This is a genomic window from Burkholderia sp. YIM B11467 (assembly GCF_052952715.1).
In genome coordinates this window covers 57,672-170,773 of record NZ_JBQVSQ010000013.1, presented here as the reverse complement: position 1 = coordinate 170,773, position 113,102 = coordinate 57,672, and the positions used below count along the sequence as shown (strand labels likewise).

Here is a 113,102-nt window from a genome sequence, read left to right as displayed (position 1 = left end):
ACGGGCACGACGCCGTGCAGGCAATGCAGGCGATGATCGACGGCAGCGCGAAGGCGCTGCTGTGCCTCGGCGGCAACTTCGCGGTCGCGCTGCCCGATCCCGAGCAGTCGTTCCCGGCGATGGCGAAGCTCGACCTGAGCGTGCATCTCGGCACGAAGCTGAATCGTTCGCACCTGCTGGTCGGGAAGGAAACCTTCATCCTGCCGGTGCTCGGCCGCACCGAGCTCGACATGCAAGAGAGCGGCCGGCAGTCGATCACCGTCGAGGATTCGATGTCGATGGTCCACGCGTCGGCCGGCAAGCTCAAGCCGGCGTCCGACCAGTTGCGCTCGGAGCCCGCGATCGTCGCGGGGATCGCGCATGCGACGCTGCCGGCGAGCAAGGTCGCGTGGCTCGACCTGATCGCCGACTACGACCGCATCCGCGACCTGATCGACCGCACGGTGTCCGGCTTCGAGGCGTTCAACGCGCGCATCCGCACGCCGGGCGGCTTCCGCCTGCCGCTGCCGCCCACCGAGCGCGTGTGGCCCACCCCGACCGGCAAGGCGATGTTCTCGATCTACAAGGGCGTCGCGGAAGATGCGGACGTGCTCGGCGGCGAGCAGGTGCTGCGGCTGATCACGCTGCGCAGCCACGACCAGTACAACACGACGATCTACGGGCTCGACGATCGTTATCGCGGCGTGTTCGGGCGGCGCGACGTGCTGTTCATGAACCCGGCGGATCTCGCGAAGTACGGCCTCGAACACGGCGACCTCGTCGACATCGAGACAATCACCGCGTCGGGCCGAACGCTGCGTCTCGAGAAGATCACCGCGATCGAGTACGACATCGCGCCGGGTTCGGTCGGTGCGTACTACCCGGAAGCGAACGTGCTGGTGCCGCTCGACTACATCGACAAGGAAAGCGGCACGCCGTCGTACAAGTCGGTGCCGGTGCGGGTGGCGCGCTCGGCGGTCGTGTGATTCGTGTGATGTACGGGCCGCCGCATCGCAACCGATGCGGCGGCCACACCCTTCAGTCGCTTCGAAAAACCTCTTCAGCGGGCCGCCGTCGGCGGCAGCTGCGCGCCGGTCTGCCGGCGCCGATACGCGCTGTCGCGCGTCGCGAGCCAGTAGTACAGCGGCGACGTCAGCACCAGCCCCACCACCCACGACAGGTCCGCGCCGCCGAGATGCGCGGGAATCGGGCCCGCATACATCGGCGTGTTCATGAACGGAATCTGCACGAGGATGCCGATCGCATACGCGAGCAGCGCCTGCGGATTGAAGCGGCCGTAGATCCCGCCATCCACCATGAAGATCGACTTGATGTCGTATTTCCCCTTGTGGATCACGTAGAAGTCGATCAGGTTGATCGCCGTCCACGGCACCAGCACGACCAGCAGCGCGAGCACGAGATCGACGAGGTTGCCGACGAAGTTCGTCGACGCGCCGATCGCCGCGTAGCAGCATGCGACGAAGATCACGACCGACACCACCGCACGCGCCTTCGCGGTCGGAATCCACTTGTACGCGAACGTCTGCACCGACGTGATCACCGCGAGCACCGCGCCGTACAGGTTCAGCGCGTTGTGGCTGATCACGCTCAGCAGGAACAGCACGAGCATCAGCGGGCCGAGCGGGCCCGTCGCCTGCTTGACCGCATCCATCGTGTCCATGCCGGCCGGCACCGCGAGCACCGCCACCGCGCCGAAGATGAACGCGAGCGTCGAGCCGATCGTACAGCCGAGATAGGTCGCCCAGAACGTCGACGCGACGCCGACATCCTCCGGCAGATAACGCGAATAGTCCGATACGTACGGTGCGAACGCGATCTGCCACAACGCCGACAGCGACACCGTCGCGAGCCAGCCCGCGAAGTCGAAGCCGCCGCGCGTCAGGAAATCGTCGGTCGTCACGTGCGTGAGGATCATCCAGAAGCCGACGACGATGCCGATGCCGAGCACCCACGTGCCGATACGGTTCAGGATGTGGATGAACCGGTAGCCGACGATGCCGATCAAGCCCGATCCCACCGCGCCGATCACGATACCGACCGACACCGGCACCGACGGCGCGATGCCGTGCACCGACTTGCCGGCCAGCACGATGTTCGACGCGAAGAAGCCGACATACATCACGGCCGCGATCACCGTCACGAGCAGCGCGCCCCACGAGCCGAACTGCGCGCGGCTCTGGATCATCTGCGGAATGCCCATCTGCGGCCCCTGCGCGGAATGCAGCGCCATCAGCACGCCGCCGACCGCCTGGCCGACGACGATCGCGACGATGCCCCACATCAGGTTCAGGTGGAACATCTGCACGCCGAGCGCGCCGGTCACGATCGGCAGCGGCGCGATGTTGCCGCCGAACCAGAGCGTGAACAGATCGCGCACCTTGCCGTGGCGATCCGCGGGCGGCACGTAGCCGATCGTGTGCTTCTCTATCATCGGGGACGCATTGCGGTCCACGTTCGTCATGGTGATGTCTCCTGTCCTGCGCGGCGATGCGCGCTTGCCGTTTCAACCTGCGCGCGACGGTGCGCGCGCCTGCAATCGGGTCCGGATACGCGAGATGCGGGGACGGATGACATGTCCCGCCGGCACGTGCGCAGCCTCGTCGTGATCCAGGTTGGAAACGATGGTGCGCCACGCGCGCCGGGACCGGAAAATACTAAAAATATTTCCGAGACATACGAAAAAGCTCTGTAGCGGAAATTCCGGCTTCGGGCTTCTTCAGGTAAGGTGCTACGCGAAACAATGGACAGAATGCGCCCCGCCGCGACACGCCGGGGGGCCGTGCATCAGAGGTGCCTGTGGCTCACTACACTTTGCGGCAACTGAAATACTTCGTGACGACGGTGGAATCCGGCAGCGTCGCCGAGGCGTCGCGCCAGCTCTTCATCGCGCAGCCGTCGATCTCCAGCGCGATCAAGGGGCTGGAAGAAAGCTTCGGCGTGAAGCTGTTCATCCGCCATCACGCACAGGGCGTGTCACTGACGCCGAGCGGCACGCGGTTCTACCGGAAAGCGCAGGAGCTGCTGCGCATCGCGCACGAATTCGAGCAGAACGCGCTCGCCGACAACGACGTGATCACTGGGCAGATCGACATCGGCTGCTTCGAGACGGTCGCGCCGCTCTATCTGCCGCAACTGATCGCGGGTTTTCGCGAGCGCTACCCGGGCGTGAACATCCGGCTGCGCGACGGCGACCAGCAGGAGCTCGTGCAGGGCCTGACGTCCGGCACCTTCGATCTCGCATTGATGTACGACCACGATCTCGACGGCACGATCGAAACCGAGCCGCTGATGCCGCCGCAGCAACCGTACGTGCTGCTGCCGGAGAACCATCGTTTCGCGGGCCAGACGCACGTATCGCTGCGCGACCTCTGCGTCGAGCCGATGATCCTGCTCGATGTGCAGCCGAGCCGCACGTATTTCGTCAGCCTGTTTCACGAATTGGGGCTGACGCCGAACATCGTGTTCGGCTCGCCGTCGATCGAGATGGTGCGCGGGATGGTCGGCCAGGGGTTCGGCTTTTCGCTGCTCGTCACGCGCCCGCATTCGGAATACACGTACGACGGTCAGCGCGTCGTGACGATCGGCCTCAGCGAAACGGTGAGCCCGTCGGGGCTCGTGAGCGCACGCCTGAAGCGCGGCCAACTGACCAAGCAGGCGCAGTCGTTCGTCGATTTCTGTCGCGAGCGGCTCGCGCAGATCATCGCTGAAACGGTGCGATAACGAAGGAGAAAACGCACGCGCCGCAAGACGGGCGCGTGCGTGTCGGCTGCGGGTTCAGGCGGCCGACGCGAGATGCGCGGCCAGACGGTCCAGCATCGCGTCGCATCCGTGCAGCTGTTCGAGCGTGACGAACTCGTCCGGCTTGTGCCCCTGGTCCATGCTGCCCGGCCCGCACACCACGGTCGGAATGCCGGCCTGCCCGAACAGCCCGCCCTCGGTGCCGAATGCGACGGTGCCGAACGCGTCGGAACCGCTCAGCATCGCGAGCAGGCGCGCGGCCTCGCTGTCCGGCGCGGTGGCGAGCCCGGGATACGCGCCCAGCGGCTGCAGCCGAATGTCGGTATCGGGCTGCACCGCGCGCATCTTCGGCAACAGTTCGGATTCCGCATAGTCCTGCAGCCTCCTCGGCACGTCATGCGCATCGAAATCCGGCAGCGCGCGCACCTCGAAATCGAACTCGCATTCGGCCGGCACGATGTTCAGCGCGCGGCCGCCCTTGATCAGGCCCGTCTGCACGGTCGAGAACGGCGGATCGAAGCGCGTGTTGTGCCGTTCGGGTCGTGCGAGCGCCGTGCCGATCTCGCCGAGCCGGCCGATCAGCTTCGCCGCATAGTCGATCGCGTTGACGCCCGACGGCGCGTACGCCGAGTGGCACGCGGCGCCCTTCACGTGGCAGCGCATCGCGAGCTTGCCCTTGTGACCGAGCACCGGCTTCAGTTCGGTCGGCTCGCCGATCAGGCACAGGCGCGGCCGGTGCTCGCGCGCGGACAGTGCGTCGAGCATCGGCCCCACGCCGAGACAACCGACTTCCTCGTCGTACGAGAACGCAAGATGCACGGGCATGCTCAGCGGCCGTGCGACGAACTTCGGTACGGCCGCGAGCACCGAAGCGATGAAGCCCTTCATGTCGGCGGTGCCGCGACCATACAGGCGGCCGTCGCGTTCGGTCAGCCGGAACGGCTCGACCGTCCACGCCTGCCCGTCGACCGGCACTACGTCCGTATGGCCCGACAACGCGATGCCGCCGCGATCGCGCGGCCCGATCGTCGCGTACAGGCTCGCCTTCGTGCGTTCCGCGTTGTAGAACAGTTCGCTCGCTACACCGAAGCCGTCGAGATAATCGCGGATGAAGCCGATCATCTCGAGATTCGAATCGCGGCTGACCGTCGCGAAACCGATCAGCCGTTCGAGCAACGCGCGGCTCGACGTGTCACTCATCGCCCGGCACTCCGTAGCTCGGCGCGGCGGTCGGATTCAGCGCGCGCGTCTGGTAGTCCTGCATCTGCGGGCGATATGCGCGCCACAGCGCGTCGAGCTGCCCGATCGGGTCGACATCGGCCCAGTCGACGCGCAGGTCGACGATCGGCCAGGTCACATCGCCGGCCACCTTCAGCGCGGCCGAATGAACCGGTCCCGCCTCGCCGCCGGCCGCCATGGCCGCCTGCATCGCGGCCAGCAGGCGCTCGGCGAGCAGGCCGGGCGCTTGTTCGAATGCCGCCACCATCGCATCGATCACGGCCGGCGCCGCCAGCAGGTTGCCGGCCGCCACGCATTGCTCGCCTTGCACCGCGTGATGCGTGCCGAGCGCTTCCTTGCCGGTGAAGCACGCCGTCTGCCCTTGCCCGTCGATCACCGTGACCTGCCGGTACTGGCTCCAGCCGTTCGCGCTGAGCGCGCGGTCGAGCGCCGCCGCGGGCGCGAGCTGTTCGTGTTCGATCAGGTCGAGGGTCTGCGGGCCGAGTGCCGGCAGCGTGATGTTCTGCGTCGCGACGGCGCCCACGCCCGCGCGCACCCACGGGCAGCGCGCGCCCACCGCGATGCTCGACGAGCTGATCGCGATCCCGAGCTGGCCCGTCTCCGGGCAGCGCCCGACGATGGAGAAAGTCATGTCGCCTCCTATGCGCGGTTCGGCTGCCAGTGGTCCGGGATCACCGCGATCACGTCGATCTCCATCAGCCACTGCGGCTGGCCGAGCGCGGACACGACGAGCCCCGTCGAGATCGGATAGACACCCTTCAGCCACTTGCCGACTTCCTGGTACACCGGTTCGCGATAACGCGGGTCGATCAGGTAGGTTGTCGTCTTCACGATGTGCGTGATGTCGCTGCCGGCTTCCTCCAGCAACTGCTTGACGTTCTTCATCGCCTGCTCGGCCTGCGCGCGCGGATCGCCGAGGCCGATCAGCTTGCCGTCGAAATCGGTGCCGACCTGGCCGCGCACGTAGACGGTGTTGCCGGCTCGCACGGCCTGGCACAGGTCGTTGTCGAGCGTCTGGTTCGGGTAGGTATCCTTCGTGTTGAACATGCGGATACGGGTATGGGTAGGCTGGCTCATCGAGGTCCTTCGATCGTCGGTGGTAACACCCGCCGGGCCGGAAGCAGACGCGGCGCGGCGGGTTCGGGTCAGTTCGCCGCTTCGGCGAGCGGGCGTGCGTCGGCCGGTGCCGACGGCGCGGCCGCGCGGTGCTGCGACGCGTCGTGATAAGCGAGGTACTTGCGCTGCGTCACGATGTGATCGGCGATGTGCTTCGCGTCATGCCACACGCCCCAGATGAAACTGGAGCCGCGCCGCGACAGCCACGGCAGCCCGAGGAAATAGATGCCCGGCTCCTTCGACACGCCGCGCTGGTGCTGCGGCTTGCCGTTCGCCGCGAACGCGTCGACGTTCAGCCAGCCGTAGTCGACCGCATAGCCGGTCGCCCAGACGATCGACGTGATGCCGGCGCCGGCCAGGTCGAGCGCGAGGATCGGATGCGCGACGCAGTCGGGGTTCGGCAGGATGCGGCGGGCTTCGGGTTCTTCCGGCAGGTCGAGGCCGTTGCGCGCCGCATAGGCGTCGGCGGCGTCGAGCAGCGACAGGTAGTTCTCGTCGCCGCGCGCCAGGTTGATCGCGAGATCGCGTTCGAACACGGCCACGCCGCCATCGAACGACTTCGTCAGCCCGACGAGCGTCACGCCCTGGTTCGCGAGCGCACGGAAATCGACCGTATGGCCGCCGCGCGCACCGCTCACCGCGATCGTCACGTGTTCGCGGCCGGGCGTCGCGACTTCCTTGTCCCATTCGCCCAGCACGCCGAGCCACCAGCAGAAGTCGCGGCCGCGATAGGCGCGCGGCGGACGATCGTGCGGCCCGACCGACAGGTAGACCGACCGGCCCGCGCGCTGCAGCTCGTCGGCGATCTGCACGCCCGACGAACCCGCGCCGACCACCAGCACCGCGCCTTCCGGAAGCTGGCCCGGGTTGCGGTAGTCGGCGGAGTGGATCTGCACGAGACGCGCGTCGTCCGGCGCGATCGGCGGAATGACCGGGCGCTGGAACGGCCCGGTCGCAACGACCACGCGGTTCGCCTCGATCGTGCCGTCCGACGTCTCGACGACGAAACCCGGCTTGCCCGTGTTGCGCACGACGCGCTTCACGTCGACGCCGGTGCGGATCGGCGCATTGAATTTGCGTGCATACGCTTCGAAGTAGTCGGCGACCTGGTCTTTCGACGCGAACGCATCGGGATCGAGGCCGTCGAATTCGAGCCCCGGGAAGCGGTCGTGCCAAGCGGGGCCGTTCGCGACCAGCGAATCCCAGCGCCCGGTGCGCCAGCGTTCGGCGATGCGGTTGCGCTCCAGCACGAAATGGGGCACGCCCAGCTTGCCCAGGTGCTCGCTCATGGCCACGCCGGCCTGCCCGGCGCCGACGACGAGCGTATCGATTGAGGTTGTTTCGACTGCCACGGCTGTCTCCTTCGGAAGTGCGGCTCGCTGCGACGCTCGTGCTGTCGCGTGAGTTGGAATGGAGACATTCTGCTGACACACCGCCAGCGGCGAAATGATGTTTTTTGTTGGTGTTGACGAGCAAAAAGCTGGCCGTGGCGTGGCCGGCGAGCGGCGCAAGACGGCGCGCCGCTTCGAATCGCCTTGACAGCGTGATGGCCGAGAACGGTTCGACCCATGCGCTTCGGTTTCGAAGAATGGATGTTTCGACGCGATCGAGCGGAAATTCGAAACCATCAACCGGTATGGCACCGGCGCCCGCTCGCGTGGCGGGCGCCGGCTTCAACGGGTCGTGCCGGCTACACGTCGGTCCACGCGCCGGTGCCCTGCTGATACTGGATCGCGCCGCCGGTGAGCCGCACCCGCAGGTTGCCGTCCGGCAACTGCACCCAGGTCGTCATGTCGAGGCTCTGCATCAGCCCGGCAAAGAAATCCTGCAGTTGCTGCGACTGGCTGGCCTGCCAGAGGTCGATACGCCCAAGGCACGCGCGCAGGTCGCCGTTCTGTTGCATGATCGTGTCGACCTGTCCGGCCACGTTCGACGCCGGATCGTAGACTGGCGTGCCGTCGGCGCTGACGATCGACAGGTGGATTGCGCGCACCGACGCCGGCTGGCCCGGCGTCTGCTCGACGAGCGCGATGCAGCTCGTCATCGCGCCGAAATCGATTTCCGTCGCATCTCCCCAGTTGCGCTCGCCAACCGCCAGCGGCGCGGGACCTTGTACGTTCTGAATGATGTAGGGCATGGGTTCCTCGCATGACTCGATGGGACTGCTGGTGCCTGGCAGGGCCGCGACGCATTCGAGACAACGGACGTGCGTTGGTCCCGCCGCTCACATCCCGCGTCGGGCCCGATAGCCCGACGGGTCGTGTCGATTGATTCTTTGTCGCTGCGCGCGTGGAAGTCAAACGCTCACCGCCGCCGCACGAACGATTGCGCGCGCATCGATTCAATGCGGGTCATTTCGCTCCGAACCGTCATCGATGTCGTCCGCCCTGCCTCCTTAAGAACATCCGCCGCCACCGGACGTGAAACGGCGATGCGCGGCGGCGCGCGCTACGTGCCCTTCTTGTCCAGCAGCCCCTGATACTTCTGCAGGCTGTCGTCGATCCTGTCGAGCGCGATGCTCGCGGCCTCCCCTTCGATCGCCTCCGCGGCACCCGCGACGAGCGCCGCGGTCGCGACGAACAGGTCCGTCAACAGCAGGCCCACCGCATCCATCGCCATCCCGAGCTCGTCCTCGTCGATGGTCTTCTGCGCCAGATCCTTCATCAGCACGCTCTTGCCCGCGATCGCCAGCGACGTCGACGCCTCGAAGTAGTTGGCCGCCGCCTGCGCGACGAGCCCCCCCGCTTGCGTGATCATCATGTTCGGGCCGACGGCGATCTGCGTCGTCGCGTAGGACGCAGCCTCCGCGTTGATCGCCTGCACGGTCTTCAGTGCCGAGCCGCCGGACCCGGCCGCATCCGCGACCTGGTTCGGTGCCTTCAGCGCATCGGTGAGCCTGCGCAGCCGGTTGACCGGCCACGTGCGCGCGCCGGCCTTCGACGCCGCGGGGAGCGGCGCCACCTCGGCCGGCGTCTTGGCTTCGGCCCGCGTCGTGGCTTCGGCTGCGGTGTCGGCGTCGTCGGCGGCATCGCCCGGCGTCTGCGGCGCGCCGTCGTCGCGTCCGCCCAACAGGCCTTTCATGTTCATGGTTCAGGTATCCCGAGAGTCATCGCGCGCTAATGCGCGGAACCCGTCTGCGGCCCGGCCGTCGGCGCGTGCGCCGCGCCGCCCGCGGCGGGCTTCGGCGACGCTTCGACGGACAGGATCATGGCCACCGCCTTCGACACGACCGCGTTCGAAATCTGGTTCAGCGCCGCCTGCTGCTGCGTCATGTTCTGCGCCGAGATGCCGACGGCCTGGCTGAACATCTGGTAAAGCATGCCCAGCGCCTGGGCCGGGGATCCCGCGACGACGTTGACATTGGTCTGCGTCAGCGCGTCGGTAACCTGCTCATTGACTTTGTCTGCCACGAGGCCTCCTCGGATCTCGGCTCCGGCATGCGATGGAAGGAACGGCGGGCCGGCAGGCCATCGACGCCGCGCATGCCGTTAGGAACGCTGCGTGCCCGCGTTCGTGAACGCGCTCACGCGAGTTCCTCACGCAATTTCTTGCGCAGCAGCTCGACGCGCTTTCTGGCAAGCGGCTCGTTGATCCCGAGCGTCGCGGCGATGTGCAGATAGGGGCGGTCCTCCTCGAACTTCAGCGTGAACAGCATCTGCTGATGAGGCGGGAGCGTGCACAGCGCCTGCTCGAGACGCAGCAGCAACTGCCGGAGCAGCAGTTGCTGCTCCATCGACGGCGCGTGGCCAGCCAGCTCGACGGTGTGATCGTCGTCCCAGTCCGGGTCGAATTCGAGCCTGCCGCTTTCGCGAATACGCCGGCGCGCGCCATCGAGGAACGCGTGATTCAGCGCCAGAAAAAGAAAGCCGGACAGGTTCTGAACGCGCTCGGGCGAGCGCTGCAGGTAAATGTGGACCTTGAGTGCGGTATCCGAAAGCAGTTCGTCGGCACGGTAAATATCGCCCTTGCACAACAGGCGCGCGCGGCGCCGCAATTTCCCCTGCATTTCCCGCCACGTGCGATCGAGCTGCTGCGCCGGTGACTCAGGCGTCGGGGCAGCGTGCTGGTTCGAGGTTGTCATCCCGTGCCTTCCTTTTTCATGGAAAACACAGAATCGATTCGATGCCTCGAATGACGCTGTTACCCGCGTAACACCATTACTACGATAATCGGTTTCGTAAATTTTCTTGATTATTATGAACAGAAATTCCAATCGCCCGGCATAGCCCCGTCCGTCGTTTCAGGCGGGCCGCCGGGCGTGAATAAAGGTATTGCGAGGAACAAGAACGACTGCCGCCGAAATGCCGCCCGATCCGGACTGCTTGCCGATTATCCGGCTATCTTCATTATTCATTTTTCACGGAGTGCCAAAGGCAGCGTTTTTCGCTAGGTGGCCGCATCGTCAAACAACCTCGCACGGAAAACATGCCTGCCCTTGCTAACGTTCAAACGCTGCGCAATATACCGATACTTACCGATCTCCCGGAAAGCCTGCTGGCTCACATCGAGCGACATGTCACACCCTGGCCCGAACACGGCAATCGCCTGTTGTTCTTCAAGGGCGATCCGGGCGATTTCGTCGCGTTCGTGCACCGCGGCCGCGTCTACAACACGCTGCACGAACCCGGCGGACGCGAAATCATTCTCGGCCACTCGATGCCGGGCGAACTCATCGGCGAAAACACACTCGTTCGCGCACACCGGCGCAGTTTCACCGCCCAGTTGAGCCCCGACTGCCGCGTTTCGCTGCTGCATCGCCAGTACTTCGCACCGCTGCTGGCCAACGCGGATTTCATGGAGCGCATCCACGAGCAGCTGTGCCGGCACATCCACCAGTTGAGCGACTTCGTCGAGTCGGCGTGCCTGTACCGGCTCGAAGCAAGGCTCGCGCGCCATCTGCTGAACCGCATGCAAGGGAACGATCTCGAGGTGGCGCTGCCGGAGAGCCAGAGCATCCTCGCCGCGATGCTCAACGTCAGCCGGCCGCGACTGAACAGCAGCCTGCAGAAGATGCAGCGCGACGGCCTGATCCGGCTTCACGATCATGGTGTGACGATCGAGAAACTGGAGCAGCTCCGGTACATCGTCGACGCCAATTGACGCGCCGGCAAGCACGTGCGTCGTGCCGCGGCGCGGGGAGGTTGCGCGCGCCGTATTGCGCGGCGCGCGGTGCAGGTCAGCCGCGCCAGTGGCTGATGGCGTTCATCAACTGCGCGACGGCGGCCAGTTGCGACGCAAAATTATCGTTCGCCGACCGCGCCGCACTGGCCGCCGCCACCGGCGAGCCGGCATAGAGCTGCATGATGCCGACGGTCGTGGCGGCGAGGTTGGACGCCGCCTGGTTCGCCTGCATCTGCACCGCGTTGTGAAGCAGGATCGCGGACGCATGGCTGTTCGACTGCATGAGCGTGCCCAACGCCACGGCGGGTGCTTCGCCCACCACCTTGACGTTGGCTTGCGTGACGGCATCGGTCATCGCGGCGGAAACCTGTTCCGGCATGTCGTTGCTCCTGGTTGGGTCGCCGCTGCGACGCAGTCGCGGCGAGAGCATGAGTGGGTCGGTCTGCGACGCACGCCGCACGGCACCGTCGATGCGCCGCGGGCGCTCGCCGTCGCGGGCGTCGACACGACGTCGGGCGCCGGGCGGCAGCCACCGGAATCGAGGCCGCCGCCCGGCGTAGACGCCGGGTTACGCGTCAGGCAAGCGCCTTGCCGAGCGCGAGCACGTCAGCCAGCACGGAAAGCACGCCGTTCGAGCCGATTTCCGTCGCGGCGGCACCGGCGCTCGCCGGCCCGAGCGTGTAGAGCTGCATCGTGCCCACGTTCGTCGAGGTCGGCAGCTGCACAGCGGACTGCGACTGCTGCTGCACGGCGTTCTCGAACAGCACGCTGAGCGAATGGCTCTGGGCCTGGTACAGCGAGCCGGTCGCCATCGCGGGCGCTTCACCCACCACCTTGACGTTGGTCTGCGTGACCGCGTCGGTGATCGCGGCATTGACCGCGCACGTCTTGCAGTTGCAGGGGTCTTTCGGGTCCTTCGCGTTTGCGTTTGCGTCATCTGCCATCGTATTTCTCCTGGTTTGCAAACGGGCGCCGCATCGAATCGGCTCTGCCCGTCCTGTCGGTTGCTCCGGAACACCGTGCGGCACCGCTGTTCAGGTGCCGGCGGCCGTGCTGCGGATTCGCGGCACGGCGGCGGCATGGGCGACTCATACCGCTTGCGCCGCCGCTCGACCACGGCGTTGCGACGGCGCCTTAGGTGTGCATCGCCTTCCCGATCGCGATCACGTCGGCCAGCAGGGAGATGATCCCGCTCGAGCCGATTTCCGTGGCCGCCGCACCCGCGCTTTCCGGCCCGATCGTATAGAGCTGCATCGTCCCCACGTTCGTCGACGTCTGCGACTGGATCGCGGCCTGCGACTGCTGCTGCACCGCGTTCTCGAACAGGATGCTGAGCGAATGGCTCTGGGCCTGGTACAGCGAGCCCATCGCCATTGCCGGCGCTTCCGCGACCACCTTGACGTTGACCTGTGTGACCGCATCGGTAATCGCGGGATTGACCTGGCACACTTGACACGTATCAGCCATTTGTTGCTCCTTGGTTCACGTAGTTGAGAGGTCGCACATCGGGGCCGGCCGGTTTCGCATTCAGCCGCATGACCCGCGTGCTACTCCATGGACGCTGGGCCGGAGGTATCGTGAACGACAGCGGTGGCGACAGCATCCGGCGCGATCGGTTCAGATGGTTCGGCCGGACCGGCGCCAATGCGTTGCAGCCGGTCGTCTATCACGTCGAGACGTACGGCGAGCCGTTCGGCGAACGCATCGACGTATTGCCGGAAGCATGCGTCGATTTCCTGCCGGATGAGGCCCGTCAGCTGTTCGCCGATCAACACCAGCGCCTCGCGGGTGCTGTCCTGGAGGTCGGCCGCGACGGATGCCTGCGCGTCGCCCGGCGGCTCGTGCGCGTCGAGTACGCCGGACACTTTCTGCTGTTCCGACGCCAGCATGCCGAGGGTCGTCTCGTTCTGCGCGTCGATCGTCTGCAGGATGCCGCGCATCTTCTCGTATGCCTTCTGCTGGTTGAGCTGCAAAAAATGCTTGACCTGCTCGCGCGCCTCCTGCCGGGTTTTCAACCGCGGCAATGGCGGGTTCGCGGCGCTCGCCTGCGCGGCCGTGCCGGCGACCGGCGCCGGCGGGTTCCCGTGCCTGCCCGGCAACCGCTCCAGCAGTGCCTGTTCTTCGCCCGGCTCGAGAGGCCGTCCCAATCGCTTCTCCGCGAACTGCCGCAGCAGGGGGTCGAGGGCTTCGTTGCTCATGGCTCACCCCTCGTCGATGTCCGCCCGCGGCGCCGGTGCGTGCGGATCGGGTTCGGATGGACGCAGCGCCGGGGCGCGTTGGTCGGCGTGCCGCAATGGATATCGCATGGTGTTCTCCGGGAAATGGATGCGCGACGGCCTTGCCGGAAATTTCGGCAGGACCGCTGCAGGGACGAACCGTGCGACGGGTCTGTGAAGTCAGTCGGCGCCGACGTTGGCGTTGCGCGGCGACGCGCCGGGCGACGCGCGTTTTGAGCAGATGGGCAGCGCGGCCGCGCCCACCCCGACAATTCTTGACTGTGCCCGGACCGCCGAACTGGTAGGATGCCCGTCGCCTCGGCATGGACGGCAGCCACGGGACGTTCAACCGTCCCCTTTTTAATGCCCCGCAACCGGCCAACCCTGCCCCAGCCTCCGTTGAACCCCGCAACACCCCGGCGTCGTTTCACACGACCCGTTGCAGTAACCGTTGGAGTGGCGCATGACGCGCCTGCAAGCATGAAAAGATTCAAGCAACCCGTCCGCATCCCGCGCGACAAAGACCGCACGCCGCTGGTGCGCGCGAGCGCGCTGCTGCTGATGGCCGGCCTGCTGTACCTGCTGTGGCCGTCCGCCGAAACCGCATACCTCGCGATGGAGTCGGTGATCCGCTGACACGCTCGGCCAGCCCGACGCCGCGCCATACGCTATACTGCCGCGATGAAAACGAAACCCGCCCTGCCGAACCTGCATTGCTGGTGGCGCGCCTGACCCAGGCGGCCCGTTTCCTTTTGCATGTCCCAAACGTGATGCCGCCAGCGATGGCGGCATTCGCGTTTCTGCGCTGACATCATGGCTGGCGGCTTCGACAACCCGGAACCCACGACCACCATGACCCATCCGAACCGACCGACCATCCTCACCGGCGACCGCACGACCGGCCCGCTGCATCTCGGCCACTACATCGGCTCGCTGCGCGCACGCGTGCAGATGCAGCACGACGCGCGGCAATTCCTGCTGCTCGCCGATACGCAGGCGCTGACCGACAACATGGGCCGCCGCCAGCGCGTGACCGAGAACGTGATCGAGGTCGCGCTCGACTATCTCGCGGTCGGCATCGATCCGGCGATCTCGACCATCGTCGTGCAGTCGCAGGTGCCCGAGCTCGCCGAGCTGTCGCAATACCTGCTCAACCTCGTCACGGTCGCGCGCCTCGAACGCAATCCGACCATCAAGGAAGAGATCCGCCTGCGCGGGTTCGAGCGCGACATCCCGGCCGGCTTCCTGACCTACCCGGTGAGCCAGGCGGCCGACATCACCGCATTCAAGGCCACGCATGTGCCCGTCGGCGACGATCAGTTGCCGATGATCGAGCAGACCAACGAACTCGTGCGCCGCTTCAACGCGACCGTCGAGCAACCCGTGCTGGTCGAATGCGAGGCCGTGCTGTCGTCGGTCACGCGGCTGCCGGGAATCGACGGCAAGGCAAAGATGAGCAAGTCGCTCGGCAACGCGATCACGCTCGGCTCGACGCCGGACGAGATCACGCAGGCCGTGAAGGACATGTACACGGACCCGAACCACCTGCGCGTGAGCGACCCCGGCCAGGTCGAGGGCAACGTCGTTTTCACGTTCCTCGATGCGTTCGAGCCCGACGTGCAGAAGGTCGATGAACTGAAGGCGCACTATCGGCGCGGCGGGCTCGGCGACAGCGTGGTCAAGCGCGTGCTGAACGAGCGGCTGCAGGCGCTGATCGAGCCGATCCGCGCGCGGCGACGCGAGTTCGAGGCCGACAAGGGCGAGGTGATGGCAATCCTGAAGCGCGGCACGATGCACGCGCGGGATGTGGCAGGGGCGACGCTCGCGGAGGTGAAGGGCGCGCTGGGGCTCACGTATTTCGAGTGAGCGGCGCGGGCGGTGCGGCATGACACACCGCCTCGATCCGGTTTCCCGCAGGGTCGACAAGGAAGGCCGCGTAGTAGTCGCCGTGGTAGTGCGGCCTCAATCCGGGGTCGCCGTCGGACTGGCCGCCGGCGGACAGTCCGGCCTCGAAAAATGCATCCACTTGCTCACGGGAAACGGCCTTGAAGCACCAGTGCCGCTTGCTCGTCCCGACTTCGGCGGGATCCAGATAGACAGCCAGATAAGTCGATGCGGTGTCGTCGGCATTGCAACGTTCGCCGTAGCCGAGCGCGGTGGGCCGGTCATAGACCTTGTTCGCGCCAAGCGCAGCCATGACGGCATCGTAGAAGGGGCGTGCCTGCTCGATATCCGGAACACCGATGGACACGTGATCGAGAAGTTGCATGGGGTTTGCTCCGTTGGACGAGCACGAGTCTACACAAGCGTCGCATATCGCACCGAAGCCCCCGACCGCTAGCGGACAACCGGCGATTGCGGACAGGCCCTTAGTCCACTCCGCCGATGCCGCCCCCGCGCGCGCTCGTTATCGTTTCCCCGTCATCCACCTCTACCCGCAACATCATGACGCCACAGGAAACGATCGACCGGATCGAGATCCAGGATCTGCTGACACGCTACTGCCACGCGGTCGACCGCCAGGACTGGCGCGAATTCGAGCGGCTCTTCGCGAGCAACGCGATGCTCGATTACGCGGCGTTCGGCGGCCCGGTCGGCAACCGCGCGGAGATCGCGGCTTATCTGAAACAGGTCACGTCGGCGATGCGCGGCACGCAGCACACGATCTCGACGTCGCTGCTGATCGTCGACGGCGACGCCGCGACCGCGCGAACGGCCGGCCAGGTGATGATGGTCTCGGCCGATGAAACGGGCGACGATCGCGTGTGCTTCGTCGGGCTGTGGTATCGCGACCTGCTGGTGCGGACCGAATGCGGATGGCGCATCCAGAGCCGCATGCAGGAGCGCAGCTGGATGCACAACGCGCCGCCGGTAGCGGCGCTCTGAACGGTTCGTGCTATGCGTTACTTCATCTGCATCAGCTGAATCAGGTTCCCGCACGTATCGTCGATCACGGCGACACGCACGGGCCCCGCATCCGTCGGTTCCAGCGTGAAGTGAACGCCGAGCGCCTTCAGCCGCGCGAACTCGGCGTCGAGGTCGTCGACCTGGAACGACGCGGCGGGTATCCCGTCCTCGTACAGCGCCTGCTTGTACGGCCCCACCGCGCGATGATTGCTCGGTTCGAGCAGCAACTGCGTGCCGTCGGGCTGATCCTTCGACACGACAGTCAGCCAGCGAAATTCGCCGACCGGCACGTTGTACTTGAGCTGGAACCCGAGCGTGTCGGTATAGAACGCCAACGCCTTGTCCTGGTCGTCGACGAACACGTTCGTCACGTAGATTCGCATCATGCACGCTCCTGTCACGGCAACCGGCGAACGTCGTCCGCCCGGTCGCGCTGAATGGTCGAAATGGGGCAACCGCCCCGCCCTTCGCTATTCTTCGTCGAAATCGATGACAAACGCATAACCGCCGTCGATCAGCTCGCGCAGGTAGCCATCGAAGTCGTCGGCGATCACCGCGTAGCTGTCGGGATCGTGCAGGAAGCGCACGACCTGCCCGACCTTGCCGCCCGGCGCCGGCTCGAAATCGATGTAGAGCTGTGACGTGCCGCCGTTGTTCATGCAATGCGCGAAGCACAGGCGCCGGCTCATCGGCAGCGCGATGTCGATGCGCGAATCGACAAGTTCGCCGTCGTCGTTCGCGTCGTCGCCGTAGATGTCCGCGATGCTGTCGCGGTACTTCGCGCCTTCTTCGAGCATCTGCGCGGCGGACAGCAGGTAATAAGGGTATTCGTAGACGTCGGAGCCCAGCACGAGCACGTTGATCGTCGTGCCGCCGTAGTCGCGCCAGTAGGTGCCGTCGAGCTTGCCGAGCAGTTCGAGCAGGCTGGCCGGGCACTGCGGATAGGCCGCGCGCAGCGCATCGAGCTGCGCCGGCGTCGCACCCGTGGCGACGGCGAGCGACGCATTGTCGGCGTCGGGCAGCGCGGCGCGCAGGCCGGCGAGATAGGTGTCGACGAGGGTCATCGCGTCGGGTCCGGAGAACAGGCAAGCGCCATTCTAGCGCCCGACGCGGCCCGCTTGCTGGCCCGTTTCGCGCGCCCGCTCACGTGATCTGGTACGTCGACGCCGGCACGAATTCCTCCGGCATCGGGCGGTCGCCCAGTTCGAGCACCGACCGCTCGATCGTCCGCGCCATCGCATCGAGCGCGAGTGCATTCGGCGCAAGGCCGAACGGCTCGGCGACCTCGTTCGCGATCGCTTCGAGCGCGATCAGCGTGTACGAGATGAACACGCAGATCAGCGGCGTGAAGAACTCCGTCGAATCGACGAGGCCGAACGGCAGCAACACGCAGTACGCATACACGGTGCGATGCAGCAGCACGCTGTACGAGAACGGGATCGGCGTCGACAGGATGCGCTCGCAACCACCCACCGCCTTGCCCAGTTCGTCGAGCTGCGTGTCGAACATCCAGCAGGTGGCGTCGCTGCCGGGCGCGCGGCCCAGCGCGCGGACGATGCCGCCACGCAGCTCGTCGAGGATCGCAACGGGCTTGAAGCATTTGCGCGCGAGCGCACCGGCACGCTCCGCGCCGAGAATCCGCTTCAAGTCTTCCGCCGGATCGGTATGACGCAACTGATGCTTCAGCGCATAGGTGAACGCGATCAGCAGATCGGCGAGCCGGTTGCGCTCGGCATCATCGACGCTGTCGGGCAAGTAGCGATTCAGTTGCGACGTCACCGTGCGCGCCGCGATCAGCAGGTTGCCCCACAGATGCCGCGCCTCCTTGAAGCGCTCGAAGCTCGCGTTGTTGCGAAACGCGAGGAAGATCGCGAGCGCGAGCCCGAACAGCGTAAACGGCGCGGTGTTGAGCGGAATCTTCTCGCCGAAGATGCGCCCGTTCGTGAAGACCGCCAGCGTGCTGACGATCGCCATGAACACGAGTTGCGGAATGATCGATTGCAGCACGGAGCCGTTCCAGACGAACAGCATCCTGAGCCAGTTTTGTCGTGGTCGGACGATCATGGTGTTTTCTCGACGGCCAGGAAATGACGCTGCGCGACCCGCCCGATGCGCAACGGCCCGCGCGTGGCGGGCCGCTTTCGGGTGGATGCCGTGCCGGGCGCCGCGCTGCGCGTGATGATACGCCCGCTCACGCCGTGCCCGTCACATCGCGCCGTTCAGTGATAACCGATATCGCCCTCGCGCACCTTGCCGCGAAACACGCGGTACTGCATCGCGTTGTACACGAGGATGATCGGCAGCACGATCACGGTGCCGACCAGCGCGAACAGCTGGCTCGAATGGCTCGACGAGGCCTCCCAGATCGTCAGCGACGGCGGCACGATGTTCGGCCAGATGCTGATCACGAGCCCCGTGTAGCCGAGGAACACGAGCGCGAGCGTCAGCAGGAACGGCGTGGCCTCGTGCTCGCGTTTCACCGTGCGGAAGATGCCCCACACGCACGCGACGACGAGGATCGGCACCGGCAGGAACCAGCCGAGGTTGCCGCTGCCGAACCAGCGGTGCGCGACGGCCGGCAGCCCGATCACGGTCCACAGGCTCACGACGGCCATCACGGCGAGCAGCACGCCCGTGAGCGGCTTCATCAGCAGCCGCATCTTGCGCTGCAGTTCGCCGTCGACCTTCAGGATCAGCCAGCCGCAGCCGAGCGTCGCATACGTGACGAGCACGCCGATCCCGCACAGCAGGCTGAACGGCGACAGCCAGTCGAACGGCCCGCCCGCGAACTGGTTGTTCTCGATGCGGATGCCCTGCAGCAGCGAACCGAGCACGATGCCCTGGCAGAACGCCGCGAGCGCGGAGCCGCCGATGAACGCGAGATCCCACATGTGCTGCGTGCGGGTCGCCTTCGCACGCAGTTCGAACGCCGCTCCGCGAAAGATCAGCCCGACCAGCATCAGGACCAGCGGCAGGTAATTCGCGGGCAGCAGCGTCGAATACACGACCGGGAACGCGCCATAGAGACCCGCACCGCCGAGCACCAGGAACGTCTCGTTGCCGTCCCACACCGGCGCGACGGTGTCGAGCATCACCTGGCGCTCGGCCTTCGCGTCGAAGAACGGAAACAGCAGGCCGATGCCGAGATCGAAGCCGTCCAGCATCACGTAGATGAACACGCCGAGGCCGATGATCGCGGCCCACACGACAGGAAGATCGATTTGCATGATTACTCCGCCTCCGTGGTATCCAGCGACGTGGACAGCGCGCGGTTGCGCAGCCCCGGATGCCGGTGGAGCTCGATGTATCCGGCCTGTGCAGCCGGCCCGCGCCTCATCAGTTTCATCATGTAGTAGATGCCCGATCCGAATACCAGGAAATACACGACCACGAAGATCAGCAGCGACACACCGACCTGCTGCGCGCTGAGCGGCGCAACCGAATCGATGGTGCGCAGCACGCCGTACACGGTCCACGGCTGCCGCCCGACCTCGGTCGTGATCCAGCCGGCCAGCAGCGCGACGATGCCCGACGGCCCCATGCCCACCACGAACCACTGGAACCAGCGCGCTTCATACAGGCGCCCGCCCTTTCTCAGCAGCAGCCCGAGCAGCGCGGTGAGCAGCATCAGCATCCCGAGGCCGGCCATGATCCGGAACGTCCAGAAGATGATCGGCGAATACGGGCGGTCCTGCGGCGGGAATTCCTTCAGTCCGCGAATCTCGCCATCCCAGCTGTGCGTGAGGATCAGGCTGCCGAGATGCGGCACCTGGATCGCATAACGCGTGGTTTCGGCCTGCATGTCGGGCAGCCCGACGAGGTTCAGCGAGGTGCCGCCCTTCTCGGTTTCCCACAGCCCCTCGATCGCCGCGATCTTCGCCGGCTGGTATTCGCGCGTGTTCAACCCGTGCGCATCGCCGACGAAGATCTGGACCGGCGCGAGCAGCAGCAGCATCCACAGCGCCATCGAGAAGCTGCGCTTCACCGGCTCGTCGCGGCGCCCTTTCAGCAGGTGCCACGCGCCGCATGCGGCGACGATGAAGCCCGCGACGATGAACGCCGCGATCGTCATGTGCGCGAGACGGAACGGGAACGACGGGTTGAAGATGATCTTGAACCAGTCGACCGGCACGACGAGACCGTTCTCGATCTTGTAGCCCTGCGGCGTCTGCATGAAGCTGTTCGACGCGAGGATCCAGAATGTCGAGATCAGCGTGCCGACGGCAACCATCAGCGTCGCGAAGAAGTGCGCGCGCGGGCTGACGCGTTGCCAGCCGAACAGCATCACGCCGAGAAAACCGGCTTCGAGGAAGAACGCGGTCAACACTTCATACGTGAGCAGCGGGCCCGTGATGTTGCCCGCGACGCGCGAGAAGCCGGCCCAGTTCGTGCCGAACTCGTACGCCATCACGACGCCGGACACCACGCCCATCCCGAAGCCGATCGCGAAGATCTTCGACCAGAACTGGAACATGGATTTGTAGGCGGCGTCGCCGGTGACGAGATAGCGCCATTCCAGCACCGCCAGGAAGCTCGCCATGCCGATGCTGATCGCGGGAAACACGATGTGGAACGACACCGTGAACGCGAATTGCAATCGTGCGAGATGGAACGCATCGAAGATTTCCATGACCGTAATTTGCTCGTGGTTGTGAGAACGTCCGCCCGAAGCAGGAAATCGCGCGACGGCTTGGCGACAACACATGCGAACACAGACGGTCACTCGCATGGCATCGAAGCGTGAATGACGATATCGCGATTGCCACGATACTCGCAATCGCGCGAACGCGTCCTGAAACTGTGCTTTCCGTCCCGGCAAAGATGTGTGTACGGAAACGGCACAACCGGTGCCGCGCGCCGCAAGCTGTACTGCTTTCCGCGTTGCGCCGCTGTGCATCCGGCGCGCGGTTCACCACGCTTAACATGTTATGCAACGCCTGATCGCGGCAGCGGCGCGCCCCTCGGCACCCGCCCGCCCCCTGGAGAAAACCGCATGACCCACCGAGACGATCCGACCGGCAGCACCGCGTGCGATGTCACGCGTCATCGTGCCGGCGAAGCGCGCGACACCGTCGATCGCGTCGTCGACGAAACGCCGGTTGCACTCGTGTTCAACGGCATCTCGCACACGGTGATGATGGCGACGCCGATCGACCTCGACGTGTTCGGCCTCGGCTTCGCGCTGAGCGAAGGCATCGTCGAGCGTGCGTCGGACGTATTCGACATCGACAGCGAATGTCGGCCCGACAGCGCCGAAGTGCGGCTCACCGTGTCGCAGCAGGCGTTCATGGCGCTGAAGGCGCACCGGCGCGCACTGGCCGGGCGCACCGGCTGCGGCGTATGCGGAATCGAAAGCATCGCGCAGCTCGACCTGCACCCGCCGCGCATCGCAGCAGCCGGCGCGGCCGCAGGCATCGGCGCCGATGCGATCGCACGCGCCGCACGCGCATTGCCGGCCCGCCAGACACTGATGCGCGAGACGGGCGGCATTCACGCGGCCGCCTGGTGCGACCGCGACGGCGCCGTGCTCGACGTGTTCGAGGACGTCGGCCGCCACAACGCGCTCGACAAGCTGATCGGCGCACTCGCACGGCGCCGCGCCGACCTGCACGCGGGCTTCGTATTCCTGTCGAGCCGTGCAAGCTACGAACTGGTGCGCAAGGCCGCGCGAGTCGGCATCCCGATGATCGCGACGATCTCGGCGCCGACGTCGCTCTCGATCGGCGTCGCCCGCGAAGCCGGCGTGCGGCTGCTCGGCTTCTGCCGCAACGACGGCTTCGTCGAATACGTATCACCCGACGCCGCTCATCCCGACCAACCGGCGCTCGCGCAAACGCATCCGGCCCTCACTTCATGAAACAACTGATCGATTTCGATACCGCGCAGCAGCATTTCGCCGGCGCGTTCGCGCCGCTCGGCGCGTTCGCGCCGCTCGACGCGGTCGTCTCCGTACCGGTCGAGGACGCGGCCGGCCACGTGCTGGCCACGCCGCTGTCCGCCGTGCTCGACCAGCCGCCGGCCGACCAGAGCGCGATGGACGGCTACGCCGTGCGTCACGCGGACCTCGCGCACGGCGAGCCGCTGCACGTCGCGCAGCGCTGTTATGCGGGCGACCCACCGGCGCCGCTGGCCGCACGCACGGCCGCGCGCATCTTCACCGGCAGCATGATTCCGCCCGGCGCGGACACCGTCGTGATGCAGGAGCACGCACGCGAACAGGACAGCTGGGTCGCGTTCGACGCACCGCAGCGCAGCGGCTCGCACATCCGCCGCCGGGGCGAGGAAGTGCGAGCCGGCGACCTGCTCATACCGGCCGGCGTGCGACTGGGTGCGATGCACGTCGGTGTGGCCGCCGCGCAAGGGTTCGCGCACATCGACGTGCGCCCGGCGCTGCGCGTCGGCATCCTGACGACCGGCGACGAGCTCGTCGCCTGTGGCCAGCCGCGTGCGCCGCAGCAGATCTACAACAGCAATGCGCCGATGCTCGCCGCGCTGGTATCGGGCACCGGCGCCAGCGTCGCGATGCGCCTGCATGCGGCCGACACGGCAAGCGCCGTCGATCGTGCGCTGCGCGATCTGCACGCGTGCTGCGACCTGGTGATCTGCGTCGGCGGCGCATCGGTCGGCGACAAGGATCTGCTGCGCCCCGCGCTGGCCGCGCTCGGCGCATCATTCGTCGTCGCCGGCGTGCGCATGAAACCCGGCAAGCCAGTCGCGCTCGCGCGGCTCGACGCGCGGCCCGTGGTGCTGCTGCCCGGCAACCCAGGCGCCGCGATGACGGCGTTCGCGCTGTTCGTTGCGCCGCTGATCCGGTGCCTGCAAGGGCGTGAAGCACGCGTGCCTATCGTGCCGTCGCTGCCGATCGACATCGACTTCGAGCCGGATGCGCAGCGCGAGCGCTTCGTGCGCGTGCGCTGTGCCGTCGGCCCCGGTGGCGCGCCGGTGCTCGATACGTTGCGACAGCAAGGCGCCGGCACGCTGCAGTCGCTCGTGCTGGCGAGCGGGCTCGCCCGGCTGCCGGCCGGGCGGCGCATCGCGCGCGGCGACGCGGTTCCGTATTACGAATTCGCGCACTGGCTCGCATGAGCGCGACGCCGGACACCCGCCCGCTGCGACGCCTTCGCCGCGCATGCCGCACGGCGAACTGTATTCCTGCAATTCGGGCGCGATTGTGTCCCTGCCGGAAAAGTCCCGCGGACTATCCTCACGATGAGGCCCGTCACGACCTGTGCGCCGACACGTCGGCATCCGCACGGCCGATCGGCGACGCCCCTCCGCTTACTTCATGCAGGCCGACGAACCGATCGTGAATGCCATCGTTTCCGCCGCGCCGGACGCCGCCGCCACATCCGGCGACGCATCGCCCGGCGCCTTCCCCCGCACGTCCGACACGCTCGGCCGCCCGCTGCGCGACCTGCGCCTGTCCGTGATCGATCAATGCAACTTCCGCTGCGGCTACTGCATGCCGCGCGAAAGTTTCGGCGCGGGTTATGCGTTCATGCCGTCGTCCGAGCGGCTGTCGTTCGCGCAACTGGAAAAGATCGCACGCGCGTTCACGTCGCTCGGGGTCGAGAAAATCCGCATCACGGGCGGCGAGCCGCTGCTGCGCCGCAACCTCGAAGCGCTGATCGAACGGCTTGCCGCGTTGACGACCGTCGGCGGCAAACCCGTCGAAATCGCGCTGACGACCAACGGCTCGCTGCTCGCCGCGAAGGCGCGCACGCTGCGCGACGCGGGCCTGTCGCGCGTGACCGTGAGCCTCGATGCGCTCGACGACGCGGTGTTCCGCCGGATGAGCGACGCCGACGTGCCCGTGTCGCGCGTGCTCGCCGGCATCGAGGCCGCGCAGGTAGCCGGGCTCGCGCCGGTCAAGGTCAACGCGGTGATCGAGCGCGGTGCGAACGACGACCAGATCCTGCCGCTCGTGCGGCACTTCCGGCATACGGGCGTGGCCGTGCGTTTCATCGAATACATGGACGTCGGCGGCGCGAGCTTCTGGTCCGGCGACAAGGTCGTGCCGGCCGCGCGGATGCGTGCGCTGATCGACGAACACTATCCGCTCGTGCTCGTCGGCGAACCGGGGCACGACGCGACCGCCATTCGTTGCCGGCACCTCGACGGCGCGGGCGAGGTCGGCTTCATCGCGAGCGTGTCGCATCCGTTCTGCGGCACCTGCTCGCGCGCACGCGTGTCGGCCGACGGCCAACTCTATACGTGCCTGTTCGCGACGCAAGGCACCGACCTGCGGCCGTGGCTCGACGACGCGGCATCGGTCGACACGCTCGCCGCCGCGGTGCGCGAGCGCTGGACGCAGCGCGACGATCGTTATTCCGAGCGCCGGGCTGCACGGCCGGCCCGTGCGCCGGGCAAGACCTATCCGACCGTGCGCATGTCGCTCGTCGGCGGCTGACCGGCCGCCGCGCGCCGCACGACGCATTGCCTACAGGAGAACCGTCATGACGACCTTCACCGAATCCCGCGCCGGGCTGCCGGACGATCCGTTGCGCGCCGGTAGCCACCCGCATCCGGCCGACGCGGCCACCCCGCACACCGAGCCGCCGCCGGCGATTGCCGCCGGCTTCGAAGTGCGCGTGCAGTACGCGCCGATCGATGCGGGCGCCGAGCTCGCGCCGATCGTTCGCAATCCGAATGTCGGCGCGGTCGTGAATTTCCTCGGCGTCGTCCGCAAGGAAGGCGACGTCGACGACGTCGTCGCGCTCGAGGTCGAGCACTACCCGACGATGACCGAACAGGCCCTGTGGAGCATCGTCGAGGAAGCCAGCGCGCGCTGGCAGCTCGAAGCGGTCAAGATCGTGCATCGCGTCGGGCGCATTCCGCTCGGCCAGGCGGTCGTGCTGGTGGTGGTGGCCGCCGCGCATCGTGCGTCCGCGTTCGATGCGTGCGAATTCCTGATGGACTTCCTGAAGACCCACGCGCCGTTCTGGAAGAAGGAGATCCGCCACGACGGCGAATCCGGCTGGGTCGAGGCGAAGACGCACGACGACCAGGCCATGCGGCGCTGGGGCTGACCGCGCCCGTTGCGCGTTTTCCGATTCCGATTCCGACTCCGCCGATCCCGCTCAAGACACCGCGATGAAACTGACGATCAAATACTTTGCAAGCATTCGCGAGCAACTCGATCTCGACGAGGAAGTCGTCGAGATCGACGCGCGGGAACTCACCGTCGACGCGCTGCGCAGCACGCTGGCCGCACGCGACGCGCGCAGTGCCGAAGCGCTGCGGATGGACCGGCCCGTGCGCGCGGCCGTCAATCTCGAGATGGTGACGGGCGGGTTCGTCGTGCGGGAGGACAGCGAGGTGGCGTTTTTCCCGCCGGTGACGGGCGGATAACACGCAAGGCGCGCAGGTCGCACTGGTGCCCGGCTACGCGCGCCCCACCCGCTGCCGCAAGCCGTCGACGATCAGCCCGAGCCCGAATTCGAACGCTAGGCCGGGATCGATCGGCGCCATCGCCATCCCGCTCGTCCGCTGCCGGCCGTCGGCTTCATCCGACCGCGCCGATTCGTCGACCCCGCCTCCGTGCGCGGCCTGCTGCTCCAGCACGCAGCCGATCGTGAACTGGCCGGCGGCCAGCAGCGCCATCCCGGCCTCCTGCTCGGTCAGGCCGGCACGCACCAGATACGCGATTTTCGGCCGGATCCGCTCGACCGCATCCGGGTCGGGCGTCGAGCCCGCATGCAGCCGCGCGCCGTCCCGATGCGCAAGCAATGCGCACCGGAAGCTGCGCGCGTTGTCCGCAAACCAGCTGTCCCACTGCGCGATATCGGCCGGCACGTCGGGCGTGTGATGCCGCGCCAAGGCAACAGCCGCCATTTCCGCCAGCAGCACCGACTTGTCGCGGTAATGCCAGTAAAGCGCCGCCGACTCGACACCGAGCCGCTGCGCGAGACGCCGCGTCGTCAGCGCATCGAGCCCCTGTTCGTCGAGCAGTTCGAGCGCCGCCTCCACGATTTCGTCACGTCGTATCTTCGCCATGCTTGATTTTCTCTATCGACGATAGATAAACTTATCAATGATAAATTCTACGCGAAGGTGTGCCCGATGCCTACCCCTGTCACCACGACGCCGGTCCTGATCGCCGGCGGCGGGCTGGTCGGCCTGTCCGCCGCGCTGTTCCTGCAGCGCCTCGACGTCCCGTTCATCCTCGTCGAGAAAAACGCAGGCGTGTCGCCGCTGCCGCGCGCACGCGGCATCCACCTGCGGACGATGGAACTGTTCCGTCAGGCCGGCGTGGAAGACGCGGTCAAGGAAACGGCGGCCGGTGCGTGGCGCCAGGGCGCGTTCGGCGGCGCGCGCCGCGGGCGCACGCTGGTCGACGCGCAGCCGGTCGTCGACGTCGCCGCGATGCGCTCGAAGATGGCCGCGATCGCGCCGTCGCCATCGAGCTTCACCGCATGCCCGCAGACGCTGATCGAGCCCGTGCTGCGCCGGCACGTCGAAGCGCGCGGCGCGGACGTGCGCTTCGGCCATGAACTCGTGTCGTTCGCCGCGACGGGCGACGCCCTCCTCGCGACCGTGCGCGGCCCGGGCGGGCAGGAAACGGCGATCGAAGCCGCGTGGCTCGTCGGCGCCGACGGCGGCGGCAGCTTCGTGCGCAGGCAACTCGGCATCGACACGGCCGATACGCCGGCGCCGCAGCACTTCGTCAATATCTTCTTTCATGCGGATCTTGGCGAGATCGTGCAGGGCCGCACGTTCAGCCAGTGCGAGATCGCGAACCCGACCGTGCGCGGCCTGTTTCTCGCGATGGACAACGCGGACAAGTGGTCCTTCCATCTCGAGTACGACCCGGCACAAGGCCCGCCGGCCGACCACGCGCTGCCCGGCCTCGTGCGCGCCGCACTCGGGCTGGACCACGTCGAGATCGACATTCAGAGCCGCGGCACGTGGAACACGGGCGTGCGCGTGGCAACCCGCTACCGGTCGAGCCGTGCGTTCCTGTGCGGCGACGCCGCGCACATGATGCCGCCGTGGGGCGGATTCAACGCGACCACCGGCATCGCGGACGCGCACAACCTCGCATGGAAGCTCGCCGCGACGCTGCGCGGCGACGCGGATGCGTCGCTGCTCGACAGCTACGAGATCGAGCGACGGCCGCTGGCCGTGCGCAACGGGCACCAGGCGCTGTTGCGCACCGACTTCGACGCGCGCTTCGGCATCGAGACCGACGCCAACCGGGATGTCTTCGCCAAGCTGCTCGACACCGGCGACGTGCTGCTGCGGCATCGTTATCCCGATGCCGGCGCACCGGCGCGCGACACGCCGCCCGCTTCCGTTGCGCAACTGCGCGCGCAAACCGGCACGCGCTTTCCGCATGCGTGGATCCGGCGTGACGGCCGGCAGGTGTCGACTCTCGATCTGTTCGGCAGCGGCTACGTGCTGCTCGCGGGCCCGAACGCGTCGGTCGCATCGTCGAGCCGCGCGAGCCTGAACCGCGCCACGCCAGCCGTCCTCGTAGCCGCCAGGGATTTCGACTTCGTCGAAGCGGAGGCAGGCTGGCATGCGTTGACCGCGCTGCCCGACGACGGCCACGTGCTGGTCCGCCCTGACGGGTTCGTGCTGCGCCGCTCGGACGAACCGTCACGCGATTGACGGTCAAGCAGCTGCGGGCTTCAATGCAGCCACTTCATCATGATCGTCGCGAACACAACCATCGCGGCGCCGCCGATGCGCGTCGAGATCTGCGCGAACGGCATCAGCCCCATCCGGTTCGACGACGACAGGATCGCCACGTCGCCGGTGCCGCCGAGCCCGCTATGGCACGCAGTGATGATCGCGGATTCCACCGGATACATCTTCAGCGCGGCGCCGACGAAAAAGCCCGACACGACCATCGCGATCACGATCGACGCGCAGATCACGAAGTATCCGGGCGAGAATGCGCCGACGAGCTTGTCCCACGACACGAACAGCGTGCCGAGCCCGACGAGGATCGCGAACGTCAGGTTCGTCGACATGAACTTGTACATCTGGTACGCGCCGACTTCCATCGACTCGGGAATCGCGCGGCACACCTTCAGCAGCGCCGCCGCGACGATCATCAGCACCGGGCCCGGGATGCCGGTGAGCGGCGCCAGCAGCCCGCCGAGGATGAACAGCGTACACGCGAGCAGCAGGCCGAACCCCATCAGCCGCAGGTCCAGCTCGGCCTCGGCCTTTTGCGCGGCGAGCAATTCGCGGTCCTCGCCGGTCTTCACCAGCAAGCCGTCGCCGCTGTACGCGCGATGCTTTTCGCCGAAGCGCTTCAGCAGGCCGCTCGCGAGGATCGCGACAACGTTGCCGATCAGCGCGGCCGGCACCATCATCGCGATCAGATGCCCTTGCGCGGCACCGGTGATCTCCGAATAACCGATCGACAGCGGCAGGATGCCTTCGCCGATACCGCCGCCGAGGATCGGCATCACGATATAGAAGAACGTGTGCTGCGGGTCGTAGCCGAACGCGAGGCCGACGGCGATCCCCGCCGCGATCGCGGCCACGGTGCCGACGAACAGCGGCACGAACATCTTGAGAAAGCCCTGGATCAGGATCTTCCGGTTCATCCCGAGCATGCTCCCGGCGACCAGGCACGCAATGTAGAGATACTGAAGATTGGCCGTCTTCATCGTCACCGTGATCGCCTTGAGCGTCGCATCGTCCATCAGCCGGTAGCCGAGCAGCGCCGACGGCACGAACAGGCACATAATCGCGGGGCCGCCGATATGGCGGAACACCGGAATCCGGCGGCCGATCTCGCCGAGCAGCAGCCCGGACAGCATCAGTACCGCGCAGCCGCCGATCATGTCGTTCGGCAGCCGTTTCGTGATGGCCGCCAGGACCGCGACGAGCGCGAGTGCGACAAACATCGGCAGCGGCATCCCGCCGATCTTCAGGTTGAACCGCGACGATAGTCGCGTGTGCGGCGGCACGCTCGTCTGCACGGGGGAAGCTTCCATTTCATGTCTCCAGTTTTGTATTCCGATCGCACTTCGGCAGGGCCGGCCGGAACCGCGTGGCACGCGGCCGGCCCCGTGCTGCGGGCGCTCTCAGGCGCCTCTGTCACACTGCGCGCTGCTGCTTCGGCAGATCGATCTTCATCCACCGATGCGCCGCGTAATGGCGCGCCTCGAACGCATCGATCGCGTTGCTGTCGGCGAGCGTCATGCCGATCATGTCCAGCCCCTCGACGAACATGCGCTTCTGCCGCTCGGGCAGATCGAACGGGTATTCGCTTCCGTCCGCGGTCGTGACGACCTGACGCAGCACGTCGATCGTCAGCATGCTCGTCGCCGGATTACCGGCCTGTTCGACGAGCGTCGACACGACGGCGGGATCGAGCATCACCAGCAACAGCCGGTTGTTCAGCGCGTTGAAGTAGAAGATCTCGCCGAAGCTCGGCGCGATCACCGCGTCGAAGCCCGCCTGCTGCAAGCCCCACACCGCGTGTTCGCGGCTGGAGCCGCAACCGAAATTGGCGCCGGCAACGAGGATGCGCGCACCTTGATACTCGGGGCGATTCAGCACGAAATCCGGCCGCTGCACACCCGCACCGTCGTGGCGAAGGTCGTACAGCACGCCGCGCGCGAGCCCCGACTTGTCGATGCCGAACAGAAACTGCTTCGGCATGATCTGGTCGGTATCGAGATTGTTCAGCGGCAGCGGCGCGGCGATGCCGCTGACGAATGCGTGCTCAGGCATGGTCGAACTCCTTGCGTACGTCGACGATGCGTCCGGCCAGCGCGGCGGCGGCGGCCATCGCCGGACTCATCAGGTGGGTACGGGCGCCGCGGCCCTGGCGCCCTTCGAAATTGCGATTCGTCGTCGACGCGCAGCGTTGGCCGGGTTGCAGGATGTCGTCGTTCATCGCGAGGCACATCGAGCAGCCGGGCTGACGCCATTCGAAGCCCGCGTCGATCAACGTGCCCGCGATGCCTTCGCGTTCGGCCTGCTCGCGCACCGCGATCGACCCCGGCACGACCATCGCGCGCACCGACGGCGCGACCGTGCGGCCACGCACGACGTCCGCGACGGCGCGCAAGTCCTCGATGCGCGCATTCGTGCACGAACCGATGAACACGTGGTCGACCGCCAGGCCATCGATCGCCTGCCCGGCATCGAGCCCCATGTAGTCGAGCGCCTTGCGTGCGTTGTCGCGTTCGAGCGGTTCGGCCGACAGCGTCGGGATGCGCGCGGTTATCGCGATCGCCTGGTCAGGGCTCGTGCCCCAGGTCACGAACGGCGCGACATCCGCCGCATCGAAGCGATGCGTGACGTCGAACTGCGCGTCCGCGTCGGATTTCAGTTGCGTCCACTGCGCGGCAGCCTCCGCAATTTGATCGGCGGGCAGATCGCGGATCCGGTCGCGTACATAAGCGAGCGTCGTCTCGTCGGGCGCGACGAGTGCGCCGCGCGCGCCGGCTTCCACCGTCATGTTGCACAGGGTCATGCGCGCTTCGGCGCTCAGCGCGGCGATCGCCGGCCCGTCGTACTCGACGACGAAACCGCGCGCACCCTGCGCGCCGATCTTCGAGATGATGTAGAGAACGAGATCCTTCGACGTGGTGCCGACGGGCAGCGCGCCGTCGACACGGATGCGCATGTCGCGCGCGACGCGGTACACCAGCGTTTGCGTGGCGAGCACATGCTCGACTTCCGACGTGCCGATGCCGAAGCCGAGCGCGCCCAGCGCACCGTAGGTCGTCGTGTGGCTGTCGCCGCACAGCACGACCATGCCGGGCCGGATCAGGCCGATCTCGGGCGCGACCACATGCTCGATGCCCTGCTCGGTGTCCTGCACGTCGAACAGGTGAATGCCGTGCTTGCGGCAGTTGCGCGTGAAATTGGCCGCCTGGCTGGCCGCCGCGTCGATCACGATCGTGCGCTTGTCGACCGGCACCGGATGCGTCGGGATCACATGATCGACGATGCCCATCTGCTTTTCCGGACAGCGCACCGGCAGGTTCTTTTCCGCGAGCCCCGCGAACGCCTGCGGGCTCGTGTACTCGTTCATGATGTGCAGGTCGGCGTAGAGCACGACATGCTGCTCGTCGACCGGGAACACCGTGTGGCTCGCCACGATCTTCCGGTAAAGCGTCTGTCCCATCGTTCCTCCGGTTTTCTTGCGAAAACGCCCTGGTCCGGACGTTTCGGCAAGTGTAATTTAGAGGGTGACGCCTTAAAATGCGTCGTGGCTTAACCCATTATTAAATGAAACTTTAAGATGGATCCGATCGCAGACCTGGAGTTCTTTGCGCGGCTCGTCACGCACGGCAGCCTGTCGGCGCTGGCGCGCGATCTCGGCGTGACGCCGCCCGCCGTCAGTGCGCGGCTCAACCAGATCGAACGGCGCCTCGGCGTGAAGCTGCTGAACCGCACCACGCGGCGGCTGGCGATGACCAACGAGGGCGAGGTGTATCTCGCGACGGGCTCGAAGCTGCTGGAACAGGTGCACGAACTCGAGCGCACCGTGTCGAGCAGCCGCAACCAGCCGCAGGGCTTGCTGAAGGTCAACGCGACCTTCGGCTTCGGGCGCCGCCACATCGTGCCCGCGCTGTCCGCGTTTCGCGAGCGCCATCCGGAGGTCGAGATCCAGCTGGAGCTCACCGACCGCCCGATGAGCCTCGCCGAACTTGCGTACGACGTGGGCATCCGGTTCGGCGAACTGCCCGACCAGCGCGTGGTGGGACGCAAGCTCGCGGCGAACCGGCGCTTCGTCTGCGCGGCGCCGGGCTACCTGAAGGCGCACGGCGTCCCCAAGGTGCCCGGCGACCTGCGCGGTCACCGCTGCATCGTGCTGCGCGAGAACGACACCGCGTATGGCACGTGGCACTTCACGAAGGGCAAACGCCATGAACTCGTCAAGGTGCATGGCGTGATGAGCAGCAACGACGGCGAAGCGACGCTGCGCTGGGCGATCGACGGGCACGGCGTGCTGGTGCGGTCCGAGTGGGACGCGCAGCCGTTCATCGATTCGGGCGCGCTGACGAGAGTGCTTGCGGACTGGTCGTTACCGCCGTCGGATATCTATGCGGTCTATCCGGAGCGGCTGAACCTGTCGGCGAAGGTGCGCGTGTTTATCGATTTTCTTTGCGAGTATCTGGAGCGGCGCGATTGATGTGGGCGGAAAGAACGAGGCTCTTTAGGGATTTTCGAGGGTGTTTGTCGGCTAGCGAACCGTTGCTGCCACTCGAGCCGTTGCACTCAGCACGACTTGAGACCCCAATGGCAAGCAATGATCAGAGATCTCCGCGCACTTCACCGGTTCCCAGCGCGCTCCGCTGCCGGTTGACTTCCGCCCAAAGCTCATCGCTGTCGTCATTGCGCAGCAGGACCATCCCGTCCAGTTGATCGTCGGTCACGCCGAAGTATTCCAGGATTTCCCGGCGAATCGCATCGATGAACTGCGCGTATTCCGGGGTTGCCTGGGCCTGCGCGTGCAAGGCATCGTATGCTGCATCGTCCGCACCGCCGCCATGCTCGTCGATATAGCGCGAGATCCATTGGTCTCGTTCGTGGTCGTAATCGGCCTCGGCGCGCATCGCTTGCACGGCCGTGTAGAAATCCAGTTGGGCAAACGCGGCGATCGCCGCCGTTGTCGCCTCGTCGAATGTAGTCGTCATTCCATCTCTCATGTTAGTCAGGGCGCATCATCGCGCGGGCCGCACCCGGGCAGGTGCCTCGAATCCGCACGGTGCAACACGCCGCCTGGCGCCGATGTTTGGCCCGTGCAAAGGCACCATGATTGGGAGGTTCACGCCTTCGAGTGCGCCACTTCGTCGGGGCCGCACGGGCGACAGGATACTCATTTTTCTGTACTGCAAGCACAGCGATGAAAACAACCGGGCGTGGCGGATCGCAGAACAAGTTTCGAGCGTATCGCCGCGAGCGGCACGCTGGCACTTAAGCGCCAATACGGGCACTGGTCGTGAATTGCTCATAATGGTCGAACTCCGCCGGATACCTCCCCGGTGGTCCGTTACTGGGTCAAAAATTGCGAACTCGGCGTCGCGAAAATTACTCACGCCTAAAGCTGAGAATAGCCCGTCCGATTGGATTTCCGGCCACTAACGGATTCGGCATCCAGGCCGTGCTGACCTCAAGCGTTTCTCCATCAAGCTTGTAGAAGCGTTCCTGCTCACTGCCGTTCCAGGCTTCATTCCAGGACGAGTCAATCTTTGTAATGAACCTGTCGTCATCTATCCGATACCGTCCTGTATAGGCCATCACGGTACGGAAGAGTGCCACCATCTTCTCATCCGTGTTTCCTGGCTCCCGCGTCTTTGCGGTAACCAATACCATCATTCGCCCATCAGAGCTGAAGATAAGGTACCCGTTCGGGTCTGCGCCCCAAGGTTGAGTGCGCTCGTTTGAATCCTGAAGCTCGGCATCGAAAGAGATCAGCCGCCAGCAACCGTGGAGTTCTGCATCGTGCTCGGTCATGTTTCCGCCCGCCCTACCGCCAACGCATACTCAAGTCCTCATTTCCCTTACTGCTCGCTCCAGATTCGCCCGCACAATAACGCGATGAAACGGCGCAATGCTCGCAAGATAGATACGTCCCAGTCTGTTATGACAGTGCACCACTGTGCCCGCAAGCAGCTCGCGCCCATTTTCCGCATCGGCGAGCAGTTGGATGGTGACGCGAAAGTCCAGATGCCGGTCATCCGCGCCAACGATCAACTCCGTCGCGCTCATTGACAGCACCGGCAAGTAGCCGATAACCGGTCCGCGCGCCGCGCCGGCAAGACCAACGGCGCGAGACGATTTGACGCCGACTGTCGCCATCACCACATCGCGGACATACGTGAGCGCACGAATCCATCCCGCCTGGTGCTCGAACGCGGTACGTGCCAGCACCTCGAGATTGTCGCTAGCTTCCGCCGGCAATCGAATTGCAAAAGCATCCAGCAGGTCCGCACCCGCGTAGAGCGGCACAAGCACACTGTCACTAGGCATGGGCACGGCGCGCGCTTTGGTCATGAGTTCAGGTACCGGATGCTGGGGACGGGAGTAGCAACGACCTCGACATGTGCTACTCTTTTCGTAGCAAAGAGAATGTAGCGAATTTTCCCGACATGCGCTACTGATTTGATAGCATCTTTGGAGCAAAAGACGTGGCCGACACACCTCTCCCGGGCAATCCGGTGCGTGGCTCCCGCACAGGCCAGCCCGTTATGGCGCTGTTCGATCTTCTTGGGCGCAACTGGACCATGAGAATATTGTGGGAGTTGTGCCATCACGGACCATGCACGTTTCGAGAATTGCAAGGTCGGTGTGAGTCCGTTTCTCCTGGTGTCCTCAACTCGCGTCTCAAGGAACTCCGCGAGTCGCAACTCGTCGAGCTTGGTGCCGAGGGCTACCAGCCGACGTCCATGGGAAGGAGCTTGTTTGAACTCCTCCTTCCGTTGGATCGGTGGTCGAAACGCTGGGCGACTTCATTGGCGCGCGATCAGTTGCCATGAACCTGGAAACTGCAGCTGGATGCGTCCGAGCGGGCTGCCATGCGGTGCGTGGGCAAGGAGGCGCACGCCACCCGCGTGCCGTACACCGGTAGACTCCCGCCGCTTTCCCAAGCGCTCGTCTATCGTGTTTGAATGCCGGACTGCGCTGCCGCTACGGCCGCGATTCGGTTCTGCGCCCGTTAAGCCATTCGTTGATGGCGGCAAGCGCCGTCGATTCGATTCCCAGGTACCCGTGCGGAGCCTGCCCACCACATTCGGCGTGCTTGTTACCTCCGCCCATGGTGCTCGATACAGCAACGAAATCAAAATTGTTGTCGGCTGCCATACGCTTGGCTGCCCAGAATGGCGACGCGGCACAAACGTCATGTTCATTCGATAGCACCAATACACGCGCCTTGTTTCGCGGCCAGGCGACATCAGACAATCCCGGCTTGCCGTGAACTGCTACCGACACCGGCGAAGTGAGCACGAAAGCATCCGCGAGGTCGGGATTGCGTAACAGCACGTTACCCACCGTAATCGTTCCACGGCTCGTACCAACCAGTGCAACTTTGGCGGCCGGGTAACGTTTTTTCAGTTCCGTAACGACGGCGACAACGTCCTGACTTGCCGCCCCACTCAGCCGGAATTCGTCATCCATCCCTTTCGCCTGGTCCGATGGCGCGTCGAAAACGACCGCGGCATCACCTACCGTCGTCCAGTAAGGTGCGGTTCGCACCAGAAAATTTCCCTGTTCGTTGGTCGGTCCATTTTCTGAAAGAGCAACGACGCCATCGCTTCCCGCGAAGAGCACGATGACCCATGCTGGTGGGGTCGATGGGGAATTGATGTAGATGTTTTGGGTTTCATTGCGGCTCTTCACGGAAACCAGTTCGCCCGCGCATATCGCGTGACTGCCAACCGCGAAGACGGTCGCAAGCAGCAGCCGACTCCACATCCGCGCTGTGGTGGAACCTTGCAATCGCGCGATGCGATTGACCGACGGACGGGAGCTCATCTGCGGCGTAGATGTTGCAGCTGGGTCGGGAGACAGCGGATCATCAAATGCAACGCCAACGGAACCAGCACGCCATCGTCCACAATCCCGACGAATGGGACTGCGAAATTGAAAGGATCGATCGCGTACAACGCGACCAGAGCGACAGCAGGAATCAACCATCCCGGGCGGTCGGGATGACGCAGTGCGTATCCGAGAACACGCAGATCGCCCCTGACAACTTTCCAAAGCAATGCGATTCTTCTCATGCCGGTGGTTCCTTCTAACCGATCAAAATGACCTCACGAGCTCCATCCGTACAAACGCGCGGCGCTCGTTTCCGCGACTCAAATCCTACTCCCGGATAGAGCGGACCGACGGTCAATAAATGTCAGAAGCCGGCTTACATTCCTTGCTCAGTGATTGTTGGTGATCCAGACGACGATGCCGGACGTCTCAAAGTGGCCGAACCCGCGGCACACGAATCAATCGTCCAACCGTCGCATTCGGCGTCGACTTCTTCAAGCGAAGGTCTACGCGTCGGCTGTTGTATTCCTCCGTACCGGGTCAGGTGCCGGGTTGACGGCAAAAAGTGCCGATGGAACGGCGTGTCTCGAGTAAGTTGCGGACGTTCAGGTGTCGCTAGCTGCGACGAGACGAACGGCACTTCATGGCCACGAAGCATCACCGTCATATAGAATGGTGCGCTTTGCCCGTACCCCTATGTGGTTCAAGAATCTTCAGCTTCATCGTCTTCCGGCCCCTTGGGCCGTTACCCCCGATCAGATGGAAAAATGGCTGGCGCCCCACGCGTTTCAGCCGGGCAGCAGCGTCGAGATGCAGCGCCACGGATGGGCGTCGCCGCGTGACGACGGCGCGCTGGTGTATTCGATCAACCGGCAGATGCTGCTGGTGTTTCGTGCCGAAAAGAAGCTGCTCCCGGCGTCGGTCGTCAATCAGGTGACCAAGGCCCGGGCGCTTGAGGTCGAGGAGCAACAGGGCTTCAAGGTCGGGCGAAAACAGCTGCGCGAACTCAAGGAGCAGGTGACCGATGAACTGCTGCCGCGCGCGTTCACCATTCGCCGCGATACCCGCGTGTGGATCGATACGGTGAACGGCTGGCTCGTCATCGATGCGGCTGCACAGGCGCTTGCCGACGACGTTCGCGGCCTGCTCGTCAAATCGATCGATCAGTTGCCGCTCGCCGGCGTTCATGTGGCGCTTTCGCCGGTCGCCGCGATGACGGATTGGCTGCTGTCCGGCGAGGCGCCGGGCGGATTCACCGTCGACCAGGACGCCGAGTTGCGCTCGACCGGCGAAGGCGGCGCCACGGTGCGATACGTCGGCCACGCGCTGGAAGCGAACGACATGCGCCGGCACATCGAGGCCGGCAAACAATGCATGCGCCTCGCGATGACCTGGGATGACCGAATCTCCTTCGTGCTGACACCGTCGCTGACGATCAAGCGTGTCACGCCGCTCGACGTGATCAAGGAAGCGACGGATCCCACCGCGCAGAACGACGATGAACGCTTCGATTCGGATGTCACGCTGATGACGGGTGAATTGGCGCGGATGTTGACCAGTCTTGTCGATATCCTGGGTGGCGATCAGCACGACTCGATTCAGAAGGCGGCAGCAGCCTGAATGCCGCCGGCTGTCGAGGATCGTCGCCCCGCGACGGCGGGGCTTCGCGCTGACGCGACATTGCGAGGAGGACCGTCGCCGCGCTGGCGGCGGGTCGCGGCTGGGTGGTCGCGATCCAAGCGGTCAGTTAGAATTCCCGAAAGCGGTCGTTCGGTGGAGCACCGCAACACGGACAATTTCACCATGTTCACCCCAGAGTTTTCGGCACGCGATCGAACTGAACACATCTTGGTTGTCAATCATTTCATCGAGACCGAGAAAGCACTCCGGCTCAGTCTCGCGTTCGTTCGCGCTCGCGTCCATTACGGACGTCAACACATCCCATTGTCCTCAGCGAGGTTTGTGGTGTACTACGACGTCCGTGGGCAAAAGGTTGTGGACGACATTGAAGTGCGCCTCACCAACGCTCTTAAGGACGTTGCCGAGGTTAGGGTGAAGCGATCATGAGTCTTCAACTCGTAGTGCAATGTGGCAGTGTCGCCGATGTGGAGGCCGTGCTTGCACCCTCCTGTGGCGACGCTGCTGAGGTATTCGCAATCGATACGAACAACGTTGGGATTTCCATTCCAACGGTGTTGCTCGACCCTGTCGAGGAAGAGACAATCCGAGCCGCGTTAAGACATGCACGCGTCTACGACCTCTATGCCGGCGTTTGGAACGACGCCGCTTGACCGGTCTTCCGTACAGTTCGATCTGGATTGCCCCGTCGAATGACCAAAACTGGCCGAACGCCAACAAATCGCATCGCGCCCCCCATCCCCTCCCCGCAACAACCCAAAAACAAAGCCGGCCCCAGGCCGGCTTCGTCATTCCCCCGCAAGCGACAACCCCCCGTCACTTCATGCACGCCGCAGCCAGCTTCCCGACCGCGATCACCGCCTGCTCGATCTCCGGCGACCACGGGCTGCTGTAGTTCAGCCGGATGAAGTTCCGGTAGCTGTCCGTGATCGAGAACATGTAGCCGGGGCCGATCGTGATCCCCTGCTCCAGCGCAAGCTGGTACAACCGCATCGCATCGACCTGCGCGGGCAGCTCGACCCACAGCACGTACCCGCCCGCCGGACTCGAAATACGCGTGCCCTCCGGAAAGAACCGCGACACCATCGCACGCATCAGGTTCGCCTGCTGTGCATACGCCTTGCGCAAGCGCCGCAGGTGATGCTCGTAACCGTCCCGTTCGAGAAACTCCGCGATCGCGAGTTGCGGCAGCGATGGCGTCGCGAGCGTGTTCAAGAATTTCAGCTTTTCGACCTGATCGCGATAACGGCCCGGCAACGCCCAGCCGATCCGGTACGCGGCCGTCAGGCTCTTCGAAAACGACGCGCAATGCAGCACGATCCCGCTGCGGTCGTACGACTTCAGCGAACTCGGATGCGTATCGCCGAAATACAGTTCGTTATACACACCGTTCTCGATCAGCGGCATGTCGGCCTTCGTTGCGAACTCCACCAGTTCGCGCTTGCGCTCGTCGGGCATCTGAAAGCCGAGCGGGTTCTGGAAGTTCGGCATCACCATGCACGCGGCGATCGGCTGCGACTTCGCGATCGCGGCCAGCGCCGCGATATCGATCCCGTATTCCGGATGCGTCGCGACCTCGATCGCCTTCATCCCCATCCGCTCGATCGCGTGCAGCATCGCGTAGAACGTCGGCGACTCCACTGCGATCGTATCGCCCGGCTTCGCGACCGCCTGCAAACACAGGTTGATCGCCTCCGTCGCGCCGACCGTCACGATGATCTCGTTCGGATCCACCGACATCCCGTTTTCCAGGTAGCGGCGCGCGATCTGCCGGATCAGTCGCGGATGGCCGGGCGGCAGCCCGTCCGTCACGCCCCACAGCGCCTTGTCGCGGCCGGCCGCGTACGCGTAGCGGTTCAGCTTCTCGAACGGGAACAGGCTCGGGTCCGGATACGGCGAGCCGAGCGGCACCGCGTCGTCCGTGCCGATCGAGCGCAGCGTCGACAGCACGAGCCGGCTCACGTCCACGGACGACGAGATCGCGATCGGCTTCGACGGCCGTAGCTCGCGCACCGGCGCGTGGCTGTCGTCACGGCGCAGGTTCACGAAGTAGCCCGACTGCGGCCGGCTTTCCAGCAGCCCGCGGCTTTCGAGCAGCAGATACGCGTGCAGCACGGTCGTGATGCTGATCCGGTGTTGCTGGCTCGCCTGCCGCACCGACGGAATCCGGTCGCCGTGCCGGTACACGCCCTGGCGGATCAGGCGCTCGATGTCGTCCGCGAGTTTTTCATAGAGTTTCATCGTGCGCCTCCCGCCGGCATGCGCAGCCGCGCCGCCATGCCGTGTGCGTCCGGGTCGCACGTGTTCCGCCCGCCGACCGGGCCGTCGTGATTCCTGATCTTTCCCTCCGGTTTTGCCTTTTCCATCGCACTGGCTCTCTCTTGAAGATGCGCCGCCAGGGGTCCGGAACAACAGGATCTGCGGCACTGTGCACTTGATTGATTAATCTTAAAAGCAGAACAGTTGGCGAGGAGTACACACATCGATCATGCGAACAAGAGTACAGTTCGGCGCGAATCGCGCATGGCGGGAGAACTGTACGTCTTATGAAATGGCCGGGCGGCCGACAGCCTTTCTCCAGACTGTTCTGATCGGGATGCAATACTGTGCGATCGCACGGTTTTCATTGCCGGAGTCAGACCATGCAGCACACGATCGAACAGGCATTCGCCCCCGGCGGCACAATCCGCGCCACCCGAAAAGTACAGAAATGGAGCCCGAACGAAGCGGCCGGGCGCGGCGCGAATCGGGAGACCCCGCATGACTGACCGCGCGCTCGTCGCCCTGCTCGTCGCGCGGCTGACCGGCACCGCCGACCATCCGCGCTTCACCGGCGCGCCGATCGACCTGTCGGCGCTCGACGCGCACGCGCTCGGCGCGGTCTGGCCGGCGCTGCGCCGCACCGAGCGCGAGATCGTGCCGCCTGATTGCGCATACAACGATCCGCGCGCCGAATTCGCGCGCTGGCTACGCGGCCAGATCGATGCGCTCGGTCTTGTGCCGCTCGTCGACGCCGATGCCGCGCTCGAACTGTTCCGCGACATCCCGCCCGGCGCGTGGCAACGTGCGCTGGAGGAGCTGCCCTGTCTCGACGCGCCGCCATCGCCCGCGCTGCAGGCCGAACTCGCCCGCATCGCGGGCGAACCGGAGGAAGGCGGCCTGCGCGCCGCATCCGCATACGGCGCCTATGCGCTCGACTGGTTCGCCGGCCGCCGCGACTTCTCGGCACGACGCGACACGTATGCGCAAGCGCTGGCCGATTCGCCGTTTCGCGTGCGCGAACTCGACGTGCTGCCCGAGCTCGGGCCGGCCGCGCTGCTCGCGTTGGCCGCAACGCACGACGGTTATTTCGCGCCGAAGCGGCTGTGGATCGACTTCAGCGATCCGGCCGTCACGCTCGCGGAAGACGCCGCGTACGTCGAATTCGCACGCGATGCGCTGACCGAGGCCGCGCGGCAGGTCGCGGCGCTGCATGCAGGCACCGTTCCGTATCAGGCCGATCGCGCGTTCACAACCGACGACGCGCAGGTCGTCGCGCGCGCCGCGCGCGTGGCCGCCTACCGCGACGAAGCGTGGTTGCGCCCGCTGATCGGGCCGCTGCTGACGGGCGTATGCGTCGCGCCGACGGCCGCGAAGACGGCGCCGTCGCAGTCGCTCGCGATCGCGCTCGGCCATGCGGTCGAAACGATTCCCACCCCCGAGAGCGTGCGCGCGCTGCGCGATGCGCTGGCCGTCGTGCGTCATGCCGGCGTGCAGAAGAAGCTCGCGCGCAACCTGAAGCCGGCCGAACGCGCGCTCGGCGAGCGGCCGCACACCGCGCTGCGCATGACGCTCGACGCAAAGCCCGACAAGAAGCAGCTCGCGATGCTCGCCGCGTGCATGGAAGCGGGCTTCTGGCAGCCGATGACACTCGGTCATGCCGAGTGGCGCGAGCGGCTCGTCGATGCGCCGGCCGGCGCCGCGTTCTCCGCGCGCATGATCTGGCACGCACGCGCCGGCGATAGATCGACGCAGTCGTTCATGCCGGACATCGTGAAAGGCAAGGTCGTGCTGCGCGACGCGGCCGGGCACGCGTGCGACATCGCCGACGACAGCGACATCCGCCTGTGGCACCCGTTGCTGGCCGACGCGGACGAGCGGCTCGCGTGGCAGCGCGCGATCGTCGGCCGCGCACTTCGGCAGCCGGTCAGGCAGGCATTCCGCGAGTACTACGTGCCGGCGGAAAACGACGCCTCGTCAAGCGATTCCGCGATGTTCGAAGGTCATGTGCTGTCGAGCCGGCCGCTGCTCGGCGTCGCGCGCCGCGAAGGCTGGTCGATCCGCGCGTACGACGACGGGCTCGTGCGCGAGTTCGGCGACGTGCGCGCGACCTTCCTCGTCGATGCACGGCTCTATCCCGGCTCGGAAAGCCACGGCACGTCGCGCCGGCTGCATGTCGAACGCCGGCACGGACGACGCTGGGTGCCGCTGCCGATCGGCGAGATCGATCGTGTCGTGTTCTCGGAAGTGGCGCGCGCGGTCGACCTGCTCGTCAGCGTGGCCGCGTTCGCACTCGACGACGACGCGACGCGCGCGGCAGCCTCCGCACAAACGGTCGACCCGGTTCGCCAGCGCGACATCGAAGCGGAACGCTGGCAGCGCCTGAACCGGCTGTCGGATCTGCCGCTGGGCGTGATGGCGCGGCATCGCAAGCACGTGCTGTCGCTCGTGTTCGCCGAACCGATTGCGCAAGGAAGGATGACGATCGACGAACGTCATGTGCGCGTCGGCGCATGGTCGGTGCATTGCGCGACCGGCCGCGTGACGCGTGACGGCGAACCCGTCGATGCCGCGATCGAGCCGCCGCCGTCGCCGCTTCGCGCGGTGCCGTGGCTGCCTTACGACGAAGCGCTGCTGCAGCGGATCGTCGACGTCGTCGCGGGTTTGCTCGACTGAGCGACGGCGTCAGATCGAGCCGAACAGCGCGCGCGGCCGGTCCTTCAGCGTGCCGGACAGAATCCGCAGCCCGTTGACGAGTTCGTCGCGCGTGGCCGGGCACGCGAGGTTGATGCGCACGCCGTGCTCGATTTCCGCACGATCGACCGCGAACGTCGACGACGGCATCACGATCACGCCGCGCGCCTTCGCGTTCGCCGCGAAATCGTCGGCCCGCCACGGCGGCGGCAGCCGCAACCACACGAACATGCACGCGGGGTCGGACTTCAGTTGCCCGGCCGGCAGCAGTTCCCGCGCGAGATCGACGCGCGCGCGAATCTCCGCGAGTTGCGCGGCCATGATCCGCTCGGCGGTGCCGTCCTCGATCCAGACCGTCGCGATCAGCATCGACGTGGGCGCCGGCATCCATGCGGTCGTGCGCACCGCTTCCGCGCACAGCGCGACGCTGTCGCGCGGGCAGCTCAGGTAGCCGAGGCGCAGCCCGGGCGCCAGAATCTTCGACGTCGCGCCGATATGGAACGTCAGTTCGGGGCACAGCCCCGCGATCGCCGGCAGCCGGTCGCGCACGAGCGGCCCGTACACATCGTCCTCGATGATCGTCACATGATGGCGCCGCGCGACGTCAACGAGCGCCATCCGGCGCGCGAGGCTCATCGTCGTCACGGTCGGGTTCTGCAGGTTCGGCACGACGAAGATGGCCTTGACCGGCATGCGCTGGCAGATCCGCTCGATCTCGTCGGGCAGCAGGCCATCGTCGTCGGCCGGCGCGCTGACGATCTCGAACTGGAATACCGGCGCAAGCGCCTTGAGCCCGTAGTACGTGAGGCGATCGGCAACGATCACGCCGTCGGTGCCGATCAGGCTGTTCAGCACCGCGTACAGCCCGTGCTGCGCGCCGCTCGTGACGACCACCTGGTCGCGCGACGGCGCGAAGCCGGGCGCGGCCAGCCATTGCGCGCCGGCCGCGCGTGCCCACTCGGGCCCCTGCGGCGGCTGGTATTCCTGCAAGGCGGCGAAACGCGGGTCGTTCGGCAGCGTGCCGAAGGTCTGCGCGAGGCTCGCCAGAAACTCGCCGGTCGCCGGGCGGTTCACGGTCAGGTCGATCACGCCGTTGCCCGCCGCGAGCGACGCGCGGGCCGGCTCGATGCTCGGCATCGCGCCGCCGGTGACGAGCGAGCCGCGGCGCTTGCTGCCGATCACGAGGCCGCGCAGCTGCAGTTCCTTGTACGCACGGGACACGGTCGACACGTTGATGCCGAGCTCGGTCGCGAGCTGGCGCTGCGGCGGCAGGCGGCTGCCCGGCGGATACATGCCGTTGCGGATTTCCGCCTCGATCGAGCTCGATACCTCGACATAAGTCGGCCGCTTCGCCGGTGCCGGCGCACCGCCATCGCGCTCGCCGGAAAGTTTGTCTGATGCCATTTGTCGCCTGTGACCACACAAAAAGCGTTTGTCTGCCATTTTGACCTGCCCAGCGATTGTATATGACATCCCCTCCCCGTCAAACGTCAGCGGAAAAGTCTGTTGAATCAGCCGGTTGAAATCGGGTAAACACTAGCGCCACACAATCTCATTTTGATTGCACACAAAAAATTACTGTGTGATTCTTAATCTCAACTTTGTGTGAACCATGTGTGCCGGAGGGGATGCGTCATGGCGAACGTCGCCATCGTGGGTGCAGGCTTCATCGGGCTCGGCGCGGCGGCTTGGCTGCAGCGCGACGGGCATCGCGTGACGCTGTTCGATCCGGACGGCGTCGGCCACGGCGCGTCGTTCGGCAACGCCGCGACGTTCGCGCCGTACGGCTGCGTGCCCGTGAACGGCCCGTCCGTGTTCCGCGACCTCCCGCACTTCCTGTTCGCCGCCGACAGCCCGCTGCGCATCCGCTGGCCATACCTGTTGCGTGGCGCGCCGTGGCTCGCGCGCTTCCTGCTCGCATCGACACCCGAGCGCCACCAGCGCAGCGCAAGCGCGCTGGCCGCGCTGCTGTCGCGCGCCGCAGACGGTTATGCGCCGCTGCTCTCGACCACGCGGCTCGCGGCGTTCGTACGGCCGCGCGAGTGCCTGTACCTGTATGCGCGGCAGGCGTCGTTCGATGCCGCACAGCCGTCGCTCGCGCTGCGGCGCCGGCTCGGCGTGCCGTTCGAGCTGCTCGACGCGAACGCGATCCGCCGGCTCGAGCCCGCGCTCGCGCCGATCTTCGCGCGCGGCGTGCTGTTTGTCGGCAGCTGGCATTTCTCCGATCCGCACGGTTTTCTCGGCGAACTGTTCGCGCATCTGGCTACCGGCGGTGCGACGCTCGAACGCGAGCGCGTCGAACGAATCGAGCCCGCCGGTGACGGCGTGAACGTCCATGCGGGCGGTGTGGCGCGTACCTTCGATCAGGTCGTCATTGCCGCCGGCGCGCGCTCGCGCGCATTCGCGGCCGCCTGCGGCGATGCGGTGCCGCTCGATACCGAACGCGGTTATCACGTGCAGTTCGCCGCGCACGAACAAATCGTCACGCGGCCGGTCGGCTGGGCCGAACGCGGCTTCTACATGACGCCGCTCGACGAAGGGCTGCGCGCGGCCGGCACCGTCGAACTCGGCGGCTTCGACGCGCCGATGAACCCGTCGCTCGTCGCACTGCTCACGCGTTCGGCACGCGAGGCGCTGCCGTCGCTCGGCGCGCCGACGCGCAGCTGGCTCGGCTTCCGCCCGACGCTGCCGGACGGCGTGCCCGTCATCGGCCGCGCCCGCGACAGCGCACGCGTGATCCACGCGTTCGGGCATCAGCACCTCGGCGTGACGCTCGCCGGCATCACCGGGCGGATCGTCGCCGACCTCGTCGCCCAGCGCGCGCCGCCGCTGGACCTCACACCTTACCGGGCCGCGCGATTCTGACGCGCGCCGCGATTTCAACCACTGCAAGGAGGCATCATGAATCGTCGTAACTGGCTGGTATGGCTGGCCGTCTGCTCGATCGGCACGGTCGCCGCGTCCGCGCAGGCCGCGGATCCGGAAACCGTCAAGATCGGCTTCGCCGGTCCGCTGACGGGGCCCGTCGCGCGTGTCGGCAAGGATCTGCAATACGGTGCGCAGCTCGCGCTCGACGAGGAGAACGCGAAGCATCCGACCGTCGGCGGCAAGCCCGTACGCTTCGTGCTCGACGTGCAGGACGACCAGGCCGATCCGCGCATCGCGATCCAGGTCGCGCAGAAACTCGTCGACGACGGCGTGGTCGGCGTGATCGGCCACTACAACTCGGGCTGCAGCATCCCCGCGTCGGCCGTCTACCGGCAAGCGAACGTCGCGATGATCACGCCCGGCTCGACCAATCCGCAACTGACGATGCAGGGCTTCAAGAACGTGTTCCGCACGATGGGACACGACGGCGTCGGCGGCGTGGTGGCCGGCCGTTTCGCGGTCGAGCAGCTGAAGGCGAAGCGGATCGGCATCATCGACGATCGCACCGCGTTCGGCCAGGGCCTTGCCGACGCGTTCGAGAAAGGCGTGAAGGACGCGCACGGCAGCGTCGTCGACCGCGAATACACGAACGACAAGGCCGTCGATTTCCGCGCCATTCTGACGACGATGAAGAGCAGCAACGTCGACCTGTTGTTCTTCGGCGGGCTCGACGAACAGGGTGCGATGCTCGTCAAGCAGATGCGCTCGCTCGGCATCCGCGCGCAGCTGTTCGGCGCCGGCGCGCTGAAAAGCAACGCATTCCTGAAGATTGCCGGCAACTCGGGCGAAGGCACGCAGGATCTCGAACCGGGCCCGGCGCTCGACAAGTTGCCGTCGGCCATCGCGTTCGCGCAGCGCTACAAGGCACGCTTCAACCAGGACGTCGAGCTGTATGCGCCGTTCGCGTACGACGCGGCGCTCGCGATGATCGCGGCGGTCCGCAAGGCCGATTCGGTCGATCGCGGCAAGATCGTCGCGAGCCTGCCCGGCGTGTCGGTCACGGGCGTGACCGGGAAGATCTCGTTCGACGAGCGCGGCGACCTGATCAAGCCGCCCTACACGCTGTTCCGCGTCGAACAGGGACAGTGGCACAGCATCCGCACGGTCGGCGGCGCGTCGAACTGAGCGGCAAACCGGCAGCAGGCGCCGCCTACCGCGCCGCCTGCTGCCGCTGGACTTCCTGTGCTTTCATCTGCAGATATGCGCTCCGCTCCACTTCGTGCAGTTGCAGCGGATACTGCTCGGTCGCGTCGAACCAGCGCGCGAGGCGCTGGTCGAGCGGCTTGTCGAGCGTCGCGAGATACGTGTCGATCGCGAGGTAGTAGCGCATCGTGTTGCGCTCCAGCAGCCCGCGCACGCCGCCGATGTATTGCGGCTTCGCGACCGATGCATCACCGGCGGGCGTGAAGCCGACCTTCTCGCTGCCGACCGTCGCGAGGTAGGTCTTCATCGCCATCCGGCCGACCGTGCCGAAGCCGTACGAGTAAGTGAGATGCAGGAATGTGCGCGACGCGCCGACCGGCACGGCCTCCAGCGCGATCCGGTAATCCTTCGTGCCCATCGGGCCGCTGTCGGCAGTCAGGTCGGTCTGGAAGTAGTCGGCAGTTGCGGCCGCCACGCGATAGCGGAACTGCAGGCGATAGGTATCCGACAGTTTCTGCTGGATCTTGCGGCCGACGTTCACGTCAAGCACCGGGCCGTTGCTGCCGCTCGATGCATGACAGTACTTCGTGTTCAGGTGCAGGATCAGCACCGCGCACCAATTCGTGGGGCCTTGCGCGGGATCGTTGAGCTGGCTGTTCACGACCGCGAACGGATAGTCGACCACCGCGTAGATGTCGCCCTTCAGCGACGACGACGACTCCGACGATTCGAGGTAGAGCGGCCGGCGAAACGCGTTGTCCTTCAGTTGCGCGCCGAGGCTGTGGTAACGGTCGAGCAGCGCCGCCGCGCCGTTGCCGCCCTCCGCGCCGAACGACAGCACGCTCCAGCCGACACACACGGCCGCGACGAGCGCGTGCCAGACGCGACGGGCACGCCACGTGCCGCGCGGATGTCCGGATGTCTTCATTCTTGTGCTCCCGCCGGGGGCGCGATGGTCGCGCGCATGATTCACAGAATACGCCTGCGCCCGGCACGACGTTACGCGTGGTTACGCGGGGTTCATGGCCGCTAACGGCTCCGCTTCACCGGCACCGGCAACTGCGCGGCCGTGATCCGGATCAGCGCCGACAGCCATTCGCGGTCGTCCCAGCGATCGCCGGCGATCACGAGGTGCGGCTTCGCGCCCGGATACGGCGGGCCTTCGTCGCAGGTGCCGAGAAACGCGCGGCCTTCGGGCGTCGGCTTGACGAACAGCCGGTCGTCGCAGACGAGCGCAACCATCTTGCCGTCGCAATAGATGCCGTATTCGCCGAACATCTTGCGGGCCGAAACCGTACCGGCCGCCGCCATCTGCTCGACGATGAAATCGACCGTACCCTGGCTCGATGCCATCCGTTGCTCCTGGTGAAAAAACGTATGACCGCCGTGTGTGCCGGACCGTTCCGTTGTATCGGCGGCTACGTTGCCGCAAGTCGTCGATGCGTCGACCGAAAACGCATTCAGGTACGGGCGTCCTTTCCGGCCAACAATTTCCTGACACACCTGACAGTTACATCGCGGCCCGATGAATCGCCCGATGGCGCTTCACAAAAAATGACGCGGACATGACGCGTCCGTGTATTCCGCTACTTACTTGTCCGCCGCAAACGCACTCGACATCTGCCGCGCGCGCTTCACATCGTCGCCATGCAGATAAATCGACGTGGTCGAAATCGACGCATGCCGCAGGTTGTCGCGCACCGTCGTCAACTCGGCCCCACGCGCGAGCGCGTGCGTCGCATGCGTATGACGCATCCAGTGCGGGCTCGCCTGCCGCAGCTTCTGCGCGAGCGCCGGATTGTCGGTATCGACGGCGTCGGCCGTCTGCGCGAAGAAGCGCTGCATCACCTTCCACAGCCGCACGCTCGTGATCGCGGCCGCACCGTCCTCCGCGAGGCTCGGAATCAGCGGCGTATCGGGCCGCCAGCGCGCCGGCGTGACCGGCAACCGGCGCGCGACCAGGTGACGATCGAGGGCTGTACGCGCCAGCGGCGGCAGCGCGACGCGTGCGGCCTTGCGCCCCTTGCCGATCACCTTCAGCCACGCATCGCCGTGTGCGTCCGTCTCGATGTCGCCGAGCGTCGCGCCGACCAGCTCGCTCGCACGCAGCCCCGTCGCATAACCGAGATCGAGGATGAAGCGCAGCCGTTGCGCGGCGGCCGTCGTCCAGCCGGACGACGCCTCCTTGCGGAACTCGAGCCCGTCGGCGATCGTGCGGACGAGCAGCCACTCGCCTTCGGTGAACGCATGCGACGTGTCGAGTGCGTTCGCGCCGCGTGTGTCGCGCACCTTGACGCCCGCGAACGGATTCGCGAGCAGGTAGCGCTGCTCGATCAGCCAGCGGAACAGCGCGCCGAGCACCGACAGCGTGTAGGCCGCCGAACGCGCGGACAGCGCGCCCGAGAACGGCCGCCAGTCGGGCGCGCTGCGCGGCCGCACGGGCCCGACCCAGCGCTCGTGCGGCGTCGGGCGCCGCAGGAACCCGCGATATGCGACCGCATCCTCGGTCGTCAGCGACGACAGCGCGCGGCCGCGCTCGACGATCGCCCACAGGATCAGCCGCTCGGCTTCCTTGCGGTACGCGCGCCGCGTCGCGGCCGATTCGTGCAGCGACAGCCATGCGTGCACGGCCGCGTAATCGGTGTCCGCGTCGAGCGTGCTGGTCGCGCGCGGCGCGCGGAACGTGCCGGCCGAGCCGTCGACCTCGTGCGGCAGCTTCAACTGCTCCCACGGCACGATGCTGCTGCGCGGCGTCGCGGCGATCAGCGCGCGCGCCCGTTCGGTCAGGTCCGGATGCGCGGCGAAAAACGCCTCGATGTGGCGCGCGCTGGCCACGCCGAGACCCGCGATCGCGCTCCACCACTGGCGTCGGCGCGGAATCCGCACCGTGAGATCGGCCAGCGTCGCGATCCCGTGCGCACGCAGCGCGGCGACCGCGCGCGCGGGCAGCCACAGGCCGACGTCATCGCTGATCTGCGGCGCCGGCGCGCGCGCATGACGCAGCAGGCCGATCGCTTCGTTAGCCGCCTTCGCCTCCCGTAAACGCTCACCGTCGGGATGACCGAGCCGCTCCGCAAGATCGGGCCGACCGGCCTGCCGTGCGACGCGCACGAGGCGGCGGCGAATGCCGCCGATCACGCCGCGCGCCGACCGCCCTTCGCCAAGACGATCGGGCAGGTAACGCTCGACGGCCTGGCGCACGGTCATGCCCGCGTACCACGCGCGCAGCGCGGCCAGTTCGTCGGCATCGGGAAAGCCTGCGGGCGCAGGCGCGGAATCGGGAGAAGGCGGTGAAGCGAGGCGCGGTTTCATGGGCGCCAGTTTGACAGAAGCGCGTGCGGCCGGATACGTCGTGCGAGGGCTTCCCCGCACCACGATGCGCTTACGCGACGCCGAGCTGTCCCGGCATCGCGCAAGCGCATCGAACCGCAATCGTCAGCCCGTGACGGGCGTGCGCCGCACTTCCGACAGATAGATGAGGATCAGCGACACCCACACGATCCCGTACAGGAACATGAAGCAGGTCGTGCGCACGCGCAGCAGGTCGAGCAGCACGCCGAACAGGATCGGCAGCAGGAAGCCGCCGAGCCCGCCCGCGAGCCCGACGATGCCCGTGACGACGCCCATGTTGTCCGCGAAATCGTCGGCAACGTACTTGAAGGTCGATGCCATCCCGAGCGCGAACACCGCGCCGAGCACGAAGGTCAGCGCGACGAAGCCGGCCACCGGCATCGACACGTTCAGCGTCGCACTGCCGTCGATCGTGTGGATCACGAAGTCGGTCGCCGGATACGACAGCAGGAACAGCGCGATCCACGCGACCCACAGCCCCCACCACGTGACCGCATGCGCGCCGAAGCGATCGGACAGCGCGCCGCCGAGCGCGCGCAGCACGGAGCCCGGCAGCGAGAAGCCGGCCGCGAACGCGGACGCCATCACGAGCGACATCCCGTATTCGCTCTTCAGGTACTGCGGAATCCACAGCGACAGCGCGGTGAAGCCGCCGAACGTGATCGAGTAGTACTGGCAGAGCCGCCACACGCGCGGGTCGCGCAATACCTTGAACGAATCGAGCAGCGAACCGCCGCGCTTGCCCGCGCCCGGATCGGGCGCCGACGCGAACCAGAAGATCAGGGCCGTCACGAGCAACGCGACCGCATACACGCGCGGTACGAAGCGCCAGCCGTACGCGTCGAGCAGCAGCGGCGTGACGAACAGGTTGACGGCCGCGCCGACCGTGCCCGCGCCGAACACGCCCATCGCGAGCCCGCGCCGCTGCGGCGGAAAAAAGCGCGCGACATACGGCGTGCCGACCGCGAACGACGCGCCGACGCAACCGAGGAACAGCCCGATCAGCAGGAACTGCCAGAGCTGCGTCGCGTAGCTGACGATATAGACGGGCACCGCGCACACGACGAGCAGCACCGTCATCACGATGCGGCCGCCGAAGCGGTCGGTCCACGTGCCGAGCGGCAAGCGCATCAACGCGCCGGTCAGCACCGGCGTCGACGTGAGCAGCCCGAACTCCGTGCTGTTCAGCCCGAGATCGGTGCGCAGCTGCACGCCGAGCACGCCGAACATCATCCACACGACGAAACACACCATGAACGCGAGCGTGCTCGCGGCGAGTACCGACCACGCGCGCAGCGGGATGGCCGGCACGTTCGCGACCGGCCCCGCATTACCTTGTTGAGTTGCCATACGCAAAACCTCGTTTCATTGGACGAGCGGCCCGTTCGCGCCGTCGAAGGTCACCCCTTCGACGCGCGCGCCGCCCGCGAGAATCGCCACGTACTGCCGCATCGCCCGCTGCCGCACACGTTCCGACAGGTACGCGGCGATCTGCGCGGCGGCTTCGTCGAACGGCACCGCATCGCCCGGCACGCGGCGCTCGATGCGCACGATGTGGAAACCGAAGCGCGTGTTGACGAGTTTCGGTAGTACGCCGAGCCCCTCCGTCTCGAACAGCGCGGCTTCGAATTCCGGCACCGTGTCGCCGCGCAGCAACTGCCCGAGGCTGCCGCCGACTTCAGCCGACGGGCAGTTCGACGACGCGCGCGCGACCGCTTCGAACGTATCGGGCGCGGCGACCACGTCGGCCAGCTCGCTTTCCGCGCGGTGCCGTAGTGGCGCGAGCGGCACGCGGTCCGTCACCGCGAACAGCACATGGCTCGCATAGACAATGTCGTTGCGGCGAAAACGCGCCGGATACTGCGCGTAGTAGCGCTCGCAATCCGCGCGGTCGGGTTCGGGCACGTGGGTCAGCTCGCGCTCGAGCAACGCGTCGACGGCCGCGTCGTCGAGCGGCGCGCCTTCGTCGAGCAGCGCGAGCGACACCGCGCGTTGCCGCAGCAGCTCGCGCACCGCGAGCGAGCGCCGCGCCGCATCGAGCGGATCGGGCGTGTCGCCGTGAAACGCGGCCTCGGCCGCGATCGCGTCGTCGCCGATCGCGACGCCGTTGATGCGCAACGCGGCCGGTGCATCGGAAAGAACGTCGTTCATGCGGCCTCCTCAGCGCTTGCGCACGAGCTGGTACGGACGGATCAGGTATGCGACCGATGCGATGCCGCTCCAGATGTGCACCATCCGCGTAAACGGCGACACGAGGAAGATCGTGAAGCCGAGCAGGATATGCAGCCGGTAGGTCAGCGGCACGCCAACGAGCAGGCTCGCGATGTCCGGCCGGAACGTGACGACGCCCTTCACGTAGTCGGTGAGCTGTTCGAACATCGCGCCGTCCATGTGGCGCGTCGACAGCACGACGGTGCCGAGCCCGAGCGCGAGCTGCACCCACAGCATCAGCACGATCAGGATGTCGGACTTGCGGCTGTTGCGGCGGATGCGCGGGTCGCCGAGGCGCCGCCAGATCAGGATCGTCAGCCCGATGATCGCCGCGACGCCGGCGGCGCCCCCCGCCACCATCGCGACGAGCTGGTGCCCGGACGCCGACAGGAACGGCGACACGAGCCAGTGCGGCGCGAGGAAGCCGCCGAAGTGCCCGAGCACGACGACCAGCACACCCCAGTGGAAGAGGTTGCTGCCGAGCCGCAGCATGCCGTGGCGCAGCAGCTGCGACGAATCGCTCTTCCACGTGTACTGCTCGCGGTCGAAGCGGATCAGGCTGCCCACCAGCAGCACGGCGAGGCAGATGTACGGGTAGATCCCGAACAGGAACTGATGTAGATAACCGTTCATGAGTGTCCCCAGTTGGGCCCGCGCTTACGCGCCGCGGGCCGGTCGCTTGTCGTGGAACCGCACCGTCTGCTCCGCCTGTGCCGGCGTGGTCGCGCCGACGAAGCGCACGGCCTCGTCCGCATACGACGCATCGAGTGCGCGGTAGTCATCGACGCTCGGCCGCTCGGCGGCCACGTCGTCGTCGACGTCATCCGGCGCGTCGACCGGCGCGAGTCCGGCCAGCGGCAGCAGCGCGCCGACGACGAAGTTGTAATGGCTGCCGCGCTGCGCGAGCTGCCCGGCCAGCGCGCGCAGGATCTCGCCGGTTTCTGCGAGCAGCTTGCGCGCGTCGGGCGCCGGCAGCCGCGACAGGTATTCGAGAAACACCGGCAGGTAGTCGGGCAACTCGCCCGGGTTCAGGAACAACCCGTGCCGCTCGTACATCTGCAGCAGGTCGACCATCGCCTGCCCGCGGTCGCGCGATTCGCCGTGCACGTGCTCGAACAGGTACAGCGACGTCGCGCGGCCACGGTCGAACAGGCCGACATAGTTCTCCTGCAGCGTGAGCAAGTCACGCTCACGCACGTAGGCAAAGAACCGGTCGAGGCCCGCGCGCACCGCTTTCGGCATGCGCGTACGGTCGCGCAGATGCGCTTCGATCGCGTCGAGCGCGGCGACGAGCGACTCGTCGGGATAATCGAGCAGCGCCGCGAGCGCCGCATAGGTCGGATCGGGTGCGGTGCTCATCGCGATGCCTCGTGGATCGGAATCGTCTTCGTGCCCTTCCTCGGGCTGAACAGGCTCGCCTCGGAGCGGCCGTCCGAGCAGCCGTTGCCGAACGAGAAGCCGCACGATGCGCGCAGGTCGTACGCGTTCTCCGCGTACTCGCGGTGCGTCGTCGGGATCACGAAACGATCCTCGTAGTTCGCGATCGCGAGATAGCGGTACATCTCCTCGACCTGCGCGAGCGACAGCCCGACCTGGTCGAGCACGCCGCGCGCATCGATGCCGTCCACGTGCCGCGCGCGCATGAACGCGCGCATCGCGAGCAGCCGTTCGAGCGCGAGCTTCACGGGCGCCTCGTCGCCGGCCGTCAGCAGGTTCGCGAGATAACGCAGCGGAATGCGCAGCGATTCGACGTCCGGCAGGTAGCCGTTCATCCCGAGCGCGCCGCTGTTCGCGGCCGAGTTGATCGGCGACAGCGGCGGCACGTACCACACCATCGGCAGCGTCCGGTATTCCGGATGCAGCGGGAACGCGATCTTCCAGTCGATCGCCATCTTGTAGGTCGGCGAACGCCGCGCGGCGTCGATCCACGCGGCCGGCACGCCGTCGCGCTCGGCCTGCGCGATCACGGCCGGATCCTCCGGATCGAGGAACAGCGACAGCTGCGCTTCGTACAGGTCTTTTTCGTTTTCCACGCTGGCCGCCTCGCTGATCCGGTCGGCGTCGTACAGCAGCACGCCGAGATAACGAATGCGGCCCACACAGGTTTCCGAGCACACGGTCGGCTGGCCGGCCTCGATGCGCGGATAGCAGAAGATGCACTTCTCGGCCTTGCCGCTCTGCCAGTTGTAGTAGATCTTCTTGTACGGGCACCCCGACACGCACATGCGCCAGCCGCGGCACTTGTCCTGGTCGATCAGCACGATGCCGTCTTCCTCGCGCTTGTAGATCGAGCCCGACGGGCACGACGCGACGCACGCCGGGTTCAGGCAGTGTTCGCACAGGCGCGGCAGGTACATCATGAAGGTGTTCTCGAACTGCCCGTAGATGTCCTTCTGCACCGATTCGAAGTTGTAGTCCTTCGCGCGCTTCTCGAACTCGCCGCCGAGGATTTCCTCCCAGTTCGGCCCCCACTCGATCTTCTCGAGCCGCTGGCCGCTGATGACCGAGCGCGGTCGCGCGACCGGCATCGCGCGCGTATTGCCGGCTTCCTGCAGATGCGCGTAGTCAAACGTGAACGGCTCGTAGTAGTCGTCGATCTCCGGCAGGTGCGGGTTCGCGAAGATCTGCGCGAGCAGTCGCCACTTGCCGCCAAGGCGCGGCTCGATCTTGCCGTCCGCGCGCCGCTGCCAGCCGCCGCGCCAGCGGTCCTGGTTCTCCCAGTCCTTCGGATAACCGATGCCCGGTTTCGTCTCGACGTTGTTGAACCACGCGTATTCCATCCCTTCGCGGCTCGTCCACACGTTCTTGCAGGTCACCGAGCAGGTATGGCACCCGATGCACTTGTCGAGGTTCAGCACCATCGCGATCTGTGCGCGTACCTTCATGACGTTTCTCCGGTGCGAACGTTTTCAGTGGCAGCTCCGGCTTCCTCACCGTCGAGCCAGTCGATCTTGTTCATCCTGCGCACGATCAGGAACTCGTCGCGATTCGAACCGACGGTGCCGTAGTAGTTGAAGCCGTACGCCAGTTGCGCGTAGCCGCCGATCATGTGGGTCGGCTTCAGCGTGATGCGCGTGACCGAGTTGTGGATGCCGCCGCGCGTGCCGGTGATCTCGGAGCCCGGCGTGTTCACGATCTTCTCCTGCGCGTGGTACATCATCACCATCCCGGACGGAATCCGCTGGCTGACGACCGCCCGCGCGCACAACGCGCCGTTCGAGTTGTAGCACTCGATCCAGTCGTTATCGACCGCGCCGATCGCCTTCGCATCGTCTTCCGACATCCATACGATCGGGCCGCCGCGCGACAGCGTCAGCATCAGCAGGTTGTCCGTGTACGTGCTGTGGATCCCCCACTTCTGGTGCGGCGTCAGGAAGTTCAGCACGCGTTCGGGGTTGCCGTTCGAGCGCGTGCCGACCATGTGCGCGTAGCTGCCCGTATCGACCGGCGGCTTGTACGCGCACAGCGATTCGCCGAACGCGCGCATCCATGCGTGATCCTGGTAGAGCTGCTGGCGGCCGGTCATCGTGCGCCACGGCACCAGTTCGTGCACGTTCACGTAACCGGCGTTGTACGACACGTGCTCGGATTCGATCCCGCTCCACGTCGGCGACGAGATGATCTTGCGCGGCTGTGCCTGGATGTCGCGGAAGCGGATCTTCTCGTCCGCGCGCGCGGCGGCCAGGTGCGTATGGTCGATGCCGGTGATGCTGGACAGCGCACGCCACGCCTTCACCGCCACTTCGCCGTTGGTCTCGGGCGCGAGCGCCAGGATCACCTCGGCCGCGTCGAGCGCCGTGTCGATGCGCGGCCGCCCTTGCGCGGCGCCGTCGGCCACCTTGTAGTTGAGCTCGCCGAGCAGCTTCACCTCGTCCTTCGTGTCCCAGCCGATCCCCTTGCCGCCGTTGCCGAGCTGGTCCATCAGCGGCCCGAGCGACGTGAAGCGTGCATACGTGTTCGGATAGTCACGCTCGACGACGGTCACGGTCGGCATCGTGCGGCCCGGCACCGGCTCGCATTCGCCGCGCTTCCAGTCCTGCACGTCGAACGGCTGCGCGAGTTCGCCCGGCGTGTCGTGCGCGATCGGTGCGAGCACGACGTCGCGCTCGACGCCCAGATGCCCGTCGCACAGCTCGGAGAAGCGCTTCGCGATCCCCTTGAAGATGTCCCAGTCGCTCTTCGATTCCCACGCGGGATCGACCGCCGCCGACAGCGGATGGATGAACGGGTGCATGTCGGACGTGTTCATGTCGTCCTTCTCGTACCACGTCGCCGTCGGCAGCACGACGTCGGAATACATGCAGGTGGTCGACATCCGGAAGTCGAGCGTCACGAGCAGGTCGAGCTTGCCGCGCGGCGCTTCGTCGTGCCACGTCACTTCCTCGGGGCGCGGGCCGCCCGTCGCGCCGAGATCCTCGCCCTGCACGCCGTTGGTCGTGCCGAGCAGGTGCTTCAGGAAATACTCGTGGCCCTTGCCGGACGAACCGAGCAGGTTCGAGCGCCACACGAACAGGTTGCGCGGGAAGTTGCCGGGCGCATCGGGATCCTCGCTTGCCATCTTCAGCGCGCCCGACTTCAACTGCTGCGCGATGTCGGCGCCGGCGTGCGCGGGATCGGCGAGCGCCGCGCCAACCTTCAGCGGATTCACCGCGAGCTGCGGCGCGGACGGCAGCCAGCCCATCCGTTCCGCGCGCACGTTGTAGTCGATCGGCGCGCCGTGGAACTGCGACTTGTCCGCGAGCGGCGACAGCAGCGTGGCCGGGTCCATCGAGTCGTAGCGCCACTGGTCGGTATGCGCGTAGAAGAACGACGTCGCGTTCATCTGGCGCGGCGGGCGGTTCCAGTCGAGCGCCGCCGACACCGCCGTCCAGCCGGTCTGCGGCCGCAGCTTCTCCTGGCCCACGTAGTGCGACCAGCCGCCGCCCGGCTTGCCGATGCAGCCGCACATGATCAGCATGTTGATGATCGCGCGGTACGACATGTCCATGTGGAACCAGTGGTTGATCCCCGCGCCGATGATCACCATCGACTTGCCCTGCGTCTTGTGCGCGTTCTCCGCGAACTGCCGCGCGACCGAGATCACGTCCGCGCGCTTCACGCCGGTGATCGTCTCCTGCCATGCCGGCGTGTAGGGCAGGTCGTCGTCGTAGCTCGCGGCCACGTCGCGGCCGCCGAGGCCCTGGTCGAGCCCGTAGTTCGCGACGAACAGGTCGTAGACGGTCGCGACCAGCATGTCGCCGTTGCGCGTCGCGACCCGCCGCACGCCGATCCGGCGCGACAGCTCGGAAGCATGCTGCGTCGAGTTGAAATGCGCGTGCGGCTGGTTGCCGAAATACGGGAACAGCACGTCGACCACGTCGTCGTGCGCGGTCGTGCACGACAGCCGCGGCGACAGCGCCGCGCCCTTCGACGTCTCGCCGCGCAAGTTCCACTTGCCCTTGTCGGCGTCGTTCTGCTGCCCCCAGCGAAAGCCCACCGAGCCGACCGGCACGACGAACTCGCCGTTCGCGTCGTCGATCATCACGGTCTTCCAGTCCGGATGCGCGGCCTCGTCGAGCGCGTCGTCGAAGTCGGATGCGCGCACGAGGCGCTCGGGCACGTAACCGTCGCCGTGCGGCACGAGGCGCACGAGGCACGGCATGTCGGTATAGCGCTTGCAGTAGTCGGCGAAGTAATCGCTCTTCCTCGCCAGATGGAATTCCTTGAGGATCACGTGCCCCATCGCGAGCGCGAGCGCCGCGTCGGTGCCCTGCTTCGGGTGCAGCCACAGGTCGCCGAACTTCGCGCCTTCCGAGTAGTCGGGGAACACCGACACGACCTTGGTGCCTCGATAGCGCGCCTCGACGAGGAAGTGCGCGTCCGGCGTGCGCGTCTGCGGGACATTGGAGCCCCACATCATGATGAACGTCGAGTTGTACCAGTCGGCCGATTCCGGCACGTCGGTCTGCTCGCCCCACGTTTGCGGCGATGCGGGCGGCAGGTCGCAATACCAGTCGTAGAAGCTCAGGCACACGCCGCCGATCAGCGACAGGTAGCGCGAGCCGGCCGCGTACGACACCATCGACATCGCCGGAATCGGCGAGAAGCCGACCACGCGATCGGGACCGTGCCGCTCCACCGTGTGGACATTGGCCGCCGCGACGATCTCGTTGACCTCGTCCCAGCTCGCGCGCACGAAGCCGCCAAGCCCGCGCCGGCTCTGGTACGAACGCCGCGCCGCGTCGTCGTCGACGATCGAGCGCCACGCTTCGACCGGGCCGAGCGTGCGGCGGCGCTCGCGCCACAGCTTCACGAGCGCGCTGCGCACGAGCGGATGCTTGAGCCGGTTCGCGCTATACAGGTACCAGGAGTACGAAGCACCGCGCGAGCAGCCGCGCGGCTCGTGGTTCGGCATGTCGGGGCGCGTGCGCGGATAGTCGGTCTGCTGGGTTTCCCAGGTGACGATCCCGCCTTTCACATAGACCTTCCACGAACACGAGCCCGTACAGTTCACGCCGTGCGTCGAGCGGACGATCTTGTCGTGCTGCCAGCGCATCCGGTAGCCGTCTTCCCATTGACGGTCTTCATCCGTGACGGCGCCGTGACCGTCGGAAAAGCGTGGCCGCGTGGTGGAGAAATAACGCAATCTATCCAGGAAATGGCTCATGGGGATCTCGTTTTTTCCGGTCTTTTGGCAGACCCTGATTATTTAAGGAGGTGAAATACCGGTTGTAAAGGTCGATCGGATTTCGATCGTTCCGCCCTTTTCACCCGGGTCAAACCGATTGTCGTGCGCATCGACATATCATGATTTGATACAAATCACGGTATCGTTCATTCGAACGCAACAACGAAACCCAAATGGGGCGCGACTGCGCGGCACGGCCTGCTATGCTGCGCACTGCATTCCCGCGTCATCCGTTTCGTTCCCCTCCGCGCATCGCGGAGCCGCGAGCGGAATCCGCATTGAAGTGCACTGGACGACCCCGCGTTTCGCAGCAGGGTTCACGGGCCTCGGCGCGTCGTGTATCGAACGCGGCGTCGGACGTGCAGTGCAGTTCCGGCCGTCGGTCCATCACGTCTTCCCATATAAGAACCGCAACTTCATGACATCACGTCTTCTCGCCACGCTCGTTGCCGCCGCGCTCGGCTGCGCCGCGCTGCCCGCTGCCCACGCTCGCACCTACGTCGCGCCGACCGCGTCGTTCGGGAAAGGCGCCTACGTTCACCAGTTCGTGCTGCGCGACCCCGTCACGCACCAGCCGCTGCCGAATGCGCGGTACCGGCTGTTCCTGCCCGGTCAGGTCATCGCGGGCCTGCCCGTCAAGCCGGACCAGCACGACAGCGTGATCTTCGGCACGACCGACGCCGCCGGGCGCACCGTCAAGATCCGGCTGCCGAAATCGCATCCGGAGAAGCAATGGGTGTTCAACCCGATCATCGGCGAAGGCGACATGGGCGAATCGTTCCGGCTGGAAGATTCATCCGGCAAGGCGCCGCTCCGTGGTTTTCCGTATGTGCTGGACGTCGACCGCGAATATCTCGCGTGCGGCTACTCGGATGCCAACGGCTACAGCTACTACGCGCAATCGCGCACGCCGCGGAACATCAATCTCTATACGGGGATACTCGCCGGTTCAGCCGACGCCGCCTGGTGCGCAGGCCCGGGCGCGGCCATCGCGAACAGCGAGAGCGATCCGGGTGCGCCGGACCTGTACACGCAATACCTCGGCAGTCTGGTCGCCAACGGCGACCGGATCAGCACCGAACTGCGGCAGCAGATCGTCACCAAGCTGCTGGCGCTCGCGATCGCCGACCGCGATGCGGGCCGCGTCGCCGCCGTGCTCGACCTCGGCGACATCCCCGACGAGCGCCGGAACGACATCGGTTATCGCCTCGCCGACGCGGGTATCGCCGTCGATCGCGGGCTCGCGATGATCGATGCGCATCTCGCGGAATCCCCGGACGATGCGTATGCGCTGGACAGCAAGGGTTGGGCGCTGTATCGCCTCGGTCGCAACGACGAAGCGCTCACGTGGTTCGACCGCTCGATCGCGATCTTCGCGAAGGACAGCGACGACGACAGCGACGCGCGCGAAGCCTATGCAACCGGCCTGACGCACAAGGGTGAAGTGCTGTGGAAACTGGGCCGCCAGGATGAAGCGCGCAATGCGTTCGCGCAGGCGGCGAAGATTCAGCCGAAGAACGCGGAGCTGGCGGAAACGCTGAAGCGGCTGGAGATACAGGTCGGGCAGGACGGCGCGAAGGCGCCGGGTACCGCAAGCGAGTAAACGGAGCAATCGCGCGGCATGGCCGCGCGAAGCAATGAGGCCGGCGTGGCGGTGGCTATCGCCGGTCTTTCGGAAAGCGGTTGCCGGTTGCTTCCGGCACCGTCGGCCGAAAGAAACCGGCCATGCACGCGCGCGTCATTCCTCGCCTTTCGCGCCCGGATTGAGCATCACGACGAAGCCGGCCACGCCGACGACCAACGCGATGGCGCCGCCGCGCAGCGCCATCGTTGCATCGAACAGCAGCCCGGTCACGACGGCCATCATTCCCGCGAGCGACACGAATACGGCGATCGCCGCGACGACGATCCGGTACTGGCGACGTATCATCGCGCGCCGCGTTACGCAGCAGCAGCGGCGGCCGACACGTCGGCGTCATCGCCGCGAATCAGCAACACCGGGCACTTCGAGCCGCGCACGAAGCGCTCGGCGACACTGCCGAGCAGCACGCGGCGGATGCCGCGCCGCCCGTGCGTGCCGACCACCGCGAGATCGATCCCGCGCTCCTTCACGTAGCGCTGCAGGCGTTCCGCGATGTCCTCGCCGATGCTCTCGGTCTCGACGAGTTCGGCTTCGCCCTTCGCACCGGCCAGCGCGATGATCTGTTCGGCCTCGCGCAAAACCTTGTACCCGTCGCCGCGGATTTCCTCGACGAGCGCATGCGGATCGATGCGGCCCGCGTAAGTGAACAGCACCGACTTGTCGACCACATACACGACGCTGACGTGCGCGTCGCCCGCCAGTGCCACCTTCAATGCTTCGGCAAGCGCTTGTCTCGACGAAGCGCTGCCGTCGACGGCTACCATGATCTTCTCGTACATGCGAACCTCGCTGGGGTGAACTGCCGCGCGCCCTGTCGCGCGCGGCCATGTCACCATCATCGGCGGATGGCGGGTTCGAACGTTGACGGCGGTCAAACCGTGCACGCGTTCGGCCTGCGACCGGGCGCCGCAGCGCCCATCCCGTCATCGCGCGTGCGGCGCGCGGTACTTGTGCTTGTCGAACCCGCTGGCCCGCGACCATTCGCCGGCAACCGCATCCACGTCCTGCCCGCCGAACGGCAAAACCGTATCGGGCTCGGCGCCGTGCCGATAGTTCGGCCCGGTAAACTCGGCATCCGCCGCGTAACCGAAGTACGTGTTGCCGCTCCACACGATGTTCGCGTAACTGCCTTGCGGATTCTTCGTGCGGAAAATGGCACCGCTATCCGATGCGTTATAGAAGCGGTTGCCCGTCACCTGGAACGCGTTCGCGTATCTGAGGTTCTCGACGATCGGCGTCACCAGGCCCGGCGTGCGCGAAATCACGACGTTGTCGCGCACGACGGACTGGTCCGAACCGGCGGCGGAGATGATCCGCCGCTTGTCGTTCAGGCTCAGGTTGTTTTCGACGAGCGCGCCCGTCTCCTGCGCGACGTGGCCCAGTCCGTCGGAACCGCATCCGCAGAACAGCATCAGGCCGCCGTCGTTGTCGTGGCTGAAGTTCGCGGCGACACGCGTGTTCCGCGTGCCGAGATCGGCGTCGAACGCCATCCCGTCGCCGGCTTCGATATTGTTCTGGAGCCGTACGCCATTGACTTCGTTGTACCGGAACAGCGCATCGTCCGTGTTGATCGCCCACGCACCGGCGCTATTGCCCGGCGCACGCATCCAGATGTCGAACAGGTGATTTGCTTCGACCTTCGGCGCGCTGGCCGTGCGAACGATGATGCCGTCGCCGCCGACGTTATGGAGCAGGTTGTTGCGGAACACGACACGCGTCATCGGGAAATAGTCGGACGCCGCCTGCGTGGCCGGATTCGCGAGGTAGGCCGGATTGCCCTTGTACGGCGGATAGTCGCCGCACGGCGCGCCGCCCTCTCGGCACATCCACGCGGACCGGGTCGACAGCGCGACCGCGTCGACGTTGTAGATTTCGCTGTTCTCGACCGCGATGTCGTCGAAATTGGTCGGTTTCTCCTTCGTGCCGACCGCTTCGTTGTCGCGGGTCACCTCGAACAGCATCCCGCCGGTCGTCTTGTACGACCCGACCGTATTGCCGGCGACGTCGTGCAGATAGCCGCGAACGTGATGCACGTACACGTCGTCGACGTGATAGTGGCTGCCGGTACCGTAATCCTCGAGCCGCACGTACAACCCGAGGCGCCCGCCGGGCGTCGACGCATCGTTGGTCAGCTCCAGCGAACGGATCTCCCAGTACTGGGTGTTGTAAAGATAGATGGCCGCCCGGTTCACGACCGGGTTGTCCGACTTGCACAGCGAGTAATAACCGCTGAACCCGCTCGGCGTCTTGTGCTGCTCGGTGATCGACTGGTCGGGGTCCGCCGTCGCATCCGTGCAGCCGGCCGCGATGACAGGCCGCGGTGCCTTCGGGTCGCCGTACGCATCGACGACGATCGGCGCGCCGGCCGCGCCGGCACTCCCCGGTGCGGGAGAAAAACTGCCGTTGCAGGTCGTGCCGCGCTTGAAGCGCACGTGCGTGCCGGGTGTGAGCACGATCCGGTTTAGCGTCGCGAGATCGTTGATCGGATGCGCCGCGGTGCCGACCGGCGCGGCCGATCCCGTTCCGGTTGCACCGAGCGAACAGTCGACGTGCAGCGTGCCGGGCATCGCGCCGGCCGGCAGTTCTGCCGCTTGTCCGGCCGCCGGCGCGGCGGCAAGCTGCTGCCCGGTCACGCCGTCCGGCGACTCTCCACCACCGCACGCGGCAAGCGCGCCGATCAACGGCGCTGCGACAATCTTCCAGTGTTTCAAAGTCAGTCTCCCGAAATATTGCATTCGTGATCCGGCATCGGATCGACCGCAAGTCGATCCGCACGCCGGCCGCCCATTCCGGCAGCCGGTTCGTCGAGACGAACCGGTGCCCCTTCGCTTGCCGCGGGCAACAGCCCCGCCCGCTCGGCCAGCACCCACAGGCCGGCTGCCGCCGCGCCGTCGATCGTGTCGACGGGCGGCCAGCCGAACAGCGATGCCGCATGCTGGTAACGCGCGCACAACGCGGCGTCGCCGATCAGCATCGGTCGCGGCGCGTCGGCGCTTGCCGCGCCGGCCGGCCCGCCGTCTTCGGCCGCCAGCCCCGCGAGTTCATGACCGATCAGCACGCCGGACAGGTAGTCGGCCTGCTCGTCGGGCGCCAGTTCGCCGGCCAGCAGCCGCGCGCGGCTGCCGAAAATCGTCGCGAGCAGCCCCGTCGCATGGCCGGCCTGCGCGGCGCGCACGCCGCACTCGAACGCCGCTTGCGCGAACCCGGCCGACGGCCGCATCGTGCGGCCGAGCAGGCTGTGCGTGCACAGCAGCGCGTACAGCTCGCCCGTCATGAACGTGCGAAAGCGCTCGATGCGCGAGCCGCGCACGGCCACCCATTTCGAATGCGTGCCCGGCAGCCCGATCCAGCGCGACGACGACGACGCGTGCGCGGTGCCGCCCGCATGCAGCGCGCCGACGATCTGCGTCTCCTCGCCGCGCATCACGTTCGCCAATTCGCCGCGCTGGATCAGCCCCGGCACGATGTGCACGGTCGCACCGCGCCGCGCACGCACCGCCTGCAGCGACGCGCCGAGCCGTTCCGCGTCGATCGGCACGTCCGCGTACGGCGCCTCGCGCCAGCCCTGCGCGCTGCCGACCATGCCGGCCGCGACCACCGGCAACGCGGGCCATGCATCGAGCCATGCGCCGCACACGTCCTCGAACGCCGCATCGCAGGCGTCCGCAATCGCGACGCCCGCACCGCCTATCTGCATCACGCCCTTCGGCGCGGCCCGCTCGTCGAGCACGGTCCGCGCGTCCGCCATCAGGTACGCGCGCAGCGACGTGGTGCCCCAGTCGAGCGCGATCAGGCGCGGCAACGGGCGTGGCGCGTCGTGCCGTGGTTCAGCATCTTGCATAGGATTCCTCTGTTTGACGGTTGCGACTCGCCGCGTCGTTCGGCCTGCATCAGAAGAGCGTCTCGATCCCTGCGTAGACGCCCGTCTGCCCGTGCCCCGGCATCGGCGACGCCCCGAGCCCGTTACCGTTGCCGAGCCCCGGCGACTGCGGGTTCACGCCCAGGTTCGCATTCGCGCTGTTGAACACGTGCGCGGCCGTCGCATACAGGAACGTGCGTTTCGACAGGTCGTACATCGTGCCGAGGCCGATGATCGTCGAGCGCCCCTCGCCGCTGTGATCGGCGGTCCACTGGCCCGCGTCGATCTTCATCGAATAGACGGCGCCCTGCAGATGCAGGAACGGCGTCGCGTCGTACGTCACGCCGCCCCAGTAGTAGTTCGCGGTGCGCGACAGGCCGGCCGGCGTATCGGGCGCGCTGTAGCGCGTATAACCGAGCTGCACCAGCGCGGGGCCGAAGCGCTCGCGCACGCCGATGAACGCTTCCTGCGACGCGGTGAACAGGTTGTCCTCGCGGCCGTACTGGTTGCGGATCTCGTTCCAGATGGCGCGCACCTCGAAGTCGCCGTGCGTGTAGGCCACCGTCGCGCCGTCGGACAGGCCCGTCGCATTCACGTTGTTCGGCGAGCCGCGCAGCCAGCCATTCGAGCTGTTGCCGAGGTTCGCCTGCAGCGCGAACGAGAAGCCGCCGAACTTCGGCGATTCATAGCGGATCCCGTTCGACAGCTTCGGGCCGTTCCGGTACGACGTCAGCGACTCGACCGAATAGTTCTCCTCGAGCAGCGGATCGTACGACCAGATATAGCTGTTGATGAACGAGCCCTGCCCGAGCCGCAGGAAGCCGTAACGCTCGTTCCTGAACCCCACCCACGCGCCGCGCTGGAACAGCACGCCGCCGCCGTAGTTGCCGTTCGCCGCGTTGATCGCCGATTCGAGCCAGAACACGGCCTGGTTACCGCCGCCGAGATCCTCCTTGCCTGTGAAGCCCAGGATGCTCGTCCCCCAGTCGTTGCCTTCCGAAAAACGCGAGCCCGTCGAATGCGGGCCGTTCTGCACGCCGCTCAGGTACTGCACGTCGCCGCCGACGCGCCCCCACACCGTGACGCTCGATTCGGCCTGCGCCACCGCCGGCACCGCCAGGGCGAGCGCCGCGATCCACCCATACTGTCGCATCAAGATCTCCTCCTTCTTTTCGTTCACGTCTCATTTGATTGGGAAAACGCTTTCCCTTTGAAGCAAAAAAATTTCGCGGCGGTTGTCGTGCGTCGTTTTCCGATATGTCTCGACCGGAATGCGCGCGTGCTATGCTCGCGAAAAGGGAAAGCGCTTTCATTGTCGATGCGTGATTGCGCTTTTTCAAGAAAATTCTGGTCCCCCAAGGGATACTACCGAGTCCGATCGCGCGGCACGCCTGCCCTGTCGCCGTGCGGTCGCCGCCGCCGGCGCGCATGCTATGCTCGCCGGCAAAATGCACTGACACTCACTTTCATCGTGGCCAAGATCAACGAAGTCGCTGCCGCCGCAGGCGTCTCCATCGGAACCGTCTCGAAGTTCATCAACAAGACGAAGCGCTTCTCGCCGGACGTCGAGCGTCGCATCGCCGAGGCGATCGAGCAGCTCGGCTACGAGTCGAACCCGCTCGCGCGCTCGATGGCCACCGGCCAGACGGGCGCGGTCGGCGTCGTGATCCAGGACATCCTGAACCCGTACTTCACCGCGATGGTCAAGGGCGTGAACCGGATCGCCCAACGCAACGATTTCGTCGTCCTGATCGTCGATGCCGACGAAAATCGCAAGGGCGAACGGCCGGCGCTGACGAAGCTGAGCCGGCGCGTCGACGGGCTGATCCTGAACACCAGCATGCCCGACGACGACCTGCGCTGGACCGCGAACCTCGGCAAGCCGGTGGTCGCGGTCGGCTCCGCGCCGCGCGACGGCCTGCTCACGCTGCACTCCGATCCGGTCCGCGCGGGCGAGATGCTCGGGCAGCACCTGCTGATGGAGAAGTACCAGCGCTTCGCGTACATCAGCCTGCCGAACGCGCGCGGTGACGACGAACGCCGCGCCGGCGCCGAGCAGGTGCTCGCGCGTGCCGGTCTGCCGCTGCGCACGTTCAGCGTGCCGCGCGCCACCGTCGCCGACGGCGAGCGCGTGTGCGCGTCGGTCATGCTGTCCGCCGAGCCGCCGGATGCGGTGATCTGCTACAACGACATGATCGCGGCCGGCTTCATCAAGGAAGCCGAACGGCTCGGCATCTCGATCCCGCACGACGTCGCCGTGTGCGGCTTCGACAACCTCGAACTCGGCAAGCTCACGTCGCCCACGTTAACCTCGATCGACACCGAAACCGAACGCGCAGGCGAAGTCGCGATGACGACGCTGCTCGATGCGCTCGCGGGCAAGTCGCCCGACCCGCATACGATGCTCGAGGCGCGGCTCGTCGTCCGCGAATCGACGGTGCGGCCGCGCGACGCGCGCCGCCGCTGACAACCCGCCCGCTGATCAGCGCGGCGCGGCCGCGACCGCTTCGCCCAGCCACGCGCGCGCGACGCAATGCTGTTCGAGCCCGGCCACGCCCGGGCGCGTCTCGAACAGGCTGCCCGCGAGCGGCCCGCGCAGCAGCCCGTCCGCGCTCACATTGACCGACGCCGATGTGACGAACAGCGTCGCGCGATCGGCGCCGCCGAACGCGACGCTGGTCGGCCGCTGCACCGGCATCTCGACGACCGCGTCGAGCGCGCCGTCCGGCGCATAACGATGCAGCCGCCAGCCGTCCCAGATCGCCGACCACACGCCGCCCTCCGCATCGACCGCGAGCCCGTCCGGTACGCCGCGCGCGTCGCCGAACGTCGCGAACGGCCGCGCGTTCGACAGCCGTCCGGCCGCGACGTCGAAGTCGTACGCGAAGATCGTGCGGCGCCCGGAATCCGTTACGTACATCGTCGTACCGTCCGGGCTCCAGCCCATCCCGTTCGCGCACGCGAAACCGGCCACCGCGACGCGCGATGCGCGTGCGTGCTCGAAACAATGGAGATCGCCCGGGCCGTCGCCGTCGTCGGCCATCGTGCCGACCCAGAAGCGGCCGCGTGCATCGACCGCGCCGTCGTTGTAGCGCAGCGACGGCCGCGCATGCGCGGCGTCGGCCAGCCGTTCGAGCGTGCCCGGCGCGGGATCGAACAGGTGCAGGCCGCTCTTCAGCGCAACGAGCAAACGCCCGTCGTCGACGCCCGCGACGCAGCCGGCCAGCTCCGGCAGCAGCCAGAAACCCGTCTGCCCCTGACCGGGCGTATAGCGGTAGAGCGCGGTGCGCTTGATGTCGATCCAGTAGAGCGACGCCGAGCGTTCGCACCAGAGCGGGCCCTCTCCCAGGATCGCGTTCGCGCCCTGTACCAGCTTTATTGTCGTCATCGAAATTCTGTTCTATGCATGCGTTCGGCCGCCCGCCGGTGCGGCGGGCGGACCCTGCCGGCCGGGCCGGACTCAGAGCGCGCGGCCCGCGTCGTCGAAGAAGTGCGCGTGCCGCATGTCAATGCGCACGCCGACCGGCTGCCCCGAAACGACCGTGTACGCGTCGCGGTTCTGCCGCACCGACAGCGGCCGGTCGTGGCCCGCGAGTTCGACATAGACGATCGTCGCGTCGCCCAGATGCTCGGCGTGCGTGACACGGCCGTCGAGGCCCGTGCCGGGCGCGCCGACCGCGATGTTCTCGGGCCGGATGCCGAGCTGCAGCGAGCCCGACGGCCACGCGCGCGACGCGCCGGGCGTCGCCGCGAGCGAGCCGCCCGGCACGTCGTAGCGCGGCGCGTCCGCGCCGCCGTGCGCGCGGCACGGCAGGAAGTTCATCGAAGGCGAGCCGAGGAACGACGCGACGAAGTGGTTCGCCGGCTGCTCGTACAGCGACAGCGGCGAGCCGACCTGCTCGATGCGCCCGCCGTTGAACACCGCGATGCGGTCGCCGAGCGTCATCGCCTCGACCTGGTCGTGCGTCACGTAGATCATCGTGCTGCCCAACTCGCGATGCAGCCGCGCGAGTTCGAGCCGCATCCCGCCGCGCAGCGCCGCGTCGAGGTTCGACAACGGCTCGTCGAACAGGAACACGCCCGGCTTGCGCACGATCGCGCGGCCGATCGCGACGCGCTGCCGCTGGCCGCCCGACAGCGCCTTCGGCTTGCGCTCGAGCAGTGCGGACAGCCGCAGCGCCTCGGCCGCCTGCCCGACGCGCGTGCGCGTCTCGGCCGCGTCGACGCCCGCGAGCTTGAGCCCAAACGCCATGTTCTCGAACACCGTCATGTGCGGATACAGCGCGTAGTTCTGAAACACCATCGCGAGCCCGCGCTTCGCGGCCGGCACGTCGTTGACGCGGCGGCCGTCGATCAGCAGGTCGCCCGACGTGATCTCCTCGAGCCCCGCCAGCATCCGCAACATCGTCGACTTGCCGCAGCCCGACGGCCCGACGAACACCATGAATTCGCCGTCCTCGATATCGAGGCTGACATCCTTGATCACGTCCGCGCCGTCGTCGTAGCGCTTGCGGATCTGTTTGAGCGACACACTTGCCATGATTGGGTTTCTCCTCGTCCGTTTCCGTCGCTCACCATTCGGCGACCGAACCATCCTCGCGGCGCCACACCGGGTTGCGCCAGCGGTGCCCCGTCGCGGCGGCGGCCCTCACCTTCTCCTCGTCGATCTCGACGCCGAGCCCCGGCGCATCCGGGCGCGCCACGTAGCCGGCGTCGAACGCGAACGGAATGCCGCGCGTGTACGCGTACATCGCGTTGTCGTCGTGATAGGCCACATTGGTCGACTGCTCCTGGATGAACGCGTTCGGCGTGCAGAAATCGATCTGCAGCGATGCCGCGAGCGTCAGGGGCCCGAGCGGACAATGCGGCGCGACCGCGACGTCGTACGCCTCGGCCATCGCCGCGATCTTGCGCAACTCCCAGATGCCGCCCGTATGACTCACGTCGGGCTGCACGATGTCGACGACACCTTCCTGCAGCAATTCCTTGAACTGCCAGCGCGTGAACAGCCGTTCGCCCGTCGCGAGCGGCACCGCACAATCGCGCGCGACTTCGCGCAACGCGTCGTTGTGCTCGGGCAGCAGCAGTTCCTCGTAGAACATCGGGTCGAACGGCGCGAGCGCCTTCGCAAGCGCCTTCGCGACCGGGCGGCGCACGCGACCGTGGAAGTCGATGCCGAGCCCGACTTCCTTGCCGATCGCGTCGCGCACCGTGCCGAAGCGCGCGACCGCGCGATCGATCGCCGCCGGCGATTCGATCCAGTCGGTCGCGTTGACGACGCCCATCTTCAGCGCCGTGTAGCCGGCCTCGACGAGTTGCCGCGCGTTCGCGGCCATCTCGTCGGGCGTGTCGCCCTTCACGTGCGCATAGACGCGCGCCTTGTCGCGCACAGGGCCGCCGAGCAGGTCGTAGACCGGCACGCCGAGCGCGCGCGCCTTGATGTCCCACAGCGCCTGCTCGATGCCCGAGATCGCGCTCGTCAGGATCGGGCCGCCGCGATAGAAGCCGCCGCGGTACATGACCTGGAACAGGTCCTCGATGTGGCGCGGATCGCGGCCGATCAGGTAGTCGGCGAGTTCGTGCACGGCGGCCGCGGTCGTGGCCGCGCGCCCTTCGACGATCGGCTCGCCCCAGCCGGCGAGGCCTTCGTCGGTGCTGACCTTCACGAACTGCCAGCGCGGCGCGACCGCGAATGTTTCGATTTCGGTGATCTTCATGTGGATGAACGGGTGCGGTTGAACAGCAGCGCCGACATGCCGTTGTCGGCGACGAGATCCGCGCCGGCGATGCCGGTCGCGGCGTCCGACAGCAGGAACGCGGCGATCCGGCCGATATCGGCCGGCTCGTTGATGCGCTGCGCGGGATGCAGCGCGCGATAGGCGTCGAGCAGCGCGGGATCGCGCTCGAGCGCCGCGCCGATCGGCGCATTCAGCGTGAAGCCGGGGCTCAGCGTGTTGACGCGGATGCGCTGCGGCGCGAGGCTCGTCGCCATCGCGCGCGACATCGCGACGATGCCGCCCTTGGTCGCCGCGTACATCTCGAAGCCCGGCACGCTCGCGCCCGCATGATTCGATGCGATGTTGACGATCGCGCCGCCGCCCGCACGCGCGATGCGCGGCGCCGCGAGCTGCGCGCACTGGAACATCGAGCGCAGGTTGGTGCGGTACAGGCGATCGCAGTCGTCGAGCGAGAACGCGTCGAACGGGCCGTGCAGCGTGATGCCCGCGTTGTTCACGAGCCCGTCGAGCCGGCCGTGATGCGCGTCGACGCGCTCGAACAGCGCGGCGACGCTCGCCGGGTCCGCGACGTCGGTCTCGACGAACAGCGCGTCGCGGCCGCCGAGCCGTTCGCGCACGGCGTCGGCGCGCGCAGCGTTCTTTTCCGCGACGACGACCTGCGCGCCGCATGACGCGAGCACCTCGACGATACCGAGGCCGATGCCGTCGCCGCCGCCCGTGACGACGACCACGCGGCCGTCGAGCGATTCGAATGGATTCATGGTTTCACCCCTTGACCGCGCCGGCCGTGATGCCCGCGACGATCCTGCGCTGGAGCAGGAAGAACAGCACGAGCAGCGGCAGCGTGCCCATCACGGCCGCCGGGAACAGCTTGGTCGGATCGATGTCGTTGGTGCCGATGAAGCGGAACACCGCGACCGTGATCGTGAACTTCGACGAGTCGGTCAGGAACAGCAGCGGATAGACGAGGTCGTTCCACACCGACAGCGTGACGAACATCGCAAGCGTGCCCGTGATCGGCCGCAGCAGCGGCAGCACGATGTACCAGTACACCTGCAGCGGGCTGCAGCCGTCCATCACGGCGGCTTCTTCCAGCTCGAGCGGAATCCGCTTCAGGAAGCTCGTGTAGAAGAACACGCCGAGCGGCAGGCTCTGCACGGTGTACGCGAGCACGACGCCGAGATACGTATTGAGCAGGTGCAGGTCGCGGAACAGCACGTAGAGCGGCGTCAGGCTGACGAACATCGGGATCGTCAGGCCGAGCGTCAGCACGATGTAGACCGCGGTCGACAGCCGGCCCTTCACGCGCGCCAGCGGATAGGCCGCGAGCGACGACAGCAGCGCGACGAGCAGCGTGACCGCGAGCGTGATGCCGATCGTGTTCGCGACGCTGCGCCAGTAGTTCATCTGCGTGAACACGGCCGCGTAGTTGCCGAAGAACACGTGGTCGGGCAACCCGAGCGGGCGCGCGATGATGTCGTCGCCGGTGCGCAGCGACATCAGCACCATGTAGATCGTCGGCAGCAGCACGATCGCGACGATCGCGATCGCGGCCACCAGCCGCGCGAACCCCGGCATGCGGCGCAGCAGCGTGCCCGCGCGCAGCCCGCCGCCGGACGTGCCGGCGGCCGGACGGTCCGCATGAAAGCGTTGACGGATGACGTTCACAGGTTGTCCTCCCGGCGGCGCAGGATCGTGTTCTGGGTGGTGGCGACCACCACGACGATCGCGAGCATGATCATCGACAGCGCACTCGCGAAGCCGAACTTGTAGTCGTTGAACAGGCTGTGGAAGATCTGCAGCCCGAGCGTGGTCGTCGCGCCGTCCGGCCCGCCGTTGGTCAGCACGAGCGGCAGCTCGAAGGTCTTCAGCGTGCCGATCGTACTCAGCGTGATGTTCACGGTGAAGGCCGGCGCGAGCAGCGGCAGGTCGATGCGCGTGAAGCGCACCCATGCGTTCGCGCCGTCGAGCTTCGCCGCGTCGTGCAGCTCCGACGGAATGTTCAGGTAGCCCGCGAGGAAAATTGCCGTCGAATAACCGACGTACATCCACACGTGCACGGCCGTGACGGCCGGCAGCGTGACCGACGGATCGCCGAGCCACACCTGCTGCAGCGCGTCGAGATGCACGAGATGCAGCAACTCGTTGATGCCGCCGCCGAGCGGCGAGTACAGGTATTCCCATACGAACCCGGCGATCACCGCCGAGAACATGCTCGGCACCAGCAGCCCGACGCGCAACGCGCCGCGCAGCCGCGGCAGCGAGAACAGCAGCGCCGCGAACAGCAGCCCGAGCCCGTTCTGCACGATCACGACGATCGCCGCGTACGCGAACGTGACGACGAGCGTATGCAGGCTCGCGGGATCGCGAAACGCCGCCGCATAGTTCGCGAGCCCGATCCAGTGCGCGTCGCCCACGCCGGAAAAATCCGTCAGGCTCATCCGCGCGGCCTTGAACAGCGGGTACAGGCTCAGCAGCGCGTACAGCGCGAGCGCCGGAACGGCGCACCACAGCAAGGTCCGGTTGCGCTTCATCGCGCACCTCCTTCGTCGAATCGCGCCGCGCGACCTCGCGCGGCACGGCACATGTCAGCGGAGCGGCGGTTCATCGCGCGGCCGCATCCCAGCGGGCGAGCAGCTTCGCCGGGTCCTGCCCGATGTCGAGGAAATACGCGGACATCGAATTCCAGATCGCCGTGAACAGCGAGCCGGCCCACACGCCCTTCGGATACAGCACGACGTGCCCGTTCTTCTGCGCGGCCGCGTACGGCTGCGCCTGCGGCGGCATCGCGTCGGTGCCGCCCTCGAACGGGCTGAACGCGGCTTCCGCGTCGAGGAACTGCCGATCGTTGTCGGGGCGCGCCCAGAACGCGAGCCACTTTTTCGCGGCGTCGGCCTGGTGCGACGCCGCGTTGACCGCCCACGCGGTGCCGAGCATGTCGAGCGCGACCGGCCCGTTGCCGGGCACGAGCGCGGGCAGCGGCGCGAACTGGAACGCGAGCCCCTTCGTCGCGCTGAACTTCGCGATATTCCACGCGCCCTGCGGCATCATCGCGACGCGACCGGCCTGGAACTCGGTGAGCCCCGTGCTCCACGCGCTCACGCCATTGTTCAGGCGCGGCACGAAGCACTTCGCGTCCGCGAGCACCTTCAGCGCGGCCATCGACTGCTTGAACGCCGGATCGGCCGCGAAGCGTGCGCTGCCCGCGCCGACGAACGACTCGGCGCGCGCATCCGCGTCGCCGCCGCCGGCCGCCAGCCCGGACGCGATCACGAGCGCCGCCGGTGCCCAGCCTTCCTTCGCGGGCAGCAGCATCGGCGTGATGCCGGCCGCCGCCAGCTTCCCGCACGCGGCCTTCAACTGGTCGACGTCGGTCGGCACCGTCGCAACGCCCGCGCGCTTGAACAGGTCGAGGTTCGCGAACAGGCCGATGCCGACCAGCTCCATCGGCAGCATGTAGGTCTTCCCGCCGATCTGCGTGTGACCGCGCACGCCGCGCCAGATCGTCGGCACCCACTTCTCGGCGCTCAGGTCCAGCAGCTGATGCGCGCCCTGCCATTGCCGCATCAGCTCGCGGTCGACCATCAGCACGTCGGGCCCGTTGCCGCCCTGCAGCCGCGACGACACGACCGTCGTCGTGTCGTTGCGCGACATGTATTCGAACTTGACCTTGATGTCGGGGTTTTCCTTCTCGAACCTTGCGATCAGCGCCGCCATGTTGGCGGGCTCGGCGCCGCCGCCCTTCCAGCCCGTCACGTCGAGCGTGACCGGCGCGGCGCACACCTGCGCCGCCAGTACTGAAAGGACTGCGAAAGTTGCCGCCCGAAGCCTGTTGAACATCTGCTGTCTCCACGTTGTTGTTGAATCGTTGCGCACGGCCAGTGACGTGCGGTGTGCGGCCGTGTTCCGTCGCGCTGGAAGCCCGCGTTTCCCGTCGGTCGATTCATTTGGGAAAGCGCTTTCCCTATTGTGTCGCACAACGTGCCCGGCTTGCAAGCGCCGGGGTGAATCGATCGTCTAGGGGATATCCCGGGGGCGTGCCGTGGCGGCCTCGGGCCGTCCATGCGCGACCGGATCGAGCGATCATCGCGCCGAAGGCGCTATCATCGAATGTGCGACTTTCGTCCGGCCCTTTTTTGCCGGCTCACCTTCAACTCGCTCAACCGACATGACAACGACTACCGAACGCGTGGACGGCGCCGCCCAGCATCTCGTCGCCGCCCGCCATGCCGGCTCGCCCGGCCCGCTGTTGCCCGATGCACTGCGTCCCGAGGACGTCGACACCGCGCTCACGATCCAGCAGCGCGTTGCCGACCTGCTCGGCGAACCCGTCGGCGGATGGAAATGCGCGCTGCCGCCGCCCGACCGCGTGATCCTCGCGCCGATCTTCGCGTCGACGATCCGCGAAGCCGATGCGCCGTACCGCGTCGTCGGCGGGCCGATCGTGCGGATCGAACCGGAAATCGCCTTCGTGCTCGATCGCGACCTGCCCGCGCGCGCGCAGCCGTACGACGAGCAGGACGTGCGCGACGCGATCCGCGAAGTGCGCATCGTGCTCGAGGTGCTCGGCTGCCGTTATGCGGAGCCGGCGCGCGCGTCGAAATTCGAGTTGCTGGCCGACGGGCAGTTCAACCAGGGGCTGTGTGTCGGCCCGGTCGTGCACGACGGGTTGAACGTGCCGCTCGCGACGCTGGCGCTGTCGTTCGAAGGCGCGCTGAACCGCGCGATCGACGGCCGCCATCCGGACGGCGATCCGCTGAAGCCGCTGGTGTGGCTCGTCAACTTCCTCGCGTCGCGCGGCGATGCCGTGCGCGCCGGTCAGATCGTCACGACGGGCTCGTACGCGGGCGCGATCGACGTGCCGCTCGGCGATGCGCTGACGGTCCGCTTCGGCGAGCTCGGCAGCCTGTCGGTGACGTTGACGGCGTGATGCGCGCGCGGCACGCGGACAGGCCTGGCCTGTCGCTTGCCGCGGTGTGATGGCCGCGCGACCCGCTTCGTTGCGGTCGTCAGGTGCGTTGCTGCCCGGCCTTGCGTGACGGCAGCGTCATCGCGGCCACGCCCGCGACCACACATCCGAGCCCCAGCCACGCCGACACCGACAGCGACTCTCCGAGCAGCACGATGCTGATGCCGACGCCGATCGGAACCCGCAGATACGCTTGCGCTGTCGTGCCGACCGAGCCGAGCGTCTGGACCAGCCGGAAGTAGATGACGAACGCCAGCGCCGTCGAGAAAACCGCGAGCGCCGCCAGCGCCAGCAGCGACTGCCACGACGGATGAAGCGTCCACGGTCGGTCGACGACGATGCTGGCGGGCACCAGCACGATCGCGCCGACCATGAGCGAGCCGGCAGCCGGCGCCGCCGGCGACAACCCGTTGAACGACCGCCCGTAGATGGCCGCGCCCGCGTAGCAGACGGTCGCCGCGACGATCGCCAGTTGCGGGACGAGTTGCCGGCCGAGTCCGTCGAACGCGCTGACGCCGACCACCAGCGAGATGCCGACCAGCCCCGCGACGACGCCGAACAGCTTCCGCGACGTCAGCGGTTCATGGCGGGTGATCAGCCAGGTGCCGACGAACGCGAGCACGGGCGACGCGGAATTGAGGATCGTCGCGAGACCGGCTTCAACCGAACGTTCGGCCCACGCGATCAGCGTGAACGGAACGACGCTGTTCAGCAGCGCCTGCACGACGAAGCGACGCCAGACCGCGAGGTCGCGCGGCATCGGAATGCGCCGGATGCGCATCCACAGCAGCAGCACCGAGCCCGCGATCAAGGTCCTCGCGGCGATCAGCGTCAGCGGCGGAATCGTTGCGACGCCGATCCGGATGAACGTATAGGAAGCGCCCCATAACGTCGAGAGCGTCAGGAGCAGGAGCAGATCGGCGACGGCGGGATGGCTGCGGGGCACGGCTGGCTGCATGTCGGGTCGCTCGCGTTCTCGGTCCGTGGCGAGGTTGGGATCGCCCCGGTTCGCATCGGGTCGCATGAGCAGATTGTGCCGACGGCCGGGCCCGAACGCTTCAGCGAGATGCGAAATATGGATTGCCGTGTGGTCGGCCGCGCCTGACGGATGCCGGCTTCGTTCGGCGGTTCATATATCCTTGGCTGACGTGACGTTCGGGACGAACCGCGGCAACGAAAACGGAGTGATTCAATGGGTGAAACGACCGACGCGATCAAGGGCATCGCCCGCTACCGAGCAGCAAACGAACACGACGTCGACGCACTCGTTCAACTCGTCAATGCAGCGTACCGCCCGACTGCAACCGCGGCCGGATGGACGCACGAAGCGGCGATCATCGAAGGCCCGCGGATTACGTCATCCCAGCTCGTCGATACGTTGCAGGCACCGGATTCCGTATTGCTGGTCGCGGAGGTGGAAGAACGCATTGCCGGCTGCATCGAAGTCAAGGCAACCGGAGACGCGGCCTACATCGGCACGTTGGCCGTATCGCCGACCATGCAGGACCACGGACTCGGGAAAGCACTGCTGAACGAGGCCGAGCAATTCGCGATCCGGCGCTGGAACATCGGGAAGGCTGTCATGGTCGTCCTGTCGGTGCGTCACGAACTGATCGACTTCTATTTGCGCCGCGGTTACACGCGAACCGGCGAGTTGATGCGCTACCCGTTCGACGCAGGCGTCGGCATGCCGCGAGACGAAAACCTGACGATCGAGACATTGACCAAGGACTTTGCGCGCGACTGATGTTGCGTGCGATCGCGTCCCGCGCCGCCGCAAGCCCGTCGCCATCGGCTCGACCCGATCCGTCGTGATAACGTTGCACATCATCGCGCGACCCGACCCGAACCCCGGGCATGCGAATCGCGCTCATTCCGATAACCGCCATGTCGCTGACACCGCTTCCCGCCCTGCTCGACGAAACGCTGCGCACCGTCGCGCGCCGTTACCGCCTGCCGCCGCTCGACAGCACGTCGTCGCTGACCGATGCCACGAACCCGGCCACCATCCTGGCGACGACGATCGAGGAAGCGCGTCGCCTGCGCGGCGACGGCCAGTCTCCCGGCGCGGAGTTGCAGCAGCGCTTCGTCGGTGCGCTCGCGCGGATGATCCGCGACGCCGTGGATACGCGATCCGGTGATCCCGCGTTTCAGGCCGCGGTGCTGCGGCACGATGCACCGAGCGTGCGCGAATACGCGTCGCTGTCCGCGCATGCCGATCAGGACCGGCGCGCGCTGCACTCGGCCGTCAACGCGATCGCGCACCCGGCCAAGCTCGAGCGCAGCGCGCAGGCGTGGCAACGCGACGGGCTCGCGCGGCTGCATGCGGCCGCCACTTCCGCGTCGTGGGCCGATCTTCATGCAACGCTGCAGGCGTTGCTCGCGCTGCCCGACATGGCAACCGACGCCGCGTTCGAGCAGGACATCGTCAAGCTGAAAGACAGCCCCGCGCTCGAACGCATGCTGCGTGTCGACGCACTGGCATCGGACGAACACGTCCGTCGATACCGCGCGTTATGGGTTCGCCAGGGTCCGCTCGAAGGCAGCACGATCGCCGTCGCGCAGGGCGCGGCTTCGCAGCAGCGCGGCGCGGCCGTCGAAGCGCTGGCTGCGCAGGTGCTCGAGGCACTGGCCCGCAGGCTCGACGCGGTGGACGAGCGGCGCACGTACCGCGTGGTCACGTCGATGCGCGTGCCGTCGTCGATACCGGGCCGGCACGACCGCGCGAAAACCGAATGGGACGCGATCCTGCTCGAACGCCCGCGCGGCGACGAAGCGGCGCCCATCTGGAACGTTCGTTTCCTCGTCGAGGCGAAAGCGTCCGCGGATGCCGCGACGACCGATTTGCCGCGCCTGCTGCGCGGCCTGAACCTGCTCGCGCAGGCCGACCCGGACACGGTCTATTCGTTCGAGACGCACCAGGGCACGGTGCGCGTGCACGGTGCGTCGCTCCGCGCGTTGACGACCGACGACGCGGCGCTGCAACGGGAAGCGCTCTATTGCTGCGACGCGTCCGCCGACGCGACGCCGCGTTTGCTGGGTGCCGCGAGCCGGATGCAGTTGCTGTCGGCGTCCGCAAGCCTCGAATACGCGAGCGCACTCGCGCAGCAGCCGGACGCCGATCCGGGCGGCCTCGGCGTCATCTGGCACGCACTGCTGACGCTGCCGCAATGGCATGCGGTGCTGCATCAATATCCGTCGTTGCGGCAGGTCCGCGAACTGATGGTGGCGATCGACGACTTGCGCGCCGCGATCGGCGATGCGGATGAAGGCGGCGTCGCAAGCAGCGTGTGCGCGTGATGCGCAAGCCGGGCCGCCGCACGACGGCAACGCGCCGCCCGTGAGGTACGATACGCGCCGGGGCACGGCGCCCCCTGAGAGACCCGGCCATCGCGGCCCCAACCAGCATAAGAAAAATGCCTAAAACCCCGTTGCTGCACCGAAACCTGTTCGCCGCGCTGGCGGCCAGCCTGCTCTGGATCCCCGGCGCCCACGCCAGCTCGGACGACAGCTGCAACGTGCCGGCCACGCTCCGGCAAAACACCTACTCGTGCGGCAACGTGCCGATGCTGAGCCCCGCCAACGACACGCGCGTCAACGCGATGCTGCTGATGGTCGATAGCAGCAAGGTCGCGCAGGTATTCCCGGACCCGAAGACCATCCCGGCGAAAGACCGGATCAACCAGATCATCGTGCCGTTCCCGATGGACTTTTCCGGGTGGATCGACATCGGCCAGAAGCAGCCCGACAAGACCGGCGCCGCGTCGGATACCGATGCGCCGTCGAATCAGTACGCCGACGGCGAAGGCAGCATCTGCCGCAGCATGACCGCCGGCACCGACGCGTTCAACGACGCGCTGGACGCCGCCGGTGGCATCCCCGCCGACGAAGCCACACGCTTGAGCACGGCACGCGCCGACATCGCGCACAAGACCTGCCCCGCGGGCGGCGCGAGCGCCGCGTGGACGCGGCCCGCGGTCAAGTCGCCGCTCGGTCAGCAGTTCGCCGCCTACCTCGACGGCACGAACGCGTTCTACCGCGCCGACTTCACCACCGCGACCAAGGCATTCGCGAACGCATCGCACAGCGCGAACCCATGGTTGAAGGAAACCGGCCTCTATATGGCCGGACGCGCGCAGTTGAACGCCGCGCAGGCCAATGTGTTCGACAACGACAACCCGACGCCGTCGCGCGCGCGCGTGGCGAAGGTCTCGCTCGACGCAGCGAACACGGTGTTTCGCACCTACCTGAAGGTGTATCCGCAAGGGCGTTATGCGGTGTCCGCGACGGGGCTGCTGCGACGCGTCGCGTGGCTCGGCGGGAACGTCACGCAACAGGCCGACCTGTACGGCAATGCACTCGCGCACTGGTCACCGAAGACCTCGAACGTGCCGCTGATGCAACTGGCGAACGAACTCGACAGCAAGCTGCTGTTTGGGTCGGAACTCGACGCGCGCCAGATCCAGTCGCCGACCGTGCTCGCGACCGTCGACCTGCTGCGCATGCGCACGTCGAACAGCAGCGACACGAGCCGCGACAAGCCGCTGACGCTCGACGAGTTGCAGGCGCAGAAGCCGCGCTTCGCGAGCGCGCCCGCGCTCCACGACTATCTGCTCGCAACCTGGTATGTCCAGATCGGGCACAAGCCCGACGCAGCCCTCGAATTGCTGCCGCAGACGCCCGCCGCGCCGCTCGACTACTTCGGCCTGAGCCAGCAGGCGCTGCGCGCATTCGCGCTGGAGGATAGCGGCCAGACCGACAAGGCCCGCCAGCTGTGGCGCGACCTGATCCCGCTCGCGAAATTCCGCTTCCAGCGCGAGGCGCTGGAACTCGCGCTCGCGATCAACCTGGAACAGGCCGGCCTCGTCAACGACGTGTTCGCCGACGATTCGCTCGTGCAGAACGCCGCGATCCGTGCGGTCTTGCTGCAGCGTTCGGCCAACGCGGACCTGCTGCGCGCGCAGGCACAGAACCAGGCAACCGGCGGCGCGCTGCGCGACACCGCGCTATACACGCTGCTGTACAAGGAGCTCACGCGCTCGCACTACGCCGAGTTCATCGCCGATGCCGCGCTGGTGTCCGGCACGCCTGCCGATCCGTTGAAACCGTTCACCGCGCCCGGCGCCAAGAACGAGGACGGCTACGCGTGCCTGTCCGCGCACGACATCGCTACCGCGCTCCAGCAGAATCCCGGCGATGCGAAAGGCTTGAACTGTCTCGCCGATTTCGTGCGCCTGCATCCGCCCGCGTTCGGCCTCGAAAGCGATCCGGTACCGCCGTGGATGCGCAACGCGTCGTCGGCGAGCACCACGCGCATCCCGCCGACGCTCGGCGCCTCGCCATCGCAGTTCACGGGCAAACCGTACGAGCGGATGTCGAGCTACGTGACGGTGATGGCCGATGCGCAGGCGAACCCGAACGACCGCGCGTATGCGTTCTACCGCGCGATCAAGTGCTATGCGCCGACGGGCAGCAACGAATGCGGCGGCAAGGACGTGCCGAAGAACACCCGCAAGCGCTGGTACGACACGCTGAAGGCCACCTATCCGGGCAGCCCGTGGGCGCAGAAGCTCCGCTACTACTGGTAAGCGCGGCATGACGCGTATCGTGTGCATCGCGCTGCTGCTGGCCGGACGCGTCGCGCTGGCCGGCACGGTCGATGCGTCACGGTACGACGCGTTCTGGCTGTGGGCGGGCGTGAAGCCGCAGGCGGTCGTGCATGGCGCACGCACCGTCTACGTGCTGCAAGGGCAGATCGAAGCGTCGCCGCGCGACGAGTCGCAGGTGCGCGTCATCGCGCAGGGCGTCGCACTGCCGCCCGCGCCGAATGCGCGCGTCTGGCTCGTCTATCGCGCGCATACGCTGCGCTGGACACCGCGCGTCACGGAGATCATGCTCGCGCAGCTCCAGCGCTGGCGCGCGTCGGGCCGCACGATCACCGGCATCCAGATCGACTTCGATGCGCGTACGCGCCATCTGCAGGACTACCTCGAATTCCTGCGGACGCTGCGCGCAACCTTGCCCGCCGATTGCCGGCTGAGCATCACCGGGCTGCTCGACTGGAGCAGCCGCATCGATACCGACCAGGTCAACCAGCTCAGGGGCATCGTCGACGAGGTCATCGTGCAGACCTACCAGGGGCGCAGCACGATCCCCGACTATGCCGCCTACCTGCCGCGCGTCGCGCGGCTCCAACTGCCGTTTCGCATCGGCGTGATCCAGGGCGGCGAGTGGGACGCACCGTCTTACCTCGCGACGAATCCGTGGTTCCGCGGCTACGTCGTGTTCCTGCGCAACGACTGACCGGCGGAAACCCGGCAACGGCGATCACGCACGCGAATCGGAAAGTACAGAAATACAAATCCGAGACAGACCTTGATGCGTGGCTCGACCAGTACAACAATGAACGAGAGCATCCGGGGCGCTGGTTTTATGACACGACGCCGATGCGTACTGTCCTCGATTCGCTCGAACTCGCCAAGGAGAAACGCATCCCCCATTGATGACTCGTTCTTTGTCGGCCCGACTCCCTGTCAAATCGAGTCCCGGCTAAAAGTGGCCGCGTGCGTTGATGATCTTCCGAAGCCGCATATTCGTATCGAATCCGGATTGGCGAGAACGATTGATGAATACGACGACACAATTCAACGACACAATTGCATCCGAACAGCTCAAGATCGTGTACGGCATTGTCGAGCTCAGTGTCACCGGAGGCACGCTGCTTGCGGTGGTGCTCGCCGTTTCGCTTCACCGCCTCGGGCAACTCGATCTTGTGATCGGTCCTGCGTGGGTTCTATACATCGGGGTATGTTCGGGTGGTCACATCATACTTTCCCGCCTGTACAAGAAATCGGCATCATCCGTCAGCAGGTGGCCATATTGGGCCGCGTGGTTCACCGCTTTCAGTCTCGCTGCGGGAATGGGATGGGGATGGTCATCGATTCGACTGGTCACCGCCGGCAGCTTCGAAATCCAGTATCTCGCGGTTACCGCCACGCTTGGCGTCGTAGCAGGTTCCGTCCCGGTCTTCAGCGCATATTTCCCTGCGTTCCTGGCGTTTCTTTTGCCTGCAACCCTGCCTTATGTCGCCGCCGCCGCCCTCTCGCAGAACCATGTGCAACAAGCCACCGCGCCCATGATGTCGCTGTTTGTCTGCGTGATCGGCTACCTCGGCATCCTCGCCAACCGGACGGCAACGCAGAACATCAGATTGAGATATGCGGCGGAAAAGCTGGCTGTCGACCTTCAGGCTCAAAACGATGTCGTTGTCAAACTGGCGGATGACCTGAGAAACCAGAAGCAGATCGCGGAAGAGGCCAATCTCGCGAAGTCCCGCTTTCTCGCAGCGGCCAGTCACGACCTGCGCCAGCCGTCGCACGCCCTCGGACTGTTGGTCGGCGCACTTCGTGGCATCCCGATGAACCCGGACGGAAAACTCCTCGTCGAGCAGATCGAATTTTCCACCGCGGCCCTCGACAAGCTCTTCGCCGCCCTGCTCGACATTTCCAAGCTCGATGCGGGTGTCGTAGAGGTGCAATACCAATCATTCGCGATCGACGCGGTTCTCGCTCGAATCTGTCGCGACTACGCGAGCGATGCCTCGGCTAAAGGGCTCGCGCTTTCCCGTGTTCCCACTCACGCAGTCGTGTATTCGGATCCGATACTGGTCGAGCGGATCGTGCGCAACCTGGTGTCCAATGCGGTGCGTTATACCGACGCCGGAAAAATCGTCGTGGGATGCCGGCTCCGCGGCACACATGTCGCCGTTCAGGTATGGGACACGGGGCGTGGCATCCCGCACGACCTGCTCGACCTCGTGTTCCAGGAGTACTACCAGATCGGCAATTCCGAGCGGGATCGCGAACAAGGACTCGGGCTCGGTCTGGCAATCGTTCGACGCCTGGCCGACCTCCTTGGATGCAAGCCGGCCGTGCGCTCGGAGCCTGGCCGAGGGTCGTGCTTCGAGATTGCGATCGAACGCTCGGACCGTGTGCCAATGCCGCTCGAGATCCCCGTCGGTGAAGGTCACGACACGTCATCCACGGCTGGGCTCGTGGTGGTCGTCGACGATGAACAGCCCATACGTGACGCGATGTCGAAACTTCTGAAGATGTGGGGATACGCAGTCGTTGCGGCCGGCTCGGGAGACGAGACCATCGCGAGCCTCTCGACTTGCGCCAGGCGGCCTGACCTGCTGGTCTGCGATTTCCGCCTGCGTGGCGGCGAGAACGGCATCACCGTGATCGAAAGAGTCCGCATGGAATACAACCACAACATTCCAGCCATGCTGATTAGTGGTGATACGGCCGCTGACCGATTGACCGATGCGCACGCAAGCGGAATTGTTTTACTTCACAAACCGATTCCGCACGGCAAGCTGAGAGCGGCAATCGGCAATCTCATCGCAACCGGATCGGACAGTGCGGATGGCTAGAGCGTGCCGCTCTTCTATCTCATGTTCCAGGACGCTCGCGACGTCACCCACGATACTCAAGCGAAACATGCCCGGTTCGCGAATTGCGTCACGTCACTCGATAGCAATCGCCATTCATCTCGATTCATGCATGAAAAGGATTAATGTGCCGGTTGGCCACGCTGATCGCCCGGCAATGTTCTGTAGATCAACAGAAACACCAAGCGGCCGTTCTCGACACGCATCCATGTAAGGCGTTCGCCGGACGGCGATCCTGGTCAAATCGACACCTCCATCACATTACATACCGGCGCGATCTAGTCTTGCCAATTCCGACGCAATTGTAAATCCGACATTCGGCGTGCGATCGACCCAAGCGAAACTGAATCAAAGCCTCAGGACCCACGACATGGAAATTGGACTAAAGTCTTAGGACATGGCATCGCAACGAAATCGGGATGCCTGACGACGGTCCCCATCGTAGTTCTCTTAACGCCCGATCCAACCTCGTGAAAATATTGATCGTCGACGACCATCCTGTCTTGCGGGATGGTGTTGCAAAGCTGCTTCAGCTGGGCGGCGACGACACGGTCGTCGTACAAGCAAGCAGCGCCGATGAAGCCATGCGGATGCTCGATCAGCACATCGATCTGGATGCCGTATTGCTGGACCTGACACTGAAAGGGATGGACGGTCAGGCGGCCATCACCGAGTTCGCGAAGATCCGCCCCGCGTTGCCAATCGTCATTTTTTCCGCGTCTGAAAACCCGCAGGACGTGCGGAACGCGTTCGCGCATGGCGCACTGGGTTATGTGACAAAAACGTCCAGTCTGCACACGTTGATGACGGCCATGAAAATGGTGCTGGAAGGAGAACGCTATGTTCCGCCGATCGTTCTGGACGAACTTGTTTCGCGACACGCCGGCATCGTTCGAGCGCAGTCATCGGCACCGATGGACATGCTGCTGACGCAGCGCCAGATCGAAGTACTTCGCTACGTGGCCGCTGGCGTACCCAACAAGGTCATCGCGGACAAGCTGGGCCTCTCGGAAAAAACCGTCAAGGCGCATATCACATCAATCTTCAAGGCACTGAACGTGCTCAATCGCACGCAGGCCGCGGTCGCGGGGCGGAAGGCCGGCCTCATTTGACCTGATCGCCGGCATGGCGCCGCGCACAGTGTCGGGTTCGCGCCCATGGCCTGCCTGCACCCGGAAATCGGCCGAGCTCGGTGTGCAACCTTGCGACAGTACCGAGACCGGCGCACCTGTTATCGACGCGAACACATCGGCGAAGACAAGAGACTGGCAGACGTTCCCAACCGCCCGGAAGCCCGCATACGAGGAACAGGAAACCTGGCTGCCAGTCATGAACACGAGCGACAAGCTCTCTGCTTTTGAACCGGACCATTTCCCGGGTCAGGGTCACTTCGTCTGCATCAGACTCCAGCGCACGGTCGGCAGCGTTGTAGTCAACGCGCCACCCGCCCAGATCGTCGCGGACGTGGAAGCGCCGACCGGCGACACCAGCGCGACTCCGCCCAGCGTGTTACCCGTTGCGACGACCTGGCTCGCGGTGCATCCGCTCTGCAGCAGCGACACTACCGCGCCCGCGATCGATGAGAACACATTGCCGGTGACGCTGAACTGGCAGATATTCCCCTCCGCCTGGAATCCCGAATAACCTGAGTTCGACACTCGGTTGTCTTTCACGTCAACCGACGACACGGTTCCCGGCCACGCGCTCAGTCGAATCGCGGCCAGTTGCGTCGGCTGCAGTCCATTGTTCACGTTCGAGTTCTGGATGTTCGACACGGTGTTGTTGCTGACGACGACGTTCGTCGCGTTATACGTGTTCCAGCTGGCCTCCTGTGCAACCAGGATGCCCGACGCTTTCTGCACGCCGTCGACGGTATTGTCCGAGATCGTCACGGCCTGCCCGCCGACCACCGCGATGCCGCGCCCCCAGTAATTGCCCGACACCGAGTTATGGTCGATCAGCACGTTGCTGCTGATGCGGCCGTCGGCCTGGTAGCTGACGACGGCGATCAGGTCGTCGCCGGTGCCAGTCACGGTATTCCCCTGCACGAGCACGTTGCTCGAACCGTAGGTCGTATGGATGCCGTCGGCCAGCGTCGACCGCACGGTGTTGTTCACGATCGCAACATTGGTGCCACCGTACACGAAGATCCCGGCGCTGGCCCCGCCTTGAATTTTCACATCGAGCACTTGAACGCCCGTGCCCGTCACCTCGACTTTGGTCGACTCGCGCGTCACGAGCCGTGTCGTGCCCGTGCCGATCAACGTCACGCCGACGAGTGTCGAACCGCTGCCACTCATCACGATGGTCTGGTCGCCCGGATTCGTGGCGACCAGCGTTGCACCATAGCCCGATATCACGACGTCCACCTTCGCGACCGTCAACGACCGGCTTACGGAATAACTTCCCGGCGCCAGCACCAGGCGCTGACCCGGCTGCAACGCATCGAACGCTGCCTGCAACGCGTCGGTCTGATCGCCGCCGTTCGCCGTTGGCGCGACGGTCACGACCGGAAGCATCTGCGATTTGCGCGACATGTGTGCTTGCCACGCGCCTCCCGACGTGAAGGCAACGGACGGCGACGAGACGAGAGATGCAGTGCAAATCACGAAGACAGCTACATTAGAAACGAATACGTTGAATGACTTATCCATGGTTCCCCTCGCATGCGCGTTCGCCCGTCACGGCCTGATGACGGCTGCGGAGCGTTCGTGCAACGAGATCGTCCGAAGAGTGGCATACCCGCCGGATGATCTGCACTACGAAATTAAATTGCTCCACCGATACGATGGGGCAACGGCAACCGAGCATCGGCACGTAGCCGCGCTTGATACCCGGCCGCCTGTTCGCGCGTCGGCGCACATGCATATCCCCTGTATGAAAAGCTCAATCCGACGGCGCCGGCACTGCGTGATCGGACTCGAACCAATCAACCCGAACTGCAATCCTGAGCGTGGTCGGGCGTCGGCTTTCAACCGAACTTGCCGAATCTTTCCCGGTGCTCATCAAACAGTCTATTTCGTGCACATCATTCGTAAATACGACATAGATCGCGCGACGTCGTAAGACCGCGCGCACCGGCTCGTTTACGCTTGCCGCCGACGAACCGAGCCTGACACAAAGCGCGGTCAGAAAGCATGTCATGACGCTCGAGGCCTGCTTCGGCCGGAAGCTGTTCGTCCGGCGCGGTCCCAGAATGATTGTGACAATGGAAGCGCACATCTGCGCGTCGGACCTCAGGCGCGGTTTCCTGCAGATCGAGGAAGCGTGCATGCGCCGACACCGTTACGCCTGCACGACAGTCAGCAGGTCGGCGTTGACCGTCAGCATGCCGTGCCAATAATCCGCGTGCCGTTCTTCGGCAGCTTGACCGACTTCAGCGTGGCGTCCGCGATCGGCACGATCCGGTCGTCTTCGCCGTGCAGCACGAGCGTCGGGACGGTGATCGACTTCAGATCGTCGGCCTGATCCGTTTCCGTCAAGTGCCATGCGCCGACGGGCAACAACGAATGCGGCGGCGAGTGGGACCCGCCGCCCTGCCTCTCGACGACTCCGTGATTCCGCGGCTACGTCATGTTTCTGCGCAACGACTGACGGGCGAAAACCCGGCAACAGCGATCCCGCCCGCGAACCGGCTTCAGTCCGGGCGCGGCGAACTGGCGTCCACGTACACCCATGCCGCGACGCCCGACTCGAGCACGACGCGATCGCGACGATACGCGTCGACTTCGTAGTCGTCCGCGTGCTGGAGCTCTTCGCGCGTGATCGCGAACACGGTGCCCGTGACGCGGTCGCCGGATTGGCCGGTATAGGCCACCACGGGATGATGCGTCTTCCCGCTCGTCGCGACCACCTCGGGGTCGTCGATCTTCAGCATCGTCATCGCGTAACCGGGCATCGCGTCCTCATGACCGTCGAGCTTGCGGCCGAACGTTGCGAGCTGCACCTGTTCGAGTTGCAGCGTGCCATAGGAAAAAAGGTGTTCGGAGAAAGTCTGGTCGGTGCTGGACATGATGAGCTCGATAGGAAGATCAGGGCAAACGAAGCGTAACGCAAATCGCCGGCTCGCTACGCCCCACCCGAGATCGCACCGCCGAGCCCGGCAAGCGCGATCACGAGCAACGCGCCCGCCGACGACGCGGTGATCCAGCGCTGCTTCCGATGGATCAGCGGATGGTTGATCGCGGCCATGTAGCCGGTCAGGATCGTGAAATCGACCGCGATCCACAACGCGGCGAGGATGGCCAGGCTCACGCGCGAATCCGGCGTGATGCCGACGAACTGCGGAAAGAACGCGACGAAGAACAGCAGGTCCTTCGGGTTCGCGATGCCGACCAGAAAACCGCGCACGACGCCGGGCAAACGCCGCACCCGCGCTACCGGTTCGCGTTGCGCATCGCCATCGCCGGCGCGTGTGCGGCCCGCGCGCCATTCGCCAAGCAGCGTCCGGATTGCCAGCACCGCGATGAACACGCAGCCGAGCACATGCAACCCCTTGAGCAGGCGATCGCTGACGAGCACGACGCCGAACACCATCAGCATCGCTCCCGCGATCATCACGAGGCTCGCGGCATTCGCGCCCACCGCGGTCAGCACGCCCTGGCGGAAGCCACGCCGCGCAACCGTGCCGACCACGAGCATGACGACCGGGCCGGGCGTCGCGATCAGCAACACGATCGCGGCAAGATAGGCGAACAGCAGCGGGTAGTGGAGTGACATGACAAAAAGTTGTTTGATGGTTTGACGCACCGGCTCGTCGCGATGGCATCATGGACGCCCCGTGCGGTAAATTTCGCGGTTTTTCGTAGTATCGCGCGCCCATTCGCCGCTGAAAAACGGAAAATCCTGTCGCACGACATGAGTTTTATTCACACTAAAAACCCATGAAGGCCAAACCGCTTCCTCCCGTCTATGCGTTGCGCGCGTTCGAAAGCGCCGCGCGCACCGGCTCGTTTACGCTGGCCGCCGACGAACTGAGCCTGACGCAAAGCGCGGTCAGCAAACACGTCCGGACGCTCGAGGCCTACTTCGGCCGAAAGCTGTTCGTCCGGCGCGGCCCGAGAATGACCGTGACGGCGGAAGCGCACATCTTCGCGTCGGGCCTCAGGCGCGGTTTCCGGCAGATCGAGGAAGCGTGCATGCTGTTCCGGTCGCAACGCGACGTGCTGCGGCTCAAGGCGCCCTCCACGCTCACCATGCGCTGGCTGCTCGACGCGCTCGCCGCCTTTCGCGAGACGCGGCCCTCGTTCGAGGTGCAGATCGCGAGCGTGTGGATGGATGTCGATACCGTCGATTTTTTCAGCGAATCCTACGATTGCGCGATCCTGCTCGGCGCAGGCAGGTTCGGCGAGGACACGCACAGCGTGAAGCTGTTCGACGAATGGCTGATTCCGGTGTGCTCGCGCGCAACCGCGACAGTCGCACGCGCGAATCCGGCCGCGTGCGAACTGATCCACCCGTCGCCCGATCGCCGCGACTGGCGCCGCTGGCTCAAGGCGAGCGGCCACGACCTGGAGGTGGACATCACGCGCGGGCAGGTGTTCGACATGCTCGAACAGGGCATCGCGGCGGCCATAGCGGGCCACGGCATTTCGATCGGCGACCTGGCGCTGTGCGCCAAGGCCATCGATGAAAAGCAACTGGTGTTGCCGTTCAAGACGGCCGTCAGCACCGGTGACGCGTACTACCTCGTCTGGCCGGAAGACTCCGGCAAGGCTGCGCAAGTGCGCGAACTGCATGCGTTCCTGGAAAGCCGGATGCCGCGGCTGACGTATCCGGGCGTCCGCTTCAACGGGTTGGGCTGAAACGTGCGGCTTTGGCGGTGAATCCGGCAGTCGTTCGATCGATGCCGCCGGGCGGCGCTTGACGTTCGCGACCGATGAGGCAACGCCGAATGACGTCGGGGACGCCCGGGTGCACGGCAAGACATGGAATCCGGCCGGTACTGCTGCACTTGATCGTCAACATTTCTGGCGCCAATCCCGTGCGCCTGGCCTGCCAGTTCACAACACGATCAACTATCGAATCAATAGTCATTGCCGATTATTCAATTTCCGACAGCAATCAATAAATAAAAACAGCATCACGGAAAATTTACAGGAAAAATTCATACGGGAATTATCGCATTGAATTACCGATAAATAATTTTGATTGGAATCCACCGATTCCGATCAATAGTATGCGTTGTGCTCCGCAGCATCGCGATTCGAAATAGACAAGATGACGGAGCGCATAAAATATTTTTTCAAACATTAATTAGTTGTGAGTTTCGGCATGGCCAGGCCATCGCGGACTTCTCGATATTTGAGAATCAGCGATCTAGAAAAGCAGACATGTAGTCCCGGGCATGATCATGCGACACAAACCCGCATTACTCCATTCATTACCCTAGGAAAAACATGAAAAAGATTGCGACTGTGCTTTTTTCAGCTCTGATGTTCGCCTCCTCGTACGCTTCTGCGCAGGCACTTTGCAAGGCCGGCAAGATCGACAAGATCGAAACCGACGCCACCGGCAACCTGCTGGTGACCATTGGTGACGGCTCCTATTTATTCGGCGCCAAGGAAGTGTACCCTCTGATTTACTCGGCATATTCCGAAAATAGAAATTTGTTTATCTACGGCAATAATTGCGCGAATGGCTCACCGGCCACTCGCTTCGCCATTCGATAATCATAAAATCACCTGGAAACTATCGGTATTTGACGATAGGGGTTGGATTTACGTTTTTCGATCCAGCCCAATTGTTTGTAGCAGCTCAAAAGCGGAGTGCCATGACACACTCACACCCGCAACGCAGCATTTCTTTCGATTGATAAAGTCGGCGGCATGAATGTGATCGGCACGAAGTGCTGGAAGTCATGCGCCGGCTGCGAGATGCCGCAACCGGTCCGGCCGTCATCGCGCCCGGCGGTCCGTGGCAATCAACGCGGTGAGTACGGATGGATACGGCAGGTGATCCGGCCGCCGTTCCCAACGGCGCTGCCGGATCGCCTGCCGACACCGTTACGCCTGCACGAAAGCCAGTAGGTCGGCGTTGAGGACGTCAGCGTTGACCGTCAGCATGCCGTGCGAATACCCCGGATACGTTTTGAGCGTGCCGTTCTTCAGCAGCTTGATCGACTTCAGCGCGGCGTCCGCGATCGGCACGATCTGGTCGTCTTCGCCATGCAGCACGAGCGTCGGGACGGTGATCGACTTCAGATCGTCGGTCTGGTCCGTTTCCGAAAAGGCCTTGATGCCTTCGTAATGCGCTTTGGCGCTGCCCTCCATCCCCTGCCGCCACCAGTTCCGGATGACGCCCTGATGCACCGTCGCGCCGGCCCGGTTGAAACCGTAGAAGGGGCCGCTCGGCACGTCGAGGAAGAACTGCGCGCGATTGTCGGCAAGCGCTTTCCGGAAGCCGTCGAACACCTCGATCGGCAAGCCTTCGGGGTTCGATTCGGTTTTCAGCATCAACGGCGGCACCGCGCTGACCAGCACCGCCTTCGCGACGCGCCCGGCCGGCTGGCCGTGCTTCGCGACATAGCGGGCCACTTCGCCGCCGCCGGTCGAATGACCGATATGCACCGCATTGCGCAGGTCGAGGGCCTCGACGACCGCGAACGCGTCCGCTGCGTAATGATCCATGTCATGGCCGTCCGAGACCTGCGCCGACCGGCCGTGGCCGCGCCGGTCGTGCGCGATCACGCGATAGCCCTTCTGTACGAAGAAAAGCATCTGCGCATCCCAGTCGTCGGAAGACAACGGCCAGCCATGATGGAAGACGATGGGCTGTGCGTCCTTCGGGCCCCAGTCCTTGTAGAAGATCTCGACGTTATCCTGCGTAGTGACGTATGGCATCGCGATTGACTCCGGTGAGGTGGACGAACACGGCGTACGGCCGGGAGCCATTATCGGACATTATTGTGAAGCCACGATGCAGCAGCGTGCAGCGATTGCCGCCCCTCCTCTGATGGGAAATGAACACCCGGGATGCGAGCGATGTCGGTGCGCGGACAAGAGGCACACCAAGCCTGACGGACTGTCGGTCAAGCCGTTTTCTTGCCCTGCCGCATCGCACCAACAACTCCCGCCCCCCCCGCCCGGTCGATGATCAACCATCCGTCGACACCGTCACGGCCTCCCACGCACGGATTTCCTCTTCCAGCGCCGCCAGTTTGTTCCGCACGAGCCGCAGCGCATCGCTGCCGAGCAGCAGGTGCGCGGGCGGATGTTCCGCCGCGATCGCCGCGAGCATCGCGCGCGCGGCCTTCGCGGGATCGCCCAGCTGCTTGCCGCTCTTCTCCTCGCGTGCCTTGCGGATCGGATCGAAGATCGCGTCGTAGTCGACGATCGTGCGTGGCGTGCGCGCCATCGAGCGGCCGGCCCAGTCGGTGCGGAACGAACCGGGCGCCACGGCCGTCACGGCAATGCCGAACGGCTCGAGCTCCTGGCGGAGGGTGTCGGAAATGCCTTCCAGCGCGAATTTGCTACCGCAGTAATAAGCGATTCCCGGCATCGTGATGTGGCCGCCCATCGACGTGATGTTCAGGATGCGGCCGCGCCGGCGCACGCGCATGAACGGCACGACGGCCTTCATCATCGCGACCGCGCCGAATACGTTCACGTCGAACTGACGGCGCATCTCCGCGAGCGGCGCTTCTTCCATGACGCCTTCGTGACCGTAACCGGCGTTGTTCACCAGCACGTCGACGGGCCCGACGTTCGCCTCGATTTCCGCGACCACGCCGTCGATGCGCTCGAAGTCGGTCACGTCGAGCACGCGCGCGACAGCCGCCTGCGCGGACAGCGATTCGAAATCCTGCGCCGCCTGCGCGGTTCTCACGGTACCGACCACCGTGTGGCCTGCCGCCAGCGCCTCCTGGGCGAGCGCGCGGCCGAAACCGCTGCTGACGCCGGTGATGAGCATGATGTTGCCGGATGCCATTTCGCTTCTCCCGAATGTCGATTGAAGCATGCATGCTAGTCTGACGAACAATATCGAATAAGCCCGATTCCGCTGATTTTCTTGCACAAAACTATGAGCGCCGCACTTACCTCCACCCAGCCTCCGTCGCTGTCGCCGCGCAACCGGAAGCGCCTGGTCACGCTGCTGCGCGCGCTGGCGCCCGACGAAGGCTACAACCTGACGGCGCTGCCGAGCGTCCGCATCCTGCGCTCGAACCGCGCGCTGTCGCGCACGCCGGTTCTGTACGACCCCGGCATCGTGATCGTCTGCCAAGGGTGCAAGCGCGGCTACTTCGGCGGCGAGCGCTATCTGTACGACGAGCACCACTATCTGGCGGTGTCCGTGCCCGTGCCGTTCAGCATGGAAACCGACGCGACACCCGAGCGCCCGCTTCTCGCGCTGTACCTGCACCTCGATTTCACGATGGCCGCCGAACTCGCGGCGCAGATCGACCGCGAGGGTGTGGCGGAACACGTGCAGGCGCCGAGGAGCATGATGTCGACGCCGATGGATGAAGCGATGCACGCATCGGTGCTGCGTTTCGTCGAGGCGATGCAGCGGCCGCTCGAAGCCGCGGTGCTCGGCCCGGCGTTGCTACGTGAGCTGTATTTCCGCGTGCTGACCGGCGCGCAGGGCAGCGCGATGCGCAGCGCGCTGGCGATGCGCGGGCAGTTCGGCCGGATCGGCCGGTCACTGCGCGTGATCCATGCCGATTACGCGCAGCCGCTCGACGTGCCGCAACTGGCCGACGAAGCCGGCATGAGCGTGCCGAGCTTTCACAGCCACTTCAAGGCGATCACGCAGGTGTCGCCGATGCAGTACCTGAAGTCGACGCGCCTGCATCAGGCGCGGCTGCTGATGGTGCGCCAGGACCTGACGGCGGAAGCGGCCGGCTACGCGGTCGGTTACACGAGCCCGTCACAGTTCAGCCGGGAATTCAAGCGTCTGTTCGGCTTGACGCCGGCGAAGGAGACGCAGCGCATGCGCGAGAGCTTCGCAATTCCGGAGGCATTCGAGGATGCGGTTTTTGTGTCGTCGCATTGAGAGGCGCGTGACCCGGGCCGCGACCTGTGCCGCACGCTGTCATCGCGCGGCATCGAGAACCAGACCCGCAAGCGACTTCAGGATGACCGCAGTCACGCCCCAGATGTCCTGCGTCTGATCGGCCCAGTACCAGGCGCCGGCGCGTTCGCCTTCACTGTATTGCCGCGGCAGAGCGGGATTCAGCAGCGTGGCGAACGGAAACTCGAAGATCGCCTCGACTTCGGCCGGGGACGCTTCCCATTCGGCCGTTTCCGGCACGATGCCGATCACCGGAAAAATGGCGTGATTGCGCTTTCGGGTTTTATGAATCGGCAGGCACCCGACCACCCGGATCGCGCCGGGCTCGAGGCGAATTTCCTCGAACGCTTCGCGCAGTGCAGTCGCGCCGATATTGCCGTCGGATTCCGCCGGACGCCCACCGGGGAAACTCACATGCGACGAATATTCGCTGAGTCCCGACGAACGCTTGGTGAGCAGGATCGTCGGCTCGCGCCGCGCGACGATCGCCACCAGGACAGCCGAGAATTTCCACTGTCGGTCGTCGTCCACAAGATATTGCTTCGCCGTGGGCCAATCCGTTTCGGCAGGGATCCGGAAGCCTTCCACGCCGCGTACGATCGTATCCAGAACGGCCTGCGGCGAACCGGCATCCGACTGTCCACTCGCAAGCAAGCCACCGGTATTCGGGACGCTTCTGCCGGATTCCATGTCTTCCTCCTGACGCCTGCACCGTCGAGCGCTCCGGACGACACCGAACCCGATACGGGTTGCCGTGGCACGGCGTCGTTGTTGCGAATTCGGGTGTAGCCGTGTTCGCATGCGATCGAAAATGGCGAGAGCGCGAAAACGACAGTCTGCTCCAACGCAAAAAAATCCGTCAGCGTCGCGGAAATTTTAATTCGCGTGCCGGATCGCCATCGACAAATCGGAGACACCTGATAACGCATGAGAAATGAAATTCCGATCGAATACGAGAGCGCATCTCATGCGCATTCAACCGGCGGACGTCGGCTCACCCGACGCATCCACGCGCGCGGGTGCGGGTCCGACTAACCCGGCCGCCGTGATCGCAACAGCCGTGACGATCATCATCGCGCCCCACCCGACCCGCTCGTTGAGCATCCCCGCGGCCACAGCGCCGACGGCGCCGGCCGCGTAATAGAGCGTGAGATAGGCGGCACTCAACGCACCGGCCCGCGCCGGTTGAATCGCGACGACACGTGACTGGTTCGCAACCTGAGCAGCAAAACAACCTGCGTCGAATGTCGCCAACCCGACGCCCATCCACCCGGGACTTCCGAGCGCAACGCCAAGCAGCAACGCCGAAAGCGCCGCCACGACGAGCCCGCAACGGATGACGGCACGATCGCCGAATCGGTCGGTGAATTTTCCGGCGACACGCGTGACGCCAAGGCCAAGCACGCCGACGAGACTGTACGCGCCGATCGCCGCCGCACTCATGCCATAGGGCGGCTCGGCCAGACGGATCGCCAGCCCCACCCATACCAGATTGAACGCGAAGAACCACAGCATGCCGGCGCAAGTACGGCGTCTCAATTGAACGCTGTCGCGCAGCAGACGCGGAATGGCAACGATCATGGTCGCATAGCCGGGCGGCCGCCCCTGCGGTCGGCCGCCCGGCATAAGCGATGCACCGCCAACGGCAGCCAGCGCAACGCATCCGGCCAGCGCAAGCAACGCGCCGCGCCACCCGCACCATTGCGACAACACGCCACCGACGAAGCGACTCAGCAGGATGCCGGCAGAAATGCCCGCGGATACGACGCCCATCGCCGCGCCACGTCGGTGCGGCTCCGCGTGTTTTCCGACGACGGTGCTGCACTGCGCCGCGACCGTCGTCGCCGCACCGACCAGGAACAAGGCGATGGCAAGCGTGAGCGGCCCGGACGACCACGACGCGCATGCAAGCAATAACGCGAGCATGCCCATTTGCGCCGAAACAAGCGTGCGCGGACTGAATCGGTCAGCCAGCGGGACCAGCAGTGCAAGGCCGACCAGATAACCGAGCATCGTCACGGAAGCGAGGGCCGTCATCCGCGATGCGGGCACGCCGAAGTCGCTCGCGATGACCGACAGCGACGGCTGCAGCGCATAACCGTTGGCGATCGCCACGCCCGCCGCCAGCGCAAGCGCCGCGATCGCGGCGCGGGACAGATACGGGCTCTGGCCGGCGACCGTCATGCTCCGGTCCTGACCGCGATCGCCTCGACTTCGACCAGGATCTCCGGATCGACGAAGGGAAGCGCATGCACCAGCGAAAACGCCGGCCGGATATCTCCGTAGATCTCTCCATGCGCACGGGCCGCAGCCTCCCAATTGTCGAAGTCCGCGACCACGAGGCGGCTCTGGACCACGTCGGACAACGAGAATCCGCTGCCCTCCAGAACTTTCTCGATCGTCGCCAGCGCATCGCGTGTCTGCGCGTACACGTCGTCTCCTTTGCCGGCCGTCCCCGAGATGTAGATGGTGTTGTCGACGACGACTGCACGCGAGTAGCCAACCTTGGGCTCCCACGGGGAGCCGGTGCTGATCCTTTGACGCATCGTGAAGATCCCTTCGATAAGGTTCATGGACACAACCTACTACTTGGGTAGTAAGTGTAGGCGATTGTATACTACTGCGGTAGTTAATCAAGGAATCCCATGCAGGTCGCCGTGGGAGCCGGAGCCCATACACATGAACGAAAACGCGGAGCTGATCACGTCGTTGATCCGGCTTGGATTTACCCAGTACGAGGCGCAGGCATACGCGGCCCTCGTTGGACAAGCCGCGCTGACAGGCGCGGAAGTCGGCCGGCGCGCCGGCATGCCGCCATCGAAAATCTACGAAACCTTGACTCGCCTGGAAGCGCGCGGCGCGGTGCTCATCAACCGGTCGGAGCCTGTTCGTTATGCCGCCGTGCCTCACCGGTCGCTGCTGGAAGAACTGCGTACGCGCTTCAACGCGGATCTGGAGCTGGCCGCCGGCGCGCTCGATCGGCTGCCGGTACAGCAGGAGCCCGGGCTGGTCTGGTCGTTGAGCGGGCGGGCGGCGATCACCAGCGCCTTCGCGCGCGTCATCGTCAATGCGAAAACGCAGATTTTCGCGGGCCTCTGGGACGAAGAGATCGACGACCTGGGGCCGCTGCTCGAAGCCGCAGCGGCAAGGGGCGTCGACACGCACGTGGCGATCTACGGCAACCGCACGCTCAGCGGGCCGCGTCACTACGACATGGCCAAATGCGGCGCCAGCGCGAGGCTCCGGCTTTCCGGACGCCGGCTCGCCGTTGCGGTGGCGGACGACACGGAGGCGGTGGTGGCGGAATTCGGCGACCATTCGCCCGATCAGGCAACCCTGACGACCAATCCGGTCATTGCGCTGCTCGCGGTCGAATACATCAAGGCGGACGTCAGCGGGCGCGTGTTGATCGACGCACTGAGTCCGGCGGAATACAAGAAAGTCCTGAAGCATCCCGACATGCAGGCAATGCTCGCGCCGCCCGACGGGAAGGGCTGACCCGCGCGACGCCGCATGGCTGCCGGTGCACGCAGCCCGCCACCATGCCACCCTGTCCGACAATCGTCACCCCCACGCGAGATTCCAATGACCCCGTATGCCTACCGCCTGCTGAATGTATTCGCCGAATCGACGTTTGGCGGCAACCCGCTTTGCGTGTTCGAAGACGCGCGCGGCATGGACGACGCGACCATGCAGGCGCTCGCCGTGCAGTTCAATCTGTCCGAAACGACCTTCGTGTTGCCGTCGGAGCGCGCGCATGCACGGGTCCGCATCTTCACGCCGGGGTATGAAATGGCCTTTGCAGGCCATCCGACGCTCGGCACCGCGCATGTCGTGCGCGACCTGCTGAATGCCGGCGACGCGCTCGCGCTCGAATTCAAGGCCGGAGTGGTCGACGTCAATGCACACGACGACGTGTGGACGTTCATCGCACCGCATGCAGGCATGCCGAAAACGGCACCCTGCGAGTTGTCCGATGCCCAAACGGCGGCACTGCTGGGGCTGACGAAAGACGATCTGCTCGCGCCGCCGATCTGGGTCGATACCGGCGCCGATCAACTGCTGATCGCGCTCAAGGACCCCGCGGCCGTGCGGCGCGCGCGACCCGACAGCGCACACCTCGACATCTGGCCGCAAAGCAGTCTCGGCCGTAAAACGGCGTATGTGTTCGCGTTCGACGCCGAGCGCCCGGGGACGGTGGTGTCCCGCTACTTCTTCGTGAAGCAAGGCGCCGGCATTTCGGAGGACCCGGGCACCGGGTCGGCCTGCGCGAATCTCGGCGGCTGGCTGCTTGCGGGCAACCACGCGCTGCCTGCCGCCTTTCAGGTCGAACAGGGCGAAGCCGTTGGCCGGCCTTGTCTGCTGCGGCTGTCGGTCAGCGCCAACGGAAAAATCGGTGTCGGGGGGCGCGTGATCGAACTCGGACGCGGCGTCGTCAACGTGTAGATGCCGCGCACGCCATCGCGTTTGTTATGCTGCGCGCATCGCCTGCCCGAGCCGATCGCCGACATGAACGACCCCGCCTCCGACCTCGCCCGCACGCTGCGCGCATCCTGCGACGCCTGCTTCGGCACGGCCGCCGTCTGGCCGCTCGTCGAGCGCGCGTATCGCGAGCCGCAGCGCTTCTACCACACGCTCGCGCACCTGGCCGAACTGTTCGCGCATCTCGCGCCGTTCCGCGCCGATCCGCTATGGCCGGCCATCGAACTCGCCGTATGGGCGCACGATTTCGTCTACGCGACGACGCTGCCGGACTACGCGGACAACGAAGCGCGCAGCGCGCAATGGCTCGTGCAGGTCACAAACGAGCGCTGCAGCGAAACCTGGTTGCATGCGCACGCATCACATGTGTCCGTTGCACACGATCTCGTGCTCGCGACGAAATCGCACCGGTTGCCCGATACGTTCGCATCCGATCCGGACTTGCAGCGTGCCGGGTGGATTTTTCTCGACGCGGATCTCGCGATCCTTGCCGCCGCGCCCGACCGGCTGCGCGAGTACGACCGCGCGATCGCGCGGGAGTGGGCGCAGGATCCCGATGCGCCGTCGGCGGCGTTCCGCGCGGGCCGCAAGCAGGCGCTCGAACATCTGCGCGGGCAGCATCCGCTGTTTCGATCGGCGGAGTTCGCGCCGCTCACGCCGCTCGCGCAACGCAATCTCGACATGCTGATCGACGCGTACGCATAAGCGCATGCGAACCCGTGCAACAGCCGGCGCGAAACACATCGAACCCGTTCACCGCATCATGACCGCTGCAAGAAGAAGCCTGACGCTCATCCCGGCATGTTTGCTTGCCTTTTCCCTGCACGGCCACGCGCAATGCGTCGACCTGATCGCCAATCTCGACGACGGCCAACTGATGCAGTCGCGGATCGCGCTGGTCGACCATGCCACGCCCGCCGAGCAGATCCGCGTCCTCGCGTACATCTTCGAGATCGATCAGACCGGCGGCCAGATGCTGCATCATCTGGTCGCCGCCGCACGCCGCGGCGTGCCCGTCAAGCTGCTGATCGACGGCATCGGCCCCGAGCCGCACTTCCCCTTCGAGGACGAGCTCATCGTCGCCCTGCACGAGGTGGCGCCCGGCATCGAACTGCGGATCTTCCATCCGCGATCGCATCTCGTCGAGCTTGCGCATCGCATGCACGACAAGCTGTTCCTGGTTGGCGACACGGCCGTGATCGGCAGTACCTCGATCTGGGATCCGAGCTTCCGCAACTGGCTCAGTGAACGCGACCTGATGGTGGCGGGCGACGCCAGCCAGAACGCCTCTGCGCTGCACGCCATGCGCCAGCATTTCGACCTGTTCTGGAACAGCTCGGCAGCGGTTCGCCCCGAGCCGGAAAAATTCCTCGACATCGCCAGCCCCTATCGCGCCTCGCAGGGTTACGCGACGCTGGACCCGGCGCGCATCCGCTATTGGCGCGAACAGCTGCTGGCGCCGCTCGACGGTGCAGCGCTGACGGCGGACCCGGCCGCCGCCGATACGGCTGACGGTCCCGGCGCTCCGCCCGCTTCGGGCGCGGATTTCGACCCGGGCTGGACGCCGATCGCCTGCGATCGCTTGCGATATGTCCACGACTGGCCCGACAAGCGCTCGCCGGGCACGCTGCAGGACATGCTCCACGAGTTCGAGACGGCGCAGCACGAGATCCTGATCGTCACCCCCTACCTGATCCTGGTGCCGGAACTGCGCGCGACACTTGAACGCAAGCGGCGCGAAGGCGTCCGCGTGACCGTCGTGAGCGCGTCGCTGGCGAGCACCACGCAGGAATTCCCTGCGGTCGGCCGCGCCTATGCCGACGATTTGGCCGGCCTGGTGAATGCAGGGATCGAGGTGCGCGAGTATGACGACGGGAAAAACCGCATGATGCACGCCAAGCTGATTCTCATCGACGGCCATCGCTATTATCTCGGCAGCTTCAATTTCGACCCGTTGTCGGCCCGCTCCAATACCGAAAACGGCCTGTGGATGGATATCCCCGACGACGGGATCGATCCCCTGCGGGACAGCGTGGCGTACTACCTGCGCAACTCACGCCCGGTGAGCGATGCCAATCACCGCCTGGCGGCGGATACCGTTGCGCGCTGCCGGGCCGCCGGCTGCGGTGGCGCCTGGCGCTGGGTCACGATGCTGATCAGGGATTACCTCTGAGCGCCAATCATTGCTTGAGGGACGCGACGTATGCAGAAACCTGCGCGATCTCGTCATTGCTCAGCAGCGGCACGATCAGGCTCATCAGCTTGCCCTTGCCGCCGCGCGCGCCGCTCTTCCACGCATGCAGTTGCTCGTTCACGTAGGACTCGTGCTGCCCCGTGATACGCGGGAAATCCGGCGGGATGCCGCCGCCGGCCTCGCGGTGACAGGATATGCAGGCGGGCGCGCCACCTGCGCCGCCGTGCGTATAGATCGCCTTCCCCGCGTCCACCAGTTCCCGATGCTGGCTCTCGCCCTGCGTGGGCTTTTGCGCGCTGTAGTAGTCGCCCAGCGCTCTCATGTCCTCGTCGCTGAGATCCTCGACCATCGCCTGCATGACCGCGCTATGGCGAAGCGGTGTGATGCCCGGCCCGCCCTTGAACTGCGTGAGCTGTTTGTACAGATATTGCGGATACTGTCCCGCGAGTCGCGGATAAATGTCGGCGCTGCTGTTTCCGTCGATGCCATGGCACGCCGCGCAACGGGTCGTCGTGAGCTCGTGCACGCGCGCTGCCGGATCGGCGGCGTGCGCGACGACGCATGCCGCGCCGACCGACGCGGCCACCACGGCTCGAACCAGCGCTCGCGCGGCGCGGCCGCGCCCCACTCGGATTTCCTTCATCGTCGTCCCCTCTGATTGGCCAGATCGAGGGTATGCGCGTGCGCGGTCGAAGTCCTTGACGGCTGATCGCGTCGTTTACCAAAGCGTCCGGTTTTTTCGCGAGAGGCGTCGCGGGGCGAAACCCCGCTCGACGACGGCAAACCGGCCGGGATCCATCGCCTCGGCCGGCCGGCAGCCCACACCACTATCCGGGCAAGATCCGCGCCCCCAATTCCCTCCTCATTCCGTGACTTGAAAAACATCCGATGATTGCATTTTTACATTCAATGTGATTTTATTATCACTTGTTGCAAGCCGCCGCCGACCACGCGTGCGGCCGCACCCCATACCAAGGAAGAGACGCAGATGGAGACAATCGCCGTCATCGGCAGCAACATGGTCGACCTCGTGACCTATGTCGAGCGCATGCCCACCCGGGGCGAAACCCTCGAAGCGCCGAACTTCGAGCTCGGCTGCGGCGGCAAGGGCGCGAACCAGGCGGTCGCGGCCGCGCGCCTCGGCGCGCGCGTCGTGATGGTCACGAAGGTCGGCGACGACGTGTTCGCCGACAACACGATCCGCAACTTCGAGCGCGAAGGCATCGACACCACACATGTGCGCAAGGTCGCCGGCGTGCCGAGCGGCGTCGCGCCGATCTTCGTCGAACCCGATTCGAGCAACAGCATCCTGATCGTCAAGGGCGCGAACCGCCACCTGACGCCGGCCGACATCGACGCGGCCGCGCCGACGCTCGCCGAATGCGCGCTGATCGTGCTGCAGCTCGAGATCGAACTCGACACCGTCTATCACGCGATCGCGTTCGGCGCGCGGCATGGCATCCCCGTGCTGCTGAACCCCGCACCCGCGGTGGCCGACCTCGATTTCGAGCGCATCCGCTCGGTCGAATTCTTCGTGCCGAACGAAACCGAGCTGGCGATCGTGTCGGGCATGCCGGTCGATTCGCACGACACCGCGGCACGCGCCGCCGAAGCGCTGGTCGCGCGCGGGCTGAAGCACGTGCTCGTCACGCTCGGCGACAAGGGCTCGCTGCTCGCGTCGCGCGATGGCGTGCGGCACGTGCCGGGCGTGCCGGTCGACGCACGCGACACGACAGGCGCCGGCGATGCGTATATCGGCTGCTTCGCGCGCTGCTACGCCGCGTCGCGCGATGCCGTCGACGCGATGCGCTACGCGTCCGCGTATGCCGCGCATTCGGTCACCGGCCTCGGCACGCAGAAGTCGTACGCCGACACCGTGACGTTCGAACGCTTCCTCCGCGACGCCGGCCTCTGAACGGCGCCTTGATCGACGAGACAACCCGGGAAGGAGACACCCGTGAGCCGAACCAGAATCGAACACACACCCGACGGCTATTACCTGAACCGCACGCCGCTTTTCGCGTTCACGCTGCTGTGCTGCCTGTTCGCGCTGTGGGGCACCGCCGCGAACCTGAATGACGTGCTGATCGCGCAGTTCAAGAAATCGTTCTTCCTGTCCGACTTCGAGTCGGCGTTCGTGCAGTCCGCGTTCTATCTCGGCTACTTCTTCCTCGCGATTCCGGCCGCGACCGTCGTGAAGAAGTTCAGCTACAAGACGACGATCCTGGTCGGCCTGCTGCTCTACACGACCGGCTGCCTGCTGTTCTTCCCGGCCGCGTCGATGGCGAAGTACGGGATGTTCCTCGTCGCGCTGTTCGTGATCGCCGCGGGCCTGTCGTTCCTCGAAACGGCGTCGAACTCGTATTCGACGCTGATGGGCCCGCGCGACACCAGCACGCGGCGGCTGAACATCTCGCAGACGTTTTATCCGTTCGGTGCGATGGCCGGTGTATACATGGGCAGCTTCCTGATCTTCAAGGAAGGCGACGCGTCGCATGCGCAGCTCGCGGCGATGTCGGCAGCCGACGCGCACGTGCATCAGCTCGCGATGATCCAGGCCACGCTCGAGCCGTACAAGTGGCTGATCGTCGTGCTCGTCGCGGTGTTCATCGTGTTCGCGCTCACGCCGTATCCGGCCTGCAAGGGCAACGGGCCGGGCGCGGCCACGCACCGGATCGACGCGCGCGGCACGCTCGCGCGGCTGTTCGGCAACCGGCGCTTCGTCGCGGGCGTCGTCGCGCAATTCCTGTATGTCGGTGCGCAAGTCGGCGTATGGAGCTTCACGATCCGGCTCGCGATGCAGATCGGCGGCCTCACCGAGCGCGGCGCATCGCACTACCTGCTCGCAACCTTCTTCGCGTTCTTCGTCGGCAAGCTGATCGCGACGCTCGTGATGAAGCGCGTCGGGCCGGCCAAGGTGCTGATCGTCTACGGCATCCTGTGCATCGCGCTGCTCGCGTACACGATCAGCGTGCACAACATCACCGCCGTCTATGCGGCCGTGTGCGTGAGCGTATTCCTCGGCCCGTGCTGGCCGACGATCTACGGCCTCACGATCGACGGCCTCGGCAAGGACACCGAATACGGCGGCTCGATCCTCGTGATGAGCATCGTCGGCGGCGCGGTCGTGCCGCTGATCCAGGGGCTGATCTCCGACCATACGGGCGGCAACATGCAGCTCGCGTTCGTCGTGCCGCTCGTGTGCTTCGTCGTGATCGTCTACTACGGCTTCTACTGCCTGCGTCACCAGGCAGCCGCGATACCCGATACGGCGGCCGACGGCAACGGCCGCGCGCGCTACACCGCGACGCGCAACACGTCGGGAGCGTAAGCATGCGAGGCGAGATCGAACTGCGGCGCGACGACTTCCGCGAAGCACCGCGCACGCTGTATCGCACCGACGGCGTCACGGTCACCGCGTTCGCGTATCCGTCCGGCGTCGAGGCGCTGAAGCTCGAGAATCGCCGCGGCCACCTCGTCGTGCTGCCCTATCTCGGCCAGATGATCTGGGCCGCCGCATTCGACGGTCGCGACCTGACGATGAAACACCTGTTCCGGCAGCCGAAGCGCACGGCATCGATCATCGATACCTACGGCTGCTTCATGTTCCACAGCGGGCTGCTGCGCAACGGTTGCCCGGGGCCCGGCGACACGCACGCGCTGCACGGCGAGATGCCGTGCGCGCCGATGGACCGCGCGAGCCTGGTCGTCGGCGCGGATGCACATGGCGCGACGGTCGAAGTGACCGGCGAATACGAATACGTGCAGGGTTTCGGCAGCCAATACGTCGCGCGTCCGTCGGTGCGGCTCGCCGAGCACGACGCGCAGATGACGATCACGATGGACGTGAAGAATCTCGGCGGCGCGCCGATGGACCTGATGTACATGGCGCACCTGAACTACGCGTACGTGCCGGGCGGCCGGTTCGTGCAGTCGCTGTCGCGCGGCGGGGTGCGGCTGCGTGACAGCGTGCCCGCGCACGTGAAGCCGACCGCCGCGTGGCGCGACTACACGGCCACGCTCGCGCGCGAACCGGAACGGCTCGCGACACTCGATACGCCCGCGCTGTACGACCCCGAGATCGTGTTCTTCATGAACGGCGTGGAAGCGGACGCACACGGCGTCGCGCATTTTCGGCTCGCGCATCCGGACGGCGGCGCATTCCATACCGCCTACCGCCCCGAACAGTTCCCGCACGCGACGCGCTGGATCCTGCACAACGCGGACCAGCAGGTCGCCGCGTTCGCGCTGCCGTCGACCTGCGAGCCGGAAGGTTACGAAGCCGAACGCCGCAAGGGCCATGTCGCGTCGCTCGCGCCGGGCGCGACGCGCCGCTTCGAAGTCGTCACCGGCTATCTGAGCGCGGCGGAAGCACGCGATGCATAACGCGATGCGCGGCCGCGTTGCGTCAGGTCACGAGCGCGATCCCGTGTTCGCGGATCGTCGTTTCGTAGCGGCGGCTCAGTTGCCCGTCGGAGATCACGTAGTTGAAGTCGGTCAGTTCGGCAAAATAGGCCGCGCGCACTTCGTCGAACTTCGTGTGGTCGACCAGCAGGAAGCGGTTCTGCGCGCGCGCCATCACCTTCTTCTTCGCGTCGACTTCGTGGAAGTTGAAGCACGTAACGCCGCAGCGGTCGCTCACGCCGGCCGCCGAGATGAACGCCTTCGACACGCGCACCGAGTCGAGGATGCCCGTTTCGGCGACCGATTCGAACACCATGTTCTGGCGGTGATACGCGCCGCCGCACAGGATTACGTTGCAATGCGGCTTCTGCTGCAGCTTCGCAAACACGTTCAGCGCGTTGCAGACGGCCGTGAATTCGAGGTCGTCCGGAATGAAATCGACGATGAACGGCGTGGTCGAGCCGCAGTCGACGAAGATCGTGTCGCCGGTGGTCACGAACTGCGCGGCAAGCTTGCCGATGCGGCGTTTTTCCTCGGTCTGCCGGTTGTTCTCGGCGCTGATCAGGTATTCGCCGATGTCGCTGCGCTGCGCGGCGAAATGGCGCGTCACGTAACCGCCGATCAGGCTGAGGCCATGCGGGTTGTCCGCGAGATCGCGGCGGATCGTCATCTCGGACACGCCGAACAGCTCGGCCACTTCCCTCAGATGAATCGCGTTCTGCCCTTGCAGCACGTTCATCAGCGTCTTGATTCGTTCGCCCTTCTTCGTTTCCATGCCTGTATCCTGCGTACCCGTCGCACCTGCCGCTTGTCGTGCCGGGCGTGCGGAGCCGGCCGGAATGTCGTATTTGTCACAAACCGATGTGAAAACATCAACTTTCCGTGTGCCTTTCCGGCATTCGATCCGTGGAGTCCTGAAACATGCCGCTTTCCAACGCCCAGCTCGCTCAAACCATCGATCACACGCTGCTCGCGCCCGACGCGAGCGACGCGCAGATCCGCGAACTCTGCCGCCAGGCGGCCGGGCATCGCTTCTATTCGGTCTGCGTGAATTCGGCGAACGTGCCGCTCGCCGCGCGCGAGCTGACCGGCACCGGCGTGCTCGTGTGCGCGGTGGTCGGCTTTCCGCTCGGCGCCGGGCTGTCGGCCGCGAAGGCATTCGAGGCGTCGGCCGCGATCGCGGCGGGCGCCGGCGAGATCGACATGGTGATCAACCTCGGCGCGCTGAAAAGCGGCCGCGCCGACGACGTGAAGGCCGACATCGAAGCCGTGCACCACGCGTGCGGCTCGGTGCCGCTCAAGGTGATCCTCGAGACGGGGCTGCTGAGCGACGACGAGAAGGTGCGCGTGTGCGAGATGTGCCGCGATCTCGGCGTCGCGTTCGTGAAGACGTCGACCGGGTTCGGCCACGGCGGCGCGACGCTCGCGGATGTCGCGCTGATGCGCCGCACGGTCGGCCCGGATCTCGGCGTGAAGGCATCCGGCGGCGTGCGCGACCGCGCGGCCGCGCTCGCAATGCTCGAAGCCGGCGCGACGCGGCTCGGCACGAGTTCGGGAGTGGCGATCGTCACCGACCAGGGCAGCAACGACGCGGGGTACTGACAACGCGGTGCCGGAAACCCGGCTGCGCGATCCCACCGACATCCGGCGCTTCCCGGCTGGCAGGGAAGCGCCGCGTCACTCGCGCGCGGCCTCGGCCTCCATCGAATGCATGGTCTCCGCCGGACCGCACACGCCCGCCGCCGGCAACGTCACCGTCACCGTCGTACCCTGCCACGCAACGCTGTGCACGCGGATCTCGCCGCGATGGCGCTCCACGACCGCCTTGGCAAACGCCATCCCGAGCCCGACGCCCTTTGCGTCGGGTTGCCCTTTCAGGCGAAAGCGCCGGTAGCGCTCGAACAGTCTCGCCTGATCCTCGGCCGCGATCCCGTAACCGTGATCGCGGATCACGCAGCGCACCGACGCGCGATCCTCGGCCAGCTCGACGCTGCACTCGATGCGCGTATGCGATGCGCTGTATTCGACGGCGTTCCCCAGCAACTTGACCAGCGCGCGCGACAGCAGCACCGGATCGCCGTGGACGAGCGCGTCGTCGCAATACGGCACGTCGTCGACGTCGATCTCCTTTTCGCTCGCGCGCGACCAGACTTCGTCCCGCGCCTGATTCATCAGGTCCGAGACATTGACGAGCTCCGGTGCGTACTCGCCAGCCTCGGCCCGCGACACTTGCGCGAAGCCGTCCGCCATCGCCAGCGTATGACGCGTCAGCCTGCCGATCTCGTGAAGGCGTTCGCGTAACGTGCAGTCGAGCGGGCACGCTGCCGGCGCGCCCACGAGCACGACGACCGACGTGAGCGGCGCACGCATGTCGTGCGAGAACAGCGTCAGCATGTCGTTGCGCTGCCGCTCGAGCACCTCGCGGCGGACGTACGCGCCGCGCAGCCGGTCCAGCGCGTCGTTCAACCGCGCGATCTCCGGACCCGTGCCCGGCACCGCGACGATCGGCGATACGTCGCCCTGGCTCAGCGCGACGATGCCCCGGCTCAACGCGTCGAGCGGTTTCGACAGCGTCCGCTGCGTGCCGCGCACAAGCAGGAACAGTATCGCGATGCAGCACGCCGCTTCGGCGGCGGACAAGGCCATCCTGAAACGAGCCGCATCGCGCAGCTCGACCGCGCGCGCCCGCGTGACGTCAATCACACGATCGCGCAGTTGTTCCGCCGGTCGGAGGTCGCGCATGATCCGCTGCGTGAAGTCCTCGGCATTCATCGCATAGCTGCCCGTCCGGCCGGCGCGGATCGTCGCCGAGACAAGCGGCAGGAGGCTGCCCTCCATCGTATCGTTCAGCCGTGCGAAGTCGTTCGCGAGCGTTGCGTCGGCGAGCTGCGGCGGGATCGCGCCGGCAATCAGCGCACGCAGCTGCACGATGCGCCCGCGCATCTGGAGAATGCGCGCGATCCGCTCGTCGTCGAGCGGCGCATTCCGCATCAGCGATGCGACGAACAGCGAGCCGAGACGCCCGGTGTATTCGCGCAGGTCGCCGAGCAGGTGCGCGAGCATCAGCGCGTTCGCCGTATCGGGGTGGCGCATCGCGGTGCCCGCCATCACGTCGTGCGCCAGGGTCGCGAGATCGTCGGCGGCCGCGAACATCCGGTCCTGCGCGGACTGTACTTGCCACACCATGCGCGCGTCCGGCGGCTGCGCGGCGAGCGTGTCGACCTCCTGCCGCGCGCCGGCCAGCTCGGCGCGGATCGCTTCGATCGCATGCAGCGCGATCCCGCGTTCGGGCGCGTCGAGCACGCTCGCCTGCGCGAGATGCGTTCGAAGCGCGTCGAGCGCCTGGTCGGAGCGCACCCGTGCGGCGTTCACGGCCGTCACGTCGGCCGCCGCGTCGCGCCGCCGATGCGCGAGCAGCGCATTGGCCGGCCAGCGTTCGGCCGAGATCAGGTTCAACGCGATCATCGCGCGCTCGACCTGTTCGAAGTCGCGCAGGTCGAGGCTCCCCTGCCGGTACTGCCGGTAGCTTTCCCAGACGTTCGTCCCGCACGCCACCGCCGTCAGCGCCACCACAAGCGCGAAGCCGGCACGCATCCGCTGCCGGATCGAAAAACCGCCGGGGGTCATGATGCCGGCCCGGTTCGCAACGAACGTGCGACGCACGCGGCCTCGTCCGCTCCGCTAACCGGCATCGCGTTCTCCCCGCCAACCGCCCGCCCCGCACCCGCGCGTCGCGACCGTGCCGCCCTTGCAGCGGGATATGATCGTCGCGCGCGCGTCCTGCCGCGTCGCGCAGGGCGCGACGGGGTCGACACGCGGCGGCGCGTCGACCGCACGCTTGCCGGCGCGTGCCGGCAGCCGGCACGCAACACAGACCGTATGGCGCCGCAACGCGTAGCGATACGTGACGAACGACGCGCCGCAACGCGCGCATGGCGCGAGGTCGAGCACGCCGCCGTCGATGAAGCGCACGAGCATCCAGGCCCGCGTCAAGTCGAGCGGCAGCGCAATGTCGGCCGCACCACCGTGCTCGGCGTATAGCGTGTAGCTCTTGACGAGTGCCTCGAGCCGGGAGCAGCCCGCGTCGTTGCGCAGGAAACGATAGATGCCATGGAACAGCGATGCGTGAAGATTCGCGAGCCACGTCATGTACCAGTCCGTCGACGACGGCAGCATCCCTTTCGGCGCCGCGACACCGCGCACCTCCCGGTAAAGACGCGCGAGACGGTCGTACGGCAGCGCGCACTCGATTTCCAGCATCTGGAGCCGCGCGCCGAGCCGGATCAGCGCCACCGCCTGCATCGTGCGTTGCGCATCGTCCACGAGGTCGTGCCGCCTGACAGGATCGTTCATGATGCGGCCTCGTCGGGTAGCGCGAGACCCGCCAGCGCCAGCGCGGTATGGAGACGCACGATGTCGACCGGCGGTGTCGCACGGGTCAGCGCCGATATCACGCCGTGCCGGCTCGGCCGCAACGCGCAGATGAGCTGTCCCGCCGACGCGAGATCGTTCATGTGCTTCACCGACAACGCCGCCAGCGCGGCGGCGACGTCGGCGCTCACACCCAGACGGAACATGCCGATCGCGCGATCCGACTGCAACAGCCGCTGCGCCAGGCACAGATACGACATGTTCAATTCCCACATTGCGTCACTGTCGTTGACAAGCTTCATCGTTCACCTCGATTAATGCACGGCCAGGGTCAATGAGTCGTCGTCAAAATGCGTGCCGATAAAATTCTTATTACGGATCGTTATGTTCTTCTGGCAGTACGAAATATCGAAACCGGACATTCCAGAACGATTCACAGCGCGCGCATGCATGGGGCTGCGATTCAATTCTGGCGTGGCCTCAGGCGTCGCAGACCGCGTCGCGGCAATGCGCGCGGTGCCTCGCGCAGCGCCCCCGTAACGGCCTGCATTGCAAACCGTCACGATTGAGTCTCGGCGATATCCCGTCGAATGTAAACGCGACGTTAGGCGCAAGACAAATGCAGGATAAATAGAGGACAAATGAGACTTTAGTATTAAGACTTTCGTCTTGTACAATCCGGTTCGCTCAGACCGAATCAGCATCGGCCGTCCCACCTTTCATCACCCCAATGAAAATTCTGATCGTCGACGATCACGCGATCCTGCGGGACGGCGTGGAAATGCTGCTCCGTCAGGAGGACAGCAACACGGTCGTCGTTCAGGCGGGCAATGCGGATGACGCGGTGCGGATGCTCGACCAGCACACCGACCTCGACGCCATCGTGCTCGACCTGAAACTGCACGGCATGAACGGGCTCGAAGCGCTCGCCGTGTTCGCGCGGATGCGCCCGGGCCTGCCCGTCATCGTGCTGTCTTCGTCGGAGGATCTGAGCGCGGTGCGCAACGCGTTCGCGCAGGGCGCAATGGGCTACGTCCCGAAGTCCGCCGGCCCGCGCACGCTGCTGTCCGCCATCCGGATCGCACTCAACGGTGAACGTTACGTCCCGCCGCTCCTGCTCGACGAGCAGGCTGCGCCGCCCCCGGACGGCGCGACGAGCCCGCCACCCGCGTTACGCGACTCGACGTTGACGCAACGCCAGATCGAAGTACTCCGCTATCTTGCGGAAGGCGTGCCGAACAAGGTCATCGCGGACAAGCTCGGCTTGTCCGAAAAAACCGTCAAGGCGCATATCACCGCGATCTTCAAGGCACTGAACGTGATCAACCGGACCCAGGCGGCCGCCGCCGGCAGGAAGGCCGGGCTGATCTGATCGCCTGCCTGCGTCGCACCGGTCGAACCGGCCCGTTGGCGCGGGAGGTGCGCCGCGCGAATTGCCAACCCGACGCGAATCGCCTAGATTTTCTTCATTCTCATCGCCAGCGGGATCGCAGATGGCCTCCACGTCTCGCCCCACGGACGGTCACGCACCGCCCGATGCGCCGACCGACCCTGACGGCCCGTTCGATCTCGCCGCGGACGTGATCGAGCGATGGCAACGCCTCGTCGATCTGATGGCGGATATCGTCGGCGTCCCGGCCGGGCTGATCATGCGTCATGTCGGCAAGGACATCCAGGTGGTGGTGGCCAGCCGCAACGAAACCAATCCGTTCTATCAGGGCGAATCGGCCGAGCTGTCCGGCTCGGGGCTCTATTGCGAGGCGGTGATCGAGAGCGACCGCTCGCTGGTCGTGCCCGATGCGCGGCAATCGGCGCAATGGCACGACAACCCGGACCTGCGCGTCAACATGGTCTCGTATCTCGGCCTGCCGATCCACTGGCCCGACCGCACGACGTTCGGCACGATTTGCGTGCTCGACTGCAAGGAAAATGCGTATTCGGAACGGTACATCCGGCTCGTCGAGGAATTCCGCGACCAGATCGAAATGCAGCTCCAGCTGATCGACGCGCAGCGGATCGCCGAACGCGAGCGCCTGCGCGCCGCGCAACTCGCCGAAAACTTCCGTCTGCAGAAGGATCTCGCCACCGAGGCCTCGCACGTCAAATCGCGCTTTCTCGCGGCCGCGAGCCACGACCTCCGCCAGCCCGTCCATGCGCTCAGCCTGTTCGTCGGCGCGTTGCGGCACGTTCAGATGCCCGCCGACGGTGCGCTGCTCGTCGAGCGCATCAACCAGTCGGTCAATGCGATGGACGAACTGTTCACCGCGATCCTGGACATCTCGCGGCTCGACGCGGGCGTCGTGCCCGTGCATCGCCGACCGTTCGCGATCGACACGATGCTGGAGCGCGTGTGCAGCGACGTGGCCGTCGACGCGCATGCGAAGGGGTTGCAACTGACGTACGTGCGCAGCACCGTCGTCATCGACTCCGATCCGGTACTGCTCGAGCGTATCGTGCGCAACCTGCTGTCGAACGCGGTGCGCTATACCGACACCGGACGCATCGTCGTCGGCTGCCGGCGCACCCGCACGCACGTGCGCGTGCAAGTCATCGACACCGGGCGCGGCATCCCGGCCGATCAGCAGGACCGCGTGTTCGACGACTACTATCAGTTGACCCATCACGGCCGCGGGCACGAACAGGGCATGGGCCTCGGGCTGGCAATCGTGCGACGCCTGGCCGAATTGCTTGATTGCCCGCTGATGCTGCGCTCCGCGCCCGGGCGGGGCTCGTGCTTCGAACTGCAGGTCGCGCGAATGCCGGCGACCGCCCAGCCGCCCGGCGCCGTTGCGGACGAGATCGCCGTCGACGCGGCCGCGGCGGCCGCCCACCTCGTGGTCGTGATCGACGACGAATCGGCCATCCGCACCGGGATGTCGATCCTGCTCGCGCAATGGGGCTACCGGGTCGTCGCGACCGCGTCGGCAAGCGAGGCGATCGCACGCCTGGCGTCGGACGACGTACGCCCGACCTTGCTGATCTGCGATCTGCACCTGCACGGCGACGAGAACGGAATCGGTGCGATCTCGCGGCTGCGCGACGAATACAACACGGCCATTCCGGCGATGCTGATCACCGGCGACACGACGGCGCGCCGGCCCGGCCGGTCGAAGCACGGCGGCTTCATGCTGCTGCACAAGCCGGTGCCGAGCGACAAGCTGCGCTCGGCAATGGAGCGTGTCCTGCGCGCGCAGACGGGGAGGCAGGCTTTCGGGCACACCGATCGTGACAACAGATCCTAGCCGGTACGCGGTCCCGAATCAGGCCATCAGCCGGTCGTGAGCCCCGCAATACGCTCACGCAGCCGTGGCGCGACGAAATCGAGAAACGCGCGCAACTTCAGCGGCATCGGCGCCTGCCCCTTGTGCACCAGGCTGACCGGCTGCGGCTGCGATTCGAACGCGTCGAGCACCACGTCCAGCGTCCGATCGCGCAGTGCCTGCGCGACCTGATACGACAGCACGCGGATCAGCCCCACGCCGAGCACGGCGGCGTCGATGGCCGCTTCGGCCGTATTCACGGCAAAGCGTGAGTGGACGGGCACCGTCAGTTCGCCCTTCTCGCCGTCGAACACCCACGCGCGACGCGACGCCAGCACCTCGAAGGTAATGCATTGATGCTGCGCCAGATCGCCGGGCGCTTCGGGCGCGCCATGTGCCGCGAGGTAGGCGGGACTCGCGCAGATCACACGGCGCACGCTACCGACACGCGTGGCCATAAAGGTGCTGTCGGGCAACTCGCCGATCCGAAGCGCGACGTCGATCTGTTCTTCCATCAGATGGGTCACGCGGTCCGTCAGCACCAGCCGCACGTCGATCTCCGGATAGTGGGCGAGGAACGCGGCCACCACCGGCACGATATGCAGGCGCCCGAACACGATCGGCGCGGTGACGATCAACTCGCCGCGCGGCGCCGCGTATTCGCCGGTGGCGGCGCGCTCGGTTTCCGCGATGTCGTCGAGGATGCGCCGGCAACCGGCGACATACGACTCGCCGGCCTCGGTCAGCGACAGTTGCCGGGTCGTGCGATGCAGCAGCCGCGTATTCAGGTAGGTCTCGAGGTCCGAGATCTTGCGGCTCACGGTCGCCAGCGGAATGCCGAGCTGGCGCGCGGCGGCCGACATGCTGCCGGCATCGATCACCGCCACCAGCAGGGACATCGACTCGAGGCGGTTCATGTTGCCTCTCGAATTTTGGAAAGATGATTCCAAATTATGCTGGATTATCTTTACCAGTGCAAGGCGGTAGGCTGCTTCCAGGTCATCCCGCCGACAGCATCCGCTGCCGGC

The 113,102-nt window shown here is 66.1% G+C and carries 109 protein-coding genes and 1 pseudogene (1 of these 110 only partly in view); 43 read left to right on the top strand and 67 right to left on the bottom strand.

The window, feature by feature from the left end; all coding sequences use genetic code 11:
• Positions 1-965, top strand: partial view of an FdhF/YdeP family oxidoreductase gene (locus tag ACTRWB_RS32990; RefSeq protein ID WP_446904364.1) — the 3' end only. The gene continues 1,315 nt to the left of window position 1, outside the view; 965 of the gene's 2,280 nt are visible here — the last part of the coding sequence; its start codon lies beyond the left edge, outside the window; its stop codon occupies positions 963-965.
• 74 nt (positions 966-1,039) lie between these two features.
• On the opposite strand, the gene ACTRWB_RS32985 is transcribed toward ACTRWB_RS32990, so the two are convergent.
• A complete protein-coding gene (locus tag ACTRWB_RS32985; RefSeq protein ID WP_048250032.1) occupies positions 1,040-2,461 on the bottom strand; it encodes a purine-cytosine permease family protein in 1,422 nt (473 codons plus the stop codon).
• A 335-nt stretch (positions 2,462-2,796) separates the two neighbouring features.
• On the opposite strand from ACTRWB_RS32985, the gene ACTRWB_RS32980 reads away from it, so the two are divergent.
• Complete coding sequence (locus ACTRWB_RS32980) at positions 2,797-3,720, top strand: LysR substrate-binding domain-containing protein (RefSeq protein WP_446904363.1); 924 nt, start codon at positions 2,797-2,799, stop codon at positions 3,718-3,720.
• A gap of 54 nt (positions 3,721-3,774) precedes the next feature.
• Here ACTRWB_RS32980 and argE read toward each other — a convergent pair whose 3' ends face one another.
• The 8 genes from argE to ACTRWB_RS32940 all read right to left on the bottom strand — a co-directional run bounded on the left by argE (position 3,775) and on the right by ACTRWB_RS32940 (position 10,306).
• Positions 3,775-4,938: an acetylornithine deacetylase gene (gene argE / locus ACTRWB_RS32975; protein ID WP_446904362.1), complete on the bottom strand. Its 1,164-nt coding sequence runs from the start codon at positions 4,936-4,938 to the stop codon at positions 3,775-3,777.
• A complete protein-coding gene (locus ACTRWB_RS32970) occupies positions 4,931-5,608 on the bottom strand; it encodes a DUF1028 domain-containing protein (protein ID WP_446904361.1) in 678 nt (225 codons plus the stop codon). Before ACTRWB_RS32970 ends, argE begins: the two co-directional genes overlap by 8 nt.
• An 8-nt stretch (positions 5,609-5,616) precedes the next feature.
• Positions 5,617-6,054: a RidA family protein gene (locus tag ACTRWB_RS32965; protein WP_048250028.1), complete on the bottom strand. Its 438-nt coding sequence runs from the start codon at positions 6,052-6,054 to the stop codon at positions 5,617-5,619.
• 68 nt (positions 6,055-6,122) lie between these two features.
• On the bottom strand, positions 6,123-7,445 hold the full coding sequence (locus ACTRWB_RS32960) for a flavin-containing monooxygenase (protein ID WP_446904360.1): 1,323 nt from the start codon (positions 7,443-7,445) through the stop codon (positions 6,123-6,125).
• A 338-nt stretch (positions 7,446-7,783) separates the two neighbouring features.
• On the bottom strand, positions 7,784-8,230 hold the full coding sequence (locus tag ACTRWB_RS32955) for a hypothetical protein (protein ID WP_446904359.1): 447 nt from the start codon (positions 8,228-8,230) through the stop codon (positions 7,784-7,786).
• Positions 8,231-8,541: 311 nt separating this feature from the next.
• The gene (locus ACTRWB_RS32950) at positions 8,542-9,180 is read right to left on the bottom strand and encodes a hypothetical protein (RefSeq protein WP_446904358.1); all 639 of its coding nucleotides are present in this window, start codon (positions 9,178-9,180) and stop codon (positions 8,542-8,544) included.
• Between the two features lie 29 nt (positions 9,181-9,209).
• A complete protein-coding gene (locus ACTRWB_RS32945; protein WP_343494188.1) occupies positions 9,210-9,503 on the bottom strand; it encodes a RebB family R body protein in 294 nt (97 codons plus the stop codon).
• A 113-nt stretch (positions 9,504-9,616) separates the two neighbouring features.
• Positions 9,617-10,306, bottom strand: coding sequence for an RNA polymerase sigma factor (locus ACTRWB_RS32940; protein WP_446904357.1), 690 nt, complete (start codon positions 10,304-10,306; stop codon positions 9,617-9,619).
• A 212-nt stretch (positions 10,307-10,518) separates the two neighbouring features.
• Here ACTRWB_RS32940 and ACTRWB_RS32935 point away from each other — a divergent pair, with 212 nt between their 5' ends.
• A complete protein-coding gene (locus ACTRWB_RS32935) occupies positions 10,519-11,193 on the top strand; it encodes a Crp/Fnr family transcriptional regulator (RefSeq protein ID WP_412025737.1) in 675 nt (224 codons plus the stop codon).
• A gap of 76 nt (positions 11,194-11,269) precedes the next feature.
• Here ACTRWB_RS32935 and ACTRWB_RS32930 read toward each other — a convergent pair whose 3' ends face one another.
• The 4 genes from ACTRWB_RS32930 to ACTRWB_RS32915 form a co-directional block, all read right to left on the bottom strand.
• On the bottom strand, positions 11,270-11,593 hold the full coding sequence (locus tag ACTRWB_RS32930; RefSeq protein WP_419690238.1) for a RebB family R body protein: 324 nt from the start codon (positions 11,591-11,593) through the stop codon (positions 11,270-11,272).
• Between the two features lie 196 nt (positions 11,594-11,789).
• Positions 11,790-12,158 carry a RebB family R body protein gene (locus tag ACTRWB_RS32925; RefSeq protein ID WP_193102888.1) on the bottom strand — a complete coding sequence of 123 codons (369 nt, stop codon included), beginning with the start codon at positions 12,156-12,158 and terminating at the stop codon, positions 11,790-11,792.
• 190 nt (positions 12,159-12,348) lie between these two features.
• Entirely contained in the window at positions 12,349-12,681 is a 333-nt protein-coding gene (locus ACTRWB_RS32920) for a RebB family R body protein (protein ID WP_129517950.1), read from the bottom strand.
• An 80-nt stretch (positions 12,682-12,761) separates the two neighbouring features.
• Positions 12,762-13,412 (bottom strand): hypothetical protein, encoded by a 651-nt coding sequence (locus ACTRWB_RS32915; protein WP_446904356.1) that lies wholly within the window; start codon positions 13,410-13,412, stop codon positions 12,762-12,764.
• Positions 13,413-13,910: 498 nt separating this feature from the next.
• On the opposite strand from ACTRWB_RS32915, the gene ACTRWB_RS32910 reads away from it, so the two are divergent.
• Both ACTRWB_RS32910 and trpS read left to right on the top strand, forming a co-directional pair.
• Positions 13,911-14,066, top strand: a complete 156-nt coding sequence (locus ACTRWB_RS32910; RefSeq protein WP_164992155.1) for a hypothetical protein — start codon at positions 13,911-13,913, stop codon at positions 14,064-14,066.
• Positions 14,067-14,282: 216 nt separating this feature from the next.
• Positions 14,283-15,296 carry a tryptophan--tRNA ligase gene (gene trpS / locus ACTRWB_RS32905; RefSeq protein WP_412025740.1) on the top strand — a complete coding sequence of 338 codons (1,014 nt, stop codon included), beginning with the start codon at positions 14,283-14,285 and terminating at the stop codon, positions 15,294-15,296.
• Here trpS and ACTRWB_RS32900 read toward each other — a convergent pair.
• Positions 15,280-15,699, bottom strand: a complete 420-nt coding sequence (locus ACTRWB_RS32900) for a VOC family protein (protein ID WP_446904355.1) — start codon at positions 15,697-15,699, stop codon at positions 15,280-15,282. The genes trpS and ACTRWB_RS32900 overlap by 17 nt on opposite strands.
• 176 nt (positions 15,700-15,875) lie before the next feature.
• On the opposite strand from ACTRWB_RS32900, the gene ACTRWB_RS32895 reads away from it, so the two are divergent.
• Entirely contained in the window at positions 15,876-16,316 is a 441-nt protein-coding gene (locus ACTRWB_RS32895) for a nuclear transport factor 2 family protein (protein ID WP_446904354.1), read from the top strand.
• 17 nt (positions 16,317-16,333) lie between these two features.
• Here the strand turns inward: ACTRWB_RS32895 and ACTRWB_RS32890 are convergent, their stop codons facing one another.
• From ACTRWB_RS32890 to ACTRWB_RS32870, 5 genes are all read right to left on the bottom strand, one after another.
• The gene (locus tag ACTRWB_RS32890) at positions 16,334-16,720 is read right to left on the bottom strand and encodes a VOC family protein (RefSeq protein ID WP_129517945.1); all 387 of its coding nucleotides are present in this window, start codon (positions 16,718-16,720) and stop codon (positions 16,334-16,336) included.
• Positions 16,721-16,807: 87 nt separating this feature from the next.
• Positions 16,808-17,401, bottom strand: coding sequence for an SMI1/KNR4 family protein (locus tag ACTRWB_RS32885; protein ID WP_446904353.1), 594 nt, complete (start codon positions 17,399-17,401; stop codon positions 16,808-16,810).
• 79 nt (positions 17,402-17,480) lie between these two features.
• Positions 17,481-18,401 carry a bestrophin family protein gene (locus tag ACTRWB_RS32880; RefSeq protein WP_446904352.1) on the bottom strand — a complete coding sequence of 307 codons (921 nt, stop codon included), beginning with the start codon at positions 18,399-18,401 and terminating at the stop codon, positions 17,481-17,483.
• Between the two features lie 155 nt (positions 18,402-18,556).
• A complete protein-coding gene (gene cydB / locus ACTRWB_RS32875) occupies positions 18,557-19,564 on the bottom strand; it encodes a cytochrome d ubiquinol oxidase subunit II (protein WP_129517943.1) in 1,008 nt (335 codons plus the stop codon).
• A 2-nt stretch (positions 19,565-19,566) separates the two neighbouring features.
• Positions 19,567-20,967 (bottom strand): cytochrome ubiquinol oxidase subunit I, encoded by a 1,401-nt coding sequence (locus ACTRWB_RS32870; protein WP_343494200.1) that lies wholly within the window; start codon positions 20,965-20,967, stop codon positions 19,567-19,569.
• A gap of 363 nt (positions 20,968-21,330) precedes the next feature.
• Here ACTRWB_RS32870 and fdhD point away from each other — a divergent pair, with 363 nt between their 5' ends.
• From fdhD to moaD, 5 genes are all read left to right on the top strand, one after another.
• Entirely contained in the window at positions 21,331-22,194 is an 864-nt protein-coding gene (gene fdhD, locus ACTRWB_RS32865) for a formate dehydrogenase accessory sulfurtransferase FdhD (protein WP_446904351.1), read from the top strand.
• Positions 22,191-23,423 carry a molybdopterin molybdotransferase MoeA gene (locus ACTRWB_RS32860; protein ID WP_446904350.1) on the top strand — a complete coding sequence of 411 codons (1,233 nt, stop codon included), beginning with the start codon at positions 22,191-22,193 and terminating at the stop codon, positions 23,421-23,423. Before fdhD ends, ACTRWB_RS32860 begins: the two co-directional genes overlap by 4 nt.
• A gap of 199 nt (positions 23,424-23,622) precedes the next feature.
• Positions 23,623-24,747: a GTP 3',8-cyclase MoaA gene (gene moaA, locus ACTRWB_RS32855; RefSeq protein WP_446904349.1), complete on the top strand. Its 1,125-nt coding sequence runs from the start codon at positions 23,623-23,625 to the stop codon at positions 24,745-24,747.
• Between the two features lie 46 nt (positions 24,748-24,793).
• On the top strand, positions 24,794-25,366 hold the full coding sequence (locus ACTRWB_RS32850) for a molybdenum cofactor biosynthesis protein MoaE (RefSeq protein ID WP_446904348.1): 573 nt from the start codon (positions 24,794-24,796) through the stop codon (positions 25,364-25,366).
• Between the two features lie 64 nt (positions 25,367-25,430).
• Complete coding sequence (moaD, locus tag ACTRWB_RS32845; protein ID WP_129517936.1) at positions 25,431-25,688, top strand: molybdopterin converting factor subunit 1; 258 nt, start codon at positions 25,431-25,433, stop codon at positions 25,686-25,688.
• Between the two features lie 33 nt (positions 25,689-25,721).
• Here moaD and ACTRWB_RS32840 read toward each other — a convergent pair whose 3' ends face one another.
• The gene (locus ACTRWB_RS32840) at positions 25,722-26,333 is read right to left on the bottom strand and encodes a TetR/AcrR family transcriptional regulator C-terminal domain-containing protein (RefSeq protein ID WP_446904347.1); all 612 of its coding nucleotides are present in this window, start codon (positions 26,331-26,333) and stop codon (positions 25,722-25,724) included.
• Positions 26,334-26,399: 66 nt separating this feature from the next.
• Here ACTRWB_RS32840 and ACTRWB_RS32835 point away from each other — a divergent pair, with 66 nt between their 5' ends.
• Positions 26,400-27,950: an FAD-dependent monooxygenase gene (locus ACTRWB_RS32835; protein WP_446904346.1), complete on the top strand. Its 1,551-nt coding sequence runs from the start codon at positions 26,400-26,402 to the stop codon at positions 27,948-27,950.
• A 20-nt stretch (positions 27,951-27,970) separates the two neighbouring features.
• On the opposite strand, the gene ACTRWB_RS32830 is transcribed toward ACTRWB_RS32835, so the two are convergent.
• The 3 genes from ACTRWB_RS32830 to leuC all read right to left on the bottom strand — a co-directional run bounded on the left by ACTRWB_RS32830 (position 27,971) and on the right by leuC (position 31,440).
• Entirely contained in the window at positions 27,971-29,293 is a 1,323-nt protein-coding gene (locus ACTRWB_RS32830) for a 2-hydroxycarboxylate transporter family protein (RefSeq protein WP_446904345.1), read from the bottom strand.
• A 103-nt stretch (positions 29,294-29,396) separates the two neighbouring features.
• Complete coding sequence (gene leuD, locus ACTRWB_RS32825; protein WP_446904344.1) at positions 29,397-30,035, bottom strand: 3-isopropylmalate dehydratase small subunit; 639 nt, start codon at positions 30,033-30,035, stop codon at positions 29,397-29,399.
• Positions 30,028-31,440 carry a 3-isopropylmalate dehydratase large subunit gene (gene leuC, locus ACTRWB_RS32820; RefSeq protein ID WP_446904343.1) on the bottom strand — a complete coding sequence of 471 codons (1,413 nt, stop codon included), beginning with the start codon at positions 31,438-31,440 and terminating at the stop codon, positions 30,028-30,030. The genes leuD and leuC overlap by 8 nt, the downstream gene beginning before the upstream one ends.
• A 117-nt stretch (positions 31,441-31,557) precedes the next feature.
• On the opposite strand from leuC, the gene ACTRWB_RS32815 reads away from it, so the two are divergent.
• Entirely contained in the window at positions 31,558-32,451 is an 894-nt protein-coding gene (locus ACTRWB_RS32815) for a LysR family transcriptional regulator (RefSeq protein WP_446904342.1), read from the top strand.
• A gap of 121 nt (positions 32,452-32,572) precedes the next feature.
• Here ACTRWB_RS32815 and ACTRWB_RS32810 read toward each other — a convergent pair whose 3' ends face one another.
• The 3 genes from ACTRWB_RS32810 to ACTRWB_RS32800 form a co-directional block, all read right to left on the bottom strand.
• A complete protein-coding gene (locus ACTRWB_RS32810) occupies positions 32,573-32,956 on the bottom strand; it encodes an ATP-dependent protease (RefSeq protein ID WP_446904341.1) in 384 nt (127 codons plus the stop codon).
• A 394-nt stretch (positions 32,957-33,350) separates the two neighbouring features.
• Positions 33,351-33,776: a lipocalin-like domain-containing protein gene (locus ACTRWB_RS32805; protein WP_129517929.1), complete on the bottom strand. Its 426-nt coding sequence runs from the start codon at positions 33,774-33,776 to the stop codon at positions 33,351-33,353.
• Positions 33,777-33,806: 30 nt separating this feature from the next.
• Entirely contained in the window at positions 33,807-34,316 is a 510-nt protein-coding gene (locus ACTRWB_RS32800; RefSeq protein ID WP_446904340.1) for a DUF2867 domain-containing protein, read from the bottom strand.
• 194 nt (positions 34,317-34,510) lie between these two features.
• On the opposite strand from ACTRWB_RS32800, the gene ACTRWB_RS32795 reads away from it, so the two are divergent.
• The gene (locus ACTRWB_RS32795) at positions 34,511-34,798 is read left to right on the top strand and encodes a winged helix-turn-helix transcriptional regulator (protein WP_193103133.1); all 288 of its coding nucleotides are present in this window, start codon (positions 34,511-34,513) and stop codon (positions 34,796-34,798) included.
• A 151-nt stretch (positions 34,799-34,949) separates the two neighbouring features.
• On the opposite strand, the gene ACTRWB_RS32790 is transcribed toward ACTRWB_RS32795, so the two are convergent.
• Both ACTRWB_RS32790 and ACTRWB_RS32785 read right to left on the bottom strand, forming a co-directional pair.
• Positions 34,950-35,795: a hypothetical protein gene (locus ACTRWB_RS32790; protein ID WP_446904339.1), complete on the bottom strand. Its 846-nt coding sequence runs from the start codon at positions 35,793-35,795 to the stop codon at positions 34,950-34,952.
• On the bottom strand, positions 35,792-36,043 hold the full coding sequence (locus tag ACTRWB_RS32785; protein ID WP_193102908.1) for a YkvA family protein: 252 nt from the start codon (positions 36,041-36,043) through the stop codon (positions 35,792-35,794). The genes ACTRWB_RS32790 and ACTRWB_RS32785 overlap by 4 nt, the downstream gene beginning before the upstream one ends.
• 454 nt (positions 36,044-36,497) lie before the next feature.
• On the opposite strand from ACTRWB_RS32785, the gene ACTRWB_RS32780 reads away from it, so the two are divergent.
• Together ACTRWB_RS32780 and ACTRWB_RS32775 are read left to right on the top strand one after the other, a co-directional pair.
• Positions 36,498-37,421: a recombination-associated protein RdgC gene (locus tag ACTRWB_RS32780; RefSeq protein ID WP_193102909.1), complete on the top strand. Its 924-nt coding sequence runs from the start codon at positions 36,498-36,500 to the stop codon at positions 37,419-37,421.
• 443 nt (positions 37,422-37,864) lie between these two features.
• Positions 37,865-38,092: a hypothetical protein gene (locus tag ACTRWB_RS32775; protein ID WP_446904338.1), complete on the top strand. Its 228-nt coding sequence runs from the start codon at positions 37,865-37,867 to the stop codon at positions 38,090-38,092.
• A 163-nt stretch (positions 38,093-38,255) separates the two neighbouring features.
• Here the strand turns inward: ACTRWB_RS32775 and ACTRWB_RS32770 are convergent, their stop codons facing one another.
• Entirely contained in the window at positions 38,256-39,680 is a 1,425-nt protein-coding gene (locus ACTRWB_RS32770) for an aminotransferase-like domain-containing protein (RefSeq protein ID WP_446904337.1), read from the bottom strand.
• Positions 39,681-40,081: 401 nt separating this feature from the next.
• Between ACTRWB_RS32770 and ACTRWB_RS32765 the strand changes: the two genes are divergently transcribed.
• Positions 40,082-40,207, top strand: coding sequence for a hypothetical protein (locus ACTRWB_RS32765; protein WP_446904336.1), 126 nt, complete (start codon positions 40,082-40,084; stop codon positions 40,205-40,207).
• Positions 40,200-42,374, top strand: a complete 2,175-nt coding sequence (locus ACTRWB_RS32760; RefSeq protein ID WP_446904335.1) for a DUF4132 domain-containing protein — start codon at positions 40,200-40,202, stop codon at positions 42,372-42,374. Before ACTRWB_RS32765 ends, ACTRWB_RS32760 begins: the two co-directional genes overlap by 8 nt.
• Positions 42,375-42,383: 9 nt before the next feature.
• Here ACTRWB_RS32760 and ACTRWB_RS32755 read toward each other — a convergent pair whose 3' ends face one another.
• Entirely contained in the window at positions 42,384-43,796 is a 1,413-nt protein-coding gene (locus tag ACTRWB_RS32755; RefSeq protein ID WP_419690215.1) for an aminotransferase-like domain-containing protein, read from the bottom strand.
• A 231-nt stretch (positions 43,797-44,027) separates the two neighbouring features.
• On the opposite strand from ACTRWB_RS32755, the gene ACTRWB_RS32750 reads away from it, so the two are divergent.
• Both ACTRWB_RS32750 and ACTRWB_RS32745 read left to right on the top strand, forming a co-directional pair.
• On the top strand, positions 44,028-45,257 hold the full coding sequence (locus tag ACTRWB_RS32750) for an NAD(P)/FAD-dependent oxidoreductase (RefSeq protein WP_446904334.1): 1,230 nt from the start codon (positions 44,028-44,030) through the stop codon (positions 45,255-45,257).
• A 36-nt stretch (positions 45,258-45,293) separates the two neighbouring features.
• Positions 45,294-46,445 carry a branched-chain amino acid ABC transporter substrate-binding protein gene (locus tag ACTRWB_RS32745; RefSeq protein ID WP_048249989.1) on the top strand — a complete coding sequence of 384 codons (1,152 nt, stop codon included), beginning with the start codon at positions 45,294-45,296 and terminating at the stop codon, positions 46,443-46,445.
• 25 nt (positions 46,446-46,470) lie between these two features.
• On the opposite strand, the gene ACTRWB_RS32740 is transcribed toward ACTRWB_RS32745, so the two are convergent.
• From ACTRWB_RS32740 to ACTRWB_RS32700, 9 genes are all read right to left on the bottom strand, one after another.
• A complete protein-coding gene (locus tag ACTRWB_RS32740) occupies positions 46,471-47,391 on the bottom strand; it encodes a hypothetical protein (RefSeq protein WP_446904333.1) in 921 nt (306 codons plus the stop codon).
• Positions 47,392-47,492: 101 nt separating this feature from the next.
• On the bottom strand, positions 47,493-47,816 hold the full coding sequence (locus ACTRWB_RS32735) for a TfoX/Sxy family protein (protein WP_412025765.1): 324 nt from the start codon (positions 47,814-47,816) through the stop codon (positions 47,493-47,495).
• A gap of 237 nt (positions 47,817-48,053) precedes the next feature.
• Positions 48,054-49,775: a phage integrase family protein gene (locus ACTRWB_RS32730; protein WP_446904332.1), complete on the bottom strand. Its 1,722-nt coding sequence runs from the start codon at positions 49,773-49,775 to the stop codon at positions 48,054-48,056.
• 123 nt (positions 49,776-49,898) lie between these two features.
• Positions 49,899-51,164: an MFS transporter gene (locus ACTRWB_RS32725; protein WP_446904331.1), complete on the bottom strand. Its 1,266-nt coding sequence runs from the start codon at positions 51,162-51,164 to the stop codon at positions 49,899-49,901.
• A 15-nt stretch (positions 51,165-51,179) separates the two neighbouring features.
• The gene (locus ACTRWB_RS32720) at positions 51,180-51,965 is read right to left on the bottom strand and encodes a peptidylprolyl isomerase (RefSeq protein WP_446904330.1); all 786 of its coding nucleotides are present in this window, start codon (positions 51,963-51,965) and stop codon (positions 51,180-51,182) included.
• A gap of 9 nt (positions 51,966-51,974) precedes the next feature.
• Positions 51,975-52,658 (bottom strand): respiratory nitrate reductase subunit gamma, encoded by a 684-nt coding sequence (narI, locus tag ACTRWB_RS32715; RefSeq protein WP_343494229.1) that lies wholly within the window; start codon positions 52,656-52,658, stop codon positions 51,975-51,977.
• A gap of 24 nt (positions 52,659-52,682) precedes the next feature.
• Positions 52,683-53,384 carry a nitrate reductase molybdenum cofactor assembly chaperone gene (narJ, locus tag ACTRWB_RS32710; RefSeq protein WP_446904329.1) on the bottom strand — a complete coding sequence of 234 codons (702 nt, stop codon included), beginning with the start codon at positions 53,382-53,384 and terminating at the stop codon, positions 52,683-52,685.
• On the bottom strand, positions 53,381-54,910 hold the full coding sequence (narH, locus tag ACTRWB_RS32705) for a nitrate reductase subunit beta (RefSeq protein ID WP_343494231.1): 1,530 nt from the start codon (positions 54,908-54,910) through the stop codon (positions 53,381-53,383). The genes narJ and narH overlap by 4 nt, the downstream gene beginning before the upstream one ends.
• Positions 54,907-58,671, bottom strand: coding sequence for a nitrate reductase subunit alpha (locus ACTRWB_RS32700; RefSeq protein WP_446904328.1), 3,765 nt, complete (start codon positions 58,669-58,671; stop codon positions 54,907-54,909). The genes narH and ACTRWB_RS32700 overlap by 4 nt, the downstream gene beginning before the upstream one ends.
• Positions 58,672-59,110: 439 nt before the next feature.
• Here ACTRWB_RS32700 and ACTRWB_RS32695 point away from each other — a divergent pair, with 439 nt between their 5' ends.
• The gene (locus ACTRWB_RS32695; protein ID WP_446904327.1) at positions 59,111-60,295 is read left to right on the top strand and encodes a tetratricopeptide repeat protein; all 1,185 of its coding nucleotides are present in this window, start codon (positions 59,111-59,113) and stop codon (positions 60,293-60,295) included.
• Between the two features lie 135 nt (positions 60,296-60,430).
• On the opposite strand, the gene ACTRWB_RS32690 is transcribed toward ACTRWB_RS32695, so the two are convergent.
• The 5 genes from ACTRWB_RS32690 to ACTRWB_RS32670 all read right to left on the bottom strand — a co-directional run bounded on the left by ACTRWB_RS32690 (position 60,431) and on the right by ACTRWB_RS32670 (position 65,346).
• Complete coding sequence (locus tag ACTRWB_RS32690; protein WP_419690208.1) at positions 60,431-60,622, bottom strand: DUF2964 family protein; 192 nt, start codon at positions 60,620-60,622, stop codon at positions 60,431-60,433.
• 11 nt (positions 60,623-60,633) lie between these two features.
• A complete protein-coding gene (locus ACTRWB_RS32685) occupies positions 60,634-61,113 on the bottom strand; it encodes a universal stress protein (RefSeq protein WP_343494234.1) in 480 nt (159 codons plus the stop codon).
• Between the two features lie 144 nt (positions 61,114-61,257).
• On the bottom strand, positions 61,258-63,045 hold the full coding sequence (locus tag ACTRWB_RS32680) for a hypothetical protein (protein ID WP_446904326.1): 1,788 nt from the start codon (positions 63,043-63,045) through the stop codon (positions 61,258-61,260).
• A gap of 2 nt (positions 63,046-63,047) precedes the next feature.
• Positions 63,048-64,175 carry a 2-dehydro-3-deoxygalactonokinase gene (locus ACTRWB_RS32675; protein ID WP_446904325.1) on the bottom strand — a complete coding sequence of 376 codons (1,128 nt, stop codon included), beginning with the start codon at positions 64,173-64,175 and terminating at the stop codon, positions 63,048-63,050.
• 49 nt (positions 64,176-64,224) lie between these two features.
• Positions 64,225-65,346 carry a porin gene (locus ACTRWB_RS32670; RefSeq protein WP_446904324.1) on the bottom strand — a complete coding sequence of 374 codons (1,122 nt, stop codon included), beginning with the start codon at positions 65,344-65,346 and terminating at the stop codon, positions 64,225-64,227.
• Positions 65,347-65,664: 318 nt separating this feature from the next.
• On the opposite strand from ACTRWB_RS32670, the gene ACTRWB_RS32665 reads away from it, so the two are divergent.
• Entirely contained in the window at positions 65,665-66,660 is a 996-nt protein-coding gene (locus ACTRWB_RS32665; RefSeq protein WP_446904323.1) for a LacI family DNA-binding transcriptional regulator, read from the top strand.
• Between the two features lie 15 nt (positions 66,661-66,675).
• Here the strand turns inward: ACTRWB_RS32665 and ACTRWB_RS32660 are convergent, their stop codons facing one another.
• The 7 genes from ACTRWB_RS32660 to ACTRWB_RS32630 all read right to left on the bottom strand — a co-directional run bounded on the left by ACTRWB_RS32660 (position 66,676) and on the right by ACTRWB_RS32630 (position 73,771).
• Positions 66,676-67,581 carry an SMP-30/gluconolactonase/LRE family protein gene (locus ACTRWB_RS32660; RefSeq protein WP_446904322.1) on the bottom strand — a complete coding sequence of 302 codons (906 nt, stop codon included), beginning with the start codon at positions 67,579-67,581 and terminating at the stop codon, positions 66,676-66,678.
• A gap of 72 nt (positions 67,582-67,653) precedes the next feature.
• Complete coding sequence (locus ACTRWB_RS32655) at positions 67,654-68,733, bottom strand: ABC transporter ATP-binding protein (protein ID WP_446904321.1); 1,080 nt, start codon at positions 68,731-68,733, stop codon at positions 67,654-67,656.
• A 31-nt stretch (positions 68,734-68,764) separates the two neighbouring features.
• Complete coding sequence (dgoD, locus tag ACTRWB_RS32650) at positions 68,765-69,910, bottom strand: galactonate dehydratase (RefSeq protein WP_048249973.1); 1,146 nt, start codon at positions 69,908-69,910, stop codon at positions 68,765-68,767.
• Positions 69,907-70,692, bottom strand: a complete 786-nt coding sequence (locus tag ACTRWB_RS32645) for an SDR family NAD(P)-dependent oxidoreductase (protein WP_446904320.1) — start codon at positions 70,690-70,692, stop codon at positions 69,907-69,909. Before ACTRWB_RS32645 ends, dgoD begins: the two co-directional genes overlap by 4 nt.
• Before the next feature lie 4 nt (positions 70,693-70,696).
• A complete protein-coding gene (locus tag ACTRWB_RS32640) occupies positions 70,697-71,599 on the bottom strand; it encodes a carbohydrate ABC transporter permease (RefSeq protein WP_193102932.1) in 903 nt (300 codons plus the stop codon).
• Complete coding sequence (locus ACTRWB_RS32635) at positions 71,596-72,465, bottom strand: carbohydrate ABC transporter permease (protein WP_011349624.1); 870 nt, start codon at positions 72,463-72,465, stop codon at positions 71,596-71,598. The genes ACTRWB_RS32640 and ACTRWB_RS32635 overlap by 4 nt, the downstream gene beginning before the upstream one ends.
• Positions 72,466-72,535: 70 nt before the next feature.
• A complete protein-coding gene (locus tag ACTRWB_RS32630) occupies positions 72,536-73,771 on the bottom strand; it encodes an ABC transporter substrate-binding protein (protein WP_446904319.1) in 1,236 nt (411 codons plus the stop codon).
• A 328-nt stretch (positions 73,772-74,099) separates the two neighbouring features.
• Here ACTRWB_RS32630 and ACTRWB_RS32625 point away from each other — a divergent pair, with 328 nt between their 5' ends.
• Positions 74,100-74,861, top strand: a complete 762-nt coding sequence (locus ACTRWB_RS32625; RefSeq protein ID WP_446904318.1) for a 2-keto-4-pentenoate hydratase — start codon at positions 74,100-74,102, stop codon at positions 74,859-74,861.
• A 79-nt stretch (positions 74,862-74,940) separates the two neighbouring features.
• Here ACTRWB_RS32625 and ACTRWB_RS32620 read toward each other — a convergent pair whose 3' ends face one another.
• Positions 74,941-75,858 (bottom strand): DMT family transporter, encoded by a 918-nt coding sequence (locus tag ACTRWB_RS32620; RefSeq protein ID WP_446904317.1) that lies wholly within the window; start codon positions 75,856-75,858, stop codon positions 74,941-74,943.
• Positions 75,859-76,092: 234 nt separating this feature from the next.
• Here ACTRWB_RS32620 and ACTRWB_RS32615 point away from each other — a divergent pair, with 234 nt between their 5' ends.
• From ACTRWB_RS32615 to ACTRWB_RS32590, 6 genes are all read left to right on the top strand, one after another.
• The gene (locus ACTRWB_RS32615; protein ID WP_446904316.1) at positions 76,093-76,647 is read left to right on the top strand and encodes a GNAT family N-acetyltransferase; all 555 of its coding nucleotides are present in this window, start codon (positions 76,093-76,095) and stop codon (positions 76,645-76,647) included.
• A 140-nt stretch (positions 76,648-76,787) separates the two neighbouring features.
• A complete protein-coding gene (locus tag ACTRWB_RS32610) occupies positions 76,788-78,200 on the top strand; it encodes a 3-deoxy-D-arabino-heptulosonate 7-phosphate synthase (protein ID WP_446904315.1) in 1,413 nt (470 codons plus the stop codon).
• Between the two features lie 116 nt (positions 78,201-78,316).
• A complete protein-coding gene (locus ACTRWB_RS32605; protein WP_446904314.1) occupies positions 78,317-80,488 on the top strand; it encodes a hypothetical protein in 2,172 nt (723 codons plus the stop codon).
• Positions 80,489-80,495: 7 nt separating this feature from the next.
• Positions 80,496-81,203, top strand: a complete 708-nt coding sequence (locus tag ACTRWB_RS32600) for a DUF3142 domain-containing protein (RefSeq protein WP_129517901.1) — start codon at positions 80,496-80,498, stop codon at positions 81,201-81,203.
• A gap of 322 nt (positions 81,204-81,525) precedes the next feature.
• Positions 81,526-83,334 carry an ATP-binding protein gene (locus ACTRWB_RS32595; protein ID WP_446904313.1) on the top strand — a complete coding sequence of 603 codons (1,809 nt, stop codon included), beginning with the start codon at positions 81,526-81,528 and terminating at the stop codon, positions 83,332-83,334.
• A gap of 488 nt (positions 83,335-83,822) precedes the next feature.
• Positions 83,823-84,464, top strand: coding sequence for a response regulator (locus ACTRWB_RS32590; protein ID WP_446904312.1), 642 nt, complete (start codon positions 83,823-83,825; stop codon positions 84,462-84,464).
• A gap of 273 nt (positions 84,465-84,737) precedes the next feature.
• On the opposite strand, the gene ACTRWB_RS32585 is transcribed toward ACTRWB_RS32590, so the two are convergent.
• On the bottom strand, positions 84,738-85,889 hold the full coding sequence (locus ACTRWB_RS32585; RefSeq protein WP_446904311.1) for a right-handed parallel beta-helix repeat-containing protein: 1,152 nt from the start codon (positions 85,887-85,889) through the stop codon (positions 84,738-84,740).
• A 512-nt stretch (positions 85,890-86,401) separates the two neighbouring features.
• Here ACTRWB_RS32585 and ACTRWB_RS32580 point away from each other — a divergent pair.
• Entirely contained in the window at positions 86,402-86,695 is a 294-nt protein-coding gene (locus ACTRWB_RS32580) for a LysR family transcriptional regulator (protein ID WP_446904376.1), read from the top strand.
• Here ACTRWB_RS32580 and ACTRWB_RS32575 read toward each other — a convergent pair.
• From ACTRWB_RS32575 to ACTRWB_RS32565, 3 genes and pseudogenes are all read right to left on the bottom strand, one after another.
• Positions 86,638-86,831 (bottom strand): annotated as a pseudogene (locus tag ACTRWB_RS32575) (alpha/beta fold hydrolase); the annotation flags it as partial. The gene ACTRWB_RS32580 and the pseudogene ACTRWB_RS32575 overlap by 58 nt on opposite strands.
• 158 nt (positions 86,832-86,989) lie before the next feature.
• A complete protein-coding gene (locus ACTRWB_RS32570) occupies positions 86,990-87,364 on the bottom strand; it encodes a gamma-glutamylcyclotransferase family protein (RefSeq protein WP_446904310.1) in 375 nt (124 codons plus the stop codon).
• A gap of 56 nt (positions 87,365-87,420) precedes the next feature.
• On the bottom strand, positions 87,421-88,071 hold the full coding sequence (locus tag ACTRWB_RS32565; protein ID WP_343494255.1) for a LysE family translocator: 651 nt from the start codon (positions 88,069-88,071) through the stop codon (positions 87,421-87,423).
• A 164-nt stretch (positions 88,072-88,235) separates the two neighbouring features.
• Here ACTRWB_RS32565 and ACTRWB_RS32560 point away from each other — a divergent pair, with 164 nt between their 5' ends.
• Both ACTRWB_RS32560 and ACTRWB_RS32555 read left to right on the top strand, forming a co-directional pair.
• Positions 88,236-89,156, top strand: a complete 921-nt coding sequence (locus tag ACTRWB_RS32560; protein ID WP_446904309.1) for a LysR substrate-binding domain-containing protein — start codon at positions 88,236-88,238, stop codon at positions 89,154-89,156.
• Positions 89,157-89,750: 594 nt separating this feature from the next.
• Positions 89,751-90,023 carry a hypothetical protein gene (locus ACTRWB_RS32555; protein WP_193102945.1) on the top strand — a complete coding sequence of 91 codons (273 nt, stop codon included), beginning with the start codon at positions 89,751-89,753 and terminating at the stop codon, positions 90,021-90,023.
• A gap of 333 nt (positions 90,024-90,356) precedes the next feature.
• On the opposite strand, the gene ACTRWB_RS32550 is transcribed toward ACTRWB_RS32555, so the two are convergent.
• Both ACTRWB_RS32550 and ACTRWB_RS32545 read right to left on the bottom strand, forming a co-directional pair.
• A complete protein-coding gene (locus ACTRWB_RS32550; RefSeq protein WP_193102946.1) occupies positions 90,357-91,193 on the bottom strand; it encodes an alpha/beta fold hydrolase in 837 nt (278 codons plus the stop codon).
• Between the two features lie 253 nt (positions 91,194-91,446).
• Complete coding sequence (locus tag ACTRWB_RS32545; RefSeq protein WP_446904308.1) at positions 91,447-92,280, bottom strand: oxidoreductase; 834 nt, start codon at positions 92,278-92,280, stop codon at positions 91,447-91,449.
• Between the two features lie 93 nt (positions 92,281-92,373).
• Between ACTRWB_RS32545 and ACTRWB_RS32540 the strand changes: the two genes are divergently transcribed.
• Entirely contained in the window at positions 92,374-93,345 is a 972-nt protein-coding gene (locus tag ACTRWB_RS32540) for an AraC family transcriptional regulator (protein ID WP_193102948.1), read from the top strand.
• Positions 93,346-93,384: 39 nt separating this feature from the next.
• Here ACTRWB_RS32540 and ACTRWB_RS32535 read toward each other — a convergent pair whose 3' ends face one another.
• From ACTRWB_RS32535 to ACTRWB_RS32525, 3 genes are all read right to left on the bottom strand, one after another.
• Positions 93,385-94,053, bottom strand: coding sequence for an NUDIX hydrolase (locus ACTRWB_RS32535; protein ID WP_446904307.1), 669 nt, complete (start codon positions 94,051-94,053; stop codon positions 93,385-93,387).
• A gap of 285 nt (positions 94,054-94,338) precedes the next feature.
• Entirely contained in the window at positions 94,339-95,547 is a 1,209-nt protein-coding gene (locus ACTRWB_RS32530) for an MFS transporter (protein WP_446904306.1), read from the bottom strand.
• Positions 95,544-95,909 (bottom strand): RidA family protein, encoded by a 366-nt coding sequence (locus ACTRWB_RS32525; protein WP_446904375.1) that lies wholly within the window; start codon positions 95,907-95,909, stop codon positions 95,544-95,546. Before ACTRWB_RS32525 ends, ACTRWB_RS32530 begins: the two co-directional genes overlap by 4 nt.
• Positions 95,910-96,042: 133 nt before the next feature.
• On the opposite strand from ACTRWB_RS32525, the gene ACTRWB_RS32520 reads away from it, so the two are divergent.
• The 4 genes from ACTRWB_RS32520 to ACTRWB_RS32505 all read left to right on the top strand — a co-directional run bounded on the left by ACTRWB_RS32520 (position 96,043) and on the right by ACTRWB_RS32505 (position 100,018).
• Entirely contained in the window at positions 96,043-96,861 is an 819-nt protein-coding gene (locus tag ACTRWB_RS32520) for a TrmB family transcriptional regulator (protein ID WP_446904305.1), read from the top strand.
• Between the two features lie 87 nt (positions 96,862-96,948).
• Positions 96,949-97,809: a PhzF family phenazine biosynthesis protein gene (locus ACTRWB_RS32515; protein WP_446904304.1), complete on the top strand. Its 861-nt coding sequence runs from the start codon at positions 96,949-96,951 to the stop codon at positions 97,807-97,809.
• Between the two features lie 63 nt (positions 97,810-97,872).
• A complete protein-coding gene (locus ACTRWB_RS32510; protein WP_446904303.1) occupies positions 97,873-98,550 on the top strand; it encodes a hypothetical protein in 678 nt (225 codons plus the stop codon).
• Between the two features lie 4 nt (positions 98,551-98,554).
• Positions 98,555-100,018 (top strand): phospholipase D-like domain-containing protein, encoded by a 1,464-nt coding sequence (locus tag ACTRWB_RS32505; RefSeq protein ID WP_446904302.1) that lies wholly within the window; start codon positions 98,555-98,557, stop codon positions 100,016-100,018.
• 7 nt (positions 100,019-100,025) lie between these two features.
• Here the strand turns inward: ACTRWB_RS32505 and ACTRWB_RS32500 are convergent, their stop codons facing one another.
• Positions 100,026-100,682 (bottom strand): c-type cytochrome, encoded by a 657-nt coding sequence (locus ACTRWB_RS32500; protein WP_446904301.1) that lies wholly within the window; start codon positions 100,680-100,682, stop codon positions 100,026-100,028.
• A gap of 345 nt (positions 100,683-101,027) precedes the next feature.
• On the opposite strand from ACTRWB_RS32500, the gene rbsK reads away from it, so the two are divergent.
• Genes rbsK through ACTRWB_RS32485 form a run of 3 tightly spaced genes read left to right on the top strand, consistent with a single transcriptional unit; the run spans position 101,028 to position 104,425 of the window.
• Complete coding sequence (rbsK, locus tag ACTRWB_RS32495) at positions 101,028-101,954, top strand: ribokinase (protein ID WP_446904300.1); 927 nt, start codon at positions 101,028-101,030, stop codon at positions 101,952-101,954.
• A gap of 42 nt (positions 101,955-101,996) precedes the next feature.
• Complete coding sequence (gene fucP, locus ACTRWB_RS32490; protein WP_446904299.1) at positions 101,997-103,370, top strand: L-fucose:H+ symporter permease; 1,374 nt, start codon at positions 101,997-101,999, stop codon at positions 103,368-103,370.
• A 2-nt stretch (positions 103,371-103,372) separates the two neighbouring features.
• Positions 103,373-104,425, top strand: a complete 1,053-nt coding sequence (locus tag ACTRWB_RS32485) for an aldose 1-epimerase family protein (protein ID WP_446904298.1) — start codon at positions 103,373-103,375, stop codon at positions 104,423-104,425.
• A 22-nt stretch (positions 104,426-104,447) separates the two neighbouring features.
• Here ACTRWB_RS32485 and deoR read toward each other — a convergent pair whose 3' ends face one another.
• Positions 104,448-105,218 (bottom strand): DNA-binding transcriptional repressor DeoR, encoded by a 771-nt coding sequence (deoR, locus tag ACTRWB_RS32480; RefSeq protein WP_048249945.1) that lies wholly within the window; start codon positions 105,216-105,218, stop codon positions 104,448-104,450.
• A 146-nt stretch (positions 105,219-105,364) separates the two neighbouring features.
• Here deoR and deoC point away from each other — a divergent pair, with 146 nt between their 5' ends.
• Positions 105,365-106,045, top strand: coding sequence for a deoxyribose-phosphate aldolase (deoC, locus tag ACTRWB_RS32475; protein WP_446904297.1), 681 nt, complete (start codon positions 105,365-105,367; stop codon positions 106,043-106,045).
• Positions 106,046-106,120: 75 nt separating this feature from the next.
• Here the strand turns inward: deoC and ACTRWB_RS32470 are convergent, their stop codons facing one another.
• The 3 genes from ACTRWB_RS32470 to ACTRWB_RS32460 are packed head-to-tail and all read right to left on the bottom strand — an operon-like array spanning position 106,121 to position 109,116.
• On the bottom strand, positions 106,121-108,106 hold the full coding sequence (locus ACTRWB_RS32470; RefSeq protein WP_446904296.1) for a sensor histidine kinase: 1,986 nt from the start codon (positions 108,104-108,106) through the stop codon (positions 106,121-106,123).
• Between the two features lie 18 nt (positions 108,107-108,124).
• Positions 108,125-108,796 (bottom strand): FlhC family transcriptional regulator, encoded by a 672-nt coding sequence (locus ACTRWB_RS32465; protein ID WP_446904295.1) that lies wholly within the window; start codon positions 108,794-108,796, stop codon positions 108,125-108,127.
• Positions 108,793-109,116 (bottom strand): flagellar transcriptional regulator FlhD, encoded by a 324-nt coding sequence (locus tag ACTRWB_RS32460; protein WP_129517877.1) that lies wholly within the window; start codon positions 109,114-109,116, stop codon positions 108,793-108,795. The genes ACTRWB_RS32465 and ACTRWB_RS32460 overlap by 4 nt, the downstream gene beginning before the upstream one ends.
• 428 nt (positions 109,117-109,544) lie before the next feature.
• Here ACTRWB_RS32460 and ACTRWB_RS32455 point away from each other — a divergent pair, with 428 nt between their 5' ends.
• A complete protein-coding gene (locus ACTRWB_RS32455) occupies positions 109,545-110,186 on the top strand; it encodes a response regulator (RefSeq protein WP_193102961.1) in 642 nt (213 codons plus the stop codon).
• A gap of 61 nt (positions 110,187-110,247) precedes the next feature.
• The gene (locus tag ACTRWB_RS32450) at positions 110,248-112,056 is read left to right on the top strand and encodes a hybrid sensor histidine kinase/response regulator (protein ID WP_446904294.1); all 1,809 of its coding nucleotides are present in this window, start codon (positions 110,248-110,250) and stop codon (positions 112,054-112,056) included.
• Positions 112,057-112,082: 26 nt separating this feature from the next.
• On the opposite strand, the gene ACTRWB_RS32445 is transcribed toward ACTRWB_RS32450, so the two are convergent.
• Entirely contained in the window at positions 112,083-112,991 is a 909-nt protein-coding gene (locus ACTRWB_RS32445; RefSeq protein WP_446904293.1) for a LysR family transcriptional regulator, read from the bottom strand.
• Positions 112,992-113,102 lie beyond the last annotated feature (111 nt).

Coding starts and splice junctions, on each gene's coding strand:
- ACTRWB_RS32985 (WP_048250032.1), bottom strand. CDS start 2,461: ATGACGAACGTGGACCGCAATGCGTCCCCGATGATAGAGAAGCACACG.
- argE (WP_446904362.1), bottom strand. CDS start 4,938: ATGAGTGACACGTCGAGCCGCGCGTTGCTCGAACGGCTGATCGGTTTC.
- ACTRWB_RS32970 (WP_446904361.1), bottom strand. CDS start 5,608: ATGACTTTCTCCATCGTCGGGCGCTGCCCGGAGACGGGCCAGCTCGGG.
- ACTRWB_RS32965 (WP_048250028.1), bottom strand. CDS start 6,054: ATGAGCCAGCCTACCCATACCCGTATCCGCATGTTCAACACGAAGGAT.
- ACTRWB_RS32955 (WP_446904359.1), bottom strand. CDS start 8,230: ATGCCCTACATCATTCAGAACGTACAAGGTCCCGCGCCGCTGGCGGTT.
- ACTRWB_RS32950 (WP_446904358.1), bottom strand. CDS start 9,180: ATGAACATGAAAGGCCTGTTGGGCGGACGCGACGACGGCGCGCCGCAG.
- ACTRWB_RS32935 (WP_412025737.1), top strand. CDS start 10,519: ATGCCTGCCCTTGCTAACGTTCAAACGCTGCGCAATATACCGATACTT.
- ACTRWB_RS32930 (WP_419690238.1), bottom strand. CDS start 11,593: ATGCCGGAACAGGTTTCCGCCGCGATGACCGATGCCGTCACGCAAGCC.
- ACTRWB_RS32925 (WP_193102888.1), bottom strand. CDS start 12,158: ATGGCAGATGACGCAAACGCAAACGCGAAGGACCCGAAAGACCCCTGC.
- ACTRWB_RS32920 (WP_129517950.1), bottom strand. CDS start 12,681: ATGGCTGATACGTGTCAAGTGTGCCAGGTCAATCCCGCGATTACCGAT.
- ACTRWB_RS32915 (WP_446904356.1), bottom strand. CDS start 13,412: ATGAGCAACGAAGCCCTCGACCCCCTGCTGCGGCAGTTCGCGGAGAAG.
- ACTRWB_RS32910 (WP_164992155.1), top strand. CDS start 13,911: ATGAAAAGATTCAAGCAACCCGTCCGCATCCCGCGCGACAAAGACCGC.
- trpS (WP_412025740.1), top strand. CDS start 14,283: ATGACCCATCCGAACCGACCGACCATCCTCACCGGCGACCGCACGACC.
- ACTRWB_RS32900 (WP_446904355.1), bottom strand. CDS start 15,699: ATGCAACTTCTCGATCACGTGTCCATCGGTGTTCCGGATATCGAGCAG.
- ACTRWB_RS32895 (WP_446904354.1), top strand. CDS start 15,876: ATGACGCCACAGGAAACGATCGACCGGATCGAGATCCAGGATCTGCTG.
- ACTRWB_RS32890 (WP_129517945.1), bottom strand. CDS start 16,720: ATGCGAATCTACGTGACGAACGTGTTCGTCGACGACCAGGACAAGGCG.
- ACTRWB_RS32885 (WP_446904353.1), bottom strand. CDS start 17,401: ATGACCCTCGTCGACACCTATCTCGCCGGCCTGCGCGCCGCGCTGCCC.
- ACTRWB_RS32880 (WP_446904352.1), bottom strand. CDS start 18,401: ATGATCGTCCGACCACGACAAAACTGGCTCAGGATGCTGTTCGTCTGG.
- cydB (WP_129517943.1), bottom strand. CDS start 19,564: ATGCAAATCGATCTTCCTGTCGTGTGGGCCGCGATCATCGGCCTCGGC.
- ACTRWB_RS32870 (WP_343494200.1), bottom strand. CDS start 20,967: ATGGAAATCTTCGATGCGTTCCATCTCGCACGATTGCAATTCGCGTTC.
- fdhD (WP_446904351.1), top strand. CDS start 21,331: ATGACCCACCGAGACGATCCGACCGGCAGCACCGCGTGCGATGTCACG.
- ACTRWB_RS32860 (WP_446904350.1), top strand. CDS start 22,191: ATGAAACAACTGATCGATTTCGATACCGCGCAGCAGCATTTCGCCGGC.
- moaA (WP_446904349.1), top strand. CDS start 23,623: ATGCAGGCCGACGAACCGATCGTGAATGCCATCGTTTCCGCCGCGCCG.
- ACTRWB_RS32850 (WP_446904348.1), top strand. CDS start 24,794: ATGACGACCTTCACCGAATCCCGCGCCGGGCTGCCGGACGATCCGTTG.
- moaD (WP_129517936.1), top strand. CDS start 25,431: ATGAAACTGACGATCAAATACTTTGCAAGCATTCGCGAGCAACTCGAT.
- ACTRWB_RS32840 (WP_446904347.1), bottom strand. CDS start 26,333: ATGGCGAAGATACGACGTGACGAAATCGTGGAGGCGGCGCTCGAACTG.
- ACTRWB_RS32835 (WP_446904346.1), top strand. CDS start 26,400: ATGCCTACCCCTGTCACCACGACGCCGGTCCTGATCGCCGGCGGCGGG.
- ACTRWB_RS32830 (WP_446904345.1), bottom strand. CDS start 29,293: ATGGAAGCTTCCCCCGTGCAGACGAGCGTGCCGCCGCACACGCGACTA.
- leuD (WP_446904344.1), bottom strand. CDS start 30,035: ATGCCTGAGCACGCATTCGTCAGCGGCATCGCCGCGCCGCTGCCGCTG.
- leuC (WP_446904343.1), bottom strand. CDS start 31,440: ATGGGACAGACGCTTTACCGGAAGATCGTGGCGAGCCACACGGTGTTC.
- ACTRWB_RS32815 (WP_446904342.1), top strand. CDS start 31,558: ATGGATCCGATCGCAGACCTGGAGTTCTTTGCGCGGCTCGTCACGCAC.
- ACTRWB_RS32810 (WP_446904341.1), bottom strand. CDS start 32,956: ATGACGACTACATTCGACGAGGCGACAACGGCGGCGATCGCCGCGTTT.
- ACTRWB_RS32805 (WP_129517929.1), bottom strand. CDS start 33,776: ATGACCGAGCACGATGCAGAACTCCACGGTTGCTGGCGGCTGATCTCT.
- ACTRWB_RS32800 (WP_446904340.1), bottom strand. CDS start 34,316: ATGACCAAAGCGCGCGCCGTGCCCATGCCTAGTGACAGTGTGCTTGTG.
- ACTRWB_RS32795 (WP_193103133.1), top strand. CDS start 34,511: ATGGCGCTGTTCGATCTTCTTGGGCGCAACTGGACCATGAGAATATTG.
- ACTRWB_RS32790 (WP_446904339.1), bottom strand. CDS start 35,795: ATGAGCTCCCGTCCGTCGGTCAATCGCATCGCGCGATTGCAAGGTTCC.
- ACTRWB_RS32785 (WP_193102908.1), bottom strand. CDS start 36,043: ATGAGAAGAATCGCATTGCTTTGGAAAGTTGTCAGGGGCGATCTGCGT.
- ACTRWB_RS32780 (WP_193102909.1), top strand. CDS start 36,498: ATGTGGTTCAAGAATCTTCAGCTTCATCGTCTTCCGGCCCCTTGGGCC.
- ACTRWB_RS32775 (WP_446904338.1), top strand. CDS start 37,865: ATGAGTCTTCAACTCGTAGTGCAATGTGGCAGTGTCGCCGATGTGGAG.
- ACTRWB_RS32770 (WP_446904337.1), bottom strand. CDS start 39,680: ATGAAACTCTATGAAAAACTCGCGGACGACATCGAGCGCCTGATCCGC.
- ACTRWB_RS32765 (WP_446904336.1), top strand. CDS start 40,082: ATGCAGCACACGATCGAACAGGCATTCGCCCCCGGCGGCACAATCCGC.
- ACTRWB_RS32760 (WP_446904335.1), top strand. CDS start 40,200: ATGACTGACCGCGCGCTCGTCGCCCTGCTCGTCGCGCGGCTGACCGGC.
- ACTRWB_RS32755 (WP_419690215.1), bottom strand. CDS start 43,796: ATGGCATCAGACAAACTTTCCGGCGAGCGCGATGGCGGTGCGCCGGCA.
- ACTRWB_RS32750 (WP_446904334.1), top strand. CDS start 44,028: ATGGCGAACGTCGCCATCGTGGGTGCAGGCTTCATCGGGCTCGGCGCG.
- ACTRWB_RS32745 (WP_048249989.1), top strand. CDS start 45,294: ATGAATCGTCGTAACTGGCTGGTATGGCTGGCCGTCTGCTCGATCGGC.
- ACTRWB_RS32740 (WP_446904333.1), bottom strand. CDS start 47,391: ATGAAGACATCCGGACATCCGCGCGGCACGTGGCGTGCCCGTCGCGTC.
- ACTRWB_RS32735 (WP_412025765.1), bottom strand. CDS start 47,816: ATGGCATCGAGCCAGGGTACGGTCGATTTCATCGTCGAGCAGATGGCG.
- ACTRWB_RS32730 (WP_446904332.1), bottom strand. CDS start 49,775: ATGAAACCGCGCCTCGCTTCACCGCCTTCTCCCGATTCCGCGCCTGCG.
- ACTRWB_RS32725 (WP_446904331.1), bottom strand. CDS start 51,164: ATGGCAACTCAACAAGGTAATGCGGGGCCGGTCGCGAACGTGCCGGCC.
- ACTRWB_RS32720 (WP_446904330.1), bottom strand. CDS start 51,965: ATGAACGACGTTCTTTCCGATGCACCGGCCGCGTTGCGCATCAACGGC.
- narI (WP_343494229.1), bottom strand. CDS start 52,658: ATGAACGGTTATCTACATCAGTTCCTGTTCGGGATCTACCCGTACATC.
- narJ (WP_446904329.1), bottom strand. CDS start 53,384: ATGAGCACCGCACCCGATCCGACCTATGCGGCGCTCGCGGCGCTGCTC.
- narH (WP_343494231.1), bottom strand. CDS start 54,910: ATGAAGGTACGCGCACAGATCGCGATGGTGCTGAACCTCGACAAGTGC.
- ACTRWB_RS32700 (WP_446904328.1), bottom strand. CDS start 58,671: ATGAGCCATTTCCTGGATAGATTGCGTTATTTCTCCACCACGCGGCCA.
- ACTRWB_RS32695 (WP_446904327.1), top strand. CDS start 59,111: ATGACATCACGTCTTCTCGCCACGCTCGTTGCCGCCGCGCTCGGCTGC.
- ACTRWB_RS32690 (WP_419690208.1), bottom strand. CDS start 60,622: ATGATACGTCGCCAGTACCGGATCGTCGTCGCGGCGATCGCCGTATTC.
- ACTRWB_RS32685 (WP_343494234.1), bottom strand. CDS start 61,113: ATGTACGAGAAGATCATGGTAGCCGTCGACGGCAGCGCTTCGTCGAGA.
- ACTRWB_RS32675 (WP_446904325.1), bottom strand. CDS start 64,175: ATGCAAGATGCTGAACCACGGCACGACGCGCCACGCCCGTTGCCGCGC.
- ACTRWB_RS32670 (WP_446904324.1), bottom strand. CDS start 65,346: ATGCGACAGTATGGGTGGATCGCGGCGCTCGCCCTGGCGGTGCCGGCG.
- ACTRWB_RS32660 (WP_446904322.1), bottom strand. CDS start 67,581: ATGACGACAATAAAGCTGGTACAGGGCGCGAACGCGATCCTGGGAGAG.
- ACTRWB_RS32655 (WP_446904321.1), bottom strand. CDS start 68,733: ATGGCAAGTGTGTCGCTCAAACAGATCCGCAAGCGCTACGACGACGGC.
- dgoD (WP_048249973.1), bottom strand. CDS start 69,910: ATGAAGATCACCGAAATCGAAACATTCGCGGTCGCGCCGCGCTGGCAG.
- ACTRWB_RS32645 (WP_446904320.1), bottom strand. CDS start 70,692: ATGAATCCATTCGAATCGCTCGACGGCCGCGTGGTCGTCGTCACGGGC.
- ACTRWB_RS32635 (WP_011349624.1), bottom strand. CDS start 72,465: ATGAAGCGCAACCGGACCTTGCTGTGGTGCGCCGTTCCGGCGCTCGCG.
- ACTRWB_RS32630 (WP_446904319.1), bottom strand. CDS start 73,771: ATGTTCAACAGGCTTCGGGCGGCAACTTTCGCAGTCCTTTCAGTACTG.
- ACTRWB_RS32625 (WP_446904318.1), top strand. CDS start 74,100: ATGACAACGACTACCGAACGCGTGGACGGCGCCGCCCAGCATCTCGTC.
- ACTRWB_RS32620 (WP_446904317.1), bottom strand. CDS start 75,858: ATGCAGCCAGCCGTGCCCCGCAGCCATCCCGCCGTCGCCGATCTGCTC.
- ACTRWB_RS32615 (WP_446904316.1), top strand. CDS start 76,093: ATGGGTGAAACGACCGACGCGATCAAGGGCATCGCCCGCTACCGAGCA.
- ACTRWB_RS32610 (WP_446904315.1), top strand. CDS start 76,788: ATGTCGCTGACACCGCTTCCCGCCCTGCTCGACGAAACGCTGCGCACC.
- ACTRWB_RS32605 (WP_446904314.1), top strand. CDS start 78,317: ATGCCTAAAACCCCGTTGCTGCACCGAAACCTGTTCGCCGCGCTGGCG.
- ACTRWB_RS32600 (WP_129517901.1), top strand. CDS start 80,496: ATGACGCGTATCGTGTGCATCGCGCTGCTGCTGGCCGGACGCGTCGCG.
- ACTRWB_RS32595 (WP_446904313.1), top strand. CDS start 81,526: ATGAATACGACGACACAATTCAACGACACAATTGCATCCGAACAGCTC.
- ACTRWB_RS32585 (WP_446904311.1), bottom strand. CDS start 85,889: ATGTCGCGCAAATCGCAGATGCTTCCGGTCGTGACCGTCGCGCCAACG.
- ACTRWB_RS32570 (WP_446904310.1), bottom strand. CDS start 87,364: ATGTCCAGCACCGACCAGACTTTCTCCGAACACCTTTTTTCCTATGGC.
- ACTRWB_RS32565 (WP_343494255.1), bottom strand. CDS start 88,071: ATGTCACTCCACTACCCGCTGCTGTTCGCCTATCTTGCCGCGATCGTG.
- ACTRWB_RS32560 (WP_446904309.1), top strand. CDS start 88,236: ATGAAGGCCAAACCGCTTCCTCCCGTCTATGCGTTGCGCGCGTTCGAA.
- ACTRWB_RS32555 (WP_193102945.1), top strand. CDS start 89,751: ATGAAAAAGATTGCGACTGTGCTTTTTTCAGCTCTGATGTTCGCCTCC.
- ACTRWB_RS32550 (WP_193102946.1), bottom strand. CDS start 91,193: ATGCCATACGTCACTACGCAGGATAACGTCGAGATCTTCTACAAGGAC.
- ACTRWB_RS32545 (WP_446904308.1), bottom strand. CDS start 92,280: ATGGCATCCGGCAACATCATGCTCATCACCGGCGTCAGCAGCGGTTTC.
- ACTRWB_RS32540 (WP_193102948.1), top strand. CDS start 92,374: ATGAGCGCCGCACTTACCTCCACCCAGCCTCCGTCGCTGTCGCCGCGC.
- ACTRWB_RS32535 (WP_446904307.1), bottom strand. CDS start 94,053: ATGGAATCCGGCAGAAGCGTCCCGAATACCGGTGGCTTGCTTGCGAGT.
- ACTRWB_RS32530 (WP_446904306.1), bottom strand. CDS start 95,547: ATGACGGTCGCCGGCCAGAGCCCGTATCTGTCCCGCGCCGCGATCGCG.
- ACTRWB_RS32525 (WP_446904375.1), bottom strand. CDS start 95,909: ATGCGTCAAAGGATCAGCACCGGCTCCCCGTGGGAGCCCAAGGTTGGC.
- ACTRWB_RS32520 (WP_446904305.1), top strand. CDS start 96,043: ATGAACGAAAACGCGGAGCTGATCACGTCGTTGATCCGGCTTGGATTT.
- ACTRWB_RS32515 (WP_446904304.1), top strand. CDS start 96,949: ATGACCCCGTATGCCTACCGCCTGCTGAATGTATTCGCCGAATCGACG.
- ACTRWB_RS32510 (WP_446904303.1), top strand. CDS start 97,873: ATGAACGACCCCGCCTCCGACCTCGCCCGCACGCTGCGCGCATCCTGC.
- ACTRWB_RS32505 (WP_446904302.1), top strand. CDS start 98,555: ATGCGAACCCGTGCAACAGCCGGCGCGAAACACATCGAACCCGTTCAC.
- ACTRWB_RS32500 (WP_446904301.1), bottom strand. CDS start 100,682: ATGAAGGAAATCCGAGTGGGGCGCGGCCGCGCCGCGCGAGCGCTGGTT.
- rbsK (WP_446904300.1), top strand. CDS start 101,028: ATGGAGACAATCGCCGTCATCGGCAGCAACATGGTCGACCTCGTGACC.
- ACTRWB_RS32485 (WP_446904298.1), top strand. CDS start 103,373: ATGCGAGGCGAGATCGAACTGCGGCGCGACGACTTCCGCGAAGCACCG.
- deoR (WP_048249945.1), bottom strand. CDS start 105,218: ATGGAAACGAAGAAGGGCGAACGAATCAAGACGCTGATGAACGTGCTG.
- deoC (WP_446904297.1), top strand. CDS start 105,365: ATGCCGCTTTCCAACGCCCAGCTCGCTCAAACCATCGATCACACGCTG.
- ACTRWB_RS32465 (WP_446904295.1), bottom strand. CDS start 108,796: ATGAACGATCCTGTCAGGCGGCACGACCTCGTGGACGATGCGCAACGC.
- ACTRWB_RS32460 (WP_129517877.1), bottom strand. CDS start 109,116: ATGAAGCTTGTCAACGACAGTGACGCAATGTGGGAATTGAACATGTCG.
- ACTRWB_RS32455 (WP_193102961.1), top strand. CDS start 109,545: ATGAAAATTCTGATCGTCGACGATCACGCGATCCTGCGGGACGGCGTG.
- ACTRWB_RS32445 (WP_446904293.1), bottom strand. CDS start 112,991: ATGAACCGCCTCGAGTCGATGTCCCTGCTGGTGGCGGTGATCGATGCC.